The sequence below is a fragment of the Shewanella algae genome (assembly GCF_009183365.2).
In the GTDB taxonomy this organism is placed as follows: Bacteria; Pseudomonadota; Gammaproteobacteria; order Enterobacterales; family Shewanellaceae; genus Shewanella; species Shewanella algae.
In genome coordinates this window covers 2,411,560-2,526,902 of the sequence record NZ_CP068230.1, presented here as the reverse complement: position 1 = coordinate 2,526,902, position 115,343 = coordinate 2,411,560, and the positions used below count along the sequence as shown (strand labels likewise).

Here is a 115,343-nt window from a genome sequence, read left to right as displayed (position 1 = left end):
CGCCAATCAACAACAGATGGCAGTTGTGTACCAAGGGGCTGCGTTTAAAGGTCTCGATAAAAAAGGCCAAACCTTTTTTCTCTTTCAAATGGCCGAAAAGGCCAATCACAGGCTGACTGGGATTTTCCAGGTTATTGGAACGCCAGGCTTTGGCTTGCTCTTTGTCCAGCGGCAATGGTTGCCAACGTTCGCTATCCAGGCCATTACTCATGTTGTGCACTCTGACTTGCGGCCACAGGGCTTTGACCCGCTTTGCCTTGTCGGCGCTGACGGTCAATACCAGCGCGCTGGCTTGCAGCGTATCCTGCAGCACTTGATAGCGACGATGATCGAGAATACTCAAGTCGAAGTCGTTGCCGCGCAGCAATGTGATGAGCGGTAGCCCAAGCCAGGCGGCAAAGACTCGCCCGGCATGCATGGAGAAGGGATAGCCATAGGCAACGACAGCATCATATTCACCTTCCAGCTTGTGCCATAGAAGGTTGATCGAGTGCGCCGGGTTTGTACCCATGGGGAAGCTGTGATCGCAACCCTGCTCGGCAAAATAGCCGGTCTCCTTTTCCAGGCCGCCGGCGCGTAAATGATAAAGGGTGATATGTACCCCAAGCCGCCGCAAATGGCGCACCAGTCTATCGCAGGACAATGCCATGCCGCCTTTGGCCGGCGGGTAGTGTTGAGTCAGCCACAGTAGCCTGGGGTTAGCTGTCATAGATATCCCGATACTCGTAATCCGGCAACTGCTCATCATCTTCATCGACAGGGAGCTCAAAAGCGGCAAAGTCCTCGGCATCAAACTCCTTGTTGTAACTGCCGTGTTTGGTGTGCAGTTGGTACCAGGCACTGCCGAGATACAGTTGTTTGAGGGCGAAACCGGCAAGCGGATCTTCAGGTTTAACGCCTTGTAGGCTCAATTGCTCATACTTGGTGCCTGAGCGCGGATCTTCATAGACTTCCTTACCGACCTTCAAGGGTTTGGCAGCGCACTGAAAACACAGACCGGTTTTGGGATCCAGGTGATGTTCGCAGACACTGGCTTGGCACTCACTGCAACTGCCAACGGCAGGTTGGCCGCAAGGGCTGAGGGTGAAAAAACCGATTTTTAGCTGACACTGACTCATATTATCCCCTGGCTCGAATACTGGTCTGTTGATAGGACTTGGCGATGGTTCTGAGAATATTCTCGGCATCCATCAAACGTGACTCACCGATAAATTTAAAGGTGGAGTTGGATTTCACCTTGGTGATGCCGTTTTGAGTCTGTGCCTTGCTCGTTGGTGCCAGTTTGGTTTTACGCAGATGGTAGTGATCAGGATTCAAGGTCAGGCAGCTGCGAATGCTGCGCCGTCCCTTGTACTTGATCTTGGTTTTGACCTTGCCTCGGGCGTTGCGACGGGTGCGTTTACGACGACAGATAACATCATCCACCCGCAGTTGCAGCTCATTGCCGTCTTTGAGTTTGGCCCTAAATTGCAACAGTGGCACTTCAAAGTAGGCCAGTTGGGTGCTCTTCTCGGGCTTTTCGGTTCGGGCCGGCTTACGTTTATGTATGGATTCGAGATCCAGTTTCAGCTGCACGCTGTTGGTCTCCATCGCCAATACCTGCATTAACTTGATAAGACCGGTACGCACATTGTCGTTGACGTCCATACGGTTACAGCTGTGAAGCAGTAATATAGAGGCCAGAGTCAAACCCACCAAGGTATACACCACCAGGTGAGGCACGGGCAGGAATATGCTGACAACAGTGAAACCTATCAACCAATTGCGGCTGCGGCGAAACTGGCGTCTCAATGGGCTGCCCATACGATCCAATCGGGTCAGACGCTTGAGAAACAGTAACCAGTGCTGGGTCGAATGGGTTGCATCCAACTTCTTGGTGCGGATAAATTCCTGCTCCGCCGGGGTTAACTGCTTGAACACTTTGCGCATTCGCCAGTAGTGAAGCGGGGCGTTAAAAGGGTTTATGGCTGTTTCCATATCGTTTCCTTGACATTAAACAGGTGCTATTAAACGAGTAGCTATTAAGCGGTAGCTTGCATTGGGCCTTGGCTCAGTTGTATATACAAGTCGCTGAGCTGAGCGCAGATCTGTTGCCATTGGAACTGCTCTGTCACCCTTTGTTGGCCCTTGAGTCCCAAATCTTTGGCCTTGGCCGGTTGACTGAGCAGCTCAATACAGGCTCTGGCGAGCTCGGAGGGCCTGGAGGGGGGAACCAAGAGCCCATGCTTTTCATGGGTTACCAGCTCACGAATAACCGGCAGATCCGAGGCGATAACTGCGGTGCCGCAAGCCATGGATTCGAGCACTTTCAAAGGGCAGCATCCCTGAAGCATGTTGCGCCTGCAGGGCGTGAGCGGCGCCAAAGATGCGCTCGCGGCCTGAATTTTTTGCCTGAGGCTTGCTTGGTCCAGCCCGAAATGCAGCGAAACACAATCTTCCAGTTCCATGGACTTGAGCCAGGCCTTTACCTGCCGGGCCTGGCGATTTTCGAGTGACAGGCAGAGATCCAGCCGGACCTCCAACTGCTGACGCACCAAGGCAAAAGCTTTGAGCAGATCCCTAAGCCCCTGCCAGCGCTGGGCAGCACCAAAATAGATGAGCCTGGGCAGACTCGCATCCTCTGCTTGCCGCAATGGCTCGGCAGGCGGCAACTCGGCGCCGTTTGGCAGATAGACTACTGGAGTGGAAGTGCGTTTTTCAAGGCCGACAGCCGTGAGTTTTGATGGGGTCACAATCAGATCGGCACCATCCAGGCAACGCTGCTCCCAGGCGCTGATTTTGGCCAGGGTTTTTCGCGGCAGCGACAGGTGAATAGGCAGCTCTATGCTGGGCAGGGCATTGACCTCATAGACGAGCTTGAGCGCTGGATTGTCCTTGCGATGATCCAGTAAAGGCACCCCCGCCCAGGGGTCGCGAAACTGCGCCAATGTCAAGGTATCGCGATTTTGCCTGAGCAGTGCCCCAAGCTGATTGGCATAGTCCAGCGCCTTGGCAAGCACGTTATTGCCCGAGCTTGGGTTTAGCTGGTGCCTGACGATACTGACCTCACTGCTTACCTCGCTGGGGTTGCTGCCGAGTGACAGGGTTTCCTGCTGCCAGGAAGGCATCTGGGGATCACCTTGCAGATAGAGCATACCAGGGGACTGGAAGGCAAACAGGGTTGACGCCATATAACGTATATGGGTCGAAGCGCCTTTGGGCAGAGGGTAGCGATCAAAAGCGCAATAAAGACTTTTGAATGAATAACTTGAGTCTGATTTCATAAGTCCGGCAGAGTACCGGAGTCAGGCAGGATTTACAACGAAAAAACGCTTGTTTGACTGTAGGATATCTGCCATTGACGGTGTTTTTTGCGCTTGTGTCAGGCTAAGTGTTTAACCCGCAGCAGCGGCATGTCGGCGCCTTCGCTGGAGAGATCCAAGTCCAGATCTTCCGTGGGCACACAGCAGCAGGGCAGACATTCATCCGCCTGTAACTCGGCCAATGGCGTGGTCAGGTAAGTGACCGCGCCACTGCGCACCCGGGTCTTGCAGGCGCCGCAAAACCCGCTGCGGCACTCGGAAAAAATGCTCACCTTACGGGCTTCGAGCGCTGCTAGGAGAGTCCTGTGCTCTGTGGTATACAGCAGCAGGGGCTCTCCGCGCAGCAGCACGATAGGGGCTTTGTTAAAGGTCAAAGTCGGAGAACTCATCGTCGTCGACAGCCGAGTCTATCTGGCCGACCAGGTAGGATGATACTTCCACTTCCTGAGGCGCGACCTGTACGGCATCGCTCTCCAGCCAGTTTTTCATCCAGGGCAGGGGATCGCTCTGCTCACTGTATGGTGCGCCCAGGTTAACCGCTTTCATTCTCTGATTGGTAATGAACTCCACATACTGGCAGAGAATGGTTTCGTTCAGGCCTATCATGGAACCATCCTTGAACAGGTACTTGGCCCAAGCCTTTTCCTGCTCGGCGGCGCGCAGGAACAGATCGTAAGCTTCCTGCTGGCACTCTTTGGCGATTTCACCCATCTCAGGGTCATCTTTGCCACCCTGCATCAGGTTGATAATGTGTTGGGTCGAGTTCAGATGCAAAGCTTCATCGCGGGCGATCAGGCGAATGATTTTGGCGTTGCCTTCCATCAGTTTGCGCTCGGCAAAGGCAAAGGAGCAGGCGAAGCTGACGTAAAAACGTATCGCTTCAAGCGCATTGACCGACATCATGCACAGATAGAGGGCTTTTTTGATGGTGCGGGTAGTGACTTCAAGCGTGCGACCGTTGACGTCAAACTTGCCTTCACCATGCAGGTGATACAGCTGAGTCAGCTCGATAAGGCGGTCATAATACTCGGCAATATCGCCGGCGCGCTTGAGGATCTCCTCATTGACCACTATGTCATCGAACACCACGGATGGGTCGTTGACAATATTGCGGATGATATGAGTGTAGGAACGGCTGTGAATGGTCTCGGAGAAGGACCAGGTTTCAATCCAGGTTTCCAGCTCAGGCAGGGACACCAGTGGCAGGAAAGCCACATTGGGGCTCCGGCCCTGAATCGAGTCCAACAGGGTTTGGTACTTGAGGTTGGAGAGGAAGATATGCTTTTCATGATCCGGCAGGGCGCCGAAATCGATTTTGTCGCGGCTGACATCCACTTCTTCCGGGCGCCAGAAGAAAGACAACTGCTTTTCGATCAGTTTCTCGAATACTTCGTACTTCTGTTGATCGTAACGGGCCACGTTAACCGCCTGACCGAGAAACATAGGTTCGCGGGTGGCATCGTTGGGGGTTTGACAAAAAATTGAATAAGCCATGATCTACTCTTTCCAAACAACGGGGCCACCTGGGCCCCGAACTTGTTACTTAATCCTGCTTAAATCTTGCAGGCGCCGCCGGCACAACCGTCGTCTTCCTTCTCGATGCTGGTAATGTCATCGAATTTGTCGGAAGCACCATCACGGGTGTTGTGGTAGTAAAGGGTCTTGACCCCGAGTTTGTAGGCGGTCAACAGATCCTTGAGCAGCAGCTTCATCGGAACCTTGTTACTTTCAAACTTGGATGGGTCATAGTTGGTATTGGCCGAAATCGCCTGATCGACAAACTTCTGCATAATACCAACCAACTGCAGGTAACCATCGTTGCCGGGCATCTGCCACAGCAGCTCGTACTTGTCCTTGAGTTCTTCATAATCGGGCACCACTTGCTTGAGCTGGCCATCTTTACTGGCCTTGACGCTGATAAGGCCGCGTGGAGGCTCAATACCATTGGTGGCGTTGGAGATCTGCGAAGAGGTCTCTGACGGCATCAGTGCCGACAGAGTCGAGTTACGCAGGCCATGCTGCTTGATATCGTGACGCAGAGCATCCCAATCCAGGTGCAGCGGCTCATCACAAATCTTGTCCAGATCCCGCTTGTAGGTATCTACCGGCATGATCCCCTGAGAATAAGTGGTCTCATGGAACAGCGGGCAGGCACCCAGCTCTTTGGCCAGATTCATCGAGGCCTTGAGCAGGTAGTACTGTATGGCTTCAAATGTTCTGTGGGTCAGGCCGTTGGCGCTGCCGTCAGAGTATTTCACGCCGTTCTTGGCCAGATAGTTGGCGAAGTTGATGACCCCGATACCCAGAGTGCGGCGGTTCATCGATGCCGTCTTGGCAGAAGGAATAGGGTAGTCCTGGTAGTCCAGCAGGTTATCCAGGGCGCGCACAGCCAAATCGGCAAGGCCTTCCAGTTCGCCCAAGTCTTTTATCGCACCCAGGTTCAGTGCTGACAGAGTACAAAGGGCGATTTCACCATTTGGGTCGTCAATATTGTTCAGTGGCTTGGTTGGCAGGGCAATCTCAAGACACAGGTTGGACTGACGCACAGGGGCCACTTCGGCGTTGAACGGACTGTGGGTGTTACAGTGATCCACGTTCTGCACATAGATACGGCCGGTGGAGGCACGCTCCTGCATCATCAGCGAGAAGAGCTCGACCGCTTTTAGGGTCTTCTTGCGAATGCTCTGGTCCTGCTCATATTTCACATACAGGCGCTCAAACTCGTCCTGATCGGCAAAGAAGGCGTCATATAAGCCGGGAACGTCCGATGGGCTGAACAGGGTGATGTTCTCACCTTTGATCATCCGCTGATACATCAGCTTGTTGATCTGTACGCCGTAGTCCAGGTGACGGATACGGTTGTCTTCAACACCACGGTTATTTTTCAGTACCAGCAGCGATTCAACTTCCAGGTGCCAGATAGGGTAGAACAGAGTTGCAGCACCGCCGCGAACGCCGCCCTGGGAGCAGGATTTAACCGCAGTCTGGAAATACTTGTAGAAAGGCAAACAACCTGTGTGGAAGGCTTCACCACCACGAATAGGGCTTCCCAGAGCGCGAATGCGGCCGGCATTCACACCGATACCGGCTCTCTGACTGACATACTTGACGATGGAAGAGGCCGTGGCATTGATGGAATCCAGGCTGTCGTCACACTCGATCAACACGCAAGAGCTGAACTGACGGGTCGGCGTACGCACACCGGACATGATAGGGGTCGGCAAAGAGATCTTGAAGGTAGAGACCGCATCATAGAAGTCTTTGACATACTGCAGCCGGGTTTCCTTCGGATAACGGGCAAACAAGCAAGCGGCCACCAGAATATAGAGGAACTGGGCACTTTCGTAGACTTCATGAGTCACACGGTTTTGCACTAGATACTTGCCTTCCAGCTGTTTGACGGCGGCATAGGAGAAGTTCATATCGCGCCAATGGTCGATATAGCTGTCGAGCACATCCAGCTCTTCACGGCTGTAGTCTTCCAGCACATGCTTGTCGTACTTGCCCATGGCGACCAACTTGCTGACATGATCGTACAGTTTTGGCGGCTCAAACTGACCAAAGGCCTTCTTACGCAAATGAAAAACAGCAAGGCGAGCGGCCAGGAACTGATAGTCCGGAGAGTCGGGAGAGATCAGGTCGGCGGCAGCCTTGATAATGGTTTCATGGATGGCCTCGGTGGGGATGCCATCGAAAAACTGCAGGTGAGAACGCAACTCCACCTCGGAAACCGAGACGTTGTTTAATCCTTTGGCTGCCCAGGTGATAACGCGGTGGATCTTATCGAGATCTATCGTCTCGCGTGCGCCACTGCGTTTGGTAACTGTCATAGTGCTATTCATTGAAGATAGGCCTTGGTTGTAATATCTGTGAAATGACGCGACGGCGTCATTAAACCTTCCCTTGTAAAACAATCAACCGAACAGTTAACGACGGCGGCCCGAGAGGGCTCTGTTAACCGGGAGTTTCCAGTGCAAGACTAGTATGTCTGATTGCTACCGATACACAAGATATGGTGTTTTTCTATATCTTGGATAACAAGATAGTGAGGTATGGCACTTTTTGCAAGCCTGAGTTTTGGGTATATCTTGTGGATATCTTGAGGATATTGACTGGCCGATTCCGCAAAGCGGCATCATTGCTGGCGCACAGTCGTCATGGTCAAAATTCAAGCGATCTCACTCAAGGTGATCGACTGCTAAAATAAGCAGCGATCCGCGATCCCACGCAGATCCGGTCGGTTAAAGCAGCATCCGGACTGCGACTTTCTTTAAGGTCTTGTCTACTCGGGAAAACAGTGCCAATTTAGCGCTTGTCTTACCTTGTTACCACAATGGCAGCGACATCACTGCCTGTGGATGATTTAACTGCCAATCGGCGCCCCATTCCACCGGTTTATCCTCGGCCGCCAGATATCCCCAAAGGGCGATGGCAGAGGGCATATTCACCGCCTGCGCCGCGGCGATGTCGCGCTCGGCATCGCCAAGATAGAGAATACGTTCAGGAGTGCAGTTAAGCTGCTGAGCAGCCAGCAACATAGGGGCGGGGTGGGGCTTACGATAGAGAGTTGTATCGGCACTGATCACCGCATTAAAGCGCTTAAGCAGCCCCATGCGCTCTAACAAGGGGCGGGTAAAACGCGCCGGTTTATTGGTGACAATCCCCAGCGGCAAGGCTTTTGATAGGGCACTGTCCAGCAAGGCTTCTATGCCTTCAAACAAACAGGCTTTTTGGCCGTTGACCGCATCATATTCCCTGAGCATCGCTTGCCGGAGATGCTCCTGTTCCTCGGCTGAGGCTTGGGGCACGGCGGCTTGCACCATGGCAAGCGAGCCGTGAGAGGCCAGCGTGCGAAGAAGTTTGCGCTTATCCTCTATCGATACCCCATGAGATGCAAGGGCCAAGGCCAGTGCTTCGGTCAGGTCCTCGGCGGTATCCACCAGAGTCCCGTCCAAGTCGAACAGAATCCCTTGAAACGGCAGTTTAGGCGTCATGGCATCAGTCCTGGCGTTGGCAGGCAATCATATAGTTGACTTCAACGCTCTTGGTGTAACTGAATACGCCACTCAAGGGGTTGTATTTGATGCCCAGCGCGTCACGGCACAATAGTTCGGTGTTTTCCGCCATGGCAATTAATTCGGATGGGCGGATAAACTTACTGTGGTCATGGGTACCTGCCGGCAGCATTTTCAGCACATACTCGGCACCGAGTATGGTTTGCACCCAGGACATGATGTTGCGGTTAATGGTGGAGAAGAACACCCAACCTCCGGGCTTGACCATATCACAACAAGCCTGGATCACAGATTGCGGATCCGGTACATGCTCGAGCATCTCCATACAGGTAACAGTGTCGTAATGCCCCTGATGATTCTGGGCATGCACTTCGGCGGTTTCCTGCAGGTAGTCTATGCTGACGCCTGCTTCCAGTGCATGCAGCCTGGCGACTTCCAACGGCTCAAAGCCCATATCCAGTCCGGTGACCTTGGCGCCGATGCGGGCCATGCTCTCGGACAGAATGCCACCGCCGCAGCCGACATCCAGTACCAGCTTGTCAAAGATACCACCGGATTGAGCGTCTATATAATTAAGGCGCAGGGGGTTGAGTTCATGCAGTGGCTTGAATTCACCGGCAGGATCCCACCAACTGGCTGCCATACTTTCAAACTTGGCAATTTCCTGAGGGTCGACATTGGGTTGAGAAGACATATTCAGACCTGAAACAGCAATAATAAAGATGCGCCCATTATAACCATATAAGCCATAGGGAAGGGCAGCATAAATTAGCGCCTCAATGTGATCGATGGCACTAAAGGCCAAAAGCTGCACAAAATATCGGCAAGATTCGGTTTTTGATGATAAAAACAACAACGGAACTCATGTCTATGACAGTGATATCTGCCCCCGCTCGCGACTTGTATCATGCCCTTGGCGTTTTTGGCTGCAAAGGCGGCTTTAAGGACTTCCGACATTAAATAACTGTGTTAGAATGCCAAATCACGTTTGTTGGGCTCGACAATGACACGGATTACAAGTTGTCAGCTAATTTAAGGGGATCGAGCAGTTTATGACTGATCTGGCTTTATCAATTTCGCCAATAAATATTGAAGACGAACTAAAGAACTCCTATCTGGATTACGCCATGAGCGTTATCGTCGGGCGGGCATTGCCAGACGTACGCGACGGCCTCAAGCCGGTGCATCGCCGCGTACTCTTTGCGATGAACGAGCTGAAAAACGATTGGAATAAACCCTATAAGAAGTCGGCACGTGTTGTCGGTGACGTGATAGGTAAGTATCACCCTCATGGTGATAGCGCCGTATACGACACCATAGTGCGGATGGCACAGCCTTTCTCACTGCGTTACACCTTGGTGGATGGCCAAGGTAACTTCGGTTCCATCGACGGCGATGCCGCGGCGGCCATGCGTTATACCGAAATTCGTATGGAAAAGCTGGCGCATCAACTGCTGGCTGACCTTGAGAAAGAAACCGTCGATTATGTCCCCAACTACGACGGCACTGAAATGATCCCGGCCGTGTTGCCGACCCGGATCCCCAACCTGCTGGTCAACGGCTCCTCCGGTATCGCCGTGGGTATGGCCACCAATATTCCGCCGCACAACCTGACCGAAGTGGTTAAAGGCTGTTTGGCACTTATCGAAGAACCTGAGCTGTCTATCGAACAGCTGATGGATTATATCCCGGGTCCGGATTTCCCGACTGCCGCCATTATCAATGGCAAGAAGGGCATAGAGGAAGCGTACCGTACCGGCCGCGGCAAGGCGATTATGCGCGCCCGTGCCGAGGTGGAAACCGAAGACAATGGCCGCGAGCGGATCATTGTTACCGAGATCCCATACCAGGTGAACAAGGCTCGTCTGATTGAAAAGATTGCCGAGCTGGTAAAAGACAAGAAAATTGAAGGCATCAGCGGCCTGCGCGACGAGTCTGATAAAGACGGTATGCGTATTGTCGTTGAGGTCAAGCGCGGCGAAGTGGCCGAGGTGGTGCTTAACAACCTCTATGCCCAGACCCAGATGCAAACTTCTTTTGGTATCAACATGGTGGCCCTGACCAATGGTCAGCCCAAGTTGTTTAACCTTAAGGAGATGCTGGAAGCCTTTATTCTGCACCGCCGTGAAGTGGTGACTCGCAGAACCGTGTTTGAACTGCGTAAGGCCCGCGAGCGCGCTCATATCCTGGAAGCCCTGGCTATCGCCCTGGCCAACATCGACCCTGTGATTGCGCTGATCAAGGCCTCGCCAACACCGGCCGAAGCCAAAGTAAAACTGGTGGAAACCGGTTGGCAGCTCGGCAACGTGCAGGGCATGTTGGAAAAAGCCGGTGATGACGCAGCCCGTCCTGAGTGGCTGGAGCCGGAGTTTGGTATTCGCGATGGTCTCTACTATCTGACAGAGCAGCAAGCCCAGGCTATCCTCGAGCTGCGTCTGCACCGTCTGACCGGTCTTGAGCACGAAAAGATCCTCCAGGAATATGAAGAGCTGCTGGAGCTGATCGCCGGATTGCTGCATATCCTCAGAAGTCCAGAGCGTCTGATGGAAGTGATCAAAGAAGAGCTGGAAGAAGTGCTCGAGCAGTATGGCGACGAACGCCGCACCGAGATCAACGCTTCTGCCGTGGATATCAGCCTCGAAGACCTGATCTGCGAAGAAGATGTGGTAGTGACCCTGTCGCACTTGGGTTATGCCAAGTATCAGCCACTGAGCGATTACCAGGCGCAGCGCCGCGGTGGTAAGGGCAAGGCCGCCACCAAGGTCAAAGACGAAGATTTCGTTGAGAAACTGTTGGTTGCCAATACCCACGACACCATTTTGTGCTTCTCCGACTTTGGCAAACTCTACTGGCTCAAGGTCTATCAGTTGCCGCTGGCCAGTCGTCAGTCGCGCGGTAAGCCTATCGTTAACCTGCTGCCATTGTCTGAGGGTGAGCACATTACGGCGATTCTGCCGGTTCGTGAATACGAAGCCGACAAGTATGTCATCATGGCCACTTCTCACGGTACCGTGAAGAAGACATCGCTTATCGAATACAGTCGCCCCAGAGCCAACGGCATTATCGCCGTTAACCTGAAAGACGGTGATCAGTTGATTGGCGTTGACCTGACCGACGGCAGCAATGAAATCATGCTGTTCTCCAACGAAGGTAAGGTTGTACGCTTCAGCGAAGATCAGGTGCGCGCCATGGGCCGTACCGCTACCGGTGTTCGCGGTATCAAACTCGAAGACGGTCAGGAAGTGGTTTCACTGATAGTGCCAAAAGAAGATGGCGCCATTCTGACTGTGACAGAGAACGGTTTTGGTAAGCGTACCGAGCTGAGTGAATACCCAACCAAGAGCCGTGCTACCAAGGGTGTGGTTTCCATCAAGGTCAGCGAACGTAACGGCGCCGTAGTCGGTGCAGTTCAGGTCGGCGACAATGATGAGATCATGCTGATCAGCGACAAGGGCACACTGGTGAGAACCCCTGCGGCCGGTGTTTCCATTATAGGCCGTAATACCCAGGGCGTGACCATTATCCGCACTGCCGGTGACGAGGCCGTGGTGGGTTTACAGCGTATCGATGAAATCCAGTCTGATGAAGACGAAGTGGAATTCGATGAAAACGGCGAACCCATAGTGGCCGAAGCTGCAGCCGAGGATACTGAAGGCCAAGCGCCCGAAGCACCTGAAGCACCTGAAGCACCTGAAGCCGAGCAGGAATAACAGCATCAAGCATATCTGAGCGTCCATCTGGACGCTCTTTTTTTCAAGGAGAACAATGAAGTGAGCACGATTTATAATTTCTGTGCCGGACCAGCCATGTTGCCGGCCGCGGTAATGCAAAAAGCCCAGCAGGAATTACTGGACTGGCAGGGGCACGGAGTCTCCGTCATGGAGATCAGTCACCGCAGTCAGGCCTTTATCGATCTCACCAAGGCTGCCGAATCCAGATTGCGCTCACTGATGAATATTCCCGAAGATTACCATGTACTGTTTATGCATGGCGGTGGTCGCGGTCAGTTCTCGGCTGTCGTGAATAATTTTTTGGGCAATAACGGCAGAGCCCTGTATTTGGAGAGTGGTCAGTGGTCAAAGTCGGCCACGGCAGAGGCCAGAAAGCTGGCCGGAGATGACAGGATTGATAGCCAGAGCATTGTTGAAAAGGTCAATGGACTCAACAAAGTAACCTTACCTAAGCTGGAAGGTGATAGTGGTAAGTATCGCTATGTGCACTATTGCCCCAACGAGACGGTAGATAGTATCGAAATTTTTGAAGAGTTGGAGTCTCCCTGGCCAATAGTCGCGGATATGTCATCCACTATCATGTCCCGTGAAATCGATGTCAGTCGCTACGGACTCATTTATGCCGGGGCACAGAAAAATATTGGTCCTTCAGGTTTGGCCATAGTGATAGTGCGTAAAGAGATGCTGGCTTTGCCGGCCATGCCACAGTCGTCCATCATGGATTATCGCTTGGCGGCCGAAAACGATTCTATGTTTAACACTCCTCCTACTTTTGCCTGGTATCTGGCGGCCGAAGTGTTTGAGTGGCTGCACCGGATGGGCGGTATCGAGGCGATGGCAGAGCTTAACAAGGCCAAGGCCGAACTGCTTTACGCCTGTATCGATGAACTGGACTTTTACCGCAATGGGGTGGCGGCGCAAAACCGCTCGCGGATGAATGTAACTTTCCAATTGGCCGATGAGTCGCTCAATGGTGAGTTCCTGAAAGAGGCGGAGGCCGCAGGTTTGGTGGCTCTTAAAGGGCACAGAATTGTCGGCGGGATGCGCGCCAGTATCTATAACGCCATGCCTTTGGCCGGCGTTGAGGCCCTGGTTGCCTTTATGCAGGCGTTTGCGGCCAAGCACAGCAGCTGAACCCCGGCGAAAATCGTTTTATTGCAACAAGTTCCATAAAAAAGCGAATGCCTCGGCATTCGCTTTTTTCATCTAACTCTCCAATTTTAACCTTGCAACACCTTGGCGATAGACTTGGCAAGGTAATCGACATTGCTATCGCTTATCCCGGCGATACTGATCCGGCTTGAATCCACCATATAGATACCGAACTCCTGCTTAAGTTGTTCAACCTGCTCTGGAGACACCCCAAGGAAGGAGAACATCCCTTTTTGGCGGGCGATAAAGCTGAAGTCCTGCTCGACGCCTATCGCCTTTAAACGCTCAACCAGGATGGCACGGTTACCGTTTATCCTGTCACGCATCACCTTGAGTTCATCCAGCCACTGTTGTTTGAGCTGATTGTCGCCGAGAATGGTTTCCACCAACGCGGCTCCATGTGCCGGCGGCATGGAGTAGAGGCAACGCACCACGTAAAGCAGTACCGACAAGGCTACATCGGCGGCAGCACTGCTGTTGGCTATGATGCTGCAGGCGCCGATACGTTCGCGATAAAGGCCAAAATTCTTTGAGCAGGAGGAGCAGAGCAACATGTCTTCCACGGCGGCCGCCATCTTGCGAACGCCGTAGGCATCTTCCTCGACACCGTCACCAAAGCCCTGGTAAGCCATATCGATTAGCGGGGTAAAGCCGCGTTTGACGGCGACTTGTACCACTCGGTCCCACTGCTCAGTGCTGAGGTCCTGGCCCGATGGGTTGTGACAACAGGCATGCAGCAGCACAACATCGTTTTCACCAAGGGTGTTGAGTTTGGCGAGCATTTCATCAAACTTCAGGGCCTTGGTGGCGTAGTCATAGTAAGGGTAACGCTCAACCTTGAGACCGGCCGCCTCAAAAAGTCCGGTGTGATTGGCCCAGGTCGGATCGCTGACCCAAACGGTTGCGCCTGGGCGACAACGTTTAATAAAGTCGGCTGCGACCCGCAGCGCGCCTGTACCGCCGGGAGTGGATACACTGCGAATGCGTCCGGCGCTCAGGGTAGGGTGCTGCTCACCGAATGCCAGCTCGGCAATGAGCCGATTGAAATCACTGCTACCGGCAGGGCCGATATACACCTTGGTGGTTTCCGTGGCGGTGCGGCGCTGCTCGGCGGTTTTAACGCAGTCGAGGATGGGGGTATTTCCCAAGATGTCTTTATAGACACCAACGCCCAAATCAATTTTTTCACCGCGAGGGTCGTCGCGATATTGGCTGAGCAGCCCAAGAATGGGATCGGCTGGCATCGCCTTGAGTGTGCTGAACATAGGGTTCCCTGGATTGAATACTTGTTGAAGAGGATTAGCATAACGGCATTTAGGCTATTTGTTAACGGCTGGCGAGGCTGCAGCAAGCGATAGTCAGAGTGGTGCAACTGGCAAGCTGGGCTTCCAGGGTGTAAAGCTCAGTTGCAGGAAAGGAGAGTCGCATCTGTGAGTCACGTCTTCGAAAGTCAATCGGACAGCAAAGAGCTTATTTAGCGCTGCTTGAATAATTTTCCGCTGAAATCGGCTTTTTTCAGCAAAAAACGGTTGAATCCCTGTGGCGCTCAGGTAACTTTAATGCCACGAACACTTAATTCAGGCCTATCAGCACTCGCTGTATCTAATCTTTTGTCTTGATTTACCGGTTTTATCCCATAATCGGTGACAAGGTCTTTTAACCCGCTTTGGCGGTACGTGGCGTGACGCTGCAACTCCGTCAAACACAGATGCAAGAATCCAAAAAAGATGAAGCAATTGCGACTGGATCCCATAAGTAGAATGCATGGGGAGGTCAACATCCCCGGCTCCAAGAGTATCTCCAACCGGGCGCTGCTATTGGCAACCCTGGCCAAGGGCACCACAGAACTGACCAATCTGCTCGACTCAGATGATATTCGCCACATGTTGGCAGCGCTCAAACAGCTCGGCGTGCAATTTGAGCTTTCCGAAGACAAGAGCCGCTGCAGCGTGCAGGGCCTTGGCGGCGCTATCAACAGCAACAAGCTGCAAGAGCTGTTTCTCGGTAATGCCGGCACCGCGATGCGGCCATTGTGCGCCGCGCTGACCCTGGGGAACGGTGAGTTTGTTCTCACGGGTGAACCCAGAATGGAGGAGCGGCCGATAGGAGATTTGGTCGACAGCCTCAAGGCGTTGGGCGCGGATATTCAATATCTGAAGGATCCCGGCTTCCCGCCATTAAAAGTCAAGGCAACGGGCCTCAGTGGCGGGGATGTGGAAATTGCCGGTAATCTCTCCAGCCAGTTTCTTACCGCGCTCCTGATGGTTGCGCCGCTGGCCGGTGCCGCTGTCAATATCAAGGTCAAGGGTGAACTGGTTTCCAAGCCCTATATTGATATTACTTTGGCTTTGATGGCGCAATTTGGTGTCAAGGTTATCAACCACGACTATCAGCGTTTTGAGATCCCATCCGGTCAAAGCTATCTGTCACCGGGCAAGGTAATGGTGGAAGGCGATGCTTCATCGGCGTCTTATTTCCTGGCCGCAGGCGCCATCGCCGGCGGCGAAGTGAAAGTCACCGGAGTTGGCCGTCTCAGCATTCAGGGGGATGTCAAGTTTGCCGATGCGCTGGCGGCCATGGGCGCCGAGATTGAATGGGGAGATGACTTTATTATTGCCAGGGGTAGCCAGCTCAAGGGCATAGATATGGACATGAACCATATACCCGACGCAGCAATGACCATAGCCACAGCTGCGGTATTTGCCAAAGGGCCGACCCGCCTCAGTAATATCTACAACTGGCGTATCAAGGAGACAGATCGTCTCAGCGCCATGGCGACGGAGCTGCGTAAAATTGGTGCCGAGGTGGAAGAGGGTGAGGATTATATTCTGGTTAATCCACCGCTTGCGCCCAAGCATGCCGCCATCGATACCTATAACGACCACCGCATGGCCATGTGTTTTTCGCTGCTGGCATTTGCCGATTGCGGCGTCACCATCAATGACCCGGATTGCACCTCAAAAACCTTCCCGGATTACTTCCAACGCTTTGCGGCCTTGGCCGGTTAAGCGGCTGAATTTCGGGCTGTTGACAGCAGCAGCCCGAAATTGACCTTGAATTCAGCATACGGAAAGCATGCAGTTGATATATAATATTGGCCGCTCATTTTCGGTGAACTCATACTGTGTCCTCATGGAAGATGACAATTACTGCGGAGGAATTTATGTCTGAACGGGCGCCTGTTGTCACAATTGACGGCCCAAGCGGTGCGGGAAAAGGCACTATAAGTCAGTTGCTTGCCAACAAACTTGGATGGAAACTGCTCGATAGCGGTGCCATATATCGAGTGCTGGCACTGGCCGCTATTCACCACGATGTGGAACTGGATAACGAAGAGGCCATCACCCTGTTGGCCGCGCACCTGGATGTACAGTTTCTGGCGGGAGCCGGAAATGAAGCCATAAAAGTGGTGCTGGAAGGCGAAGATGTCAGCCATGCCATTCGTACTCAGGAATGTTCTGACGCAGCCTCGAGAGTGGCGGCGTTTCCCCGGGTGAGAGAAGCCTTGCTCAGAAGGCAGCGTGCTTTCAGAGTTGCCCCTGGCCTTATAGCCGATGGCCGGGATATGGGAACCGTTGTTTTCCCGCATGCACCGGCAAAATTGTTTTTGACAGCCTCGGCTGAAGAAAGGGCCCAGCGGCGCTATAATCAGTTGCAGGACAAGGGCTTCGATGTTAATATCGAGCGTCTTTTAACCGAGATCCAGGAAAGAGATCACCGGGATATGAATCGCGCAGTTGCGCCTTTGGTGCCCGCAGAAGATGCCCTGGTGATAGACACTACAGGACTCGGGATTGAAACTGTGCTGGAGCTGGCGCTCAAGCACATAGTTGACAAGTTATCTGACGTCAGTCTCTGAGACTGGCGAGATAGGCATTCGCCACAGGGAAGAGGCGAGTTATTTTACTGACTCCACGTTCAGGATAGATACGTGGTTTATTACTTAAAGTTAATTAACATGACTGAATCTTTTGCTGATCTGTTTGAACAATCCCTTCAACAACTGGAATTCCGCCCAGGTTCTATCGTTCGTGGTACTGTAGTTGCCATCGAAAACGGTATGGTACTGGTTGACGCCGGTCTGAAATCTGAGAGCCCAATCCCAGCTGAGCAATTCAAAAACGCTCAAGGTGAACTGGAAATCGCCGTTGGCGACCAAGTTGACGTTGCGCTGGATAGCGTTGAAGACGGTTTCGGTGAGACTCAACTGTCTCGCGAGAAGGCCAAGCGCCACGAAGCCTGGATCGTTCTGGAAAAAGCTTACGAAGATGCTGAAACTGTAATCGGTGTCATCAATGGCAAGGTTAAAGGCGGTTTCACCGTTGAGCTGAACGGTATCCGTGCGTTCCTGCCTGGTTCTCTGGTTGACGTTCGCCCAGTACGCGATACTGCTCACCTGGAAAACAAAGAACTGGAATTCAAAGTTATCAAGCTGGACCAGAAGCGCAACAACGTTGTTGTTTCTCGTCGTGCTGTTATCGAATCTGAAAGCAGCGCTGAGCGTGATGCTCTGCTGGAAAACCTGCAAGAAGGTCAAGCAGTTAAAGGTATCGTTAAGAACCTGACCGACTACGGTGCATTCGTAGATCTGGGCGGTGTTGACGGCCTGCTGCACATCACCGACATGGCTTGGAAGCGTGTTAAGCACCCATCCGAGATCGTGAATGTTGGTGACGAAATCAACGTCAAAGTACTGAAGTACGATCGCGAGCGCACTCGTGTATCTCTGGGTCTGAAGCAACTGGGTGAAGACCCATGGCTGGAAATCAGCAAGCGCTACCCAGAAAACACTCGTCTGACTGGTCGCGTAACCAACCTGACTGACTACGGCTGCTTCGTTGAAATCGAAGAAGGCGTTGAAGGTCTGGTACACGTTTCTGAAATGGATTGGACCAACAAGAACATCCACCCATCCAAGGTTGTTAACCTGGGTGACGAAGTTGAAGTTCTGGTTCTGGACATCGATGAAGAGCGTCGTCGTATTTCTCTGGGTCTCAAGCAGTGCAAGACCAACCCATGGGAAGACTTCGCTAACCGTTACGCCAAGGGCGACAAAGTTACCGGTAAGATCAAGTCTATCACTGACTTCGGTATCTTCATCGGTCTGGACGGCGGTATCGACGGTCTGGTTCACCTGTCTGACATCTCTTGGAACGGTAGCGGCGAAGACGCTGTTGGCGAGTACAAGAAAGGCGACGAAATCACTGCAGTGGTTCTGTCTGTTGATCCAGAGCGTGAGCGTATCAGCCTGGGTGTTAAGCAGACTGAAGACGATCCATTCAACGCTTACCTGGCCGACAAGAAGAAAGGTACTATCGTAGTTGGTACTGTTACTGCTGTTGACGCCAAAGGTGTTACTGTTGAGCTGGCTGACACTGTTGAAGGTTACATCCGTGTATCTGACATCAGCCGTGACCGTGTTGAAGATGCATCAAGCGTCTACAATGTAGGTGACAGCGTTGAAGCCAAGTTCATGGGCGTAGATCGCAAGAACCGTGCAATCAGCCTGTCTGTACGTGCTAAAGACGAAGCTGAAGAAAAAGAAGTGATGGCTAACCTGAACAAGCAGGACGACGCTATCATGACTAATGCAATGGCTGAAGCGTTTAAGGCAGCTCGTAAGTAAGTGCCTGTAGTACAGGGGGCTAGCCCCCTGTTAGGTGACTGTGTTTGGCTTGATAATAGGGGTAGCTAGGATGACTAAATCCGAACTGATCGAAAAACTCGCCACTGGGCAGTCGCAACTGTCGGCGAAAGAAGTAGAAGGCGCCATCAAAGAGATGTTGGAGCAAATGGCGAAGACATTGGAAAGCGGTGATCGCATAGAGATCCGTGGCTTTGGCAGCTTTTCACTTCACTATCGTGCACCTCGCACTGGTCGTAATCCCAAGACGGGAACATCAGTCGAGTTGGATGGCAAGTACGTCCCGCACTTTAAGCCAGGCAAAGAACTGCGCGAACGCGTTGACGCTTATAACCGTTAATCGCTGTTGTATTAAAAGCCTCCGAAAGGGGGCTTTTTTATGTCTGGATCTTGGCTAAAGCTGGTCAGCTCAGTCAAATTACTGGATAATCAGAACATTGAAACGCGTTTATGGAGTGCAACGTGAAGTCATTTGTCGCAACCGTACTGGTGGCAATGCTGTTTGTAGTGGCACTGGTATTTGGCTCCCGCAATGAGCAGCTGGTCACCATCAGTTATTTTGTGGCACAGGGAGAGTTCCGCTTGCCTGTAGTGTTGGCCGTGGTATTTCTGGCGGGGTTTATCCTAAGTTGGATCATCGCCTTCTACTACATCATGAAGCTGAAACTGTCATTGCGTAATGCCCGCAAAAAGATCCAGACCTTAACTCAGCAGCAGGGGCAAGACGCCTAGTATGCTCGAACTTCTCTTTCTGTTGCTGCCTATTGCTGCGGCTTACGGTTGGTACATGGGCCGCCGCAGTTTGAGGCAGAAACAGAATTCAGCGCAAAAGAAACTGAGCCGTGACTACTTCACCGGGCTCAATTTTCTGCTCTCCAATGAGTCGGACAAGGCGGTCGATCTCTTTATCAGCATGTTGGATGTCGATGATGAAACCATAGACACTCATCTGTCGCTGGGTTCCTTGTTTCGCAAGCGTGGTGAGGTAGACAGATCCATTCGTATTCACCAAAACCTGATTGCAAGGCCCAATCTCGCCACAGAGCAAAGAGACATGGCGATGATGGAACTGGGCAAGGACTATATGGCCGCCGGGTTCTACGATAGAGCCGAGGAGATATTCCTTAATCTCGTCAGTCAGGACGATCACAGCGAAGAAGCTGAAACCCAACTGATCTCCATTTACCAAATCACCAAAGAGTGGCAGAAAGCGATTGATATCACCAAGCGCTTGCCACGTAAACGACAGCAGGGTCTGAAACCCGTTATCGCTCATTTCTATTGTCAACTGGCCGAGGAAGCCGGCGATGAAGCGGGAAAACTCAAGGGCTTTCAAGCGGCACTCAAGCAAGATTCTCAATGTGGCCGCGCCTTGTTGTCATTGGCCAAGACCTACCTGGATGCCGGGCAATTGCCTCAGGCCAAGCAGATGCTCAACCAACTGATTGACGCTGATGCCGAGCTTTTTGCCGATGCACTCGCTTGTGCCCGCCAGCTCTATCAAGAGCTCAAAGATATCGATGGTTATCGCGAGCTATTGGCTCACGCGATAGATAAGGGCGCCGGTGCCTCGGTTGTGGTGGCATTGGCGCAACGCATGATTGAAGACGGCAACATCAAAGGCGCCGAAGACATGGTGATGGAAGCTCTCTATCGCCACCCCACCATGCGGGGGTTCCAGCACCTGATGCAGATGCATATCAAGCAGGCAGAGCAGGGGCAGGCGCGAGATAGCCTGGCGATGCTGGAAAAACTGGTAGAACAACAAATAAGATTCCGTCCAAGTTACCGCTGTCGGGAGTGTGGTTTCCCGGCACACACCCTATATTGGCACTGCCCATCCTGCAAGAGCTGGGGCAGTATCAAGCGGGTGCGTGGCTTGGACGGTGAATAACCCTCAGATAACGGAGTAAAAATGACAGAGACACCTATTGTGGTCGCCTTGGACTTTGATAACAAATTCAAAGCATTGCAACTTATTGATAAGTTGGATCCGTCTATGTGCCGCCTTAAGGTAGGCAAAGAGATGTTTACCCTGTTCGGGCCTCAACTGGTGAAAGAGATCCATGACCGTGGGTTTGATCTGTTTCTTGACCTGAAGTTTCACGACATTCCCAACACAGTGGCCAAGGCGGTCACTGCTGCCGCCGAAATGGGCGTCTGGATGGTGAATGTCCACGCCAGTGGCGGCCTCGCCATGATGGAAGCCGCCCGCCGAGCATTGCTGCCTTACGGGGATAACGCCCCCTTGCTGATTGCCGTTACTGTGCTGACTTCAATGAGCGACGATGAGCTCAAGCTTATTGGTGTTGAAGGCAGTGCTGAAGATCAGGTTCGCAGGCTGGCGCGCCTGACGCAAAAAGCCGGTCTCGATGGTGTGGTCTGCTCGGCCCGTGAGTCCAGTATGCTTAAGGCTGAACTTGGCGCCGATTTCAAACTGGTGACCCCGGGCATTCGTCCGGCGGGCAGTGATGCCGGCGATCAAAAACGCATCATGACCCCGGCTGAAGCGATGGCGGCGGGCTCAGATTATCTGGTCATAGGCCGACCCATTACTCAAGCGGCCGATCCTTTGGCGACACTGCAGGCGATACATCAATCGCTGGCATAAACTTGTGACATACCGGCGACTCGCAGTATGGACCGGAATAACGAATGATCAGTGGATAGGAGAGAAGCTCAATGTTCGATTATCAGGGTAAGTATGTAGTGGTCGTCGGGGGTACCAGCGGCATTAACCTCTGTATCGCCAAGGCGTTCGCAGTTGCCGGTGCCCATGTGGCGGTTGCCAGCCGTAATCCGGAAAAAGTGGCAGCCGCGGTGGCGTTATTGAATGAAGCCAATCCACAAGGTCAACATCTGGGCCTGAGCTTCGATGTCAGGGATTTGCCGGCACTCGAGCAAGGCTTTGCCGTCTTGGCCCAGAGTTTCCCGCATATCGATGTGCTTGTCAGTGGCGCCGCCGGCAATTTCCCCGCCAGCGCCGCCAAGCTCAGTGCCAACGGTTTTAAATCTGTTATGGATATCGATTTGCTGGGCAGTTTTCAGGTGTTGAAGCAAGCCTATCCCATGCTTAAGCGCCCTGGCGCCAGCATTATTCAAATTTCGGCGCCGCAGGCGTATATTGCCATGCCGATGCAGATCCACGTTTGCGCCGCCAAGGCGGGCGTCGATATGTTGACCCGCACCCTGGCTTTGGAATGGGGGCCAGAGGGTATTCGGATAAACTCCCTGGTACCCGGGCCGATTGCCGGTACCGAAGGGTTCAATCGCCTGGCGCCGTCGGCGCAGTTGCAGCAACAGGTGGCCGAGAGTGTGCCATTAAAACGCAACGGTGAGGGGGAAGACTTGGCCAATGCTGCACTCTTTATGGCATCGCCAATGGCTTCGTATATTACCGGAACCATATTACCGGTTGACGGCGGTTGGTCGCTTGGCGGTGCCAGTGCGGCCATGAGTCAGCTCGGGGCACTGGCAGCAAAGCAAGAATCAAGTAAGTAGCAAGAGAGAGATTATAAAATGGCAAACGCATTACAGGAACAGTTGCTCAAGGCGGGTCTCGCCAGCAAGCAAAAAGTTCGCGATGTCAAAACCCAAAAGAAACGTAACCGCAAGTCCAATATTGATGACGGCTCTGCTGAGCTGAAGGCGCAGATCGCTCAGCAGAAAAAGCAGCAGGCAGAAAAGGACAAGGCGCTCAATGAGCAACGCTTTGCCGAGGCCACAGAGAAAGGTTTGGTCCGTGGCCTGGTCACCGAAGTTAAGCAAAATGCGGTGGCGCTGCCGAAAGATGGCGAGATCAAGTTCAACTATACCCTGGAGAACAAGATATACCCCTTGTATATCAATGAAAAACTTCAGAGTCAGTTACTCGGTGGCCGCTTGGGGATAGTACGTATTGAGCAAAGCAGCTATCTGGTGCCTCATAAACTCGCCGAGCGGGTTAATCTGTTGGTGCCGGCTTGGTGTGGCTATTTGTGGCAGGCCGAGAACAACGCCGCGCAAGTAACGGAAGAAGACGACCCTTACGCAGATTATGTCATTCCGGACGATCTTATGTGGTAAGGCGCTTATACCTACCGATTCGGTATAACGCTTGAAAGCCAAAGGCCTCCATAGGGAGGCCTTTGTTGTTTGTGCAGGTTTACCCGTCAGTCACGATACGTTTCACCATAGAAGCTCGCCAGCAGCAAAGCTTTCAGTTCACCTATCAAGGGATACCTGGGATTGGCGCCTGTACACTGATCATCAAAAGCATCTTCAGCCAGTTCATCGAGCTTATCCAGGAAATCGGCTTCTTTGACACCGGCTTCCTGAATCGAGGCCGGGATCCCCAAAGCCAGCTTCAACTGCTCGATTTTGGCTATCAAACGCTCGACTTTTTCGGCGTCACTCAGCCCAGCGTCTGTCAGCTTGAGGTGATCGGCAATGGCGGCATAGCGGCAGAGCGCCTTGGGTCTGTCATACTGGCTGAAGGCGGCTTGCTTGGTAGGCAGGTCGGTGGCGTTGAAACGGATGACATTGCTTATGAGCAGAGCATTGGCCAAACCGTGGGGCAGATGGAATTCGGCACCCAATTTATGGGCCATAGAGTGACATATTCCCAAGAAAGCGTTGGCAAAGGCGATACCGGCAATAGTGGCGCCGTTGTGCACTTTTTCGCGGGCAATCGGCGCTGCAGCGCCTTCTTCATAGGCTTTGGGCAAGTGCTCAACCAGAAGACTCAAGGCCTGCAATGCCTGGCCGTCACTGTACTCGTTGGCCATCACGCTGACATAGGCCTCCAAGGCATGGGTAATGGCATCGATACCACCAAAGGCTGTCAGGGATTTGGGCATATCCATCACCAGGTTGGGATCCACAATCGCCATATTGGGGGTCAGCTCATAATCGGCGATGGGATATTTGGCACCTGTCTTCTCATCGGTCACCACGGCAAATGGTGTGACTTCAGAGCCGGTTCCTGAAGTGGTGGGGATAGCCACCATCTTGGCCTTGCGTCCAAGTTTGGGGAACTTGTAGATACGCTTGCGAATATCCATGAAGCGCAGCGCCAGATCGGCAAAGTCCACCTGAGGATGTTCATACATCACCCAGATGATCTTGGCGGCGTCCATGGGTGAGCCGCCACCAAGGGCTATGATCACATCCGGTTGGAAGCTCTCGGCCACCTTGGTTCCGGCGCGAACCACAGCCAGGGTAGGATCGGCCTCCACTTCATAAAACACCTCGGTATCCAGCCCCAAGCCTTTGAGGATTTTGATGGTTTCATCGCAGTAGCCGTTATTGAACAGAAACTTGTCTGTCACTATCAAGGCGCGGCGTTTGTCGGCCAACTCTTCCAGTGCTATGGGTAGGCTGCCGCGGCGGAAATAGATGGAAGATGGAAGCTTGTGCCACAACATATTCTCGGCCCTCTTGGCGACGGTTTTCTTGTTGATAAGGTGACTCGGACCCACATTCTCCGAAATGGAGTTGCCGCCCCAGGAGCCACAGCCCAGGGTGAGGGAGGGCGCCAGTTTGAAGTTATAGAGATCGCCGATCCCGCCTTGAGATGCCGGGGTATTGATCAGAATTCGAGCGGTTTTCATTCGCTCACCGAAACGCTTGACCCGCTGCACCTGGGTATCCTGATCGGTATAGAGCCCAGAGGTATGGCCGATACCACCGAGTTTCACCAAGGCATCGGCCTTATCAAGCGCCTCGTCAAAGTCTTTGGCGCGGTACATACCAAGCAGCGGCGAAAGCTTTTCATGGGCGAAGGCTTCGGCTTCAGTTATTTCATCCACCTCACCGATCAGTACCTTGGTCCAGTTCGGTACACTGAAGCCGGACATTTCGGCAATGCGCGCGGCACTCTGGCCAACAATGGCGGCGTTGAGGGCGCCGTCTTTGAGAATAACCTGTTTCACCGCAAGGCATTCTTCGTCACTGAGCAGATAGCCGCCGTGATGGGCGAAGCGCTCCCGCACCGCCTGATAGATGCTGTCGAGCACTACTACCGCTTGTTCGGAGGCGCACACCACACCGTTATCGAAGGTTTTTGACATCAGGATGGAGGCCACAGCCCGTTTGATATCCGCGGTTTCATCGATAACCACAGGTGTGTTACCTGCGCCGACACCGATAGCCGGTTTCCCGGAAGAGTAGGCGGCCTTCACCATACCCGGGCCGCCGGTGGCCAGTATGAGATTTATCTTTTCGTGGGTCATTAGATGATTGGATAGTGCGACACTGGGTTCATCTATCCAACCTATAATGTCCTCGGGAGCCCCGGCCTTGATGGCGGCATCCAGTACTATTCGGGCAGCCGCGACTGTGGATGCCTTGGCCCTGGGATGTGGGGAGAACACTATGGCATTACGGGTTTTCAGGCTGATCAGCGCCTTGAAGATAGCGGTGGAGGTAGGGTTGGTTGTCGGTACTATGCCGCAGATGATCCCCACGGGCTCGGCGATAGTGATGGTGCCGAAGGTGTCGTCTTCTTCCAGAATGCCGCAGGTCTTTTCATCCTTGTACTTGTTGTAGATATACTCGGAAGCAAAGTGGTTTTTAATCACTTTGTCCTCCAGTACTCCCATGGAGGTTTCGGCGGCGGCCTGTTTCGCCAGCACAATTCTGGCATCGGCGGCAGCCAGCGCTGCAGCGCGAAATATCTTGTCGACTTGCTGCTGACTGAAGCCGGCGAATTTCGCCTGAGCCTGGCTGACTCTTTCCAGTAACAGATCCAGTTCCTCGGTATTGGTGACTTTCATAATCAGTTTCCCGTAAAAAAATTTAACAAAGACTCATCTTGGTTAAACTCTCTCACATGAAATAAAATTACAACCAAACGGCGTTGCTATCTGTGATCTTGGCCACATGCATGGCGTTTTATGTAATTCAACAACGTTGGATCTCATCCAGGAGCGAAAAACAACTTTGCATTAGTGTCGACTATACTGCAGCTTTGGCTGCACTGATATTACGAAAATTTATTCGAAGTTGTGACCGAGAATAGAAAATCTCATTTCTGGGGTTTGTTAACTTAGGGTAGAGTATGCACCGTCTCAAGCTACTGTTTCCCGGTGAGTTCCCTACACTGGAAGGATACGAAATTGGATTTGACCCTGTACGTTAAATTTTTCCTCGGACTGGTGGCTATCATCAACCCGGTGGGCCTGTTGCCGGTATTTGTCAGCCTCACCAGTCACCAGACTGAGGCTGAGCGTAATCATACTGCCAAAATATCCAACTTTGCCGTGGTGGTGATCCTCCTGGTTACCACAGTGGCGGGTCAGTATATATTGAATATGTTCAGTATTTCGCTGTCGGCATTCCGAATTGCCGGCGGTACACTGATTGCCATCATCGCCATGTCCATGTTGCAGGGAAAGCTGGGCGAGGTGAAACGCAACCAGGAAGAGGACAGGGAAGCCTCGGCGATGGAATCGGTTGCTGTGGTGCCGCTGGCTTTGCCGCTAATGGCCGGTCCGGGGGCTATCAGCTCTGTCATCGTCTTTGCCGCCGAGCATAAAGGCCTGGCCAATCTGCTGGCCATGTCGGTGACTGTGGCCCTGTTTGGTCTGCTCAGCTTTGCATTGTTCAGAATGGCTTCGGTTATCAATAAGCTCCTCGGCAAGACAGGGATTAACGTGATCACCCGTCTGATGGGACTCTTGATGCTATCCATCGGCATAGAGGTAATAGCAGCAGGCTTCAAGGGATTGTTTCCCAACTTACTGGGATAAAATAAAGCGCCCTCGGGCGCTTTATTGTTAGTTGGTTGCGACTATTGTTCATCAGTAATTCTGGCTCAAGTCTATGATGGCACCGCCTTTGGGGCTGAACAGTTGTTGATGCAGCCTGGCGGCAAACTCATCTGTCATTCCCGAGATATAGTCTGCTATCACTCTGTGGCTGTTTTCCCCCTTGCAGTTGGCCTGTTGCCAGCGTGATTGGGTATTGTGGGGCAGGAGCCTCAGAGGATCCGAGGCAAAGGCTTCAAACAGCTCCATCACTATCTGTTGGCCCTTGTACTCCAGCATCTGGATCTCGGGCTTACGCACCACATATTTGAGGACAAACTGTTTCAGCAGCTCCAGCAACTCGGCAAAGGCCGGTTCCAACTTGGCATTGAATCTGAGCAAGGGTTCGGCAAAGTCCGGGTTCTCGTCGATTTTGATGGCGGTGACCAGCGCATTGACCAGGGTCCCTATGGCATCCTTGCGCAAGTGATGTTTGCGGGAAAACAGCTTGAGCTCAATATTCCCGAGCTGGCTTTGGATCCACTCATCTTCAATGGCCTGTAGCGGAGCACGCATATCCTCTTGCCAATTCGCGCCGGTGACTATCCCCATTACTATGGCATCTTCGAGATCGTGCACCGCATAGGCGATATCATCGGCCAGCTCCATAATGGTGCAGTCGAACGACTTGAAGTGAGTGCGTCGGTGCAGCCCTTCCCCCGGGCTGTAATGACTGAGAAAGCTCTGCTTGTCTTTACTGTCCAGCGGCTCAAGTACCCAATCGAGGATAGCTTCATCATCATCGAAAATCCCTTTCACCGGCGGCCATTGGCTCGGCCTTAGCTGACGATAGTGACTCAGTTCCGGCTGAGGTCTATCCACTTTCAGTGTGCGTACCGGCGCCGGGTATTTGAGTACACCGAGCAGGGTGCGCCGGGTCAGGTTCATGCCAAAGTGTTCGGTATAGGGTTCGAGCCGGGTAAGGATTCTGAAGGTTTGGCCGTTGCCTTCAAAGCCGCCGTGCTCACGCATCATGTAGTTGAGCGCCACCTCGCCGCCATGGCCGTAGGGTGGGTGACCTATATCATGGGCCAGGCATAGGGCTTCGAGCAGACTCATGGAGTCGAGCAAAAAGGCCATTTCGGGATAGTGCTGCTTCAACTGGGCGGCAATGCCCGTGCCTATTTGCGAGACTTCCAGTGAGTGGGTCAGGCGGGTGCGGTAAAAGTCGTTCATGCCCACCCCAAGCACCTGAGTCTTGGCCTGTAAGCGCCGAAAGGCGGCAGAGTGTAGAATTCTGGCTCTGTCTCTCTGATAGGGACTGCGATTATCTTCTCGGCGCTGACTGTTATTGGGCTCGCGCCTGGCTTGCCAGTGGGCTTGGCTCATAATCTCTCCTGCTAGAGCAGTTGATTGATTTCATCCAGATCCAGGGTGAAACTGGGAATAAAATGCTCGCGAAAATATGCCACTGCCGGGTCGGGGTTGGCATCCAGCATGGTTTCGAGTCGCTTGCGGGCACTGTTGAACTCGTTGTTTCCGGCGCGTTTTTCTTCGAGACACTTGAGATAAGCGCACAGCGTATCGGCAGACTTGACCAACTTGCGATGGCTGAGCTCGGCGCTATCACTGATAAACAGCGAGCGGTAATCGTCACGAAACTCTTCGGGCACCATCTCCAGCAGCCTGGCTTCGGCTATGGCTTCAATCTTCTTGTATTCGGCCTCTATCTCGGCATTGAAGTATTTGACCGGAGTGGGCAGATCGCCGGTAAGTATTTCGCCGGCATCGTGAAAGATGGCCAGGGTCGCGGCGCGATCGGGCGAATATTGGCCATTGAACTTACGGTTACTGATGATGGCCAGCGCATGGGCCACCATGGCAACCTGCAATGAATGTTCCTGCACATTCTCGGGGCGGACGTTATACATCAAGGGCCAACGCTGAATTAACTTCATCCTGGCCAGGTGGGCAAAAAGGTGACTCATACAACTTCCCTAAGTTTTTTGCGCGTTTCCCTTACTTTACCTCAGTGGTTAAAGGCTGTCAGTGCCGGACGGGGATAAAAAAGCCGCCTCGATGGGCGGCTGGCATTGTGTTATTGGCGGTAGTACTCGAGGAAGTCACCGAAGGCGAGCAGGGCCCGCTGTAAGTCTTCCTTATGAGGCAGGAACACCACTCGCAGGTGATCCGGCTCCGGCCAGTTAAAGGCGGTACCCTGTACCAAGAGAATTTTCTTCTCTTTCAGTAGATCCAGCACCAGGCGCTCATCGTCCCTGAGACCGAAACGCTTGCTGTCGAGGCGGGGAAATGCATACATGGCGCCCTTGGGTTTCACCACGCTCACGCCGGGAATTTGATTGAGCAGCTCATAACAGATATCCCGCTGCTGAGTCAGGCGGCCATCGATGGCGGTAAGCTCATTAATACTCTGATACCCCCCCAATGCGGTTTGAATCGCATGCTGATTGGGCACGTTGGCGCAAAGGCGCATAGAGGAGAGCATCTCCAGCCCTTCAATATAGCTGCGCGCCGCCTTGAGATTGCCGGACAACATCATCCAACCGACCCGGAAACCGGCGGCTCTATAGGCTTTGGAAAGGCCATTAAACGTCACGGTAAGAATATCATCCGACAGACTACAGGCTGGGATATGCACAGCGCCATCGTAAAGAATTTTGTCATAGATCTCATCGGCAAACAGTATGATGGAGTGCTGCCGGCACAGCTCAACAATCTCCAGCAACAGCTCGCGACTGTATACGGCACCGGTTGGATTGTTGGGGTTGATGATCACAATTCCGCGGGTTCTTGGGCCAATCTTGCTCTTGATATCCTCAAGATCGGGAAACCAGTCGGCCGCTTCATCGCAGCGATAGTGGCTCGCCTTGCCGCCGGCTAGGTTAACCGCTGCGGTCCACAGTGGATAGTCAGGGGAGGGAACCAACACCTCATCGTCGGTATTGAGTAGCCCCTGCATGGCCATCACTATCAATTCGGAAACACCATTACCTATATAGATATCTTCAATATCGACACCGAAGATCCCCTGGGACTGGTAATGCTGCACTATCGCCTTGCGGGCAGAGAACAAACCTTTGGACTCACAATACCCTTGGGCCGATGGCAGGTTGAGGATAACGTCACGAACTATCTCTTCCGGGGCTTCAAAGCCAAAGGGGGCCGGGTTACCTATATTGAGCTTAAGAATACGATGGCCTTCATCCTCCAACCGACGCGCTTCTTTATGTACCGGTCCTCGAATATCGTAACAAACACTGTCGAGCTTATTGGATTTGATGATTGGCCGCATTACTACCTCGAAACTGGCTGATATGAAAGAGTTTAACCTTCGGCACAATACCTAATTTCAAGCGCCTTAGAAAGAGGGGTAAAGCCAAACTCTGTATTTACGGCAGAATTTTCATCTTTAAAAGCAAAAAAAATACGCACGATAAAAAGATAAAAAATCTGTATTTATTACAAAATTAAGTTTGAAGGACTGCTATGGGTGCTAAACAATAGCAGCTATCACAAAGTCGCCTTAGGAAGGTGCGAACAAGTCCCATGTGTGCTCTGCGTCGGCTTACGGGCTTGGACGCAAGGCGTGGTTCGCAGCAAATGGCCCTAGTCCTTTGCAAGAACCACAACACAGCAGGCAGGCTTGTAAGCCGCGCCCTTCGGGGCTTTCACAGCAACCGGCTCTCTGCGTTATCTGACTTTGACAGGCCCCGGCATGCCTTCAGTCAGATGCCTTGAATGCCAATTGCTGTGCAAGCCAGAGTGCCACGAGGACTTATTCGCACCTTCCTTTACCTTCTTTGAAATAAAAAGGCAGTTTAACTGAATGCTTATATGCAAATGCATACAGAAAAGCATAAAAATGACATGTAAAACCCTTTGAATCATATGATGTTTTTTTTGGAATCGCCCGCAAGGTCAAAATTTGCACTGACTGACTCAATTTATGGTTGACTCATATCCAGTTGCGCATTATTTTCTGCGCGATGTTTTTAGCAAGGCTCCAACAAAAGCGACCAGTTGTTACTGTCCGTCTGGCGGAAAGCCGTAAATAAAGCAGTTGTTTTGGTGGTGTCTTCAACACCCCACATGACTTTATAGGGCCGCAAGGCCATCTTTTTGAGGACCTAAGTGCATGTCTGAGCCGACAGCGTTAAGTCTTGTTCCCCCCATAGTTGTATTGGTGCTGGCCATTTGGCTGCGTCGTCCCATCCTGGCCTTAATCATAGGTGCCGTCAGCGGGCTATTGCTTCTTGACCCCAGTCAGGTGCTGAACAGCTTTGCCGATATCTCTCTCAAGGTGATGGCCGATGAGACCATAGGTTGGTTAATCCTGGTGTGTGGCAGTTTCGGTGCCCTGATTGCCTTGTTGGTGCGCACAGGTGGCGCCTTGGCCTTTGGCCGTAAAGCGCTCAAACTCGCCAAAGGGCCACGCTCATCTCTGCTGATGACCTTTGTGCTAGGCCTGGTGATCTTTATTGATGATTACCTGAATGCACTCACAGTAGGCGAAACCATGAAACGGGTTACAGACAGGTTCAAGATTTCCCGTGAGATGCTGGCCTATGTGGTTGACTCCACCGCAGCGCCGGTATGTGTGTTGGTGCCGCTATCCACCTGGGCGGTGTTTTTTGGCGGACTTCTGGTCAACAACGGTGTGGCCGCCGAAGGCGAGGGGATCCAAATTTATATGCAGGCGATCCCGTATATGTTTTACGCTTGGTTGGCGGTTGCCATGGTGTTGCTGGTCATCCTTGGCATAGTACCGGCAATAGGACCAATGAAAAAGGCGCAGCTCGCAGCGGCGGCCGGCAATCCGGCCAAAGAGCAGATAGATCTGGATGAAGTTCAGACTTCAGATGAATATGCCGTGCGCGCCATGGAGGAGGAGTTTGAGCAGGCCGACAAGCAAGGTAAGCTGCATAACTTCCTGGTGCCAATTTTGCTGTTGGTTGGTTTTACCGTTTACTTTGATATCGATGTCTGGAAAGGCTTGTTGGCAACACTGGTGATTACCCTGCCATATTACGCGGTGCAGCGTTTGATGCCCTTGTCCGAGATGATGGATCAGATGATAGATGGCTTCAAGAGCATGCTGCCGGCCATAGGCACGGTTATCGCCGCCTTTGTGTTTAAGGATGTTTGCGACCAACTGCTGCTGCCTCAATATGTGATTGAGTCCCTGAGTCCCTTTATGACGCCAAAACTCTTGCCTGCAGTGGTGTTTGTGGCCATGGCGATTCTGGCCTTTGCCACCGGGTCCAGCTGGGGGATTTTTGCGGTGACCATTCCCATAGTGATGCCGCTGGCTCAATCTGTGGGGGCTGATATTCCGCTGGTGATAGGTGCCTTGCTGTCGGCTTCATCTTTTGGTAGCCAGGCTTGCTTCTACTCGGACTCCACCGTTCTGGCGGCGCAAGGGTCGGGCTGTAACCTGGTAAGCCATGCGGTGACCCAGTTACCCTATGCCTTGATAGCGGCAGTACTTACCTTTATTGGCTTTATCATAGTTGCCTGATTAGTCGCATGATTAATTGAATGGCGGCTGTTTCAAAGCCTGAGCCTACCCAAAAATCCCCGAGGTTATGCCGCGGGGATTTTTTTATCAAAAGCTTGCCGCGAAGAAGCCATCAATAAAAGCGGATGCAAAAGGTTCAATAGCTCGACATATCAAACGCTTCTCGGCAGTATTGTGAATAACGATACAGGGAATTTGCCTTCTATGGTGTTTGTAAGTGAGTACCACAAGGCTTAAGGACAGAGCTGCATGCATATATTCTTTGCCATTACTGCGCTGCTGTTATTACTCATAACACCTCTAAGCAGTAACAAGAGCCGTTGGTTTACCCCATCACCTCGCCAGGCTATGGCTTTTATCAGCGTTCTTTGGCTAATTGTCTGGGGCAGCTCTGCAATTTTCAAAACTATACTTCCCGATGCTTCAGGCTCAGGTGTGATAAGTGCTATTGCAGGCTTGGTACTGGTTATTTTGCTTATTTTTGCCGGTATCTTAATGATCACCCGGATGGATGGAAAACACAGTGCCAAACGAAGTGCGGCACTTAAGGTTTTTCGCGCCAAACAGCGGCAAGATTATGGTCAAACCCCTTTGATTGAACATTTTAATGTTACTCAAAACCAGGATACTGAAGGTCAGCTCATCTCCTTGAAAGCGGAGATCGTTTTTAAACGCGATCCCTTAATTGAAGACCGCAACATTAAGATAATTGTCTTTGTGGATACCAATAGCCAGACTCTAGGGGCTTCCCTTTATGAAAATGTACTCTTCTCATCCCGCATGGCACTCCAGTGCCAGTCGGAAAATACACTCGTCTACCAAGTGGAGATAGAGGCTGCAGAGATAAGGGACGAGCTGAACCGAATAAGAGGCAGATTGAAAGACAGTTCAAATGAACAGTTAACGGGGAAGGATGAGAGTGATATCAAACTCGACTACTCTGTGTATGTAATCGGTCCTGATTATATTACGGAGCTAGCTGAGAAACCCGGTATATGCTTTACCTCTTTGTCTGATGAGGCGCTCGCTTTGCGGGACTATTATCCGGGAGGCTCCCCCTATGAAGCAGCCTACCCTGCCTTATCGAATGAGAAGTTAATGCTCAATACCCGTTTACGACTGACAAACCAATAACAAGATGTGTTTTTTACGGTACAAAAAAGCCAGCAACGATGCTGGCTTTTACAAAGGAGGGCGATTTAATTAAACGCGCTTCTTGAATTCACCGGTGCGGGTATCGATTTCAATCTTGTCGCCTTCTTTAACGAAGTCGGCAACCATCACCTTCAGATCTGTACCTACGATAGAAGCAGGCTTCATTACCTTACCTGAGGTATCACCACGGGCGGCAGGTTCAGTGTAACCTACTTCGCGAATGATAGTGGTAGGCAGTTCTACAGAGATGGCTTTGCCTTCATAGAAAGTGACCTGACAGATCTCTTCCATTCCATCAACTATGTAGTTGATGGCATCACCCATGTTTTCGGCTTCAACGTCATACTGGTTGAAGTCTGAGTCCATAAAGACATACATAGGATCAGCAAAGTAAGAGTAGGTGCACTCCAGGCGCTCGAGCTGAATATCTTCCAGCTTGTCGTCAGCCTTGAATACAGTTTCAGTGCCGGAACCTTGCAGCAGGTTCTTCAGCTTCATCTTTACCACAGCAGCGTTACGGCCGGATTTGTTGAACTCGGTCTTGAGTACAACCATAGGGTTGCCGTCAACCATGATAACGTTACCTGCGCGGACTTCCTGAGCAGTCTTCATTACGTATGTTCCTATATAAGCGGTTTTTCAATTCAGCGCAGAATCTTAGCGGGTTTTGGCCATTAGCACTAGCCTGTTTGCCAGATCTGCTTCATTTATTGCTTCAGCCGGCCATTTTTTTGCGTGTTGCATCAATGTCGGCATGGCAGAATTCAGTGCCAGCCAGCTTTGGCTGGCTTGGGCTCCCTGGTCGCAGTTGAACGCGGTATTCAGCGTTCGCCAGGTTTGGGCGACAAGGGGAGGCAGATTATGGCAGTATCGTGCCATAAAAGCATCCAATTTTACCAGATGTGCTTGTTCTTCCTGCTGATAGATATGCCAGATAAAAGGTTTGGCGGCCCACTGAGCTCTTAAAAAAGAGTCTTCCCCGCGAACTATGTTGAAATCGCAACTCCACAACAGCCGATCATAGCCATCTTGATCTGTCATCGGCAGGATTTGCACCTTGAGTGCGCCGCGACTGAAACTCTGGCCTGCTTGCCAACTGACAGGATCTTGCCAGTCGACTTTGGGTCCTGAATCCTGGTTAAATTGCTCAAGCAAAGGCGCGATACAACCTAAGCTGCGCCCCTTGGGGACTAACAGTTGTACCCGCCGCTCACTTTGCTGCCAAAGTTCCAGCAACGCCGGCAAGGCTTGGGTCTCGTAGCTGAACAGGCTGATGAGGTAATCATCAGTGCCAATATCACTAAGCCCCATCTTTGCCAAGTGTTCCATGGCGTGTTCAGGCTTTGCTTGCCAGGCATCACGCTCGCTAAACAGAGACTGCTCGCAGATGAGTCCGCCTGACTTTGGGGTAAAGCCAGGGAAGAAAAAGGTCTTCTTGACCCCTTTGAGCGCCGGCGAACTGAGGCCGTGGCAATCATCTATCCAGCTCTCGGCGCTGAGATAGTCCAGATTTATCCATTTAGGTGCCTTGGCAAGCTCAGGCAGGCTTGTCAGCACTTCCGAGGGCAAGTCGCAGGCAAAGGCTTCTATCAATACTTCGCCCGGTTGCCAGGCTCGGGGTAGGGGAGACAGCCAATGGATGACTTCAACACCACCAAAGTGTTGACTGACAAGGGCCGGGTTTAACTCGGGTAAAATGTGCGTAAAGCTGTTGAGGTCATCGACCCACAAACGTACTTTAATACCATATTCGCCAGCCAGCTGCCGCGCCAGGCGCCAGGTAACGCCTATGTCGCCATAGTTGTCCACCACAGTACAGAAGATATCCCAATGACGCAGATTATCGGCTTGCATCTTGTTTCTGTTTCCTGAGTAATAGCCAATAAAAAGGCGGCCATATAGGCCGCCGGAGAGTTACCGGGGAGCGAATATCAGTCTTCCAGCTCGGCCAGGCACATCTCTTCGTAAATCTGTTTAACCCAGGCGTCGACACGCTCTTCGGTCAATTCAGGCTGGCGGTCTTCATCTATACCCAGGCCAACAAAGTGCTTGTCGTCAACCAGCCCTTTAGAGGCTTCGAAGTTATAGCTGTCAGTCGGCCAATGGCCAATGACTATTGCGCCGCGCTCTTCAACGATATCTCGGACCATACCCATGGCATCGAGGAAGTACTCGGCATAGTCTTCCTGATCGCCGCAACCGAAAATGGCCACCAGCTTATCGGTAAAATCAATCTGCTCCAGCTCAGGGAAGAAGTCATCCCAGTCACATTGAGCTTCACCATAGTACCAGGTTGGGATCCCGAAGATCAGCAGGTCGTATTCGGCGATCTGCTCTTTGGTGCTCTTGGCGATATCCTTCACCTCAACCATCTTCTTGCCCAGTTTCTTCTGGATCATCTTGGCTACAGCTTCGGTGTTACCTGTATCGCTACCGAAAAAAAGACCTACAGTTGCCATTGTCTTTCCTTTAATGTCTAGTTCGCTATTTACTTCGATCTTTCCTGACAGGGGCTAACCTAGCTGCTCCTGAAGGATCAATTCTATTAACTGGCTGCGGCTGATGTTACTGGCCAAAGCCTTCTCATTCAAGGCGTCATATAAATCTTGTGACACTTTTAACTCTATTCGTTTCAGACCCTTCGCCCGATCCCGCATGATCTGGTTACGTTTATTCACCTTGAGCTGCTGCTCGCGGGGCAGAGGATTGCTTCTGGGCCGTCCGCGGCGCTTTTCAGTGGCAAAAAGGTCTATGGTTGTTCTATCTGTTGCTTCTTTTGCCATTTGAAATCTGATGTTTAACCTATACCTGAGCCTTCCCAGGTCATTTGAATTATCCCCTTGGCGACAAAGCCTGCACAGCCAAGGAAGAGTACCAACCAAACAATGAAGCGACCAAACTTGGGTACGTTACCCTGATTGAGTACATCCCTGATGGCCATACCGATAAAAAAGAAAATTGCTGCGAAAAACAGATCCAGTCCAACGGCTTCTATCTGTTGCATATACTGGTTCAACACGCTGCAGCCTCCCGGTGTTCCCTAGCCAAAAAGAGGCGCGAATATAGCATATTGGTTCAGGGGCTGCTACCGCATTTACCCTCAGCAAGGGCTTGGATATTAATCGTTACTGTCAATGAAGTCGGACACTATACGGTTGAATATCACCGGTTTCTGGGCGTGTAGCCAATGCCCACATCCCTCCAGGGTCTTGGCTTTGACCTTAGGAAACTGAGCCACAATCTCTTCTTTGTAAGCGGCGGTCACATAGTTTGACTCGCTGCCCCGGATCATCAAGGTGGGCCCTTGATAGCTAAGTTGGCCACCGCAGCGCTCAGGGCCATTATGCCAACCTATGATAGCCGGATAACTTTCAATCAGCCCCGGCAGATTCATCTTCCACTCAAAGCCGGATTCGCTGCGACGCAGGCTCTTGAGCAAAAACTGCGCCGTCGCCTCATCGATCTCATGATTCAAAAGATGTGCCAGCGCCTGACGTCTGTCTTTAATATCCAAAGGCATGCTGTTTAGGCCGGCAAACACTTTTTCATGTCTCGGCGAGTAGGCCACAGGCGCAATATCGGCGGCGGTCAGGGATTGTACCCGCTGCGGATAAGCCAGCGCGGTTGCCATGGCAATCTTACCGCCCATGGAATGGCCCACCAGATGCACCTTGCCTATAGCCAGTTCATCAAGCAGGGACACAAGCGCTTTTGCAAGCCCAGGATAGTCCATTTGCGGCCAATGTTCGCTCTGACCATGATTGGGGCAGTCTATCCTTATTACCCGATGATTTTGCTCAAGCAGAGCCCCGAGTGATTTGAGATTATCCAAATCACCGAATAAGCCATGGATCAGCAACACCGGACTACCGCTTCCGGTCGAAACAAAGTGCATACAGCCCCCTCACAGTGAGTTTGTTGCCAGTATTTCAGCAGGGGGCAAATTCTGCGACAAAGGTCAGTATTTGACAAGGATGGATGCGGATTTAACACTGGCTTTGACTGCTTTTTCAACAAATTGGCTGTGCAAGTCATAGGTTTGTAACTCTATTCTCGCATTTTGATGGATTGAGCCTTCCACCGATGGCGAGTTATGGCATACTTTGAGCCAAATCGCAGCCGCGCCCCAGATGTGCTTTGACGGCAATGTCATGGCGGCTGCATAGAACAAGTTGAAACTAAAGGAATCGGGCCATGAAATATATTGAGGTGGATGAGGAACTGTATCGCTTTATTGCCGGGAAAACCGAAAGGATAGGCGAAAGCGCATCGGATATTCTTCGTCGACTGCTGGGCTTGGATGTGACAGCCGTTGAACCCAAGGCACCGGTTGAACTCAGCCAGCCAAGCATGGAGCAGGGTTATCGTCCCAATACATTACCCGAGGCCGAGTCAACCCTGGACTTTGACAACCTGTTTAGCAGTGCGGCTATCGAAGCCCAAAAGGGGGCTGTTGGACGTTTTCTGTTTGCCCTCGAATGTCTCTATAACCAGGATCAGCAAGGATTTGAGCAGGTACTGCAGGTTCAGGGGCGTGATCGCCTCTATTTTGCTACCTCGAAGGAAGCCTTGCTTAAGGCCAGTAAATCGGCCAACCCCAAAGAAGTCGGCAGCAGTGGTTTTTGGGTAACCACCAATAACAACACTGCCAAGAAGCACACCATATTGTCTGAAGTGTTGGAAAAGATGGGCTGCGACGGCGAAAAGGCCAAAGCGATTGCCGATAAGGCACTGCCGCTTAAGGTATAAATCTGTATTCCAATATCCGCCATCAAGGAGCATTATTTTGGCTATTCATGAGCGGGCCGGTAACAAGGCCATGCAGAAGGATCTGGTTAATATTCCGCGGCTGATGAGCCACTATTACCGAATTGTCCCAAACTGTGATGACCCGGCCCAGAAAGTGAGCTTTGGCACCTCGGGGCACAGGGGCAGTTCCTTAAGCGGCAGCTTCAATCAAAACCATATCTGGGCCATAACCCAGGCTGTGGTAGATTACCGCCAATCTCAGGGGATTGAGGGGGCACTCTATCTGGGCATGGACACCCATGCCTTATCTGAAGCGGCTTATATTTCTGCCATCGAAGTATTGCTGGCCAACAATGTTAAGTTGGTGGTGCAAGAGAGCCAGGGCTTTACGCCTACGCCTGTCATCTCCCATGCCATAGTTAGCGCAAACCGAAATGCCGCAGAGCTCAGCGATGGCATTATTATTACCCCGTCCCACAATCCGCCTCAGGATGGCGGAATTAAGTACAATCCGCCCCATGGTGGGCCGGCAGAAGGTGAGATTACGGCTTGGATTGAGCAGCGAGCCAATGACTATCTCAAGGCACAGTTGGAAGGGGTCAGGAAACTCAACTACGGCGTAGCCACCAGTATCGGACTCATCAAAGAAGCGGATCTTATTGAGCCCTATGTTGCCGATCTCGCCTCTGTAGTAAATATGCAAGCCATCAAAGATGCCGGCGTCCGTATAGGTGTCGACCCTCTGGGCGGCTCAGGCATCCATTACTGGCCACATATTGCCCGCCGTTATGGCGTGAATATAACCGTGGTCAACGACCGGGTCGATCCCAGCTTCGGCTTTATGCCACTGGATAAAGACGGCAAAATCCGCATGGACTGCTCATCGCCTTTTGCCATGGCAGGCCTGCTTAAGCACATGGATGAGTTCGATATCTGCCTTGGGAATGATCCCGACTACGACAGACACGGGATAGTCTGCCCAGAGACAGGGTTGATGGACCCCAACCACTTTTTGGCGGTGGCGATAGATTACCTGCTGGAGCACAGACCCGATTGGCCGCGGACGCTGCAAATCGGCAAGACCTTGGTTTCCAGTGGCATGATAGACAAGATAGTTGCCTCACACGGTCGCAAGCTTTGTGAAGTGCCGGTTGGTTTCAAGTGGTTTGTCAGTGGTTTGAGTGAAGCCAGCCTGGCCTTTGGCGGCGAAGAAAGCGCCGGCGCCGCCTTCCTTCGACGTGACGGCACAACCTGGTGCACGGACAAAGACGGTTTTATTCTCGGGCTGCTGGCCGCTGAAATCCTCGCCGTTACCGGCAAAAATCCAGCCGAGCGTTATGCAGAACTGGCTGCGATACACGGTCATTGCTTCTACAAACGGATAGACAGCCCCATCAATGCCAAGCAAAAGGCGCGTTTTGCCACCCTCAATGCAGATACCCTGGGGGCAGAGACTTTGGCCGGAGACAAGATTGAGGCGGTACTGACCAAGGCCCCCGGCAATGATGGTGCCATTGGCGGTATTAAGGTGCTAACCGACAACGGCTGGTTTGCCGCCAGACCTTCAGGTACTGAGGCACTCTATAAAATTTACGCCGAAAGCTTTGTCAGCGAGCAGCATCTGCAGCAGATACTGGAACAGGCGAGAGCTCTGATAACCAGCGCCCTAAAAGGTAAGCCGAACTGAGCTTAAGAGATTGCCAGTTCAGTAAAAAAGCGCAGCCGTGAACACAGTTGCGCTTTTTTATTCCCGGGGATCAATATTCAAGATGGCAACTGGGCAGGTTATTCTTCTGGATATAGTCCTGATGATATTCTTCCGCACGATGAAACTGTTTCACTGGAACAATTTCCGTCACTATGTGCCGCTGACCCCACTTACCACTACGAGCCAACGCCAGTTTTGAGGCCTCAGCCTGTTCCTTCTGCTCTTTGCTATGAAAAAAAATCACGCTCCGATACTGGGTGCCGATATCACCACCTTGGCGATTGAGACTGGTGGGGTTGTGATTGCTCCAGAAAACTTGCAGCAGCTCGGTAAATGAAACCTGGGCTTCATCGAACTCCACCTGAACCACTTCGGCATGGCCGCTGTTTCCCTGTTTTACCTCTTCATAGCGGTTGATTCTATCATCACCGCCCATATAACCACTGGTGGCGTTTAATACCCCGGGCACTTGACGAAAGAAATACTCCACCCCCCAAAAACAACCGCCACCGAATGTTGCTACCGCCATTGAATTTACCTCTAGATGTCCAGATGGCCAAAATTATGCGTGATAAGTTTTTCCGGCGCAAGTGGTGTATTTGTCGGAGTGGCTTTTTTGCTCCTTAGTTAGATAAGAACTATCTGAAACCAGTTCGCGAGCCTGGCATTGGATAGCTTTAGTCACATCGCCAACTTAATAAGCTGTGGTACTATGAAACCTTGCTCTCTGGCGCTGGTCTCAACAAGCAAACGCATTGCAACAAGTTCCCAGGAGACAGCGTTAATGGAAACAACAGCCAAATCGGCAATAAGAAGGAGTATTTCGTGTTACAAGCCCTGAAGGATAATCCTGACTTCCTGTCATTGACTCTGAATAACCCCAATTCATTGGAGAGTATTAGTGGCACGCTTGGCGACCACACCCGGATAGCGATTTGGGACACAGGAGTCTTGCTGTTTGAACCTCTGGACAACCAGAGTGATAAAGATATCGTGCTGTCATCCGGGGTACACGGCAATGAAACTGCACCTATCGAACTGTGTAATGGCATTATCAAGTCGCTGTTAAAGCAAGAAATACGGGTAGGGCAGCGAGTACTGTTCATGTTCGGTAACCCGGCGGCAATTAACCGTGGCACCCGTATTGTCGATGAAAACCTCAACCGGCTGTTCAGTGGCGAACATTCCAATCCCCCCGGGCTGGTGAACCCGGAGCGGATCCGCGCCAAGAAACTGGAAACTTATGTCACACGTTTCTTCGAAGACGCACCACAAGGGGCAAGACAGAGGATCCATTACGATCTGCACACCGCCATTCGCGGCTCCAAGCATGAAAAGTTTGCCATCTATCCCTATCGACCGGGTAAGGCTTACAGCCGTGAACAATTGATGTTCCTGGAGGCGGCCGGAGTCGATACCGTGTTGCTGCATCACGAACCCACAACCACTTTCAGCTATTTCTCGTCAAATCAGTTTGGCGCCGACGCCTTTACCATTGAACTTGGCAAGGTTTACCCCATGGGACAAAACGATATGACACGTTTTATCGCCACCCGGGAGATGCTGAGCCGTTTGATCTGCAAGCAATCGCTCGAACTCGAGGAGCAGGCGCTTGAGCGGGTCAATATCTATCAGGTCTGTAGGGTCATCAATAAGCAGGCCGACGACTTTGAATTTACCTTCGCCAGCGATGTGGAAAACTTCACTGCTTTCCCCAAGGGTTATGTGCTGGCGCGGGAAGCGGGCCGGGATATTCGAGTAGAGCAGGACTCGGAAGCCGTGGTGTTTCCCAACGCCAAGGTGCCCATTGGCCAACGTACAGTGATCTGCCTGGTTCAGGCCACAGAGGTGCCATTGGCCTGAATTGTAAACCAATATATACGCGCCGATCCCATGCTAGTTGGCAAAGCACCCAAGGCGGGAGTTGCTTGCTAGTTTACGTTAACGTAATGTTCGGGGCGCGTACTGAAAAAATCGGTAGGGCCGGTTTCGAGCCGGACAAACCCAGAGATAACAAGAGCACACTATGAGCAACGCAACAAATATGAATGAGACGGTGCATCGGGTGAGTTTTTTGAACAAGGACTCGCTGCATATCCCTGTACTCAAAATACTTCAGGCCGACGGCACCACCTATGAAGAGGCAGTATTGCCCGTCATAGATGAAGCCCTGTCACGCAAGATATTCGATACCTGTGTCTTTACCCGTGTCCTGGACGAACGTATGTTGGGCGCCCAGCGTCAGGGAAGGATCAGTTTTTACATGACCTGTATCGGTGAAGAAGCCGCCGTTATCGGCAGTGCCGCTGCGCTGGATGACAAGGATGTGATCCTTGCCCAGTACCGCGAACATGCCGCATTGCGTTATCGCGGCTTTACCACTGAGCAGTTTATGAACCAGATGTTCAGCAATGAGAAAGATCTGGGCAAAGGCCGGCAGATGCCTATTCACTACGGCAGCCGTGAACTCAACTATCAAACCATCTCTTCACCGTTGGCGACCCAGATCCCGCAGGCATCCGGCGTAGGTTACTCGCTGAAGATGCAGGGCAAGCGTAATGTCGCTATCTGTTACTTCGGTGAAGGTGCCGCCTCTGAAGGTGATTTCCATGCCGGTCTTAATATGGCCGCAGTTCACAAAGCGCCGGTCATCTTCTTCTGCCGCAACAACGGCTACGCCATCTCAACCCCTACGGAAGAGCAGTACGCCGGTAACGGCATAGCCAGCCGCGGCGTTGGTTATGGCATGCACACCATCAGAGTCGATGGTAACGATATGCTGGCGGTTCTGGCCGCAACGCAGCAAGCCAGAGCCTACGCGCTTGAAAACAACGCGCCTGTGCTGATTGAAGCCATGACCTACCGTCTGGGCGCCCACTCATCTTCCGACGACCCATCCGGTTATCGCTCCAAAGAGGAAGAAGCCAAGTGGCAACAGCACGACCCTGTGAAACGCTTCAAGTTGTGGCTTATCAACAAAGGCTGGCTCAAGGAAAGCGACGAGACCGAGCTGTATGAGAAGTATCGCGAGGAAGTGCTGGCCGCGGTAAAAGTGGCCGAAAAGGTTCCGGCACCAGCCATAGAAGCCATCATAGAAGACGTTTTTGATCAGCCGACAGCGGCGCTCAAGCAGCAATTAACCGAGCTTAAGGCCCACGTTGCCAAGTATCCGAAAGCCTATCCTAAAACAGCAGGGAGATCATAAGCGTGGCACAGATGAATATGTTACAGGCCATCAATAATGCCCTGACCATAGCGATGGAAGCCGACGAAAAAATGCTGGTTTTCGGGGAAGACGTAGGCCATTTCGGCGGTGTGTTCCGGGCAACTTCCGGTTTGCAGGAAAAGTTTGGCCGTGAGCGCTGCTTCAATACTCCACTCACCGAGCAGGGGATTGCCGGCTTTGCCAACGGCCTGGCTTCCAACGGTATGACGCCGGTAGCGGAAATCCAGTTTGCCGACTATATCTTCCCGGCGTTCGATCAAATCGTCAACGAAGCGGCCAAGTTCAGATACCGTAGCGGCAACGAGTTTGATGTCGGCGGCCTGACCTTCAGAACCCCCTATGGCGGCGGCATTGCCGGCGGTCATTACCACTCCCAGTCACCGGAAGCCTACTTTACCCAAACACCCGGTCTCAAGGTGGTGGTTCCCCGTAACCCATACCAAGCCAAGGGTTTGCTGCTGGCCTCCATTCGCGATAAGAACCCAGTGGTCTTCTTCGAGCCCAAGCGCCTGTACCGCGCCTCTGTCGGCGATGTGCCGGAAGGCGATTATCAATTGGAGCTGGGTAAAGCCGAAGTGGTTCGTGAAGGTAAAGATATTACTCTGCTCGCCTGGGGCGCGCAGATGGAAATCATAGAGAAAGCAGCCGATATGGCCAAAGAGGAAGGTATTGACTGTGAAGTCATCGACCTTCGTACTCTCGCGCCTTGGGATGTGGAAACCGTGGCCGAGTCGGTGAAAAAGACCGGCAGATTGCTCATCAACCACGAAGCGCCGCTGACCGGTGGTTTTGCCGGTGAAATTGCCGCTACCATCCAACAGGAATGTTTCCTGTACCTGGAGTCGCCCATCAGCCGGGTCTGTGGTCTGGATACGCCATATCCATTGATCCACGAAAAAGAATATATGCCGGATGCGCTTAAAACCTTTGAAGCCATCAAGGCCTCGGTGAATTTCTAGGAGAGCCAGGATGATTAAAGATTTTATTTTGCCCGACATAGGCGAAGGTGTTGTCGAGTGTGAACTGGTGGAATGGTTGGTGGCTGAGGGCGATACCGTCGCCGAAGATCAACCCGTTTGTGATGTGATGACAGACAAGGCACTGGTGCAAATTCCTGCGCCTTTCCCCGGTGTTATCAGTAAGCTTTATTACGCCAAGGGTGAAATTGCCAAGGTGCATGAGCCTTTGTATGCCGTGGAAGTGGACGCTGTAGACAGTGAAGCGCCAGCAACCAGCGTGGCCGGCGCTGCTACCGCTGCACAGCCGAGTACTGGTGCTGCTGGCGGTAGCAGCCAGGTGGAAGACTTTATGCTGCCGGATATCGGCGAGGGCATAGTAGAGTGCGAACTGGTGGAGTGGCTGGTCGCAGAAGGCGACACTGTGGTTGAAGATCAACCCATCTGCGATGTAATGACAGACAAGGCACTGGTGCAAATCCCGGCGATGAAGGCCGGTAAAATCGTCAAGCTGCACTACCGTAAGGGGCAGTTGGCCCAAGTGCATCAGCCACTGTTTGCCATTGAAGTTGCAGCTGAATCAGGCAGTGCACCTGTGGCTCAAACCGCTGCAGCAAGTGCACCATCTGGCTCAGCCTCTGCCGCCTCTCAAGCCCAGACTCAAGCCCAGAGCGGCTCGCAAACGGCTGGCTGCAGTATGGTGCCCCAAGGCAAGGCACTGGCGAGCCCAGCGGTAAGACGTATGGCTCGCAGCCTGGATGTCGATATCGCCAAAGTGCCTGGCAGCGGCAAAAATGGCCGGGTCTACAAAGAGGATATTGAGCGTTTCCTTAAGGGGGCGACTCCTCAGGCCCAAACCAAAACTTTGCCACAAGGCCAAGTACAAACCGGCGCAGCGGCAACCGCAAACGACAGGGTAGAGCCTATCAAGGGCGTTCGCGCTGTGATGGCGCGGATGATGACGGAGTCAGTTTCCAGCATTCCGCACTTTACTTACTGCGAAGAACTGGACTTGACCGAGCTTATCGCCCTTCGTGAAGCGATGAAGGCCAAGTACTCCAATGACGAGCTCAAGCTGACCATGATGCCTTTCTTTATGAAGGCCATGTCGCTGGCGCTGACCGAGTTTCCGGTGATCAACAGCCGAGTGAACACCGATTGCACCGAGCTCACCTATCTTGGCCGTCATAACATAGGTATGGCCGTTGACTCCAAGGTTGGCTTGTTGGTGCCCAACGTCAAGGATGTGCAGGATAAGTCGATTCTGGATGTTGCCGCCGAAGTCACCCGTCTGACCCAGGCAGCGCGCTCGGGTAGAGTCGCACCTGCCGATCTTAAAGATGGCAGCATCTCTATCTCCAACATAGGCGCTCTGGGCGGCACTGTGGCGACACCTATCATCAATAAACCCGAAGTGGCGATTGTGGCCTTGGGTAAGGTGCAAACCCTGCCGCGTTTCAATGCCAAGGGTGAGGTCGAAGCCCGTAAACTGATGCAGGTCAGTTGGTCAGGTGACCACAGAGTAATAGATGGCGGCACTATTGCCCGCTTCTGTAATCTGTGGAAACAGTATCTCGAGCAGCCGCAGGAAATGCTGCTGGCGATGAGATAATCATAAAGGCCCTGCAATGCGGGGCCTTGTTTTAGGGGTGCTTCGGGAGCAGCACTATTCTTGCCTTCTTAAGGCAATGGCTTTATTTGATCCCAAGCATAAAGTGGTTACGATTTGATGGCAGATTTCGTATAATCGCCAACAGTATTAGTCGCATTGGGTCTGTTATGAGTCAGGTAGCACCAAGCATAGAACACATTCAATATCCTTTCCCGCCAAAACCGGTTCCCTTGTCTGAACAGGAAAAAAGCGAATACAAAGCCAGGATCAAGCAGCTGCTCAAGGAGCAGAATGCTGTTCTGGTTGCCCATTACTATACAGATCCTGAAATTCAGGCACTGGCCGAGGAAACCGGTGGCTGCGTTTCCGACTCGTTGGAAATGGCGCGTTTTGGTCGCGATCATCCTGCCAAGAAGCTCATCGTTGCCGGGGTTAAGTTTATGGGGGAAACCGCCAAGATCCTTAGCCCGGAAAAAACCATTCTGATGCCGACTCTGGAAGCCACCTGTTCTCTGGATGTTGGCTGTCCTATTGAGCAGTTCAGTGCCTTCTGTGATGCGCACCCGGATCACACTGTTGTGGTCTATGCCAACACGTCGGCTGCGGTCAAAGCCCGGGCCGATTGGGTGGTGACTTCCAGCATAGCGCTGGAAATCGTTGAACACCTGGACAGTGAAGGCAAAAAAATCATCTGGGGGCCAGACCGTCACTTGGGCAGTTATATTGCCAAGCAAACCGGTGCCGAGATGTTGATGTGGCAGGGCGAGTGTATCGTTCACGATGAATTCAAGGCCAGGGCCTTGCGTCAATTAAAGGCGCAGCACCCGAACGCCGCGATTCTGGTTCACCCTGAATCTCCGGCGAGTGTGGTGGAAATGGCCGATGCGGTAGGTTCAACCAGCCAGTTGATCAAAGCCGCCCAGACCATGGACAATGATACCTTTATCGTGGCCACTGACAGAGGCATCTTCTACAAGATGCAACAGGCAGCACCGGGCAAGACCTTGATTGAAGCCCCAACCGGCGGTGAAGGCGCCACTTGCCGCAGCTGTGCTCACTGCCCCTGGATGGCAATGAATGGCCTCAAGGCGATAGCCAGTGCGCTGGAAAGTCAGGACAACAGCCAGCATGAGATCTTTGTCGATGAAGAGCTGCGTCAAGGGGCTCTGGTGCCTCTGACCCGGATGCTGGATTTTGCCAAGACCCTCAACATGCAAGTCAAAGGCAACGCCTGATAAACCCGCAAGAGTTTGAACCAAGTCAAAGAGCCTGCAAATGCAGGCTCTTTTTCCATTTACACTCGGTTTGATCGACTATACTTGCCGACGTATGCTAAAAATTGTATTTCATAGCAATAAATTAGTAAGTTAGCTGCTTAAAGGATGCATCAATGAAATGGCAATGGATTGAAAATCTTCCTCTGAAACACAAATTTCTCTTGGTTATCCTGCCGCCTTTCATTGCGGCAACCCTGTTTGGTATTTTGTTGTTCAGCGATCGGCTGTCGCTTGCCAATGGCCTGGAAGAAGTGCTGGATCTCAGTGAACTGGCGGTGGTTAACTCGGCGCTGGTGCATGAGCTGCAAAAAGAGCGCGGCATGAGCGCCGGTTATCTCGGCTCCAAGGGCAAGAGCTTTGCCGACAAACTACCGGGCCAGCGGCAACTCACAGATAATCAACTCCAACAATTCAATGATTTCTTGAATAATCATCAGCTTCCCACCGATTTTGCCGCTGATTTAACCGAGGCAAGGAACAGCATTGCCCGCTTGAGAGAAATTCGCAGCCAGGTTGATAGGCAAGGGATAAGCGTTGCCGAAGAAGTGGCGTTTTACACACAGCTGAATAAATTACTGTTGTCGATTGTCGATCTCAGTGTACAGAAGGGCGGCGATCAACAAATTGCCATGCAAGCTGCAGCATTCTCGGCCTTTTTGCAGATGAAGGAACGCGCCGGTATCGAGCGGGCCGTACTGAGTTCAACCTTCGGCCAAAGTGAGTTCAAACCTGGTGTCTATCGCAAATTTATCACTCTGGTTTCCGAGCAGGACGCTTATCAGGAAAGGTTTGTGGCCTTGGCTGATGAAACCGCACTCAAGAATTTACAGGTATTGCAAGCCCAAGCCGCAGTGGCTGAAGTGGCTCGCTTGAGGGAATTGGCCTTTGGTCAGAAAGCCGAAGAGCTCAAGTCTCAATCTCCCGAAACCTGGTTTGCCCAATCCACTGCCCGTATCGATCTTCTGCATAAGTTTGAGCAGCAGCTGTCAGACAAACTGCTGGCAGAGACTCTGAGTAAACAGCAAAGCGCAGCCAATCAGACCTGGCTTCTACTTGGGATCATGGTGATAGGTCTGATCATTGTCAGTCTGGTCTCCAGCATCATACTCAAGTATCTGCACGGCAGCTTGAGGGAGTTACATCAGGGCGTAACCCGAGCCAGGGCTCACTATGACTTAAGCGTGCGTTTGCCCCATACGGGCAAAGATGAATTTGGCGAGCTGGCCGAGTCTTTCAACAGTATGATGACTGACTTTGAACAGGTAATACTGCGCGTCCGCTCCAGCAGCAAGACCCTGCTTGGAGTGGTGCAACAGATGGAACAACACTCGACCCAGATGCAGGCCGATGTATCTGTTGGCTACAGTGAGACAGAACAAGTGGCTTCGGCGATGACAGAAATGAGCTCAACCGTACAGGAAATTGCCTCCAATGCGGTACGGGCCTCGGAAGCTTCCAATCAAGCCAGCACTGAGGCCAGGGAAGGGAGCCTGGAAGTGGGGCGCACGGCATCGGCCATCAATGAACTGGCTGAAGAGATCAGTTATGCCGCCGATGCAATATCCAAACTGGATAAAGATATTCACGGCATTGTCAGTGTACTGGAGGTCATCAGTGGCATAGCCGAGCAGACTAATCTCCTGGCTCTGAATGCCGCTATCGAAGCCGCCCGGGCCGGCGAAATGGGCCGCGGCTTTGCCGTGGTGGCCGATGAGGTGCGCAATCTGGCGCAGCGGGCACAATCTTCCACCGAAGATATTCGTAATATGACAGTAAGGCTCAAACAGGGCGCCGAAGTGGCGGTAGCCGCCATCACCAAAGGCAAGACGCAGGCGGGTACCAGTGTCGATGAGGCCAATCGCGCCGGTGAGGAACTAAGACGCATAGTTGAGCACGTGGAGGTTATCGATAGCATGAATGAACAGATAGCTGCCGCGACCCATGAGCAATCGGCCGTATCAGAAGAGGTGAATCGCAACGCTATGAAGATTAGCGATATTTACCGTAATACTCAGGATATCGCCAATGAGCTTGGCAAACTCAATGAGCTGTTGATTAAAGACGCCAACAAGATGAGCGATGAAGTGAGTAAATTCCGCCTCAATGAACATTGATTGCAGCATTTTTCACCCGCTTTGTTCAGCAAACGCGCAAACGGATATTATGGCGGATTTTTGCTTGACCGGCATTCGCCTTTTGCGTAAAGTACCGCTCCATCAAGGGGATAGAGATATCTCTTGCTGAATGTGTTGATACGCACAGTAAATAGTATCGATGCGGTGAGGTGTCCGAGTGGCTGAAGGAGCACGCCTGGAAAGTGTGTATACGGCAACGTATCGAGGGTTCGAATCCCTCCTTCACCGCCAGATTTAGACGACGGGGTTCAGTTTAGGCTGAACCCCGTTTTCGTTTATAAAGCCCAGGGGATGATAGGGGAGTTATCTTAGGCTGTTCTGTCCTTCAAGGCTAAAAACCAAGCGAACGGATGATAATGCGTGATAAAGCATTGACCCGGCCTTTGGAGTTCTCTATAGTAGCGCCCCGTTGAGACGCAATGTCCAACGTACGGTGAGGTGTCCGAGTGGCTGAAGGAGCACGCCTGGAAAGTGTGTATACGGCAACGTATCGAGGGTTCGAATCCCTCCTTCACCGCCAGATTCTGATAACGGGATCCAGTATCAACTGGGTCCCGTTTTTCATTTCCGAACCTAACCGACATCACAAACGGGCTGAAGTCATCCGTAGCGCACTTCGTTGTCATATCCATGACAAATTTCCTTTCTGAGTGAATATCCTTCAAGTAATAAATTAAATGACTCAGAATCTGCCAAGGAGACTGTAACCCGGGCGAGGACAATGGTATAAATGGAGCCGATTTGTCCCTACATGTCCAATTACAGGAAAGCTGTCATGATTTTTTCTCAGATTACCGCCGCGCCGGCCGATCCCATTCTTGGTTTAACCGAGGCTTTTAAAGCCGATCCCCGCACGGATAAAGTCAACCTGGGTGTTGGCATCTATAAGGATGAGGCTGGCCAGACCCCGGTACTCAAGTCGGTCAAGTTGGCAGAGGCCAAGTTGCTCGAAGAGGAAAAGACCAAGAGCTATCTCGGTATTGAAGGGGTTGCCCTGTATAACCAGGCGGTTCAACAACTGCTATTCGGTAAAGACAACGCCATAATCGCCGATGGCCGGGCAGTAACGGCTCAGGCACCGGGTGGTACCGGCTCACTGCGGGTCGCTGCCGAGTTTGTCCTGAGCAACACAGACAGCAAAACCATTTGGATCAGCAACCCAACCTGGGCCAATCATAAGAACATCTTCGAAACCGCCGGGCTTGAGATCAAAGAGTACAGCTATTATCAGGCAGAAACCCATGATCTCGACTTCGATGCCATGATGACAGATCTGCAACAGGCGAGTGAGGGTGATCTTGTGCTGCTGCACGGCTGCTGCCACAACCCGACCGGTATCGATCTGAATATCAATCAATGGCAGCAAGTTGCCAAACTGTGTGCAGAAAAGGGCTTGGTTCCCCTGTTTGACTTTGCCTATCAGGGCTTTGGCACTGGAATTGAAGAAGATGCCCAAGGGCTCAGAGCCGTTGCCGCCTTGGTGCCGGAGCTGCTGGTTGCCAACTCTTTCTCGAAAAACTTCGGGCTCTATAATGAGCGTATCGGCGCCGTGACTCTGGTGGCCAAAGACAGTGAATCAGCTGCCAGGGCTTTCAGTCAGGTTAAGCGTACCATTCGCGCCAACTACTCAAACCCGCCGGCTCATGGTGCCATGATTGTCAGCACTATTCTCAACGACGGTGAACTAAATTCCCTGTGGCAGCAAGAGCTGACTGAAATGCGCCAGCGCATAGCCAGCATGAGAACCCTGTTCGTTGAGAGCCTCAAGGCCGAAGGCGTCGATCGCGACTTCAGCTTCATATCTCGTCAAAACGGTATGTTCAGCTTCTCGGGCCTCAACAAGGAACAAGTTGCCAGGCTTAAAGATGAGTTCGGCGTCTACATTGTTGGCTCCGGCCGTATCAGTGTTGCCGGGATGACCAAGACCAATATGCCGGTTATCTGCAAGGCGATAGCCAAGGTGCTCTAAGCCTGTTGGATTTTGCCCAAGCTTAGAAAGGACAGCTGCGGCTGTCCTTTTTACTTATCCGGCCACAAAACCGGTCTTAAAAATGCTGCTCAGGCAATGAGTTTCTTCGGCTGCAGAGCTTGCACCAGGGCGCTGACCAAGGCGTCTCTGTCGTGACAACCACTCTGGATTGGGTCGGCAAGCGGCGAGCGATAAATCAATCCTTCCTGCGCAGGCTGACCATGACACAGCACAGCATCAATACGCCCTGTGCCTATGAGTTGCTGGCACCAATCCAGTTTGGCATTGAGACTGAGTTCCCCTGCCACTGAAGCCTCGGGCTTCAGATTATCGATAAATACCACTTTAGCGGCGCTGTTTTTAATGGCGGTGGCCAACTCGGGCAACAGCAAAGGCGGCATCAAGCTGGTGAGAAAGCTTCCCGGGCTTAAAATTATCAGTTCGGCAGCCGTCAACGCCGCCACCGCTTCCTCTGTAGCCCGAACCATAGGTTCAAGATTCATTGCCACGGGCCGCTCTGCCATGCTGTCGACTTCCAGTTCACCAAACACCTTACTGCCGGAGACATCGAGTGCCAGAAGATGTGTGGGTTGTTCCGACATGGGATACAGACGGGTCTCGATTTTGAGTAGGCCACGGATAAGATTGATAGCCTCAAGCGGCCGGACGCAGAGCTGATCCAACGCAGTCAGGATAAGATTGCCCAGGTTATGGCCGCTGAGCTCGTCCTGGCCATCAAATCTGTATTCGAACAACAAGGAGCCAACAGAAGGTTTATGGGCCAGTTGGCTGAGACAGTTACGTAGATCGCCCCAGGCGATACAGTCATTGCTGTTTCTTAACCTGCCAGTGCTGCCGCCATTGTCTGTTGTTGCTACTATGCCGGTGAGGTGGTTACCCAGAAACGCCAAGGCCGACAGGACTCTTCCCAAACCATGGCCACCGCCAATGGCAACAACTTGCCGATATTGACTGAACAACTGCGCTTGCATAGCGGATCCTTGCTGCGGTTTCAAACCCTTACATTCTACATTAGTGGGGGAAAGCTGCCAGCGGCTGATTTTGTGAAAAGAGATATCTGACATATAATGCGCGGACATTTTCCCCGTAACCTTTGGGCAACAGGCAAAAGGAAAGACTGATTGAAAACCGGAAAACTTGGCTCATTTACCCTGGCACTGGCTTTGGTGATCCTGTCGGTATTGGCACTGAGAGTGTATTTGATACCCAGCTTGAAAACCGCCGAGCAGACTTCAGCGCCACTGATAAAGAACCAATTGGGCGTCAGCTTGATCCCCGATTTCAGCAGTATCAGTGTTGTCAGCGACAAGAAACAGGCGTTTTTTGACTTCCTGCGTCCGGCTGTGCAAAAACAAAACCGGATTATCGCCGAGGAACGTAAATTCCTCGAACAGGTGCAAAAACATCTGCAAAACCAGCATCAGCTCAATGATGCCGAGCAGTATCGTATTCAACGCTTGGCGGAAAAGTATCAATATGCCATGCGCGCTATTGATAGCGACAGCATCAATAAATTGTTGCGTCGGGTCGATGTGATCCCCGAATCTATGGTACTTATCCAGGCGGCCAATGAGACCGGCTGGGGCAGCTCACGCTTTGCCCGCGAAGGACTCAATTTCTTTGGCCAATGGTGTTTCAAGAAAGGCTGCGGCTTGGTGCCGCAGTCACGCACCGAGGGTATGTCCCATGAGGTTGCGGTATTTAAATCGGTCGATGATTCCGTGGCTTCCTATATGCGCAATCTTAATTCCAATGCAGCCTATTCTCTGTTTCGCTCCATTCGCGCCGATCTCCGTAGCCAGCAAGAACCGCTGACCGCTGAAAAGCTGGTCTATGGTTTGGTCAACTACTCGGAGCGCCAGGAAGCCTATATAGACGAATTGCTCGATATGCTGCGTCACAACGAAGAATATTTGGTGGATAACCATGTCGAAAAAACTGCTGTTTAGTGCACTCTTGTTGCTGTCACCCTCTTTGATGGCGAGCCAGGTATCTTTGAACTACGCCGACTTTTACGCGCGGATGAAAGTGATGAATAAGGGGAATTATCAGCTCATAGATCTGGCGTTTACAGTGCCTGAAACCCAGAACTGTCAGGTGAAAGCCGGCAGTATCAGTACAGAGACTGAGCGCTTTCCGCTGACCTTCGATGCCGGCCAACGGCTATTCATTCCCTTTGATGAAAAACTCAAGAATGCCAGGGCCTTGATTAATCTTGAGATTGCAGGTGAAGGGCAAGGCTGTGGCATTGGGATGCAGCTCAGAGTGCGTAATCCCAAGCAAGAATACAGCGGCGACGAGCTGAGAAACATCAGCAGTCAAATGAATGAAGCGCTGAAGCAGATGCAAGGCTTTCCCATGAAGTACTTCGCCAAGCCTATCTCGGGTTTGAGCATAGAGTTTAGCGGCAGTGAAAATGGTGCTTGGTTCGATGGCCGCCATCAGGCGCTGGATAAGCGCTATGAACTCAGTAATGAGGAAATCGCGTTACTTGAGACGCTGAAGTTTGATGCTACACCCAAAGTGATCAGCCCTTGGGTCGCGCCAGGCAAATGACAAACGAGTAACCGCTAAACCCGCTGGGTCAGTTAGTTCTGGTCAAACAAACCAGAGCCTCGCATTGCGGGGCTTTTTATGTCGTATCCGGCACAGGTTCAGCATGAAACCGATATATCGCCTCTCCTGCAACATATAGAATAGTGCGGTTAGCATTTTGAGATCGGAAGTAAGATGATTGAATTAAAGCAGGCTATCGCGACTGAGATTGGCCAATTCGTGGCAATGGAACAGTTGCAAAATACGGCCGGCTTTATCATGCCTTATCCGGCGGAAAAGCATCTGGCTGAAATGACGAAAGACACTGTCCACTATCTTTCGATTTATCAAAATGAGTTACTCGCGGGTTTTATGATTTTGGTCGAGGATAAGCCGAAGGAGATAGAGTTCAGAAGAATTGTTGTCGCCCATAAGGGTCAAGGTTTAGGTCAAAGGGCGATGCAATTGATGGAAGAGTATTGCCTTAATGAGTTAAACGCTTCACGTATCTGGCTCGATGTATTTGCTACTAATCAGGTTGGCCGCCATATCTATCAAAAGCTGGGCTATTGTGAATTCGATGCTACTGAAATCGATACTACTGAGGTCAATGGCAAGCGTTTGCTGTTTATGCAAAAGTGGCTTTAGTTTTGATAGTGGCTTTAGTTTTGATTCAGTAAGCGGCAGTAAACAGAGCATTTCCGAACAAGCACCAAGTGCTTGTTCGGAAGAGTTGTATCAAGGCTGATAGATGCCAACCACTTCGATACGCTGGCTTTGATCTGCATGTTTGGCAGCACTGTCGAGATCGATATGACCGCTGTTGCTGACATCCATAAAGTCAAAGGCGGGCAAATCGGCTTCGGCAACTTCCCCGCTGGCAGGAGCATCCGGATTACGCTCCAGTGCTAAAAAGTCAAACACTGTGCGGTCAACACCCTGGGACGGCGCGGTATTTTGCATCGCAGTAAAGATGGTTTCGATGCGCCCCGGGAACTGTTTGTCCCACAGTTTGAGCATATTTTTGACTTCGGCGCGCTTGAGGTTTTCCTGGGAGCCGCAAAGGTTACAAGGAATGATAGGGAAGGCTTTCAGTTTGGCGTATTCGGCAATGTCTTTTTCTCGGCAATAGGCGAGGGGACGGATCACCATATTGGCACCATCATCCGATAGCAACTTGGGTGGCATGGCCTTCATCTTGCCACCATAGAACATGTTGAGGAACAGGGTTTCTATGATGTCGTCTCTGTGATGGCCCAGCGCTATCTTGGTGGCTCCTATTCGCTGGGCAAACCCATAAAGGGTACCGCGGCGCAGCCTGGAACAAAGCGAGCAGGTGGTCTTGCCTTCGGGGATCTTATCTTTGACTATCGAATAAGTGTCTTTTTCTAGAATATGGTAGGCCACGCCTAAACTATCCAGATAGGCCGGCAGCACTTCTTCCGGGAAGCCGGGCTGTTTCTGATCCAGATTGACGGCGACAATTTCAAACTGCACAGGTGCACGCTGCTGCAGGTTCAACAAAATGTCCAGCATGGCATAGCTGTCTTTGCCGCCGGAGAGGCAGCACATCACGCGATCGCCTTCTTCAATCATGTTGTAATCAGCAATGGCACTGCCGACTTCGCGGCGTAAACGCTTTTGCAGTTTGTTGAGACGAGTGATTTGTTTCTTATCCAGCTCTTGCATAACTTCAGACATAAAAAAATAAGCGCCCAGTAACACTATGGTTCAGGGCGCGTATTATTCCAGCTAAAGTCGGTCGGGTAAAGGGGCGACTCAGGCCAGAGGCGACTTATAACCGTCGGGTTTTACAGCCAGCAGATCGCAGTTGACCGAATCTATCACATGTTCTGCCGTGTTGCCGATAAGCGCGGCAGAGAAACCGGTACGACCCACAGTACCGAGAACGACCAGCTCGGCGTCCAGTTGCTCCGCCAGCTCAGGGATAACATCCTCAGGTAAACCTTCTTTCACGTGGCAGTGGGCGGTATCGACCCCGTAACTGTTGGCCAGATAATTGACCCGCTGCTCATGCTGCATGCGAATGGTTTCGTTGTAGGTGTGGGCATCAAAGTCCGGCAATTCAATCGCCAGGTTGACCGGAGTTCCGGGATAACCGTTGACAAGGTGCACCTCGGCATCAAACTTGGCCGCCAGTTCCTGGGCATGTTCAATGATCTTGCCGTTCAGGGATTGATGCTCCTCATCTTCAGAGGCAACGTTGACGGCGCAGAGAATTTTGCCTTTCACCGGCCAGTCATGCTGTTTTACCAGCAATACAGGCACTGGAGCCTTACGCAACAAGTGCCAGTCGGTGGGGGTGAAAATAACAGCCTTGAGTTTGTCGTGCTCATGGGTGCCTTTGACTATCAGGTCGTACTCTCCCTGAATGGCAAAGTTGATGATGCTCTCGAAGGGGCGGTTATGCCACAGTACTTCGCTGTCCATCTCGAGTCCGGCTTGCTGATGCGGCTTGAGCAGATCGGCAATCCAGGCTTTACGTTGATTGATAACCCCCTGACGCATGGCCTCACGTTCCTGATTGGAAAGAATAGAGGTCATTTCATAGGAGAAATCAAAGATAGACAGAAAGACAGTGATCTTGGCCTTGCTGCGAGTGGCGAGTTCCACCGCGCGGGCAAGGGCAGGCTGTTTTTCCGATGTAGGGTCGACTACGACCAATAGCTTTTGATAATCCCTCATGGCTTTTTCCTTATTCCGCAGGATATACCTATATCATGCGATATTGGCTGTGATTTGTATTGCTTGAGATCAATATATTGAATCGCTTGCTATCTTGCTATCCGGGCGGCTCCAGCCAGCCTGTCGAGCTCTTCAAGATCCAGTATAGTGATATATTTTCCTTTTACTTCAATCAGTCCGGCCTTTTGGAACCGTCCCAGCAAACGGCTGATAGTTTCCACCGTCAGGCCAAGATAGTTGCCTATATCACCACGGGTCATGGTGAGGCGAAATTCCCTGGGGGAGAAGCCGCGGCTACCGAATCGGGCCGCCAGGTTACTGATGAAGGCCGCCAGGCGCTCTTCGGCATTCTTTTTGCTGAGCAGCAGGATCATCCCTTGGTCACTCATGATTTCATTACTCATCAGGCGCATGATCTGCTGCCTGAGTTTGGGCATGGTGCCGGAGAGTTCGTCCAAAGTATTGAAGGGGATTTCACACACCATAGAGGTTTCCAGGGCCTGGGCAAAACTCTGGTGTGATTGGGCATGGATACCGTCAAAGCCTATGACATCACCGGCCAGGTGGAAGCCGGTGATCTGCTCATCGCCCTGTTCTGTGATGGTATAGCTTTTAATCGTTCCTGAGCGGATAGCATACAGAGATTTCAGCGGATCTCCGGACTTGAACAACTGTTCACCCTTCTGAATGGGTTTCTTGCGCTCGATAATATTGTCAAGCTGATCCAACTCATTGGTGTTGAGCGTAAAGGGAATACATAAGGTCCCCATGCTGCAATCATGACAATGAATGGTACAGCCCCCGGCAGCAGGGCGACGATGCTTGTTATTGTCTATTGTCATAGTCTTTCTCAAGTAAAGCGACTCTTCCCATGTTAAACCAATTCACCGACCCCGGCTAGTCAAGCTGAGCCAAGGCGATATAGAGTGTTTGGATCCCGAAGCCAACCAGGAGTAAACCGGCAATCAAGCGTACGGCGCGCTTTTGAGCCCAGTCGGCCAGCGCCTTGGCGGCAACTCCAGCGCTGAGCAAGGCAGGTAATGTTCCCAAACCGAAACAAAGCATGATTAGCGCGCCCTGGCCGGCACTGCCACTGGCCACTGCCCAGGTGAGAGTACTGTATACCAGGCCACAGGGCAGCCAGCCCCAAACCATGCCGGCCACCAAAGCTTGCCCGGGATGAGTCACAGGTAACACTTTTTGGGACAATGGCTTAAGTAAACGCCACAATCCTTGACCAAGACGCTCAATCTGCACCAAACCGGCCCAGATGCGGGCAATGTAGAGGCCCATGGCGATCATCATCACACCGGCAATGAGCCTGAGCACCAAGAGGTAGATATCGATATCAAACAGCATGCCAAGCCCGGCTGCAGACCCCCCCACCAAAGCGCCGGCCAGGCTGTAACTGAGAATACGACCAAGATTATAGGGAAGCAGAAACGAGAGTTGTTGCGCCAACGGATTCTGGCCTCGACGGGCAGCGGGAAGCTGGCTGGAAAAGGCGCCCACCAAACCGCCGCACATACCAAAGCAGTGTCCGGCTCCCATCAGGCCCACCAAAAAGGCGCCGGTGAGGTTATATTCCATTGCCTCTATCCTGAGGCGCTTGAGTGACTTCAGTTACAGCCGTTTGAGATTGCTCCTGTTGCGCCTTGTTGTCCACAGGTTCCTCATCAAACAGAATCGACACACTGTGGCGCTCGAGATCGTCAAATTGATCCGATTTTACCGCCCAGAAGAAGACACCAACAGCAATCAGCACAAACAGCATGGCGATGGGGATTAGTACGTAGATAATACTCATAAGCGAACCCTGAGAAGTCTGAGGCTGTTGCTGACAACGATCAGCGAACTGGCCGACATGCCGATGGCGGCGATATATGGTGCGACATGGCCTGTTACGGCCAGAGGCAGTATAAGAAGGTTATACCCCAAAGCCCAGGCAAGATTTTGGCGAATGATACGATTGGCTTTACGGGCAACCGCTATGGCTTGGGTAAAACGCCATAGATGATCGCCAAGCAAAATCAGATCGGCACTGTTTTTCGCCAGCGCAGTGCCACTGCCCATGGCGATAGAGAGATCGGCACCGGCAAGCACGGGGGCATCATTGATGCCATCACCGAACATGGCCACCTTATGTTGCTGTTGCAAACGGCGTACATAATCGAGTTTATCTGCCGGGCTCATGTCTGCGTGCACTTCCGCTATGCCCACTTGCCGAGCCAGGGATTCCACATGGGGCCGGGTATCACCGCTGGCAATCGCCAGACGGATATTGTTTGCCTTGAGTGCCTCGACCGTATCCTTGGCGTCTTCCCTCAGCCTGTCCTGCAAAATAAAACTGGCCACCAAGCCTTGCTCATCGGCAAGGAACACTTGCTGCTGTTCACTGGCGGCGAGCTCGATTCCAACAAACTCGGCGTTGCCTATCTTAAAGTCGCGACCGTTGATCTTGCCGCTGATGCCGCGAGCCACCTGATGATGCACCTCGTTGGCTTCAAGAGCGCCGGCATAAGGGCTAAAGGCCAGAGCTATCGGGTGCAGTGAACCGGCTTCAAGCGCTGCCGCCACTTGTTGCACCTGCAACTCGCTATACTCAGCCTCACGGCCTTTGGTGATGCGGGTTTCCAGCAAGGTCAGATTGCCGCAGGTGAGGGTACCTGTCTTGTCAAAGACCACGGCATCAATTTGCGGCAACTTTTCAAACACTCCCGCTTTACGGGTAATCACCCCCAGGCGGGTGAACAGCGCAGTGGCGCAGGTCACAGCCGTCGGGGTTGCCAAGGCCAGCGCACAGGGGCAGGTAGCCACCAACACAGATAGAGTGACCCAGAAGGCGTCTTCGGGCGAGAACTGGTGCCATACCAGATAAGTGATGGCTGAGATGCTGAGTATGGTGCCGGAGAAATAGCGCGACAGCTTGTCGGCCGTCATGGCGACGGCTGGCTTATTATTGGAGGCCAGTTCTTGCAAACGGATGATCTCTGCCACCAGTTGGTCCTGGCCTATGGCGTTCACCCGTACTTTAAGCGGTTGATCCTGGTTGATGGTACCGGCATAAACCAGAGCTCCCGGTAGTTTGCTCTGTGGCATCTGCTCACCGGTGAGCATGGCCTCGTTGACGGCGGAATGGCCTTGCTCTACCAAGCCGTCGGCGGGGATCACTTCCCCTGGGCGCACAAGCACCAGATCGCCTATTTGCAAGCGCTTGGCGGGGATCTCTTCGCTGCTGCCATCATCCCCGATACGTTGGGCAGTCAAGGGCACCAACTTATGCAGGTTACTCGAACTGACTGAGGCTTTTTGCCGCGCCGCCTGCTCAAAATAGCGCCCAAGCAGCAGGAAAAAGGTAAACATGGACACAGACTCGAAATAGACTTCGCCTGTGCCTTGCACTGTCGCGATACAGCTGGCGATATAGGCGCCGCAGATGGCGATGGAGACAGACACGTCCATATTGAGCCTGCCGGCGAGCAGGGCCCGCAGGGCACTGAAATAGAAAGGCTGCGCCGAGTAGAACACCACTGGTGCGGCAAACATCATGCTCACCCAGCGGAAATAGTCGCGATATTCCACCTCAAGCCCGGTAAAGTAACCGGCGTACAGCGCCAGGGCGAACATCATCACCTGCATGGTGGCAAAGCCCGCCAAGCCAAGCCTCAGCAGAAACTTACGGCTGTTCTTTTTACTCTGAACTTCCTGATCATCCAGCTGGTAAGGTGCCGCCTGATAGCCGATGCGGCCGATTTGATTGAGTATTTCAGACAGTTTGATGTCGGCCGGGCGCCAACTGATGAGGGCTCGTTGAGTGGTAGAGTTGACCTGCACCGAGACTATGCCGGGCAACTGCTTGACTTTGTGCTCGATGAGCCAGGCGCAGGCGGCACAGGTAATGCCGTCAATCGATAGCGAGACCGAGGTTTGATTACCCTGATCGTGCACAAAGTCCTGTTGCACTTCGGGAAGGTCGTAGGCACTGAAGGTTTTGAGCTCATCCGGCACCAGGGCGTTTTGCCTGCTGCCGGGTTCGGAGCGAAATTTATAGTAATTGGTCAGCCCGGCATCCATGATGGCCTGAGCCACCGCCTGACATCCAAGGCAACACATGGGCTGAGCCTGACCATCAATCACTGTACTGAACTGCATGCCCGTGGTGACAGGCTCCCCACAATGAAAACAGACTGTATGTGTCATGACAGCACTCAATTGAGCCAGTAGGTTTTATCCGCTTCTATCTGCAGTCTTTGCTGCAAACGCCATTTACGGTCAAATCCTTCGACTCGTACAACCCAGGCGCCATCTAGCGACTCATTGGGGATATAGCGATACACCTTGGAGGCATCGGCAGTCAGCATTTGGGTAAAATCCTTTTCTGCCAGAGTAGGGTGGTAAAACTCCAGGTTCAGTGCCGCCAGATACTCTGGGCCGCCGTGCTGGGTTATCAGAAGTTCGCCATTGTGCCATTCAAGGGAAAATTGCATTCCCAATTGACGGGCATATTGAATTTTGTGGATGTCCTGGTTAATTGCCTTGCCGTTTTTGTAGTAGTCATCGGCAACCAGGGAATCGGAGTTGGTGAGGGCAATACGCAGAGTGGCAAAACTGGCTATAACGGCGCACATGGGCAAAACGATAAGAAACCAAGGCCAGAACTGCTTATACCAGGCTTGTGGAGCGCTCATACTGTTTACCTACTATTCTATTTGGGCGGCTATTCTATCGCGAAAGTGGTTTTTTAAAAACAAAGGCCCCGAAATTATCGAGGCCTTTGAAAAGTCAAACGAACTTACTTCTCAGCCTGATGTGACAAGCTATATACGTAAGCGGCTATGACGTGAACTTTCTCTTCACCGAGAACGTCTTTCCACGCCGGCATAACGCCACTGCGGCCGTTCTTGATGGATTCCATGATCACGCCACGGCTGCCGCCGTAAAGCCAGACATTGTCGGTCAGGTTAGGGGCGCCCATCAGCTTGTTACCTTTGGCATCCATACCGTGACAGGCAAAACAGCCCTTCATAAATGAACCTTGGCCCTTGGCGGCCAACGCGGCATCATGTTCACGACCGGACAGGCTCACTACGTATTCAGCCAGACCAGCAATTTCGCTGTCATCGATAGGCAGACCACCTTTAGGCGGCATCATACCGTGACGACCGTTCATTATGGTGGTCTTGATAGTTTCCAGCTCGCCGCCGTACAACCAGTCACCGTCGGTCAGGTTGGGGAAGCCTTTGCCACCGCGACCAGCTGAGCCGTGACACTGGGCACAGTTCTGCAGGAACAGACGGCCACCGACTTTCAGGGCTTCTTCGTTCTTGACCAGCTCGGCCAGTGGCGTTGCTTTGTAAGCTTCGAAGATAGGGCCGTACTTTTCATCGGCCAGCTTCACTTCCTGATCGTACTGAACCCAACGGCCTTCTTCTGTTGCGTCAGCAATCGCCTTGGCGGAGTCGGCCTTGATGCCTTTTTCGGTACCTATGCTCTGGTTGGAACTGCTCCAGCCAAGCAGGCCTTTGTAGTTACCCAGGCCAGGGTAGAGCACCAGGTAGAGCAGACCAAAGACGATGGTGATATAAAAGAGATAGCTCCACCACTTAGGCAGTGGGTTGTTGATCTCCTGAATACCATCATAGCTGTGGTCCATCAAGTCGCCTTCTTTAATCTCCGGCGTGGTGTTTTTGGAGCAGAGCCGTAGCAGAATAAAACATCCTGCGATCACCAGTAAGCTGAGTACGGTGATCCAGATACTCCAGAAGTTACTCATTAACATTATTTGTGTTCTCCTGAGTCCTTCGCATTCTGGTGTTGTTCCTCATCGGAAAACACCAGATTAGCTGCTTCGTCGAATTGCTTTTGACGACGCGAGCTATATGCCCAAGCAAATATCCCGACAAAAACCAGGATCAAAACCAGCGTAATAATCCCTTGCATTGTGCCGTAGTCCATATTTGCCTCCTTATTTCAGTGCGTGTCCCAGCGACTGCAGATAGGCGATCAGCGCCTGCAGTTCTGTCTTGCCTTCAACGGCTTTTTGGGCGCCTTCGATATCTTTATCTTCGTATGGCACACCAAAACCACGCATCACTTCCATTTTCTTGGCTGTGTATTCACCTGTAAGAGTGTTTTCAGCAAGCCAAGGGAAGGCAGGCATGTTGGACTGAGGAACAACGGCACGGGGATCGATCAGGTGAACTTCATGCCATTTGTCACTGTAACGACCACCCACACGGGCCAAGTCGGGACCGGTACGCTTGGAACCCCACAGGAAGGGGTGATCCCAAACCGACTCACCGGCAACCGAGTAGTGACCGTAACGTTCGGTTTCAGCACGCAGCGGACGGATCATCTGGCTGTGACAGTTGTTACATCCTTCACGGATATAGATATCACGGCCTTCCAGCTGCAGGGCTGTATAAGGCTTGAGACCGGCAACCGGCTCAGTGGTATCTTTTTGGAAGATAAGCGGCGTGATCTGCACCAGGCCACCAATACTGATGGCAATAACAGTGAAGATACCCAGCAGGCCGACATTCTTCTCAACTATTTCATGATTGAATTTCATCGTTACTGCTCCTTATGCGGCTTTGGCTTCTGCGATGGCAGGCAGAGAGTCTTTAGGGGCATAAACAGTGCGCAGCACGTTGTAAGCCATGATCAGCATACCCGTTACGAAGAAACAACCACCCAGGAAGCGGACGAAGTAGAACGGATAAGAGGCTTCCAGACTTTCAACAAAGCTGTAAGTCAGGGTGCCGTCTGCGTTCACAGCGCGCCACATCAGACCTTGCATTACACCGGAGATCCACATGGCAACGATATAAAGTACGGTACCGATAGTCGCCAGCCAGAAGTGCAGGTTTACCAGCTTGGTGGAGTACATGCGGCCATGACCAAACAGCACAGGGATCAGGTGGTACAGAGAACCGATAGAGACCATGGCAACCCAGCCAAGTGCACCAGAGTGAACGTGACCAATGGTCCAGTCGGTGTAGTGAGACAGAGCGTTTACTGTCTTGATGGCCATCATAGGACCTTCGAAGGTAGACATACCGTAGAAGGACAGAGATACCACCAGGAAGCGCAGAACCGGATCGGTACGCAGTTTATGCCAGGCACCGGACAGGGTCATGATACCGTTGATCATACCGCCCCATGAAGGAGCGAACAGGATCAGTGACATCACCATACCCAGAGACTGAGTCCAGTCGGGCAGGGCAGTGTAATGCAGATGGTGAGGACCGGCCCAGATATACAGGGCAATCAGTGCCCAGAAGTGGACAATCGACAGACGATAAGAGTAAACGGGACGCCCGGCTTGCTTGGGAACGAAGTAATACATCATTCCGAGGAAACCGGCAGTCAGCAGGAAGCCTACTGCGTTATGACCGTACCACCATTGCACCATGGCATCGACAGCACCACTATACAGTGAATAAGACTTCCACAGGCTGACAGGAACAGCCATGGAGTTCACTATGTGCAGTACGGCGACTGTGATAATGAAGGCGCCAAAGAACCAGTTGGCCACATAGATGTGGGAAGTGGTTCGTTTGATAATGGTACCGAAGAACACGGTCGCATAAGCGATCCAGACTACGGCGATGGCGATATCAATAGGCCATTCCAGTTCGGCGTATTCTTTACTGCTGGTGATACCCAACGGCAGAGTGATTACGGCCGAGAGAATGATGGCTTGCCATCCCCAGAAGGTGAATGCAGCCAGTTTAGGTGCAAACAGACGGGTCTGACAGGTGCGTTGAACGACATAATAGGATGTGGCGAAAAGGGCTGATGTGCCGAACGCAAAGATCACAGCATTGGTATGTAACGGTCTTAAACGACTGAAAGTTAACCAAGGAGTCTCAAAGTTCAGCTGTGGCCAGATTAACTGAGCCGCGATAAGTACACCTAATGACATACCAATAATGCCCCACAAAACTGTGGTTAAGGCAAATTGGCGGACAACGGTGTAATTGTAATCAGCGCCTGTTGGCTGGGAATGGTTCATCATATTGCTTCCACTGCTTATTACTTTTACTTGTTGTTCAGTAAAGGACAGGCCTTTACCTGTTATAAAATGACTCGAGTGAAGGCGTCCCCTATGAGAGTCACACTCTTGTGTCAATGGCTTAGCCTGCATATTTGTGACAAAACGTCAGGCGATGCAATGATACTTGAGCTACGTCAAAAAAGATACCAATCTGCCGGACACATTGTTGATCCAGATCAAACTTGACCATAGAATGTTAACACCTTGCAGCATAAGGTGAAATTTTATGCATAGTGCGACTCTCTCCAAGCTATTTGGCGCCGTTTTCAGCCTGCTTTTGCTCCTGGGTTGTGACCAGTCTCAAACTCCCCGGGCGACCCAAACTGTCGCAGATCCCGATTTGTGTGATTTTTCCGTTACCGATTGTGTTAAAAAATTGGGTGAGCAGCAGATCTCCCTGATGCTGAACCCAAGCTTTGCCCCCAGCGAAAAGCCTATTCACTGGCAGCTTGGCTTTAATCGCCCGGTATCCAATCTCAAACTTCGTGTCGAGGGCCGGGATATGTTTATGGGGGTCATTCCTATGACGCCGTCTGCCACCGAAGGGGAAACATTCGAGGGCCAACTGATTTTTGGCTCCTGCAGCAGTGGTTATATGGTATGGCGGGTGTTTGTCAGTTGGCAGCAGGGCACAGAGCAGTACTCAACTTGGTTCGACTTTCTCGCCGACAGCCATAAGCAGGAATAGCCATAAGTTAAAATCGGACATTTTGCCTGAAAACCACTGCAAGACTAAAAATCTCGTATACCGCGGGCCTGCTCAAATGGCTCGCATCTCAATTTTCGCTATGCAGAACCATTCCCCAGTGTGCAAACAGCTTAAGGCTCGGCGTCATCGCGCCAATTGTTTTTTATTTTGATAAAGATATCTATGTTATCAATAAACAGCCTTAGAAAGTCCGGGTCAAAATGGCTGCCGCTGCAGGACTGCATCTCGCTCAGTACCTCATCGAGCGGCCAGGCCGGCTTATAGCAGCGGGCGTGTGACAGGGCATCGAACACATCGGCAATGGCAACGATTCTGGCGAAGGGATGTATCTCTTTACCCGAGAGGCCTCTGGGATAGCCACTGCCATCGTACTTCTCATGGTGTTGCAGGGCGATTGTGCCGGCGGCCTTTAAAATGGGCCGCTCTGAATTAGCCAGGATCTGATGGCCGATTATCGGGTGTTGCCGCATCACATCCCACTCAATATCGTCCAGTTTCCCCGGTTTGAGCAGCACATTGTCGGGAATGGCTATTTTCCCTATGTCATGCATGGGCGCAGCGCGCTTGAGCAGATCGGCCTGCGTTTCCGGCAGGCCGGCAAGCAGCGCCAGTTCATGGCAATACTCGGCCATACGCTTAACATGATTGGCCGCTTCCTTGGAGCGGCTCTCCACCACATCACCGAGACGTAAAATAAGCTCCGACTGAGTATCTTCCACTTCCTGATTCAGCAGCAGGTTTTCGAACGCCACCCCGACATTAATGGCAAAAATGTCGATAAGCTGTTTATCCAGATCGGTCAACTGGCTGACCGAATCCATATAAAGCAGGTTGACCCAGTTATTTTGGGCCGGAAAGTAGCCCACAAAGCAATCATCCCGATAAAGACAACGCTGCTCTTTCAAGGCTTCTTCCATCAGCGACTGAATATGAGAAGGCAAGGGTTTCTCATGGTGGTTGGTAAACTCACCTGTGGCGGCCAATATCTGAATTTTGTTGCCGTTACCCGGCTCTGTTACCGCATCCATGGCATTGCAGCCGAGTATGGTGGTGGCGTCTTTGAGCTCAAGCAAGTTGGCCACCTGAGTCAGTAAACCATCAGCAAATTTGTGCAGGGTACGCAGTTCAAACAGGCCGGAAGTGGCCTCCAAAACCCGCTCCAGCCCCTGGCGATGATTGAGCTGCATCTGCCGCGCCTGCTCAATTTCGGTAATGTCCCTGAAAGAGCGCAGGGCAGAGTAGACACTGGTTGTCAGCTTACGGGAGTCCAACTCGGCCTTGGCTTTATAGTCATTGATGTCATAGTTAACTATCACATCCTCTTCCGGCACCTGCCCGGGTTGACCGGTACGCAGAATCAGCCTGATGGCTTTATTTTGTTGGTTTTCACGGATCCACCGCACCAACTCAAGCCCGGCATGATCGCTTTCCATCACCACATCAATAAAGGCGACGGCGACATCTTCTTCACCTTGCAGTAGCTCTTTGGCTTGTTCGCCGCTATAAGCGTTGATAAAGCTCAATCCGCGGCCGTCGAGTTTGAAGCGGGATAGGGCAAGTTTAGTGACTGTATGCACATCAGGCTCATCATCCACCACCAGAACCTTCCAGGGGGGCAGGGTATCTGTCGTTGTTGAAGCTTTCTTTGAGCCAAATAGCGGGCCTTTCTTGGCCATGTCGATCAGCATCTGTTGGACTCCAATCAATTGAATAGTTTTGATTTACCTTTCAAAAGTGTAGTCCAAGCATCGAGAAGGGCTAGCAATAGCTCACAAATTTGACAACGGCCGGTATAGGGGGATTTTCAGCAGCGCCGGGATCTACTATATTGAGAATTATTCTCATTAAGTGGGTGGCAGAATGGAAACCAAAAGCAAAACAATATCGTATAAAACCGATCAGGAAGTTTGCATGGCGATACCCGTCGGCAAACTGGCTGAGTTGATCCACAAGGGCGAATTATGTGCGGCGGATTTTCGTTGTCTCGACAGCCAATCCAAAAAGCAGGTTTGGCAATTGTGCCTTTGGTGCTGTAAGCAAAGAGTCCATTGCGATCGTCAGTGCAGCCAATGTGAGACTGGGATTAGTGCCGATAAATAACATTATCGGCATCAGTCAAAAAGGAGTAAAATCTATAGTAATCATTGCTATAGAATAGGTTTTACCTTGGAAGACTATCAAGCGTTATCTGCCATGCCGCTGTTTGACAGCGCAGACTTGCTTTTGCAGGGTAACCCTGTGGTCAACAGCTATATTACCCAATTAAGCCTGGGTAAAGTGGCCGATGCCGGCCTCTTGCTTGAGCATGCAACAGACTGGCTTTACGAACAAAGAGACAGTGAAAACAACTACAAGGCGTACCGCAGCGAGTTGACAACCTTTTTTCACTGGTGTTTCGATGTCGCAGGCATATCCGCCGCCAATGTGGGCCGACGGGAAATGGGACGTTACGTGGCTTATTGCCAGGCGCCACCAACAGAGTTAGTGGGTTATTTCAACGTCCCGCAATTCAAGACGGATAAGTTCAATCAGAGTCGGGAACCCAATCCCAACTGGCGGCCGTTTATTGGTCGCAAGGCGCTCGGCAAACCCTTGCCATACAGCCTGAGCGATAATGCCTTGAAGACAAAAATAGCCATACTTTCATCATTTTATACTTATCTTATGAGCGAAGAGTATTGTGAGCGCAACCCGGCGCAGCTCTGGCTCAATCACAGTCGCTTTGCCAATAAGAGTAAGTTCAGGTTGGATCCGGCCGAAGAGCAACTCAAGGTGTTCAGTGAGCTGCAATGGTCTTATCTTGTAGCTTGCGTGCAGCGCCTGGCTGAAGCCGAGCCGGCACAACATCAACGCAGTCTGTTCTTGATTAACCTGATGTACGGCTGTTATCTGCGGATCTCGGAAATTGCCGCTCGTGCCGGTTATGCGCCAACCATGAGTCAATTCAAGCGCCATAATCACAGCGGCATCTGGTATTTTCATATTCCCAGGAGTAAAGGCGGCAAGGCCAGAAACGTGGCGGTATCCAAAGCGTTGCTGCAATCACTGCAAAGTTACCGGCGCCATTTGGGATTGAGTGACTATCCGCAAGCCAATGAAACCACGCCGCTGTTTATACGGCATCGCGCCGCCGGCCGAGGTCGGGAAAGTGGCGTGCTCAATGCCAACCTCGGCATACGTCAACTGCGGGATGAAATTCAGTTTCTGATAAACTGCGCCGCCGATGATGCCGAGAAAGATGGCTTTATCCAGGAAGCCAATGAAATGCGACAGCTTACTGCGCACAGTATTCGCCATACAGGTATCACTCATGACATCAATCTCAATGGTCGGCCTTTATCCCATGTGCAGGCGGACGCCGGTCATGAAAGCATAGACACCACGTCGCAGTATCTGCACACCAGCCAGGAAGAAAGGCACCAGAGTGCATCCGCCAAACCATTGGATAGACTGCAAGGAATTGAGAGCTAATCCAAGAAAACTATTAGTAGAGGTTTAAGGTGAATCACGGAGGAAGTTGCCTTAAACCTGGGATTTACCGGTAATAACTCTCCAGATTTCAAATAGCTGCACATAAAAATGCGCACAATGTATATTATGTTAAATTAGATCTGATATGGCTTACGTACATATGCATGCTCCCTTCATCGTGGCGGTTTGCGTTTTCCAAGAACGTCCTGAATTGAGTTAAGCTCTCTGATGTTGTTTGCTCCATCGTATTGCTCCGATTGCGATTACTCCAAGCTGTTGTCGGCAGTAACCACAGCAAAATGTGCTTGCCGTCGATTCCAATTGCTCCATCTAATGGTTTTTCCACATGACCCTAGCCTCGATTAGCCGCGACAGTGTCTATCTTTTGTAAAGTGTCGGGTCTGCAATTTTGACTCGAAATTGCCCCGGTAATTGCAGTGATTACAACAACACCTTGAGCAGAGAAAGGCATCCAAGAATTGGATTCGCTATTGGCTTTTTAATGTTCCCAATACACGGTCTTTAAAAAACGGCTGTCAATCAAAAATGAAATGTTTCTTTACATTGCAGCTTTGCCTCCTTTCCGGGATCACACTTGGATTACATCCCCGGTCTCATTAGATTTATGTGAAGTAACACATAAACTGTTCATAGGTTTGCATAGAGTTAATGATTGATATCAGTAACTTGTATTTAAGTTGGCCCTAATTGTAAATAGGAATAAATATCATTTAATAGATTTAATACTTGTGCTATGTTGCGATTCTTTATCAAACCAATTCTTCGGACATCGCAACTCATGTGGTACCTCCTGTTGATCCTGACGATGACCCTGGGTTCACTGCTTATCTATTCAGGCAGTAAACACCAGGCCTTGCTTGCCAAACCTTTGCCCTGGCAGGCCAAACTGCTGGGCACTTTATTACTGCTGCTGGCTCTGCTCGGCTGGGGTTTACTGTTGACGGCCTCGGCCGCGTTGTTTTTTTGGCTCATGCTGCTTTCCATGCTGCTGGGCTCCCTGCCCTTTATTTCCCTGCTCAAGGGAGACAACAGATGACAACCATTAAGAAAGATAAAATCCGCCCTGACTGGCTGGGGAAAACCCTTGCCGGCGCATTGCTGGGCTTAGCCCTGGCAGTCGCACTCAGTGGCATCTTTGCCTGGGTGGGGCCTGGTGGCATAGAGGCCAAAGATAAGGTGCAATTCAATATGTGGCTGATAGCGCCACTCTGGCTTTCATTCTTCAGCTTCAGCTATTTGTTCTACAGTGCCCGCCGCGCCATTTTCTGGCTAATGGCGGCCAACGTGCTTGCATGGCTGCTACTATGGTGGGTTAAGTAAATGCAGATCCGCAGCGATATTCTCAGAATTTATCAAACACTTCATACCTGGGTGGGCATACTCGCCGGGATTTTACTGTTTATCGGTTTTTATGCCGGCGCCCTGACCATGTTCAAGGAAGAGATTGCCGCCTGGTCATCACCACCGCAAACCATTTTGCCACAGGTGAAACTGGAACAGATGGACAAACTACTCAGCGAAGCCAGAGCGCAGCACCCTGAGTTAAGTAAGGGCTTCAGCCTTCATCTTGCCAGCGACAAGCATTCGCCTTTGAGTTGGTACGCCTCCGGCAGTGAGCGGCAATGGGGTCTGGGCGATGAGCTTTGGCATGCCAGTTTAAGCAATCAAGGTGAGCTCATCTCCCATAAGGAACCCAAGAGCCAACTGGCACGCTTGATAGATGAGCTGCACCGCACCGGCGGTATTCCTGGTGATATGGGACACGAGCAGCTCGGTGCTTATTTTATGGGGGTTGCCGGCATTCTCTATTTTCTGGCGTTGGTTTCCGGGGTGATCTTCCTGCTGCCAACTCTGGTGAAAACGCTGTTTGCCTTAAGGCGCAAGAAAGGCCCCAATCGTTTTTGGCTCGACAGCCACAACCTGCTTGGCATCACAGCACTGCCATTTCATATCATTATCAGTTTGACCGTAGTGGTGTTTGTCTTTCACGATCAATTGTACGGCGCCTTGGGGCAGTTTGTTTATGGCGATAAGCCGATGTTCAATCGCGAAGCGCCCAAGGGCGAAGTGCGCTCACTGAGCACCCTGCCCCCGGTAACCGAACTGGTTGCTCGGGCCGAAAGCTTCGCGCCCGGTTATCAGGCACTCAGTTTGACCTATATGGGCATGGATACTCCGGCTCCCATGGTCCGGATGGCCATGTATAACGAAGAAGCGTTGATGCGCGGCCCGATAGGAGACTTCCTTTATATGAACCCCTACACCCTTGAGGTGGGCAACAGCACCTTTACTCCGGGGGAAGAAGGCGTTTGGGGCCGGATGGTTTCGGTATTCTTTGGACTTCACTTTGGCTCCTACGGCGGCTATCCCGGTCGCTGGCTCTATTTTTTCCTCGGAATGAGTGGTGCCATGCTGTTTTACAGCGGTAATCTGCTATGGCTGGAAAAGCGCCGCAGCAAACAGCGCAAGGGGGAGCCCATTCCAGAGCAACCGAGAAGAGTCAGGATCCTTGGAGCCGCTACTGTAGGAATTTGCTTGGGTTCAATGTTAGGCGTTGCGCTGGCCATGTTGCTGGGTAAATGGGGATATGCTCATGTAGAAAATATCAATCATCTGTATCTGTGGAGCTACTACGCCAGTTTCCTTATTGCCCTGGCTTATGCTTTCTGGCGTGGTGCTGCCAGAGCCGCGGTAACACTGCAAGCGCTATCGGCGCTGGTCTGTCTGGCAATGCCGCTGACATCCATCCTGGCGTTGCTGGCACCCGGTCTTGGAATTTGGGCACCGGAGACCCCAGGCACCTGGGCGGTGGATCTCACCGCATTCGGTTTTGCCGCCATCTTTGCCTTTGGCGCGCTCAAAACCTTTAAACGAGCGACCCAGGGGCCGCCTGACAGTATCTGGGCCATGCCGCAAAAACAGCCTATTGCGGCGCTGCAAACCAGCGTTCAGTCTTAAGCTGTTAGTTTGAATCATTCCACAAAGCCCCGTTCGCGGGGCTTTGCTTTGCAAGTCATGCCATCGAGCTCACAAGTTGCACAACAGAATCGCCATTGCCCGGCGCCATTATTGCTTAATCTGCCAACGGCTTTTATAGTAGCCGCTGATTTTATGGAAGAAAACCAAGGAGCTGGAATGTCCACCAATACGTTGTCTCTCCATCAGATCTGGTGGCTTACACTCACCTCGCCACAGATCAGTTTCCAAACCCAGGCCAGAGGTTATCTTAACCCTACTTCCCTGCATGCCGGGCTCGAAGAACCCAATACACTGGAAGAAGACTGGGGTATTACCGATAGATTATCCCTTCATCAGCAGATTGCCAGTCTGGTTAACGACGGCACCCATGGTCATTATCTGGTCAGTGATTATAGTCAATATGCCTGTGGTACCAGCTTGAACTGGCGATATCTTATTGATTTCGAACAATCCCCGCGTAGGCAGGCCGAAATGCGCTATGTCGCCGCGACTTATTCCATTCTCGGAGTCGGCGGCACCCGTGCCTATGATTTCGGGCGCGCCTCTTATCTCACCCGGGAAGGATTGCGCTTGGGTTGGGTCAGCCAGGAAGAGTTCGATTTTCTCCACAGCTTTATCGCAACCAAAAGCCGCTATTTTTACCGCTCTTGGGAGCAATATACCCAAGCCTGGTTTGCCGGGCGTGCGATATGGATGTTTTTAATCAACGAGCCGGACACAGAAGAGGCAGCAGAGGCATTACTCAATGGCTGGATAGCCAGACGACAACGGATAGACTATCGCCGTGCTATCAACGACAGGGATAACCCCATTCATCAATGCGACTGGGACATGGAATTGCCGCAACTTAGCGCCCCGCAAAGCCTGCTCGATCTTCTCAACCAAACACAGGATTAGTCGCCATGGATATCTGGCAAATACTCGGTATCACCGCCACCCAAGATGAAACAGCCATCAAGCAGGCTTACCGCACCCAGCTCCGCGACTGTCACCCGGAGGATAACCCGGAAGGCTTCAGAGCACTGCGCAGCGCCTACGAACAAGCCTTGGCTGCGGCCCGCCCGGCAACCCAGCCCAAACCACTGGAGCTGAATACGCCCTCGCCCGCAGCGGCCAAGGCACAACCATTGCCGCAACAAGAGACACAATATCAGCCACAACAAGAGTCGCAGCAGCAAGATTACAGCTACCGGGCCCAGCCGCCGGAAACCCAGCAAACAGCTGCCAAAGCTCGGGTTGAACCCCTGGAGAGTCTATTCCAGCAGCTTATGAGCATGTTGGGCAATGAGCGCCTGCGCTTTGACAATGAACACTGGTATCAGTGGGCCGAGCGTGTCGGCCAAAGCTCTCTTTCCTGCCAAGCCCAGCTGTCACAGTGGGTTCAGGCGGAGATACTCAATTGGCGCTGGCTGCCAGGACAAATTATCAGTCATTTGTGGCATGCACTGGAGTGGAGTTCACTTGAGCGGGGCGATAAGGCACAGCAACAAAGAGCGGCTTTTTTCGATTGGTGGATTTCGCGGCCGAGCCCTGCGCCGCTGGACTGGTTGGCGACTCAGGATAATGCGACTCAAATCGCCATCCAAAGCTACTACCAACCATTGCAAAATGCACTGCTTGACTGTGATTTCCCCCAGATCCGCATATTGTTCTTTAGCGATCATGTCTGCGGCGTGCTGCACCCTGCGCTTGCGATTGTCCAACTCAGGGTTATCAGGGCGTTAAACCTGAATTGGCCCGTGGAACAGTTGCTTGAGTTATGTGACTTTGTGTTGCAGCAAGGCGAACTCTGGGGCGAAGATTTGGTGCTGCTGGCCGAGATCAGCCGCCGCTGCGGTAAGGAATCCTTAGCACTCAAACTCGCCGATGAACTCAAGCAAGCCGAGCTGCCTCAGCTATTGGCCGAACATCTGGAAAACTGGTATCTGCCGAGCACGCCGCGTTTGGCACTTTGGTTTAAGGCATTGGCCTGTCAGCAAGGCGGGAACTGGCGAATATCGGCCGCCTTTGAAGAGTGCTGGTTTGATGAACCCCAAGAGGCGGATTTCATCGAGCAACTGCTGTACAAGACGGTATTCAACGAAGGCGCTATGCCCCACACCATATTGCCGCTGAAGTCCTTGCCCGGTTATGAAGGCGCGTTGGCGAGATTGTTCTGGGCATGTCAGCTGGGTAGTTGGCAACAGATTGAACAGTTCGCTCAATTGCCGGCTTGCGATCGCGTGGAAGCCGGTTGGCATTATCTCGGCGAGTTACTTTGCGGCATTGCGACAGAGATCCTCGCCAATAGACCCAAGCATGCCGTGTTTGAAACGCTGGCGGCAGGTTATGGCCAGACCAACTGGTTTACTATGCCTGCGCCCGATGCCCAGGCCTTCAGCCAACCCACGCCCGAGGAGTGGCTGCAAGTTGGCCAGCGCCATCCCCTGCTGCCGGATAGCTGGCTACAGGCCTTGTGTCAAAGAGCCGAAGCCGAAGAATGGCTGTCACTGCTGACGGAAAATCCCAGTCTGTTTGGCATGCTGATCTGGCAACGTGAGGGGGTACGTCAGCCATTGCTGTCAGCATTTGAGCATTCATCGGACGCTGAAAACGGCGAGCAAGCCGCCAAGGAGCAAAGTTCTCAACCGGATATCGCCCTGGAGTGGGCAGAGTTCTACTATTCATTGCCATGGAGCAAAATCAGCCATCGCTTGGCGATGCGTCAGGCACTTTCACTGACGCAGTTGCCGCAGCCAATCAAGGACACTCCCTTTGCCTTGGCTTGGCAGACGTGTGCGGATCCGCAAAGCATCTCGCCGCTGATTGCCGAAGCCGTCATGCGTTGGCCCAAGCAGTTTGTGTTTTGCATAGAGCTGCGCAACCAGGTCGAGCGCTTGGCGCAATCAAGCTTAAGCGATGAAGAGCTCTGGCAACAGATTGATGCCGAGCAACTGACGGCACTCGGAGCCTTGATCAATCGCAGGGTTGAAACCACTGACGATATACACAATACCCTGATACTCTGGGCGGCACTGAGATATCACCCCAACGCCACTAATAGCTGGCGCTATGTCACTACGCCACAACTGGAGAAGCTTCAGGGGCAGCTGAAAGAGCAAAATATCAATTTCGAAGAGTATTACTACGACGACAATACCCTGGCCTATGGTCTGCTGAATGATGATTGGGAACGGGGCATTCATCCGGAAGCCATTGATGCCTGTGCGGCGAAAAAAGAAGCCAAAGACTATGTCTATCCGGCCTGTTACTGCATAGCCTTGTTGGCCAATGACATCTCACGTTCGGGGTTTAATGGCACCTTGGTAGAGGATTTTCACAAGTCGCAACCCAAGCTTGCCGGTGACAGACAAAACACCGCCAAGCTATTGTGCCAACTGCTGGAAGATAAGCTCAACCAGGTCATCAGTGACGACCGAGAGAAAGCGCCGCAACGCTTTAATCTGCACAGCGGCAAGCGCCTTTTTGTCTGGGCACTACTGGTGGCACTGCACGGCTTTTTCGTATTCCCCATCTATCCCGACAGCGCAGCCTCACTGCTCGACCCTATGTCCATAGTGCAGCAACTCGAGGCTCATAAAGGAAAACTCTTGGTGTTCCTGGCCTTTAACCTGTTTATGGTATTCAGGATCTGCAGTACCCGCCAGACATCTAAAGGCGCCCGCAACTATGGGGTGTGGAGCACCTTTGCCATAGTGTTGGCCTTGGTGGGTAACAGCTTCTGGTGGGCGCTGCCACTGCTTCTTGGCCACCTGCTGGCGGCCGCAGGCACACAAGCCGCGTCTTCAATGCGTCACGGCTGGCCGAAGAGTTTTAAAGAACCCAGAAGAATTACCCTGGAAGAAATTGTTTATTGATCCCAGTGCGCCAGTGCATTTTGAATTGCCTGGCGCACATCACGAATATAGTGTTCATCCTGGGAGGCCAGAGCCTGTTCAAAACTCAGCAACCAGTGTTCTATCTGACGCCGCTCGCCTCCCAGGCATTCCTCATACATGCGATGTAACTTTTCCGTCAGGTTGAGGTTGGGTAATTGCTCGCGGGGATGCACTTTCAATCTGGCAAGCCTTTGCCTGCTGGCTTGTCTATCGTCTTCCGATACCCCGGTCGGGCTGCGATCTATCACTTTCTGGTGTACCTCTCCTGTGCTGGTGATGGTGACATCCACTTCAAGCATACCGTTGATATCGTAGCTGAATCTGACATCCACCGATTGCAACCCTTTCCCGGTTGGAATATCGATATCGAGATCGTCAATGTGCAGATTATTGGCAACCCAAAGGCTCTCTCCCTGATAGATGGCGATACACACTTGGCTCTGCTCTTCATGACCGGCGTAATAGCGTTGCTCCAGCGATACCGGCACCACAGTGTTGCGTTCTATGATGGGACTGAACACCCCGGACTGGCCATTGCTCTCTACCCGGATCCCCAGACTGAAGGGACAAACATCGGTGAGGATCAGCTCCTCTACCGCTTCATCGCGCAAACGACAGGCGGCCTGAATGGCTGCGCCCATGGCCACCACCCGGTCGGGATCCAGCTCCTGGCGGCCAAAGCGGCCCAGTAACCTGGTAGCGACCTGCTTTACATGATGCTGACGGCTGGCACCACCCACCAGAATGAGTTCATCTATCTCTTCGGGTTGTAATCTGGCGTCGGCAAGTGCCTGGCTCAGCGGTTTTCGCAGCCGGTTCAGTGTCTGTTGCCAAATCTTTTCCAGCTCATGGCCGTCGAACTCGAGGTTGATATCCTGCTCGCCACTCAAACAGACCCGGGTTCCCTGGCCATTACTGTGACGCTTGGCATTTTCACAGGCGTAATAGAGCTGACTGAGGTACTTGAGAGATTGGCTTTCACGCTCCAGCTGTAGCTTTTGCAACACGCCATCGAGCAGATCCTGAGTGAAGTCTTCACCACCGAGACGGTTATCACCGGCCGAAGCGCGAACTTCTATGATGCCATCCTGGAACTCGACAATGGTGACATCGAAGGTACCACCACCTATATCAAACACCAGGAAACGTCGGCTATGGGACTCGTGTAAGCTGTAAGCCATGGCGGCGGCTGTGGGTTCATTGATAAGGCGTACCGCTTCCAGCTCGGCCAGCTCCGCAGCCGTATGCACTTGTTTGCGCTGCTGATCATTGAAGTAAGCCGGTACAGAAATCACCACTTGCTTAATGGCGTGCCCAAGATAGGCTTCGGCATCGGCCTTGAGGGTACTGAGTATGATGGCGCAAAGCTCAGTGGGGCTGAACTCCTGACCTCCGAGGCGATAGCGTTTCTCACTGCCCAAAAAACGTTTGAATATGGCGGCAGTATTGCGTGGATGAGTCATTAAACGTTCGGCGGCCGGACGACCAACCAATAGGTGCATATCCTCATCGATACTGACGACCGACGGGGTTAAATCCTCTCCCAAGGCATTGGGGATCATCTGCACCTTACCGTCGCGCCAAAGCGCAATGGCGCTGTTGGTGGTGCCCAAATCTATGCCGATTGCGGGTACTTCAGGCTTATCCATCACCTAACTCCTTCCTTTTCCTGCTTATCCATCTTCGCCGGGGGAATTTCCAGCGCCCACACTATGCCTAAAGTTCGACAAAGCAACAAGTTAAATGCTGAAAAACCAACAAAGTCGAAGGATTATTTATCCACCTGTCCCAAATGCAGACAACCAGGGTAATACCAATAGAGTTCTTTGGGGGAAACCAAGATATAAGGCTGATAACTGCGATAATTCTAACGGTCTTCTGAATACGACCAACTTGAATAGATATGGAGAGCAGACATGAAAAGGCCAGCCAGTTTACAAAAAGCTGTTCTCTTTGAATATGGCAAAGGAGCAGGGATTTGAACCCTGCATAATGGCGCTATAAACCCGGCAATCCGCTAACCGATACCAGGCTAATGGCAATCATCAAAAATGAGATACGAAAAAGCCCGCCTGCTTTCACAAGCGGGCTTCTCAGAATATGGCAAAGGAGCAGGGATTTGAACCCTGCATAATGGCGCTATAAACCCGCCATTCTCTAACCGCCTATACCTGGCTAATCGCTATCATCAAAACTGAGATACGAAAAAGCCCGCCTGTTTTCACAAGCGGGCCTCTCTGAATATGGCGGAGGAGCAGGGATTTGAACCCTGGATGGGCTATAAACCCATGCCGGTTTTCAAGACCGGTGCATTCAACCACTCTGCCACCCCTCCGAACGCTGCAAATACTATAGCGAGGATATGAGACTGTAAAGCAGAAAATGTCACGGCCTTATCTATTTGCTCAATCTGCACTCAGTCTTTGGGCGATTCTTCTGCATGCAGCGCCAAACGAGCGGGATCCGGCTTGGTAAAACCTGCCCTCACCTGCGACCAGCCGGCAAACTGACGCAGTTTATAGCCAGCAAATACCAGCACACTACAACCCAGGATCCCCCAGGCAATAGCAGTTTCCCCGGCCGTGGCCCACACAGCAACCAGGCTTGATGCCCCGAATGCCAAGGTGATCTGTAAAAAGTTTTGCAGCCCGGCCGCTTTGGAGGCGCACTGACTGAAATGTTGCAGCGCACTGTTAACCACTATCGGATAAATGGCACCATTGGCCGCGGCCAGCACAGAAAATGCAATAAGCAATGGATAGATGGTTTGCGCCTTGAATACCAAAGTCGCCAAAGCAATCGCCAACACACACAAACCAAACAGCGCCAGCAACAGTTTAAGCGTCATCTCGCTGCCTACCCTGCGGATAAGCAGCTTACTGGCATAGCCACCGACAATAAACATGATGGTTTGCGGAATAAAGCTTAAACCTATGGCGTCTGCTTCATAACCGTGCTGTTCCATCACTATCGGCCAGAGTGTCAGATAGGCAAAGAAAGCCCCTGAGCAAGCACCATAGATGAGCACATTGCCCAAATAACCTGTGTTGTTGAAAAAGGTCTTATAGGCCACTTTTTCTTCAGCTTTGGCCGTGCCTTCATTTGCCGGCTTCACCAACACCATAGTCAGCGCCATCAATGCCGTTGCCGTCGCCGCCAAAATGAAAAAAATCGCTTCCCAGCCCAGATGCCCAAGCACCTTGGCGCCGAGAATGGGTGCCAAGGCCGGTGACAAGGCCACCAAGGGCATGATGTTGGAGAAGATGCGCTGTGAATCTTTGGCATCATACTGTTCTACCACCAAAGCCTGCCAAATGACGGCAGCACTGCAGACACCAATCGCCTGGAAGAAACGGGCACAGTTGAGCATGATGATATTGTCACTGAAACCTATACTGACTGTCGCCAGGGCAAACAGCGCCAAGCCACCTAGCAGTGAATTGCGTTTCCCGAAACGCTGCACCAGAGGGCCGTAAAGCAGTTGCCCCAAGGCCAATCCGGCCAGGAAAGAGGTCAAGGACATGGCCACCTGAGATGAGCTGGCGCCAAGCGAGCCTTCAATTGCTTTGAATGCTGGGAGATACATGTCGGTCGCGATGAAAGCCAACATGCTCAGGAGCGCGAGATAGCATAAAAACATGAAATATTTAAGAGTCATATACAACCTGATTACAACTTAAGACAAAATTAATATGAATGCCGGAGCAGTCTAAAGCCTTGCTCAATCGAGGTGAAACGTTTATTTTTGACCTATGCTTTCAAATAATCTCACAGCAAGGAATCGCCATGCTTTCTGAACAATCGTTGCAACTTATCGATATTGTTTCTCACCTTGGCAGTTTCACCGCCGCAGCCAACAAGTTGCACAAGGTGCCATCCGCCGTGAGTTATGCCATTAAGCAGATTGAAGAAGAACTGGGAGTCGTGCTGTTTGAGCGCCATCACCGCAGCGTCAGTTTGACGCCCGCCGGGGCTCACTTTGTCAAGGAAGCCAGGATTATGCTCAAGCAACTGGACGACCTGAAACGGGAAACCCAGCGGGTGGCCAATGGCTGGCAACCGACTCTGTCCATCGCTTTGGACAATATCGTCAGGGCAGACAGGATCAGTGTGCTGATTGCCGACTTCTATCGCCACTTCACCGATGTGGAGCTGATCATCCGTATTGAGGTATTCAACGGCGTCTGGGAAGCCTTGTCTACCGGTCGCAGCGATGTTGCCATAGGCGCTACCACTGCCATTCCGGTCGGCGGCGCCTACCATCACAGAGACATGGGCGATATCGAGTGGGCATTTCTGGTGAGCAAGTCCCACCCTTTGGCCGCTATCGACCGGCCTCTGGAAGATGAAGAGCTCCGGCCTTTCCCTTCTATTTGCCTGGACGATACTTCAAGAGAGATCCCCAAGCGCCACACCTGGTTGCTGGACAATCAGCGCCGCTTGGTGGTGCCGGATTGGATCCGCGCCATCAACTGCTTCCGTGAAGGCTTGGGGATAGGTTACATGCCGGTACACCTGGCCAGCCCCTTTATTCGCGCCGGTGCCCTGGTGGAAAAACAGCTGGCCACTCCCCTGGCTGCAAGCTCCTGCTGCCTGGCGTGGAATGCCAACAAGATGTCGCCGGCGCTCAAATGGGTACTGGATTATCTGGGCGATACCGAAAAACTGCACAGAGAGTGGCTCGCCTGACTTTAATTCATAAAAGATTCAGTGTTTAATGGCACAATCTATAACAGGAAACCTGCAGTGGAACCATATACGGTTTAAACTGCTCTAACATGGAAACTAGCCGGATCGCCAAACCCGGGCTATGTCAGTCAACCTTCGGAGAAGCAAATGACTCAGCAAACCCTTTATTCGAGCCAAACTTCCACTATGGAAGTGAATAAAATGCTCAGAAACACCTACATGCTGCTGGCAATGACCATAGGTTTTTCAGCCGTATGTGCCGCCATCGCCATGGCGATGGGTATCGGCCCCATGATGTCACTGGGACTTTCCATCGGTGGCTTGGTGCTGCTGTTCGTCACCCTGAGAAAAGCGGAATCCGCCGCCGGGATCTTTTGGGTGTTCGCCTTTACCGGTATGGAAGGCGCGTCTCTGGGTTATATCCTCAATCATTACGCCGGTATGAGTAACGGCCCTGAGCTGATTATTCAGGCCTTTGGTCTGACATCAGCCATCTTCGTCGCCCTGTCGGCCTATGCCGTGACCACCAAGAAAGATTTTTCCTTTATGCGCGGCTTCTTGATTGCCGGTCTGGTGGTCGTCATAGCCGCTGCGGTGATCAATATCTTTGTCGGTAACGGCGCGGTATTTATGGCAGTCAATGCGGGTATCGCCCTGCTGATGACAGGTTTTATCCTGTTTGATACCAGCCGTATCGTCAATGGTGGTGAGACCAACTATATTCGCGCTACCATTGCCTTGTACCTGGATTTTCTCAACCTGTTTATCAGCCTGCTGCACCTGATGGGTGCCGGTGGCGATGACTGATCCCCTCGGGACGGAAAATAGGTTAAAATGGCCCTAATTCAGGGTCATTTTTTTTGGTATGAGCAAACTTATTATTATGGTGAATGGCAGTGTCTACGGCCCGGCGGCTGGCTTCCATGCACTCAAGTATACCCGGGCTGCCCTGCAAGCAGGCCATGAGGTTCACTGCGTATTCTTTTATCAGGATGGGGTGAGCCAGTCCAATGCGCTATGCGCGCCGGCGTCCGACGAATTGGACTTAACTGCCGCCTGGCTGCAGCTGGCAAAGGAGTGGCAGCTTAATCTGGTGAATTGCGTCTCTGCCGCCCTGCGCCGCGGTGTGCTTTCAGCACAGGATGCCAAGGATAACGCCAAAGCGAGTGCCAATCTCGCCGCTGGATTTACCATGGGAGGGCTTGGCGAGTTGGTCACCGGGCTTGAAAAGAGTGATCGTCTGGTGAGTTTTTAATGAAGAAATTAGCCATTATCTTTCGCCGAGCACCGCATGGGTCGGCTTCCGGCCGCGAAGGCCTGGATCTGGCGCTGCTGAGCGCCAGTTTCGAGCAAGAGGTGAGCCTGATATTTACCGATGAAGGCGTGCTTACGCTGCTGAAGCAACAGCAACCTGAGCTTATCGGCTGCAAGGATTATATCGCCACCTTGGGTGCGCTGCCCCTCTATGACATAGAGACAGTACTGGTCTGTAAACAATCGCTGCAGGAGCTGGGACTTGGCCGCACCGAACTGGTTATTCCTGCCACCATTTGTGATAACGAGCAGATCCGCCAGGCCCTGCTGGATGCCGATGAGGTTATGGTTTTCTGATGATATTACACCAAATACAAACATCGGCAGCGCGCGACACTGCGCTGTCCTGCGCACTGAGATATGCCGGCAAGACAGACGTGTTTCTGCTGGCCGGCGATGCAGTAAGCGCCCTGCTGAAACGTCAATGGGCCATGGCACTGTCCCCTTTTAAAGTGGTGCTGGTGGCCGATGACGTCAAAGCCCGCGGGCTCGAGGACTTTCTTGGTAATTATGAACAGTTGGATTATCCGGCGCTGGTAGCGCTGACATTGGCTCATACAAAGGTTATTTCGTGGTAGATTTCATTCAATTCAATGACAAGCAGATAGCGACCGATCCTCAAGGGTACTTGAAGCAGGTTTCCGATTGGACGCCCGAGCTGGCGCCTGTCATCGCCGCAGGCGAAGAGATAGAGCTGACCGATGCCCACTGGGAAGTGGTTAACTTTGTGCGGAACTTTTATCTTGAATACAAGACCAGCCCGGCTATTCGGGTTTTGGTTAAGGCAATCGGCCAGGCACTGGGGCCGGAGAAAGGTAACTCCAAGTACCTCTACACTCTGTTCCCGATGGGGCCGGCCAAGCAGGCAACCAAGATTGCCGGGCTGCCCAAACCGGCCAAGTGTATTTAAAGCGACTCGATTCTGCACACAAAAAAGCCCCGGTTCTCGGGGCTTCTTACTATTTGCATAACTATTTTAAATTCTCATATACCAGCATGGCTGCCTTGCCGAGCGTGGCTAAAAACAGGGCAGAAAAAACTGCGATGACGGCCACGTAGGCAAGCCAGCGCAGGTAGCGCTGACCTTTATCCATATGACCTCACCCATCAACCTATTTTTTCAATGCCACCCATATAGCTGCGCAAGGCTTCAGGTACTGTGACACTGCCATCGGCATTTTGGTAGTTTTCCAAAATGGCTACCAGAGTACGACCAACCGCCAGTCCTGAGCCATTCAGAGTGTGGATAAGCTTGGGCTTGTTGTCGTCTTTGGAGCGATAACGGGCCTGCATGCGCCGCGCCTGGAAGTCACGCACGTTGGAGCAGGAAGAGATCTCACGATAGGTTTTTTGAGCCGGAACCCAGACTTCAACGTCGTAGGTCTTGGCGGCACCAAAGCCCATATCACCGGTACACAGGACGATAGTTCTGTGCGGCAGCCCCAGCTTCTTCAGTACGTTTTCGGCGTGACCAACCAACTCTTCCAATGCAGCTTCAGAATCCTGCGGCTTCACCAACTGCACCATTTCGACCTTGTCAAACTGGTGTTGGCGGATAAGGCCGCGGGTATCTTTACCGTAAGAGCCAGCTTCACTGCGGAAGCATGGTGTGTGAGCAGTCAACTTGATTGGCAGCTCGGCTTCATCCAGTATGGTATCGCGGGCCAGGTTGGTCAGCGGCACTTCTGCAGTTGGGATCAGGCTAAGCCCCTGACCTTCCTCTGTGGCCGGTTTGGTGTGAAACAGGTCTTCACCAAACTTGGGCAGTTGGCCTGTGCCCTTGAGGCTGGCTTCGTTAACTAGTAAAGGCACATAGCATTCCGTGTAGCCGTGCTCCTGGGTATGCAAATCCAGCATGAACTGCGCCAGAGCGCGGTGCATACGGGCAATTTGGCCCTGCATAAAGATAAAGCGCGAACCTGTTACCTTAACAGCACTCTTGAAATCCAGTCCTTTGAGCAGTTCACCGAGATCCACATGATCTCTTACCGGAAAGTCAAACTCTCTTGGCGTGCCCCAGCGGCGGATTTCCACGTTGTCGTTTTCATCTGCACCCACGGGAGCAGATTCATCCGGCAAGTTGGGAATGCTCATGGCAATAGCATCCAGCTCTTCAAGCAGTGCACTCAGCTCCTGCTTTTTGCTGTCCAACTGGCTGCCGAGATCACCTACCTGCGCCATGATAGGGGCAACGTCCTCACCGCGGGACTTGGCTTGACCTATGGACTTGGAGATGGCATTGCGACTGGCCTGCAGCTCTTCGGTTTCCACCTGCAGCGACTTGCGCTTTTCTTCCAGCTTGGTCAGCCTGTCTACATCGAGGATAAAACCGCGGGTCGCCAAACGCTCCGCAGTTGTTGCGAGTTCATTACGCAGATATTTTGGATCTAACATGTCTACTTGTCTTATCAGTTATACACGTGAAAAAATCAGCTGTTGTCCCAGGTAAACCATGGCCAGGCACAGTCCCAGGTTCAACGCCACATTCAGAAATGCCTTTAGCAACTCACCTCCCTGTATCAGCAGTAAGGTTTCATTTGAGAAAGTTGAGAAGGTTGTCAGTGCACCAAGAAATCCGACACCGACCAGCGCCTTGATCTCAGGGCTGATATGACTGAGTTCCCCCAGTGCATATATCATCCCCATCAGAAATGAGCCAAGTACATTAACAGCCAGTGTACCAAAAGGAAAACCACTGCCAAATAGCTGGAGCACAAATATCGATATCAGGTAGCGCAAAACTGCGCCGGTTGCACCACCAAGGGCAACAACGGTCAGATTAATCATACCTTTTGTTCTCACTTTGACTGTCGAGTTGGCAAAGCTGCGCCAACTTATCGCGGATCCGTTTCTCAAACCCCCGCTCGGTCGGATAATAAAAACGGCTATCGGCCAAGGCTTCGGGGAAATAACATTCGCCGGCGGCGTAGGCATTGGCCTCATCGTGGGCATAACGATAGCCCTCACCGGCGCCGATGGATTTCATCAGCTCGGTCGGCGCATTTCTCAAGTGCATGGGTACAGGCTGCTGGCCGGTTTCCCGGGCCAGTTGCCTGGCCGCCTTAAAGGCTGTGTACACCGCATTGCTCTTGGGCGCCGAGGCCAGATAAACAATCGCCTGCGCTATGGCGCGCTCGCCCTCTGCCGGACCGACCCGGTGAAAACAGTCCCAGGCGTTGAGGGCGACTGTCATCGCGGTAGGGTCGGCATTCCCCACATCTTCAGAGGCTATCGCCAACAGGCGTCTTGCGACATACAGGGGATCGCAGCCCCCTTCCAGCATGCGACAAAACCAATAGAGCGCCGCATCCGGCGCCGAGCCGCGAATCGATTTGTGCACGGCTGAGATCAGGTCGTAATACTGATCGCCATTCTTATCGAACCCTGCCAACTGCTCACCGGCCACCTGCACCAGCATGTCTTCGGTAAAACTACCGCCATCCGGCAGCATGTCACTCATCAGCTCCACCAGGTTGAGAACCTTGCGGGCATCGCCATCGGCGAGTGTCGCCAACTTGGCCATCAGCTCCGGCGGCATCTGCAACCGGCGTTTGCCAAGACCACGCTCTTCATCAGCGAGGGCCTGGGTCACTATGTTAGCAATCTCGGCTTCATCGAGACGCTTAATCAGATATACCCGCACTCTGGAGAGCAAGGCGTTATTAATTTCAAACGAAGGGTTTTCTGTGGTGGCGCCGATAAAAATTACTGTGCCATCTTCAATAAAAGGCAGAAAGGCATCCTGCTGGCTCTTGTTGAATCTGTGCACCTCATCGACAAACAGCAAGGTGCGCTGGCCGCGCGATTGCGCCACGTTTTTGGCATGTTCTATCGCCGAGCGGATCTCTTTCACCCCGGATGTGACCGCAGAAATCCGCTCCACATGAGCGTTGGCATAATGAGCTATCAGTTCAGCAAGCGTAGTCTTGCCGGTACCCGGCGGCCCCCAGAACATCATGGAATGAGCCTTGCCGGCCTCCAGTGCCAGTCTCAGCGGTTGCCCAGGTCCCAACAGATGTTGCTGACCAACGTACAGCTCCAGCGTCGCCGGGCGCATTCTTGCCGCCAGGGGCCGAAAGTCGGGGGCAAAATCAAAGCTCAGGCTGGACAAGGTTAACCTTCCTGCCCCGGGCGCTGATCGTCAATGGAAACGCCTTCGGGAACCTCAAATTGGAACAATCTCTTGTCGCTATCTGTCAGCGGCTGTTGCTCGCTCAGGTTGAACTGACTGAGATTACCCTGAGTGTCTTTCAGTGCCAGTCGGGTCAAAGTGTCATCCTTGAAACAGACGCTGACCTGTTGTACTCCGGCCTCTTCAGTCTTGGGCGCTATCTGGAAACACTCTTTGTCCAGAGTGATGTTATAGCGAGCCCAACTGGCCTCGTCGCGGCGCACCAAAAGCGTCATGGGCGAAGCGGCAATGGCATTTTCTAGCGCCAGTACGCTCACTTCCTCGGCGAACGGGTTATAAATCCAAACGTCTTTGCCATCTGCGACTATCACAGATTCATCCGGCTGCTGAAGATGCCAGTAAAACTGATTCGGCTGCGCCAAGGCGAGCTCGCCGCTGCCTTGCTGAATAAGCTTGCCATTGATATCTGTGACTTGCTGTTGGAAGTCGGCTTTCAAGCCGGCGATGGCATCTAGCTTTTCTCTGAGCAGACCGGCATCATCGGCCATTACAGGTAGGCTGACGGCCAGAGCAAGAAACATAATGCTTTTATTCATCTATACCTCAAATCTGTCTTATCTTGGCGGTGGTGGAGCCAATACTTCGCGGTTACCATTATGCCCCTGGGCACTGACCACCCCTTGAAGCTCCATCTGCTCTATGATGCGGGCGGCGCGGTTATAGCCTATCTTGAACTTGCGCTGCACACTGGAGATAGAGCCGCGGCGGGTTTCGGTAACAAAAGCAACGGCCTCATCGTAGAGTGCATCCAGCTCATCATCGCCGCCTTCAGGTGCTTCACCGGGCAGTAACACCTGCTCGCCGTCGCTGGCACCCTGCAGTATTTCATCAATATACTGAGGCTTACCGCGGGCATGCCAATCGGCAACCACGGCATGCACTTCGTGATCGTCCACAAAGGCGCCGTGAACTCGGTTAGGCACGCCGGTACCCGGGGGCAGATAGAGCATATCACCCATCCCCAGCAAAGTTTCGGCGCCCTGCTGATCCAAAATGGTGCGCGAGTCGATACGGGAAGAAACCTGGAAAGCGATTCGAGTGGGGATGTTGGCCTTGATAAGGCCTGTTATCACATCCACAGACGGGCGCTGGGTTGCCAGAATAAGGTGAATACCGGCGGCGCGGGCTTTCTGGGCGATACGGGCAATCAGCTCTTCCACCTTCTTGCCGACTATCATCATCATGTCGGCAAATTCGTCCACGACAACGACGATAGAGGGCAACTTGTCGAGCTCAGGTGCCGTATCTTCCATGCTTTCATTAGACTTCCACATAGGATCGTAAATCGGCTCGCCGGCAGCCTTGGCCTCGGCGATTTTGGCATTGAAGCCCTTGAGGTTACGTACCCCGAGCGCCGACATCAGTTTGTAACGCCGCTCCATCTCACCGACACACCAGCGTAGCGCATTGGCGGCCTCTTTCATATCCGTGACCACTTCACACAAGAGGTGCGGAATACCTTCATAGACAGAAAGCTCCAGCATCTTGGGATCTATCATAATAAAGCGCACATCTTCAGGGCCGGACTTATACAGCAGACTGGTGATCATCACGTTGACCCCAACCGACTTACCCGAGCCTGTGGTACCTGCAACCAAAAGGTGCGGCATCTTGGCCAAATCCACCACGACCGGATCGCCGGCAATGTCTTGTCCCAGCACCATGGTGAGATTGGATTTACTGTCCTTGAACGCCTGACAATCGAGCACATCACGCATGAATACGGTTTCGCGGAACTTGTTGGGCAGTTCCAGCCCCACATAGGCCTTACCCGGAATAACCTCAACCACCCGCACGCTTTCAGCCAGCAGCGAACGCGCCAAATCTTTGGATAGGTTAGAGATTTTTGAAGCCTTGACCCCAGGGGCCAAGTCCAGCTCAAAGCGGGTAATCACAGGACCTGGATAGACACCAACCACTTGCGCGGTAATGTTGAAGTCTGCAAGTTTGCTTTCCACCAAACGCGCTACCTGATCCAGCTCCTCTTCACTGATAGGGTTTTTCTTGCGATTAGGCACATCCAACAGCGAGATGCTCGGCAAGGGATCCATGGGTTGTTTATGCTCTTTGGAAGCGCCCTCTTCACCAGGTAAAATAATAATACCGTTTTCAACCCTGGCTTTCTGGGTCTGCAATTGCCGCTCTTTATGGCTGATGGCACCGGTTGAGACCCGCTTATCAAAGTCGATTGTATCGCTTCCCTCGGTGTTATTCTGCCAAGGTGGCGTGTCTTCGGCATTGTCCGAAGAAATGCCCGCAGCCTTGGCAGTCGCACTTCCGGCAACACCTGCAGAAAGCACCGGCTCTACCCTGCCCTGACGCTTGGGCTCAGTATCAGTGTTCTCATCGGCCATCTCCGCGGCTTCTCGCTCCAGAGTTTGCTGATCCTTTTTACGGAAACGACTCAGCAGCCCGGGTTTCTTAACGGGGGCTTCAATAACCTCTTCATCGTCATCTTCCTCGAGCACTTCTTCTGGTTCAACTTCATCGCGCTCGCGACGGAACTTGTCCACTACCGACATAAAACCGCGGGTATCTTCGGTTTCTTTCGGGCCTGACAGACGTGCAGGCAACTGCTTGAGCTTGCGAAAACACCAGATAGTTGCCAAGCCGGTGAGCTCGACTATGGTAAGCCAGCTTATTCCCGTCAGCAGGGTAAAACCCGCGCCGACAAAGCAAAGCAGCAGCAGTGTGGTACCCAACTGGTTGAAGTAAGGCAGCATAGCCTGAGCTATTACATCTCCAGCTACACCACCGGCCGAAAATTCATAGATATCGCCGGCATTCATACTGGCCAAGGCTGCCAGACTCAGCACCATCAACAGAAAGCCAATCAGGCGCAAGCCGACCGAAAAGTAATCCACTTCCAGCAGTCTGTGGGCACGCCTGAAGATCAACCAACCGCTTCCGGCAATGATGATCGGAATAAGATAGGCGGTATAGCCAAAGAAATAGAACAGGACATCGGCCAGCCAGGCACCTACGGCACCGGTGACATTTTCGATCTCCCCTTGATAGTTAGACTGACTCCAGCCCGGATCACCGGGATGAAAGCTGCCCAGCGCCAACAATATATAGATGGCGACCATGCAGCACAGAATAAGCCCCCCTTCCAGCAGACGTTGCAGGCCGCTGAGGGTTCTGACGCTATTTCCCTGAGACAAATGCGATTTCCATAAGCAAACGAAAAACAGATGGATTTAAGATACCAGAATCAACCTGAATGTGCAGCGAATAAGCCTTCGAAAGCCTCTAAAAGCAAGTGGATAGCGGCATTTTTTTACGCTGCCTCGCCGCCTGGGATAAAAAGTAAACAACCTAGATCAAAAAAGGAGCCATTGTGGCTCCCTTTTACCCTCGTTAACAATCGAGGTTTAGGCTTCAGCAGAAATACTGATGGCCACTTTGCTGGTCTGCTTCACCTCTTCCATCACCACGTAGGTACGGGTGTCGGACACTGAAGGCAGCTTCAGCAAGGTTTCGCCCAGCAATTTACGATAGGCAGACATATCGGATACCCGTGTCTTTAGCAGATAATCGAAATCGCCCGATACCAGGTGGCACTCCTGAATATCATCCAAAAGCTGCACGGCGCGATTAAACTTATCGAAGACTTCCGGAGTATCCCGGTTGAGGGTGATCTCGACAAATACCAACAAGGATGCGCCCAAAAAGTGCGGGTTAACCAGTGCGGTATAGCCGTTAATGTAACCTTGTTTTTCGAGACGCTTGACGCGTTCAAGGCAGGGAGTTGGACTCAAACCAACACGTTTGGAAAGCTCAACGTTGGAAATGCGACCGTCAATTTGCAGTTCATTAAGAATGTTACGATCGATACGATCCAAGTCTTTTACAGGACTCTTTTTATTATTTACCATATTTTTAACCTTGTTTTATCACTAAAACAACATTTAATTTTGCGTATGTCGGAAGTTTAGCAGCATAATCTGCCCGGGCAATACTATACTAGACTTTCCTGAATTGATCACGTTCAGGTCACTATAAAATAACAATTATGCCCATTAAAAGTGGGTTTTTTAGTATATTGAGGCTCGAAAATGATAATTGGTGTTCCAAAGGAAATCAAAAACCATGAGTATCGCGTGGGTATGGTACCTTCCAGCGTACGCGAATTGACTATGCATGGTCATCAGGTTTTTATCGAAACGAATGCTGGTAATGGGATTGGGTTTACCGATCAGGACTATATCGATGCCGGGGCGTCTATTCTGGACACGGCTGCCGAGGTTTTTGCCAAGGCTGAGATGATAGTCAAAGTCAAAGAGCCACAGGCCGTAGAACGTGCCATGCTGCGCCATGACCAGATCCTCTTTACCTATCTGCACCTTGCCCCCGATCTGCCCCAAACTGAAGAACTGGTCAACAGCGGCGCTGTTTGTATCGCTTATGAAACGGTTACCGATGACCGTGGTGGCTTGCCTTTACTGGCCCCCATGTCAGAAGTGGCCGGACGCATGTCCATCCAAGCCGGTGCCATGGCGCTGGAAAAATCCATGGGCGGCCTGGGCATGTTGCTCGGCGGTGTCCCAGGGGTTGAACCGGCTAAAGTTGTGATTATCGGCGGCGGCATGGTAGGTACCAATGCGGCGCAAATGGCGGTGGGCATGGGGGCCGATGTAGTGGTGCTTGATCGCTCCATCGACGCGCTGCGTCGTTTGAATGTTCAGTTTGGCTCCAAGGTCAAGGCTATTTACTCGACGGCCGATGCCATTGAAAAGCATGTATTGCAGGCCGATCTGGTCATAGGTGGCGTGTTGATCCCCGGCGCGGCAGCGCCCAAGCTGGTTACCCGTGAGCACATCAAGAAGATGAAGCCTGGGGCCGCCATAGTGGATGTCGCCATAGATCAGGGGGGCTGTGTGGAAACCTCTCATGCCACAACTCACCAGGATCCTACCTATATCGTCGATGATGTCGTGCATTACTGTGTAGCCAATATGCCGGGCGCCGTGGCACGTACTTCCACCTTTGCCCTGAACAACGCTACCCTGCCCTACATTCTCAAGCTGGCCCGTCTGGGTTACCGCGACGCGCTCTTGTCTGACAAGCACTTGCTGAATGGTCTTAACGTGATGCACGGTAAGATCACCTGTAAGGAAGTCGCCGAAGCCCACAATATGGCTTATACCGCTGCCAGCGAACTGTTACAGTAAGCAAATCAACTAATCGCTTTAAAGGAGCCTCTGGGCTCCTTTTTTTCGATTAAGTCAATCTTGAAGATTCTATTCCTGGCGCTTTACCCTTAGGGGTAAATTACCTACAATCGCTGCAATTTGCCAAGGCACGGAGAATAAAATGAGCCAAGCCAAACATTGTAATCTTTTGATCCTGGGATCAGGCCCCGCAGGCTATACCGCAGCCGTTTATGCTGCCCGCGCCAATCTCAAGCCTGTGATGATCACAGGTATCCAGCAGGGTGGCCAGTTAACCACTACGACCGAAGTCGAAAACTGGCCCGGCGATGCCGAAGGCCTGACAGGTCCTGCGCTGATGGAACGGATGCAAAAGCATGCCGAGAAATTCGATACCGAAATTATCTTCGACCATATCAATGAAGTGGACCTGCAACAGCGCCCTTTCACCTTGAAAGGTGACAACGCTGAATACACCTGTGATGCACTGATCATAGCCACAGGCGCATCCGCCAAGTACCTTGGTCTGCCATCTGAAGAAGCCTTCAAGGGCCGTGGTGTATCTGCTTGTGCTACCTGTGACGGTTTCTTCTATCGCAATCAGAAAGTGGCCGTTATCGGTGGTGGTAACACGGCTGTTGAAGAAGCACTCTATCTTTCCAACATAGCTGCCGAAGTACACCTGATCCATCGCCGTGATACCTTCCGCTCTGAGAAAATTCTTATCGACCGTCTGATGGACAAAGTCGAAAACGGCAACATAGTTCTGCACCTGGACAAGACATTGGATGAAGTGACCGGCGATGCCATGGGCGTGACCGGACTCAAGATGAAGAGCACCAAAGACGGCAGTATTTCCGATTTGGAAGTGGCCGGGGTGTTTGTCGCCATTGGCCACAGCCCCAACACAGGTATTTTCGAAGGCCAGTTGGAGATGAATGGCGGTTATATCAAGGTCGAAAGCGGCCTCAACGGCAATGCCACCCAGACCAGCGTCAAAGGCGTATTCGCCGCCGGCGATGTGATGGATCAGCACTACCGTCAGGCCATCACCTCAGCCGGAACCGGTTGTATGGCGGCTCTGGATGCCGAGCGCTTCCTGGATGCTCAGAAATAAGCTCTGCCAATATACTGAAAAAGCCAGTCATTGATGACTGGCTTTTTTGTCTGAGGCATTGAAGCATAGGCAAATCACAGGTATGAAAAAAGGGACCTTAGGTCCCTTTTTAACAGCAACTACAACTTATCTCCTGAGAGATTAGTTTGCCAGTGCTTCCTTCGCTTTTTCTACCAGAGTAGCAAACACTACTTTGTCGAATACAGCGATGTCTGCCAAAATCTTACGATCGATTTCGATAGACGCCTTTTTCAGACCGTTGATGAAACGGCTGTATGAAAGACCATTCTGACGAGAAGCCGCATTGATACGTGCAATCCACAGTTGACGGAATTGACGTTTCTTCTGGCGACGGTCACGGTAAGCATATTGACCTGCTTTGGTTACGGCCTGTACCGCTACACGGAAAGTACGTGAACGGGCACCATAGTAACCTTTGGCAAGTTTAAGAACTTTCTTGTGACGAGCTCGTGCAGTTACACCACGCTTAACTCTTGGCATTTTTCAATTCCTCCTAATTAAGCGTATGGCAGTTGGCGTGCGATCATAGGCACGTCAGCTTTGGCAACTAAACACTTGGCGCGCAGATGACGCTTACGCTTGGTGCTCTTCTTGGTCAGGATGTGACGCAGATGGGCTTGCTTACGCTTGAAACCATTGGCGGTTTTCTTAAAACGCTTCGCTACACCCTTGTCGGTTTTCATTTTAGGCATTACTAAAACTCCGCATTGGGACATTAATAAAACGCAAGGCGAGCAAAGGCCCGTAGACCTTTGCTACTTTTCAGGATTGCCCTGCTATTTCTTCTTGGGCGCCAGCACCATGATGGCTTGTCGACCTTCCATTTTCGGGAAAGATTCAACAACCGCATACTCTTCCAGATCGCCCTTGATACGGTTCAGAAGATCCATACCCAGGTTCTGGTGTGCCATTTCGCGTCCGCGGAAACGCAGCGTAACTTTCGCTTTGTCTCCATCTTCCAGAAAACGAATCAGGTTGCGTAGTTTTACCTGATAGTCGTTTTCATCAGTACCAGGGCGGAATTTAACTTCCTTCACCTGGATCTGTTTCTGCTTCTTCTTCTGTTCTTTCTGGGCTTTTGCCTTGTCGAACAGATATTTACCGTAGTCCATGATACGGCATACAGGCGGCTCAGCATTAGGACTGATCTCAACCAGATCCAGACCTGCCTCATCGGCTACTTCCTGAGCCTCTTTGATGCTGACGATACCAATGGCTTCACCATCCACGCCATTCAAACGTACCTCTGGTACGCCGGTAATTTCTTCATTGATTCTATTCGGGGCCGCCTGACGGCCTGCTGATTTTTTGATCTTTATGACCTAATCCTCCAACAATTCAAGACTACGGAGTGAAATTTGTTGCTTGACCTTAGCGGCGAAATCATCGATTCGCATCTTGCCTAAGTCCACCCCGTCTCGGGTACGCACAGCGACTTCCCGATTTTCCATCTCCTGATCACCTATGACCAGCAAATAAGGAACCCGCCTCAAAGTGTGCTCGCGTATTTTAAAGCCTATTTTTTCATTCCTCAAGTCTTTAGAGGCGCGTATGCCCTGTTCCTTGAAGAATTCGACTACTTCTTCAACATAATCAGCTTGTTTGTCTGTTATGTTCATAACAACAACCTGCATAGGAGCCAGCCAGGTTGGGAAGCGGCCCGCGAACTCTTCGATGAGGATACCGAGGAATCGCTCCAAAGAGCCCAAAATCGCACGGTGGATCATCACAGGAGTCTGACGGCTGTTGTCTTCGGCGACATAAGTCGCGCCCAGGCGTCCCGGTAAGGCGTAATCGAGCTGCACTGTACCGCACTGCCAGGCGCGATCCAGGCAGTCATGCAGAGTGAATTCGATTTTAGGGCCGTAGAAGGCACCTTCACCTGGCAGTATTTCAAATTCGATATCGTTGCTGCGCAGCGCTTGTTTCAGAGCTTCTTCTGCCCTGTCCCACATGGTATCGTCACCGATACGCTTCTCTGGACGAGTGGAAAGCTTAACTACGATATTACTGAAGCCGAAAGTGGAATAGGTGTCGTACACCATCTTGATACACTTGCTGACTTCGGATTGCACCTGCTCTTCAGTACAGAATACGTGCGCATCGTCCTGGGTAAAACCACGAACCCGCATCAGACCGTGCAAGGCACCCGAGGGCTCGTTACGGTGACAACAGCCGAATTCAGCCATCCGCAGCGGCAGATCACGATAGGACTTGAGGCCCTGGTTGAAAATCTGTACGTGGCCGGGGCAGTTCATCGGCTTGATGGCGTATTCGCGGTTCTCACTGCTGGTTGTAAACATCGCCTCGGCGTATTTATCCCAGTGACCGGAACGTTCCCACAACACGCGGTCCATCATCAGTGGACCTTTCACTTCCTGATAGTCGTACTGGCTCAGCTTCTGGCGAATAAAACGCTCAAGCTCAAGGAATACGCTCCAGCCGTCGTTGTGCCAGAACACCATACCAGGGGCTTCTTCCTGCATGTGGTACAGATCCAGCTGCTTGCCGATTTTACGGTGATCACGCTTGGCCGCTTCTTCCAGACGGGTCAGGTGAGTCTTGAGCGCTTTCTTGTCGGCCCAGGCAGTACCATAGATACGCTGCAACATCTTGTTGTCTGAGTTACCGCGCCAGTAGGCACCGGCAACATTCATCAGCTTAAAGAAATGACAGAAGCGCATGTTGGGCACATGGGGACCGCGACACATATCTGTGTATTCTTCATGGTGATACAGCGCCGGAGTGGCATCACGGCTGATGTTCTCATCCAGGATCGCCATCTTGTAAGGCTCGCCGCGAGACTCGAAAGTATCACGGGCTTCCTGCCAGCTGACCACACGCTTGACCACGTCATAGTTGGTCTTGGCCAGTTCCAGCATACGTTTTTCCAGCTTCTCCAGATCTTCCTGGGTCAGTTTATGCTCCAGGTCGATGTCATAGTAGAAGCCGTTATCGATAACAGGACCAATCGCCATCTTGGTTTCAGGCCACAGCTGTTTGATCGCATGACCCAACAAGTGTGCGCAAGAGTGACGAAGGATTTCCAGCCCTTCTTCATCTTTGGCCGTGATGATCGACAGTTCTGCATCTGTTTCGATCAGATCACAGGCATCTTTTAACTCGCCGTTGACTCGTCCGGCAATACAGGCTTTCGCCAGACCGGGACCAATATCAGCAGCAACATCGAGTGTAGAGACTGGGTTGGCAAACTCGCGTTTGCTCCCATCGGGAAGTGTAATTACAGGCATGAAAATTCCTTGTCCAGTGGTGACCCACACGTAGGGCCACTTGGTTATCAATTAAAAAAAGTGTTTAGCCCTTGGGTTAAGGCAGTACAGGAGCCTTAAGGTCTCCGCCGGGCAGGCTGGCAATTTTACGGGATAAGCCCTTGCCTGCGCAACCCAAAAACACTCAAGGGACAAGCTTTTGCTCACAGCCTGGGGCTATACTTGAACTGTGTTGTGATATGAGGTTCTATCGTCCAAAGGGCATAGCGCTACCGGACAAAGGAGGAAGCCATGCAACTCAAGAGTCAGACTATCTGCTGCCCCCATTGCGGCCACCATCAAAAGGTGGAGCTCGACGCCAGCGGCGGCGATCAGGAGTTCTATAATGATTGCCGGGTATGTTGCAACCCTATCCATATGCGGATGCATATCAATGACCAAAGGCACATGATAGAGCTGTACGTCGATGGCGATGACGAACAGCTCTACTGAAAACCCCGTTTCAGGCTGCTTATATAGGACGAGTGCGGCCGCGAATGAAGTGTATCGGCGACAATTAAGCCTGGTGTCGTTGAGCTAGTACGCGCTCGACCGTATCCACTATCGTTTGGGTCTGACTGTCAATTTCGATATTCAGCCAATCCCCTTCCCGATAGTCTTGCAGATTGGTCAGTCTGAGAGTCTCAGGAATGAGATGCAACATAAAGCGATTGCCTTTGACCTCGCCAACGGTGAGGCTACATCCATTGATACCGATAAAGCCCTTATAGAAGATGTACTTCAACCACTCTTCGGCCACTTCCAGCTGCATATTGTAATGGCTGTCACTGATATCCAGATGCACCAACTGCGCCTGGGTATGCACATGGCCGGAAAGAATGTGACCCCCTAGCTCGGTACCAAACTTGAGTGACCTCTCTATGTTAACCTTGTCACCAACCCTTAGTCCGACCAGATTAGTCACCGCCAGAGTCTCTTCCATTACGTCGAAAAACGCCCTATCATCAGCAAGCTGGGTTACCGTCAGGCAAACACCGTTGTTGGCAACACTCGCTCCTATTTCCAATCCCTCGCGCAAGGCGGGAGGCAGAGCGACTTCGAGGGTATTTAGCCCGGGCTTTTTCTCGATCGCCAAGATTTCACACTTGGCTTGAACAATACCTGTAAACATTTTCTCACTCGCTTAGTTGTTAGGGCTGCTTTCATGAATCACACCGGCTTTCAGGCCAAACGCTTAGTTCAACTGGCTTTGCCTGTGCTTATTGCACAACTTACCCAGACAATGATGGGGTTTATCGATACCCTGATGGCCGGCAGAGTCAGTGCTGTCGACATGGCAGCCGTCGCTGTCGGAACCAGTCTCTGGCTACCGGCCATTCTGTTCGTTCAAGGCCTATTGCTGGCATTTACTCCCATGTTTGCCCATCATCACGGTGCAAACAACCAAAAGGCGATTCAACCGCTTGCCTTTCAGGCCGCCTATATTGCCATAACCGGCGCCTTGGGTGTGATGCTGTTTCTGGCATCTGCGCCACATATTTTGGATTGGATGGAACTGGAGCCTGAGCTCAAGCGCCTGACCATAGGTTATCTTGACGGCATTCTCTGGGGGGCGCCGGCCTTTGTGCTCTATCAAGTGCTCAGGGGCTGCAGCGAAGGGATCTCCTATACGCTGCCGACCATGATCATAGGTTTTGTCGGCCTGGCGGTGAATATCCCGGCCAACTATATCTTTATCAATGGTCACTTTGGCATGCCCGCCATGGGCGGCGCCGGCTGTGGTGTCGCTACCGCTTTGGTGTTTTGGGCCATGCTCCTGGCCATGGCCATCTATATGCAGTGGCATAAACGCTTTAGCGAGTTGGCTCCCTTCAAGGCGTTTCACAAACCCCATTTGCACACCATTATGGAGATGACCAAGCTGGGCATGCCTATTGCCATGGCGCTGTTCTTTGAAGTCAGTCTGTTTGCGGTGATCGCCTTGTTACTGGCGCCTCTCGGTGCCACTGTCGTGGCCGGGCACCAAATTGCGCTGAATTTCTCCTCGATTGTATTTATGTTGCCACTCTCCATCGGCATAGCCGTTTCTATTCGGGTCGGTTATTACCTAGGCCGGGGTCAGAGTGATGTGTCGGCACTGGTGACCAAGGTGGGATTGGCTATCGCCTTTTCTCTGGCCATGCTCACCGCGGTGGCGACTGTGGTATTCAGGTATGAGATTGCCCTGCTCTATAATGACAACCCAGAAGTGGTCACTCTGGCAGGCAGTCTGATGCTGATGGCTGCTCTATATCAGTTGTCAGATTCGGTACAAGTGGTTGCGGCCGGTGCCCTTCGTGGCTACAAGGATACCCGCAGCGCCTTTTTCATCACCTTGTTTGCTTATTGGGCTGTGGGGATGACCCTGGGTTATGTATTGGCGTATACCGATTTTCTGGTACCCGCCATGGGAGCACACGGATTCTGGATTGGGCTTATCGCCGGCTTGACCGTAGCCGCGATACTCTTTGCTATCCGTCTGAGATATATCCAGAAAAGTGGCAAACAGTTCGCGGTTATCTCTGACGAGAGCACGAATTAAGCCGAATGCGATCAAAGCTGCAGCAAGTTGTGCAGCAATTCGCCATTCAATAAAAATTTGTGTTTTTTTACTTGCAACTGGCGGCTGCTCGCCCTTAATATAGCGCTCGTTCGAGGGCGACAGCCTGAAAAACGCAATACACCCGTAGCTCAGCTGGTTAGAGCACTACCTTGACATGGTAGGGGTCGGTGGTTCGAGTCCACTCGGGTGTACCACTCTCTTCAGAGTGCCAAAAATGAAAATCATGCAATACACCCGTAGCTCAGCTGGTTAGAGCACTACCTTGACATGGTAGGGGTCGGTGGTTCGAGTCCACTCGGGTGTACCAAGTAACCTGCTTTAAGCAGGTTTTTTTATGCCTAAAATTCCCCTTTCCCGCCATTCCAATTTGCGTTTCCTCTTGCTCTTGTCTTTTCATTCCCGTTGAAAGAGTAAACACCTCTACTGCATGGTATTTTTGTAAATCAAGCCCGACTTTTTGCATATTGCTTACTTTCACCGGCCATGGAATCATGGAGCATAGACAAGGTCCTTTGCCGACAGGGAAATTCATGAGCCAACGTACTCTGCACACGCTGTTCAAACCCGGGTCCATCGCCGTCATTGGCGCGTCCAATCGCGACAAGCGCGCGGGCAATGTGGTAATGAAAAACCTGCTCTCGGGGGGCTTTGCCGGGCCAATTATGCCGGTAACGCCCAAGTATAACGCGGTTATGGGCGTGCTGGCCTATCCCAATATTGAGTCTTTGCCGATCAAACCTGACCTGGCCATCATCTGTACCCGCGCCTCCAGCGTACCGGCGATAGTGGAAACCCTGGCACAATTTGGCTGCAAAGTGGCGATCATCATGGCCTCCGGTATGGCCGATGAATTAAACGAACAAGGCGAAAACCTGCTTGAACTGACTCAAGCCAACGCCAGACGTTACGGCATGCGGATCCTCGGCCCCAACAGTTTGGGGATGATGTTGCCGCCCCAGGGACTCAATGCCAGCCTGGCCCATGCCGGTGCCCTGCCCGGCAAAATCGCCTTTGTATCCCAGTCTGCAGCCATCTGCACCACAGTGCTCGACTGGGCCAACAACAAAGGGATAGGCTTCTCTTCATTTATTTCCCTCGGTGATGCCACAGACATAGACTTCGATGAGCTGCTGGATTTTCTCGGCCGCGATTCCCGCACCAGCGCCATCATGCTTTATATAGATTCGGTCAATGAGAAGCGCCACTTCCTGTCGGCAGCCAGAGCCGCGGCCCGGCATAAACCTATTTTGGTGATCAAATCCGGCCGCAGCGCCGAGGGTGGCAATGCCGCCAAACTGCACACAGGTGGCATTGCCGGTAATGATGCCGTATACGAGGCCGCCTTTCGCCGCGCCGGTATGCTGCGGGTCACCGACTTGGTTGAGCTATTTGCCGCGCTCGAGAGTCTGGCTCACCTCAACCCGCTCAATGGCGAGCGCCTGTGTATTTTATCAAATGGCGGCGGTCCCGCCGTGCTGGCGGTGGATGAATTGGTACTCAAGGGTGGCAAGCTGGCACAGTTGTCCGACACCACTGTGGAGAAACTCTCGCAGTTGTTGCCCTCTACCTGGTCCGGGCAAAACCCGGTGGACATCATAGGTGATGCCGGCGCCGAGCGTTACAGCCAGGCGCTGTCGGTATTAATGGACAGTGATGAGCTGGACGCCATCCTGGTATTGCACTCCCCTTCTGCCCTTGGCGAAAGCGTCACCATAGCCGATGCCTTGATTGACACCGTCAAACAGCACCCGAAACGTAACCGGGTGAGCATCTTAACCAATTGGAGCGGTGAAGATGCCGCTTACCGGGCTCGAAAGCACTTTTCCAAGGCGGGGATCCCAACTTACCGCACACCCGAGGGCGCCGTGCGCGCCTTTATGCATATGGTGGAGTATCGCCGTAACCAAAAACTGCTGCAGGAAGTGCCGCAATCTATACCTGACACTATCCCAACAGACAGCACTACCGCCAGAAGTCTGTTGCAGCAAGCCATAGCCAAGGGCAAACGGGTACTGGAAACCCATGATGCCCGCAACATACTCAACGCCTATGGCTTGGATACCATAGATACCTGGTTTGCCAGGGATGCGGCCGAAGCCGTGGCCATTGCCGAGAAGGCCGGTTATCCCGTGGCATTGAAAGTGCAATCACCGGATATTTTGCATAAATCGGACGTTCACGGGGTAATGCTGAATCTCACATCGGCTTCCGAGGTCAATCAGGCCGCGGCGGCCATAGTCGAACGGGTGCACGCCTCCAACCCTGCAGCCTCGGTGGAAGGCATGATAGTGCAAAAGATGGCGCTGACCGCCGGCGCACAGGAGCTCAGAGTCGCGGTAATCAACGACCCAGTGTTCGGCCCAGCCATCATGCTAGGTGAAGGCGGCTCCGAGTGGGAACCCACCCGGGATGCGGCCGTCGCCTTGCCGCCACTGAATATGGCACTGGCACGTTATATGGTGATCCAGGCGCTCAAGACTCAAAAGATCCGCGATCGTCACTTGCCCCAAGGCTTGGATATGCGAGCCTTGTGCCTGATGTTGACCCAGATTTCGCAGCTCATTATCGATTGCCCCGAAATCGAGAGCCTGGATCTTAATCCTGTATTGGCGGCGGGCGAGAAAATTACCCTCTTGGATGTCAATCTGCGCCTTAACCCGGAAGTTACGGATAACGCCGGGCGACTGGCGATTCAACCCTACCCCAAAGAGCTGGAAGAGAAAGCCAAACTGCGTAACGGCCTTGAGGTGATGTTGCGGCCAATACTGCCGGAAGATGAACCCAAGCATCTGGACTTTGACAACTCGCTGACAGATGAAGACAGATACAAGCGCTATTTCGGGGTGCGCTCGCGTATGACCCACGAAGAAATGGCGGTACTGACCCAAATAGATTACGCCCGTGAGATGGCGTTTATCGCCACCATAAGAGATGAAAACGGCGAAGAGGAAACCTTGGGTGCCGTGCGAGCCTCTATCGATCCTGATAACACAGAAGCGGAATTTGCCATGGCGGTTCGCAGTTCCCATCAGGGGATCGGTATTGGCAAGTTGCTGCTGGATAAGCTTATCAACTACTACCGCACCACAGGCACTCAGGTGTTAACCGGTTTCACCATGTTCGAGAACCGCAATATGGCCAGTCTCGCCAAGAGTCTTGGCTTTACTGTCACCTTTGATATGGAAGAACACCTGATCAAGATGCACATGGAACTTGCGGGCAAGGACACATAACCCTTCTATATTGAAGGTGAACAACCACACCTCAAAACCAAGAACCCGGCCAATGCCGGGTTCTTTTGATAATTGGAGCAGACTCGCTCAACGGCGACAAAGGGCAATCAAGTCCAACTCAGGCTGGTAAACCTTGCTGCTGACATCGAAGAGCCCCAACAGCGTATCGAACAGGTTGTCGTGGGAAACACTCTTGGCGGCGGCTTCCTTTGCCAGGCAGTCATCATTCAGCCCAAGTTGCTGCTTGAATTGCTTGGAAAACCAAGCCATCCAAGGCACCCTGGTTTGTTCACTCGGCGCTATGGCATAGGGTGATCCATGCAGATACATGCCCTTTTCGCCCAGGGATTCACCGTGATCAGACAGATACATCATTGCCGTATCATAATCGCCACTGCGTCCCTTTAGCTGCTCGACCACCTGAGAGACGATATAGTCGGTATACAGAATCGTGTTGTCATAGGTATTGGTGAGCTGCTCGCGGCTGCAGTTTTGAATGTCACTGCGCTGGCAATCCGGGGTAAAACGGCGATATTGTTCCGGATAGCGCAGATAATAGGTAGGTCCGTGACTGCCGATGATATGCAACACTATCAGCCGATCCTGGCCATTGTTCGGCTGCAACAAGGCTTGTTTGAGTTCATCAAGCAGCACCTGATCCTGACAAAACTGGCCATCGCACAGCTTGGGGTCGGCGTTCAGTGCTATCAGCTTGTTTTCCACCCTGTCACACACTCCTTTACAACCGCTGTCGTTATCAAACCACTGCACTTTCACACCGGCATGATTGAGCACATCCACAGCGGTATCCTGAGCCTTGGCGGCGCGGGAGTCATAATCTTCCCGGCTCATTCGGGAAAACATACAGGGTAAAGAAACTGCCGTGGCCGTGCCACAAGAGCTGACATCGCTGAAGATCAGCGGTGAAATCGCCTTGGTGTAGACATTGGTTGGCCTGTCATAGCCATAGTATTGGTAATTTTGCGCCCTGGCGGTTTCACCAACCACCAGCACCATCAGTCTGGGTTTAGTTTCACCGGCTGGTTTTACCTGCTTGGCATCTGTACCCAACTTTTGATATTCGAGCGGCTTTTGCAGGTAGTGCTGATTGATGTATTTGGCCGCCGAGCCGACAAAATAGGTGGGCACAATGTAACGTTTGATTTCATCATTATTGCGACCAAAAGCCAGATAATTCTGCATATAGAAAAAGGCTATCACCACTATGATGAGGATGTTCGCTATAATGTACAGCGCCTTGTACGCCAGCTCCTTGCCTATGGGCTTATAGGCGATCTGGATACGATACAAGAGCACTGCCGGCAGCACCCCGGTCAACAGCAGATTTAATATCGATGCCCAGTTCACATAGGTCAAGGCCTCGGCGCTGTTGGTCTGAAAGGTATTCTCTATCATGCCGGTATCGAATACTACGCCATATTTGAACGCGGCAAAAAATACCCCCGATGAACACAGCAATAGCACAATAAAAAAAGGTTTGAGAATATATTTAAAGCTGAACAGGGAAAACAGTATCCCCAAAGCCGAGATCAAGAAGATGGGAATAGTAGCCACAAACAAAGGGTCCACATGCGCTTGGTTCTCGAGCCCCTGTTTGACTATGGTAAAAAAAGGCACATTGAACACGGCCACAAAAAACAGTGCCAGTACAAAGGTCAGGCGATTGACAGAGATGGGATTCAACACACTCATTCCTAAATGACGGTTAAAATTGATGCAAGGCCCAGCAATTTTAACTTATGGTTAACTAAATGTTAATATAACAATTTTATCTTAAGGTTCCCTTATCGGTTCCGACATCGCTCATGGGGCCGAATTAAGCTTTCAGACTCTGTGCCAATGGGAAAGTTCGCGATGCACCATACGCTAAAACTGCGGTATAAAAGGTTAAAAGAGTCGTTTGATAACTCAAGAGCCGCTTTGCATGCAAATGTCCCGCAATTGTAAGTTGGAGACGCATTAAGCATGGCAAACTGAAAGTCGTCAAAATGTCTCTGAGAGTAAATTACGGCAAGTTTTATTGTGCTCTTCCATGTTCCGGAGAAAAAGAAAGCGCCTTTTAAAGGCGCTTTGAGGTTTTATATCAGGGTAAACAGTCGCAATTAGAATTCGCTGTTGAGCCGATTGAAGAACCCAAGCAGTTGCTCCAGCTCAGCGTCACTGAATTTCGCGGTCATCTCACGGGTTAACTGCAGATGCAGGGCATCATGTTCCTTAAACATCTGCTCGCCCTTTTCGGTTAAGGATACCTGGATGGCGCGCCGGTCATTTTCCAAGGGCTGACGTTCGGCCAGGCCCGCCTTAACCAAACGTTCAACCTGCACGGTCAGGGTTCCTGTGGTAATACCGAGCTTTTCCGCCAGTTCCTTCATCTTCATAGGGCCGTGAGCCCCCAGGATCTCCACTGTATGGATCTGCGCCAGTGAAGCGCCTTGGTCTCTGACTACGCTCTGCTCCCATGAGGACAGACGCTCATAAAACTCTATGATGGCGTGGTTGATTGACTGTTGCAGCGAATCCTGCCGCTGTTGCTGTTTCATCTATTTTTGCACCTCAATGATGATGGTGATGATGTCCTGTCTCTGTGTGGCTCGCTTGCTCACATTCTTTGGCTCTCGGCATCGCCGCTTTATCGCAGTCGGCACATTGATTTACTTCAATGGTCAGATGATCTATGCGACTGAAATCCGCCAGCAACTCATGATAATAGTCGGTACTGTGGGGAGCGTGGCTCACCAAAGAGATCATGGCTGCGTGATGATCGGCGCTGACCGGCCACACATGAATATCGGTTACCTTGTGGTCTTTTTCGGCTTCTATCCGTTCCACCAGCTTACGACTGAACTCGGCTTCAACACCTGCGTCAAGCAAAATAGGGCTGGTTTGGCTGATAAGTCCCCAAGCCCAGCGACTGATGATAACAGCTCCGACAATGCCCATCACGGGATCCAGCCAATTCAATCCGAAATATTTACCGGCCAACAGCGCGCCAATTGCCAACAAGGAGGTCAAGGCATCGGCCAATACATGGAAATAGGCTGCGCGCAGATTATGATCTTTGTGTCCGTGGGAATCCCCATGGTTGTGGACATGCTGCTGTGCGTGATCGCTGTGATGGCTGTGATTGTGGCTATCTGCCTGGCTATGTCCATGGTTATGCCTATGACTGTGGCTGTGGCCATGGTTATGCCTATGACTGTGGCTGTGGCCATGGTTATGCCTATGACTGTGGCTGTGGCCATGATCGTGACCGTGATGATCCTTGAGCAGAAATACACTGACGATGTTGACGGTTAAACCTATGATGGCCACCAGAATCGCCTGGTCAAAATGAATATCTTCCGGATACAGGAGTCTGGAGCCGGACTCTATCAGCATCAACAGTGCCACCAAACCGAGTGCAATCGCACTGGTAAAACCACCGAGTACGCTGACCTTGCCGGTACCAAAGGCAAATCTCGGGTTGTTGGCATGTTTCCTGGCGTAAGAGTAAGCAAACAATGTCAGCATAAATGCCGCAGCATGAGTTCCCATATGCCAACCATCGGCCAACAACGCCATGGAGCCGTATATAGTACCGGCAACAATCTCGGCCACCATGGTGACCACAGTCAGCAAGAGCACCCACTTGGTACTCTTCTCTCCCTGCTCATTATGGTGGGTAAAGTTATGCTTATGCTGCCAGCGCGTGGTGGTGTGAAACTCTGAACTCATAGTTAGCCTGCTGTTATATTTTGATATTCAAACTATTTGATTGGCGAAATATCTCTCTTTCCTGACACAATTTCAAGCATTGCGACTGAAAAAAATCACAAGTGTGACCATGGGATTAACAAACTTCATCCTAAAGTCGGGGGATTATGTCTTATTTGTGTCACCTTTCAGTTATCTGGCTGTCACATGGCGTTATTAGTCTTTGCGTCGCATTTGCAATTCCTATAACGAGATAGAAGATCACGGAGTGAAATCTTATGAGCAAGGCAACTTTCGATCCGACGCGTTATAACAAGAGTCAGAACGAACCTTTTGCCCAGGTACTGGATAAGCACCTTTCCCGGCGCAATTTTGTAAAAAGTGGCTTGGGCGTCAGTGCCCTGACTGCATTCGGCGGCTTCGGCCTTGCCGGCTGTGGTTCCGACAACAATAACACCTCTGGCACACCGGATCCTGTGCCCCCTACTCCGGTTCCTCCCAGCCAATCCAGTGTTATACTCGGTTTTGAGTCGGTAGCCGGTTCTCGCCTTGATGCAGTGGTTATCCCTGAAGGTTACCGGGCTCAGGTCCTGGCTCCCTGGGGGACTCCGCTGAACAGTAAAGCGGCCGATTGGAAGGCTGATGGCAGTAATACCGCCCAGGATCAGGCCAACTCTGTGGGTCAAAACCACGACGGCATGCATTTCTTCCCGCTTAATGAAGCCGGAACCGATGGCCTCTTGTGTATCAACCATGAATACATTGAACCAGATGCCCTGCACCCCAACGGCCCGACTATGGATGCCGATACCGGCCTGAGAACCCTAGTCGATGAAGTCCGTAAAGAGATCAATGCTCACGGCATGACTGTGGTACGCATCAAGCTTAACGACGGCAGCTGGGAAGTAGTCAAGGACGACAAACACAATCGCCGCTTCACCGGTGCTTCCACCATGGATCTCAGCGGCCCGGTAGCCTACACAGACAAAGTCGTAACCGCCTTCTCGCCTGATGGCAGCCAGACCCGCGGCACCCTGAACAACTGTGGTAACGGTTATACCCCTTGGGGGACTTACCTCACCTGCGAAGAGAACTGGCCCGGCTACTTCGTCAATAAGGGCGAGATGACTCAAGCCCAAAGCCGTATCGGTGTCAGCAGCAGTTCTACCCGCTATGGCTGGGCCGATCTGGCCGGTCATGCCGAAGAGCGACTGGATGAATTTGCCCGTTTCGATGTCACCCCCAAGGCCAGCGATGCCATGTATGACTATCGCAATGAAGATAACGGCTATGGCTATATCGTCGAAGTCGATCCCTACAATCCCAACTCCCGCGCAGTCAAACGCACAGCCCTGGGGCGTTTCCGTCATGAAGGCTGCGCCTACGGCAAGCTGACCGAAGGCAAACCACTGGTATTCTATTCGGGCCATGACTCGCGCTTCGAATATCTGTACAAGTTTGTTTCGGCGGCGCTTTGGGATCCCAAGGATGCAGACAGCAGCAACCGCCTGGCAACCGGTGCCAAGTACATGGATGAAGGTACCCTGTATGTGGCCAAGTTTAACGAAGGTGGCGTAGGTGAATGGTTGCCGCTGACCATGGATGCCATGACAAAGGACGGCAAGACCCTGGCCGATACATTTGCCAGCCAGGCAGATATCATCATCAATACCGCCGGCGCCGCCGATTTGGTTGGCGCGACACCAATGGACAGACCCGAGTGGTGTGTTGTGGATCCTTTCACCGGCAGTGTCTATCTGACCCTGACCAACAACTCCAAGCGGACTGAAGCCAACGCCGCCAACCCAAGGCTTAAAAACAACTTTGGCCATATCATCCGCTGGGATGAAGGTGCCAGTGATACCGAGTTTAGCTGGGATATCTTCCTGTTCGGTTCTCCGGCCGACGGTGACGACGCCACCAACCTCTCCGGCCTGACTGAACTTAACCAGTTGGCCAGCCCGGACGGCCTGGCGTTCGATGCCCGCGGTATTCTGTGGATCCAGACAGATAATGGCGCCAAAGAGGTGACTGAGCACACCAACGACCAGATGCTGGCAATAGTGCCATCCAAGATGGTCGATGGCGACGGCAAGCCTCTGACAGTTACCGCCGACAATCAAACTGAGCTGAAGCGCTTCTTCGTCGGCCCCAATGGTTGTGAAGTCACAGGCTTTGCTATCTCGCCGGACTACACTTCGGTATTTGCCAATATCCAGCACCCGGGGAATTGGCCGGTATCGGCCAATGCCGCCGAGGAAACACCCATCGGCACCAGCATACGTCCGAGGGCAGCGACCGTGGTACTGCGTAAAGTCGATGGTGGTGAAGTCGGCATTTAAATAAACAGCTGTGTTTAAACGAACAGCCGGTTCACACGAACCGGCCTGAACTGACAACGCCCGCCAGACTGAACCTGGTGGGCGTTTTGCCTCTCGATAACTTGAATTAAGAGCAAGCACATAGCTGGTACTATTTTGATTTGTATAGCAATACAAAATTATTTATGATTTTTTTGAAAATAAATAACCCTTTCTCAGAAGCTGGCCGTTTAACTCTACAGAAGCGCAATCATACACAGCGCCAATCCAATAATTGATTTCAGCCCATAGCGGGCCCATAAGGAGAAAACCTATGCTTAAGTCCGGCAAACTGAAACTGGCACTTATCGCTTCCGCTTTGTTATCTGCCCAGGTTTTGGCAGTCAGCCCGCCGCATCCACAGGGATACAATCAGAACATGATTACTGCAAACCAATTTGATGCCAACAGCTATCAGCCGCAGGATAGCAGCAAGATGTTCCCCGCCCCCAAAGAAGGCATGGTGCAACACATACTGACCCTGCCCCAATTGGAAAACGAAGACGACTACATGGTTGAAATTCAGGTGGGCCAAACCCAGATGGTCGACTGCAACAAGCACGGCCTGATGGGCGAGCTGAAGCAGATGGATCTCAAAGGTTGGGGTTACACCTATTGGGAGTTGGATGAAATTGGCCCGGGACGCTCGACCATGATGGCCTGCTTCGATAAGGCCAAGCATGAAGAGTTTGTTCGCATTCCGGGTGAATACAAGCTGAGATATAACAGCAAGTTGCCTATGGTTATCTATCTGCCTAAAGATGCCGAGCTGCGCTACCGGGTGTGGCGGGCCGAAACAGTGTTCAATTATTCCAAGTAACACAGTGCCTTAAGCCTTCTGGCTGCTCAAATAGAGCTGCAACAAACCTTTTCCCGGCCGGTTGCAGCTTTTTTGCTTTATTCTCGATTGCAGAACCTTATAATCGCTGCAGTTTTCCTTTAGAGCCTTTTTTCGGATGAAACTCAGCTTTGTACTCGTCTCCCCTGCTCGCGCCGCCAATGTTGGCGCCGTAGCCCGCGCAATCAAGACCCAAGGGTTCAGTGAACTCGTTGTGGTGAATTCGCAAGCTCACCGGGAAGAGGAAGCGGCCTGGGTCGCCTGCGGCGCCGAGGACATACTGGCCAACATCCGTGAAGTGGCCAGCCTGGAGGAGCTCAGAGAAGAGTTTGAGCTTATGGTGGCCACCACAGCAAGAGAGCGCGGCAGCCCAAGACACTATTTAAGCCCGGCAGAACTCGGCGAACAACTGAGTCATCAGCAGGAACAGGTGAAGCGCACCGCCATCGTCTTTGGTTGTGAGGCCAGCGGCCTGAGTAACGCCGACTTGGCGATTTGTGACTTGCTCAGCTACGTACCACTGGCCACCGAATACCCTTCCCTCAATCTGGCGCAAGCCGTGATGGTCTATTCCTACGCTCTGGGTCAGGCTTTGGCTTGTGCCGATGGCAGCCTGGGGCTAAAAAGTGCTCAATCGCCGTTGGCGCAACTCAGCGCCCTCAAACAAAAAGCCACCACTCTGCTGGAGCGAGTCGGTTCCGCCGATGATGCCAAGTTAAGCCTGTGGTTGAATGAGAGCCTCTCTCGCCTCAGTGACAGAGACGCCAAAATGGCCCACCAACTGCTGGGCGATATCCTCAAGAAACTCGACTGAGGTTACTGTGTTCCCTGGGTTAACTCTTTGCCGGTGCGCCGCCACGCAGGGCGCGGTATAGGGCTATCATAGCCAGCAACTTATCGCGTTTTGACTCGCTCAACGAAAGCTCGGCGCTGAAGCGTTGGCGCTGGGCATCCATCAAATCAAGTGAAGTAGCAACACCGTTCTTGTATCTGAGCCGCGCCAGGCGCACATACTCAGAGGAAGCATCGAGCAAGCGTTGCTGCTCTATCAGAGCCTGCTGCGTTCTCTGATAATCATTCATCGCATTGCGTACTTCCATATAGGCGTTCAATACCGTGCTGCGATAAGCAAGCATTGCCTGTACCTGCGCCTCGTTGGCTATATCATATTCGGCGCTTATCTTGCCGGCATTGAAAATTGGCGCCGTGATCCCACCGAGCAGCGACCAGGTGAGCCCCTTTGAGCTGAAAAGGTTATCCAGGCTATTGGATTCGCGGCCATATTCGGCGGTAATGGTAAACCCGGGGAAAAAGGCGCTCTTGGCTACCCCAACCCCGGCCGTGGCCGCTACCAGAGCCAGCTCGCTGGCGCGTACATCCGGGCGGCGCGACAGTAGCTGTGAAGGCACCCCAACCGCCAGAGATTCGGGAAATTCACTGCTCACCAGTTTGGGAAGCTCTGGCAAGGGGTGATCGTAAGCCCCCAGTAAGATAAGCAACTGATTACGTTTAGCCTTGCTGTCATATTCGAGCTGAGGCAAGGTCACCATGGCGGTTTGATATTCCACTTCCGCCTGGTGTACATCGAGACCCGAGATCATCCCGTTGGCCCGCCTGAGCTTAGCCAGCTGCAGTTCCTTGGCGCGGATCTGAGCCGTTTCCCGGGAGATCTTAAGTCTTTGCTCTATATCGGTCAGCTCGTAAAAGGCGGTAGCGATATCACTGATAAGGCTGATTTTGGACGCCTCAAGCAGCTCTGCCTGCGACAGAGTATTGGCAATCGCCGCCTCACTGGCCCGGCGATTGGCGCCCCAGATATCCAGCTCCCATGAAGCGACCCCGTTAAGGCCCAAGGCTGTCTTGGCACTGGGATCTTTATTGGTAATGGCGCTGCTGAGCGACCGTTTGGCTTCAAACTCCAGCCCAAGTTCGGGCCACAGGGCCGCATCGACCACCCGCCCTTCGGCTCTGGCGGCTCGCAGCCTGCTCTGCATCATCGCCAGGTCGATATTGTTTCCCAGCGCCTGACGAATAAGCGCCTGCAGTTCGGGATTGAGGAAAAACGTCTGCCATTCATCCTTAACGGCTTCATTGGACTCTACTTGCGGCAGCGTCTTATCAAACTGCGCCGGCATGTTGAGCTCGGGGCGCTGATAATCCGGCCCCAGAGTGCAGCCCCAAAGGCCCGAGGAAAGTATCAAAGCGACTAGCGCCGGTCTAGTGCATTTGCAACTGACAAGGCTCTTGTTCGGATTCTCTTGGCTCATGGCTAATACTCCGGTCATTATAAGCCTTCCTCCGTTGCCGGCTTTTGGCTTGCCGAATCACCCTTAACCTTGGCGCGAACCCAACCGGCTGTGGTCACAAAGAACAGCGGCACCAGTATAATCCCTATGCTGGTCGCCAGCACCATGCCGCCGAGGATAGGAATAGATACCGAGTGGCGACTGACTGAGCCGGGTCCGGCCGATAACACCAGTGGCAAGACACCGAGAATAAAGGCCATGGAGGTCATCAAAATCGGCCTGAAGCGCATCGCGGCGGCTTCCATTGCCGCCTCCAGTCTTGAACGGCCCTCCCGGTGCAGTTGATTGGCGAACTCGACAATCAAAATCGAGTTTTTGGCTGCCATCCCGATGAGGGCGATAAAGGCGACCTGGAAGAAGAGATTACTCTGCATACCACTGAGCAGTGTCGCCAAAGAGGCTCCCAGCATGGCGACCGGAGCAATAAGCAGCACGGCCACAGGAATGGTCCAACTCTCATACAGCGCCGCCAAAAACAGGAATACAAACACCAAAGCCAGTGTAATGGCGATACTGGTCTGGTTGGCCGAGCGTACTTCCTGGAAGGTAAGCCCGGTCCATTCGTACTTGAATTCGGGCGGCAGCATGGGCTTGGCCACTCTGTTGATTGCTTTTATCACATCGCCTGAAGCATACCCGGCTGCCGGAGTGATGTTGATGGAAGCACTGGAGAACAGATTGTAGTGAGTCACAGCCGCCGGCCCCACAGTATATTCATAGTCGGCCAGAACTCCGATAGGCACCATGACACCATTGGATGACCGGACATAATAATCTTTGATCTGCTGGGGGAACTGGCGATAACTGTCCTCGGCCTGAACCCTGACCTTATACACCCGGCCAAACAGATTGAAATCATTGACTACAGAGGAATCGGTAAAGGTCTTGATAGTGCTGTAAAGATCGGCCACATCCACCCCGATAGCCATAGCCTTGGCTTCGTTGACCGAGAGATACATCTGCGGAATGGAACCCTGCAGCGACATGGCCGCTGCCGCGACTTCCGGTTGTTGTTTGAGCTGCTCCACCAATTCGTTGCTGGTTTCCATCAGCCCCTTGAAATTGGTTCCCGAAGTATCCTGCAGCACCATTTCAACCCCGGAGCCGTTCCCCAAACCGGGCACGGCCGATGGCAGGTAGAGGTTGAACTCTGCCTGCAATACCTGGCTGAGTTCATGTTTCAGCTCTTTCATCACTTTCTGCACTGTGGCCTGGCTTTGCTCCCGCTCCGCCCAGGGCTTGAGGACCACTTCAAACTGGCCGTTGGCCTGATTCGAACCCGAGCGGCGGTTTTCACCGGCCAGGGTGAAGGACCAGGCTACCGCAGGATGGGCCAGCACATGGCGCTCGGCAATCTTGAGTACCTTTTGGGTGCGGTTGACCGTCGCTCCGGCCGGCAATGTCATATCAATAAAGAAACGCCCTTGGTCCTCATCCGGCATAAAGCTCGATGGCAAGTGGCTCATAATGTACCAAACCGCCACCACCATGGCGCCAAACACCAGGTAACTGCGCCGCGCATGTTTGTTGGCTACACCTACCAGGGATACGTATTTGTCGGTCAATTTGGAGAGGCGGTTGTTGAGCCAGAAGAAGAAACCGCTCTTGGCCGCATCGCCCGGACGCAACAACAAGGCGCAAAGTGCCGGACTAAGGGTCAATGCCACCACTGTCGAGATCAGCACGGCCACAGCAATGGCGACAGCAAATTCCCGATACATAATACCTGTGATACCGGCAAGGAAGGACACAGGAACAAACACGGCGCACAGCACCAAACTGGTCGCTATCAGGGCTCCGGATAACTCTTTCATGGCGCTGCGGGTTGCCGCCATTGGGCTCATGCCCTTTTCATTGATAAGTCGCTCGACGTTTTCCACCACCACAATGGCATCGTCAACCACAATACCAATGGCCAAAACCAGTGCCAGTAGGCTTACTGTATTGATGGTAAAACCGAAGGCCAGCATGGCGGCCAGCGTCCCTATCAAAGAGACAGGTACCGCAATCGCCGGGATAAGGGTCGCCCGCAGGTTCTGCAAAAACAGGTACACCACCAACACCACCAACACCAAGGCTTCGATCAGGGTCTGCACTACCTCATCGATAGACTCTTCGATAAACACAGAAGCATCGTAAAACACCTGCCAGTCCATACCGCTTGGGAACTTGGTCGCGAGTTCGGCCATGGTTTCCTTGACCTTACGGGTCACCTCAAGGGCATTGGCACCGGGCAGCAAATACACCTGCAAGATGGTGGCGTTTTCCCCATTGAGTTGTGATTGTAAGGTATAAGCCGAAGAACCCAGTTCTACCCTGGCAATGTCACGCAAGCGAATGAGCGAGCCGTCGGGATTGGCGCGAACTATGATTTCCTCAAATTCCCTGACACTGGACAGACGTCCGCTGGCGGTTATCGGCAAGGTCTGGCTCAAGGCGCTAGTGTTGGGTTGGGTACCCACGGTACCAGCCGGAGTTTCCTTGTTTTGTGCCTTGATGGCATCGATAACGTCTGTGGTAGTCAGGCTGTGACCGGCCAAGGCATCCGGGCGCAACCACACCCGCATGGCATAACTGCGAGCGCCTGTGTTACGAACCCGGCCAACGCCGGGGATCCTTCTCAGTGCCGATTCGATATTGATGGAGGCGTAGTTGGAGAGGTAAATCTCATCGAAACGGGGATCTTTGGAGGTCAATGACAGCTTGAGCAGTTCCACCGAGGAATCCTTGGAGACTGACACCCCGGCGGTCTGTACATCGATAGGCAAGCTATCGATGGCCTGCTGAGTGGCATTCTGCACATCCACCGCCGCCAGATCCGGACTGGTGCCCACATCAAAGGTAATGGTGACATTGGTGCTGCCGGAATTGGTGCTCTTGGAGCTCATATAGATCATATTGGGCACACCGTTGACCTGCTGCTCCAGCGGTGTTGCCACAGACTCGGCGGCTGTAGTGGAAGCTGCCCCCGGATAAGAGGCTGAGATACTCACCTGCGGCGGCGTGATATAGGGATATTGATCCACCGGCAGCTGGAACATGGCTATCAAGCCCAGGAGCACGATAACGATACTGATAACAGCCGAGAATACCGGCCGTCCGATAAAGAACTGAGCCATTTACTTACGCTCCTGTTCTTTTGATTGCTGCTCCAGCGCCTCTTTCTTTTCCTGCTCGTCGAGCCGCTTTTGATACTCTTTGGCATCCAGCGGCTCGGCCAGTTGGCCATGACGCACACGGTGCATGCCTTCGACTATCACTCGTTCACCGGCGTTGAGACCGCTTTTGACCACCACGCCTTCCGGGCCCTGGTATTCAATCACGATAAAGCGCCGCTCAACCTTATTGTCCGGCATCACCACCATCACATAGACACCGCCCTGATCCACCTGAGTCGAACGCTGCGGGATCACTATGGCATTGTCTATCTCACTGAGTTTGATCCTGACATTGGTGTATTGACCCGGCAATAACTCCTTGTCCGGATTGGGCAGTACCGCCCTCACCTCAAAGGTACCTGTGCTGGAATTGACCTGGGGATCGGTAAAACTGACGTTACCCAAATAGCGATAATCACTGTTGTCCGGTAAGGTGATACGCACAAAGCCTTCAACCGCCTTGCCTTCAGTTTCCGCTTCCTGCTGTTGGTTGTAACTGGTCATTCGCCGTCTGGCATTGAGGTAATCCAGCGCCGACATATTGAAATTCACATAGATGGGATTCACCTGCTTCACCCGTGTCAGCAGCGATTGCCCCTGACTGCCGACCAAGGCGCCGATATCCACCTCAGAGCGGCTGACCAGACCTGCGATCGGCGCTCTTATTTCGGTATAACTGAGTTCCAGCAGCGCCTCTTCCAGCTCGGCGTGGCCGGCGGCCAGGGCCGACTTGGCCTGCGCCAACGCAGATAGGGCATTATCATAATCCAGCTGACTGGCGGCATCCTGCTCATAGAGGGGTTTCAGACGCTTCACATCCCGCTGCGCCTTTTCCAGTATCGCCTGCTGCGACTCGACGTTGGCCTTGAGTCGATTAACCACAGCGTTATAGGGCTTGTTATCTATCTTATACAAGATATCGCCGGCATTGACCGCGCTGCCCTCGGTAAAGAGCCGCTCCTCGACAAAGCCATCGACGCGGGCCCTGACCTCCACATCCAAAGAAGCCTTGGTGATACCGACATAATTACCATAGACAGGCACCGTCGCCTGTTTGACCTCTTCCACCACCACCAGTTTGGGCGTGATGGCAACGGGTTCGGGGTCACAACCGAGCAATAAAAAGCCACTGACGATAAGCAGTGGCATAGAGAAAAGCGATGCATTTGAACCCTTTCGGGCGAAGACGGTCATTAGCGCAGCAAAGACAGAGGACATAGCAGCTTCCAGCGTTCAATGGGAGATCCTGATTGTTAAACACCCCGACGTTTGGCGACAGGTTGTTCATTTACCAGTGTAAGTCCTTGAAGCTGCGTGTCAATTCCCGACTATTATTAAGGGAAAGCTAATAACTTATTTGAGCCTCAGTGTTTCAACCTGAAAGGCAAACTGCTCTTTAAGTGATTGAATATGCTCGGGCTTATTTTTTATCAAGCGGCTACGTGTTGCCAGACTGCTGCTGATAAAGAGCTTAAACCAAGTATCAAGCGCTTCGGCGCAGTCCTCTTCACCCAGAGACTGCAGCGTTAAAATTGCCACTTCGGCCGTACCCATCTGAAAGTCGCGGCTACCCTTTCTGAGCTGATAGCGAGCCAAGGTTTCGGCGCTGAATGACAACATAGGTAATTGATGCAGGTAAGCACTCTTGCGAAACATCTTCACCGCCTCACGCCAACTGCCATCGAGCAAAATGAACAGCGGTCGCTTGCCTTGCTCCGGATCTCCCTGATTAGCGAGCACTTCGCTCAAAGCCTCAGTCACCACCTCTTGCCCCGGTAAGGCATATTCCCCCGGAAACACCAGATAAGGCTGATAATCCGGGTTTTCCAGCAAGGCTAAGAGTTGAGGGTCCGGCTGAGTTCTCGACCAAAGAAAGGCATGGGTATCCGGAATGAGATCGGCTATCAAACGCCCGCTGTTGCTGGGTTTCAATACCTCGGCATCATACATAAGCAAAGCAAACGCCGCTTCGCAGGGCAGAAGGCGCCTGTGCTCACAGGTACAAAAGCTCTGCTCCAACAGGCAACGGCCACAGCGAACAAGATTCTTGCCCCTTGATGCATAAGGCTTGGTCGACAGCGACTGTCGGTATTCATACAGACGGTGTACCGCGTGAGGTTGAATTGACATGAATTTCCCG

The 115,343-nt window shown here is 52.2% G+C and carries 102 protein-coding genes and 5 tRNA genes (1 of these 107 running past the window's edge); 51 read left to right on the top strand and 56 right to left on the bottom strand.

The window, feature by feature from the left end; all coding sequences use genetic code 11:
- From E1N14_RS11240 to ubiG, 9 genes are all read right to left on the bottom strand, one after another.
- Positions 1–709, bottom strand: the 5' portion of a protein-coding gene (locus E1N14_RS11240) for a glycosyltransferase family 4 protein (protein WP_025010426.1). It extends 512 nt beyond the left edge of the window; only the first 709 of its 1,221 coding nucleotides appear in the window; the start codon lies at positions 707–709; the stop codon falls past the left edge of the window.
- A complete protein-coding gene (locus E1N14_RS11235) occupies positions 699–1,118 on the bottom strand; it encodes a hypothetical protein (RefSeq protein ID WP_025010425.1) in 420 nt (139 codons plus the stop codon). Before E1N14_RS11235 ends, E1N14_RS11240 begins: the two co-directional genes overlap by 11 nt.
- A gap of 1 nt (position 1,119) precedes the next feature.
- Entirely contained in the window at positions 1,120–1,977 is an 858-nt protein-coding gene (locus E1N14_RS11230; protein ID WP_062793723.1) for a hypothetical protein, read from the bottom strand.
- Positions 1,978–2,021: 44 nt separating this feature from the next.
- Complete coding sequence (locus E1N14_RS11225) at positions 2,022–3,263, bottom strand: glycosyltransferase family 4 protein (protein WP_081782920.1); 1,242 nt, start codon at positions 3,261–3,263, stop codon at positions 2,022–2,024.
- A 98-nt stretch (positions 3,264–3,361) separates the two neighbouring features.
- Positions 3,362–3,691 (bottom strand): class I ribonucleotide reductase maintenance protein YfaE, encoded by a 330-nt coding sequence (gene yfaE / locus E1N14_RS11220; RefSeq protein ID WP_037436974.1) that lies wholly within the window; start codon positions 3,689–3,691, stop codon positions 3,362–3,364.
- Positions 3,666–4,796, bottom strand: coding sequence for a class Ia ribonucleoside-diphosphate reductase subunit beta (gene nrdB, locus E1N14_RS11215; protein WP_025010421.1), 1,131 nt, complete (start codon positions 4,794–4,796; stop codon positions 3,666–3,668). Before nrdB ends, yfaE begins: the two co-directional genes overlap by 26 nt.
- A gap of 59 nt (positions 4,797–4,855) precedes the next feature.
- The gene (gene nrdA / locus E1N14_RS11210) at positions 4,856–7,144 is read right to left on the bottom strand and encodes a class 1a ribonucleoside-diphosphate reductase subunit alpha (protein ID WP_025010420.1); all 2,289 of its coding nucleotides are present in this window, start codon (positions 7,142–7,144) and stop codon (positions 4,856–4,858) included.
- Positions 7,145–7,627: 483 nt separating this feature from the next.
- Positions 7,628–8,296, bottom strand: coding sequence for an HAD family hydrolase (locus tag E1N14_RS11205; protein ID WP_062793722.1), 669 nt, complete (start codon positions 8,294–8,296; stop codon positions 7,628–7,630).
- A gap of 4 nt (positions 8,297–8,300) precedes the next feature.
- Positions 8,301–9,011: a bifunctional 2-polyprenyl-6-hydroxyphenol methylase/3-demethylubiquinol 3-O-methyltransferase UbiG gene (gene ubiG, locus E1N14_RS11200; protein ID WP_025010418.1), complete on the bottom strand. Its 711-nt coding sequence runs from the start codon at positions 9,009–9,011 to the stop codon at positions 8,301–8,303.
- A 358-nt stretch (positions 9,012–9,369) separates the two neighbouring features.
- Between ubiG and gyrA the strand changes: the two genes are divergently transcribed.
- Together gyrA and serC are read left to right on the top strand one after the other, a co-directional pair.
- Positions 9,370–12,027, top strand: coding sequence for a DNA topoisomerase (ATP-hydrolyzing) subunit A (gyrA, locus tag E1N14_RS11195; protein WP_025010417.1), 2,658 nt, complete (start codon positions 9,370–9,372; stop codon positions 12,025–12,027).
- A 60-nt stretch (positions 12,028–12,087) separates the two neighbouring features.
- The gene (gene serC / locus E1N14_RS11190; RefSeq protein WP_062793721.1) at positions 12,088–13,182 is read left to right on the top strand and encodes a 3-phosphoserine/phosphohydroxythreonine transaminase; all 1,095 of its coding nucleotides are present in this window, start codon (positions 12,088–12,090) and stop codon (positions 13,180–13,182) included.
- Between the two features lie 86 nt (positions 13,183–13,268).
- Here the strand turns inward: serC and E1N14_RS11185 are convergent, their stop codons facing one another.
- Entirely contained in the window at positions 13,269–14,465 is a 1,197-nt protein-coding gene (locus tag E1N14_RS11185) for an amino acid aminotransferase (RefSeq protein ID WP_025010416.1), read from the bottom strand.
- 462 nt (positions 14,466–14,927) lie between these two features.
- Between E1N14_RS11185 and aroA the strand changes: the two genes are divergently transcribed.
- The 9 genes from aroA to E1N14_RS11140 all read left to right on the top strand — a co-directional run bounded on the left by aroA (position 14,928) and on the right by E1N14_RS11140 (position 22,909).
- Positions 14,928–16,208 (top strand): 3-phosphoshikimate 1-carboxyvinyltransferase, encoded by a 1,281-nt coding sequence (gene aroA / locus E1N14_RS11180; RefSeq protein WP_062793720.1) that lies wholly within the window; start codon positions 14,928–14,930, stop codon positions 16,206–16,208.
- Between the two features lie 155 nt (positions 16,209–16,363).
- Positions 16,364–17,059, top strand: coding sequence for a (d)CMP kinase (gene cmk, locus E1N14_RS11175; protein ID WP_025010415.1), 696 nt, complete (start codon positions 16,364–16,366; stop codon positions 17,057–17,059).
- Between the two features lie 99 nt (positions 17,060–17,158).
- Positions 17,159–18,826, top strand: a complete 1,668-nt coding sequence (rpsA, locus tag E1N14_RS11170) for a 30S ribosomal protein S1 (protein WP_025010414.1) — start codon at positions 17,159–17,161, stop codon at positions 18,824–18,826.
- A 70-nt stretch (positions 18,827–18,896) separates the two neighbouring features.
- Positions 18,897–19,184 carry an integration host factor subunit beta gene (gene ihfB, locus E1N14_RS11165; RefSeq protein WP_025010413.1) on the top strand — a complete coding sequence of 96 codons (288 nt, stop codon included), beginning with the start codon at positions 18,897–18,899 and terminating at the stop codon, positions 19,182–19,184.
- A gap of 122 nt (positions 19,185–19,306) precedes the next feature.
- Positions 19,307–19,576, top strand: a complete 270-nt coding sequence (locus tag E1N14_RS11160) for a LapA family protein (protein WP_025010412.1) — start codon at positions 19,307–19,309, stop codon at positions 19,574–19,576.
- Between the two features lies 1 nt (position 19,577).
- A complete protein-coding gene (gene lapB, locus E1N14_RS11155) occupies positions 19,578–20,738 on the top strand; it encodes a lipopolysaccharide assembly protein LapB (RefSeq protein ID WP_044734503.1) in 1,161 nt (386 codons plus the stop codon).
- 21 nt (positions 20,739–20,759) lie between these two features.
- A complete protein-coding gene (gene pyrF / locus E1N14_RS11150; RefSeq protein ID WP_025010411.1) occupies positions 20,760–21,455 on the top strand; it encodes an orotidine-5'-phosphate decarboxylase in 696 nt (231 codons plus the stop codon).
- A gap of 71 nt (positions 21,456–21,526) precedes the next feature.
- The gene (locus E1N14_RS11145; RefSeq protein WP_025010410.1) at positions 21,527–22,345 is read left to right on the top strand and encodes an SDR family oxidoreductase; all 819 of its coding nucleotides are present in this window, start codon (positions 21,527–21,529) and stop codon (positions 22,343–22,345) included.
- Between the two features lie 18 nt (positions 22,346–22,363).
- On the top strand, positions 22,364–22,909 hold the full coding sequence (locus E1N14_RS11140; protein WP_025010409.1) for a DUF2058 domain-containing protein: 546 nt from the start codon (positions 22,364–22,366) through the stop codon (positions 22,907–22,909).
- Between the two features lie 86 nt (positions 22,910–22,995).
- Here the strand turns inward: E1N14_RS11140 and adhE are convergent, their stop codons facing one another.
- Positions 22,996–25,599: a bifunctional acetaldehyde-CoA/alcohol dehydrogenase gene (gene adhE, locus E1N14_RS11135; protein ID WP_025010408.1), complete on the bottom strand. Its 2,604-nt coding sequence runs from the start codon at positions 25,597–25,599 to the stop codon at positions 22,996–22,998.
- Between the two features lie 342 nt (positions 25,600–25,941).
- Here adhE and E1N14_RS11130 point away from each other — a divergent pair, with 342 nt between their 5' ends.
- The gene (locus E1N14_RS11130; protein WP_025010407.1) at positions 25,942–26,574 is read left to right on the top strand and encodes a YchE family NAAT transporter; all 633 of its coding nucleotides are present in this window, start codon (positions 25,942–25,944) and stop codon (positions 26,572–26,574) included.
- A 51-nt stretch (positions 26,575–26,625) separates the two neighbouring features.
- Here E1N14_RS11130 and E1N14_RS11125 read toward each other — a convergent pair whose 3' ends face one another.
- From E1N14_RS11125 to E1N14_RS11115, 3 genes are all read right to left on the bottom strand, one after another.
- Positions 26,626–27,960, bottom strand: a complete 1,335-nt coding sequence (locus E1N14_RS11125) for an anti-phage deoxyguanosine triphosphatase (protein WP_062793719.1) — start codon at positions 27,958–27,960, stop codon at positions 26,626–26,628.
- An 11-nt stretch (positions 27,961–27,971) separates the two neighbouring features.
- Positions 27,972–28,559, bottom strand: coding sequence for a 5'-deoxynucleotidase (gene yfbR / locus E1N14_RS11120; RefSeq protein ID WP_025887388.1), 588 nt, complete (start codon positions 28,557–28,559; stop codon positions 27,972–27,974).
- A gap of 110 nt (positions 28,560–28,669) precedes the next feature.
- Complete coding sequence (locus E1N14_RS11115) at positions 28,670–29,884, bottom strand: pyridoxal phosphate-dependent aminotransferase (protein ID WP_062793718.1); 1,215 nt, start codon at positions 29,882–29,884, stop codon at positions 28,670–28,672.
- Positions 29,885–30,727: 843 nt separating this feature from the next.
- Between E1N14_RS11115 and E1N14_RS11110 the strand changes: the two genes are divergently transcribed.
- Together E1N14_RS11110 and E1N14_RS11105 are read left to right on the top strand one after the other, a co-directional pair.
- Entirely contained in the window at positions 30,728–32,110 is a 1,383-nt protein-coding gene (locus tag E1N14_RS11110) for a Na+/H+ antiporter NhaC family protein (protein ID WP_044734497.1), read from the top strand.
- Positions 32,111–32,359: 249 nt separating this feature from the next.
- Positions 32,360–33,244, top strand: a complete 885-nt coding sequence (locus tag E1N14_RS11105) for a hypothetical protein (RefSeq protein ID WP_025010406.1) — start codon at positions 32,360–32,362, stop codon at positions 33,242–33,244.
- Between the two features lie 69 nt (positions 33,245–33,313).
- Here E1N14_RS11105 and efp read toward each other — a convergent pair whose 3' ends face one another.
- The 6 genes from efp to E1N14_RS11075 form a co-directional block, all read right to left on the bottom strand.
- Entirely contained in the window at positions 33,314–33,877 is a 564-nt protein-coding gene (gene efp, locus E1N14_RS11100; RefSeq protein WP_025010405.1) for an elongation factor P, read from the bottom strand.
- Positions 33,878–33,922: 45 nt separating this feature from the next.
- A complete protein-coding gene (gene earP, locus E1N14_RS11095) occupies positions 33,923–35,119 on the bottom strand; it encodes an elongation factor P maturation arginine rhamnosyltransferase EarP (protein ID WP_062793775.1) in 1,197 nt (398 codons plus the stop codon).
- 77 nt (positions 35,120–35,196) lie between these two features.
- The gene (fldA, locus tag E1N14_RS11090) at positions 35,197–35,724 is read right to left on the bottom strand and encodes a flavodoxin FldA (RefSeq protein ID WP_025010404.1); all 528 of its coding nucleotides are present in this window, start codon (positions 35,722–35,724) and stop codon (positions 35,197–35,199) included.
- A gap of 54 nt (positions 35,725–35,778) precedes the next feature.
- A complete protein-coding gene (gene ybfE / locus E1N14_RS11085) occupies positions 35,779–36,048 on the bottom strand; it encodes a LexA regulated protein (protein ID WP_025010403.1) in 270 nt (89 codons plus the stop codon).
- A gap of 14 nt (positions 36,049–36,062) precedes the next feature.
- On the bottom strand, positions 36,063–36,284 hold the full coding sequence (locus tag E1N14_RS11080; RefSeq protein ID WP_025887393.1) for a DUF2788 domain-containing protein: 222 nt from the start codon (positions 36,282–36,284) through the stop codon (positions 36,063–36,065).
- 99 nt (positions 36,285–36,383) lie between these two features.
- Positions 36,384–37,160, bottom strand: a complete 777-nt coding sequence (locus tag E1N14_RS11075) for an alpha/beta fold hydrolase (protein ID WP_025010402.1) — start codon at positions 37,158–37,160, stop codon at positions 36,384–36,386.
- A gap of 299 nt (positions 37,161–37,459) precedes the next feature.
- On the opposite strand from E1N14_RS11075, the gene seqA reads away from it, so the two are divergent.
- Both seqA and pgm read left to right on the top strand, forming a co-directional pair.
- Positions 37,460–38,014, top strand: coding sequence for a replication initiation negative regulator SeqA (seqA, locus tag E1N14_RS11070; protein ID WP_025010401.1), 555 nt, complete (start codon positions 37,460–37,462; stop codon positions 38,012–38,014).
- Positions 38,015–38,051: 37 nt separating this feature from the next.
- Positions 38,052–39,701, top strand: a complete 1,650-nt coding sequence (pgm, locus tag E1N14_RS11065) for a phosphoglucomutase (alpha-D-glucose-1,6-bisphosphate-dependent) (protein ID WP_025010400.1) — start codon at positions 38,052–38,054, stop codon at positions 39,699–39,701.
- A gap of 70 nt (positions 39,702–39,771) precedes the next feature.
- Here the strand turns inward: pgm and msrA are convergent, their stop codons facing one another.
- Entirely contained in the window at positions 39,772–40,251 is a 480-nt protein-coding gene (gene msrA / locus E1N14_RS11060) for a peptide-methionine (S)-S-oxide reductase MsrA (protein WP_025010399.1), read from the bottom strand.
- 296 nt (positions 40,252–40,547) lie between these two features.
- Between msrA and astE the strand changes: the two genes are divergently transcribed.
- The 9 genes from astE (at position 40,548) to E1N14_RS11015 (ending at position 50,897) form a co-directional block, all read left to right on the top strand.
- Positions 40,548–41,585 carry a succinylglutamate desuccinylase gene (gene astE / locus E1N14_RS11055; RefSeq protein WP_025010398.1) on the top strand — a complete coding sequence of 346 codons (1,038 nt, stop codon included), beginning with the start codon at positions 40,548–40,550 and terminating at the stop codon, positions 41,583–41,585.
- A 163-nt stretch (positions 41,586–41,748) separates the two neighbouring features.
- A complete protein-coding gene (locus tag E1N14_RS11050; RefSeq protein WP_062793776.1) occupies positions 41,749–42,927 on the top strand; it encodes a thiamine pyrophosphate-dependent dehydrogenase E1 component subunit alpha in 1,179 nt (392 codons plus the stop codon).
- A gap of 2 nt (positions 42,928–42,929) precedes the next feature.
- Positions 42,930–43,907 carry an alpha-ketoacid dehydrogenase subunit beta gene (locus E1N14_RS11045; RefSeq protein ID WP_025887401.1) on the top strand — a complete coding sequence of 326 codons (978 nt, stop codon included), beginning with the start codon at positions 42,930–42,932 and terminating at the stop codon, positions 43,905–43,907.
- Between the two features lie 10 nt (positions 43,908–43,917).
- On the top strand, positions 43,918–45,516 hold the full coding sequence (locus tag E1N14_RS11040; protein ID WP_025010397.1) for a dihydrolipoyllysine-residue acetyltransferase: 1,599 nt from the start codon (positions 43,918–43,920) through the stop codon (positions 45,514–45,516).
- A 167-nt stretch (positions 45,517–45,683) separates the two neighbouring features.
- Positions 45,684–46,751, top strand: a complete 1,068-nt coding sequence (gene nadA / locus E1N14_RS11035) for a quinolinate synthase NadA (RefSeq protein WP_025010396.1) — start codon at positions 45,684–45,686, stop codon at positions 46,749–46,751.
- Positions 46,752–46,906: 155 nt separating this feature from the next.
- Complete coding sequence (locus E1N14_RS11030; protein ID WP_025010395.1) at positions 46,907–48,907, top strand: methyl-accepting chemotaxis protein; 2,001 nt, start codon at positions 46,907–46,909, stop codon at positions 48,905–48,907.
- A 164-nt stretch (positions 48,908–49,071) separates the two neighbouring features.
- Positions 49,072–49,159 (top strand) — tRNA-Ser (locus E1N14_RS11025).
- Between the two features lie 201 nt (positions 49,160–49,360).
- A tRNA-Ser gene (locus E1N14_RS11020) sits at positions 49,361–49,448 on the top strand.
- 255 nt (positions 49,449–49,703) lie between these two features.
- Positions 49,704–50,897 (top strand): amino acid aminotransferase, encoded by a 1,194-nt coding sequence (locus tag E1N14_RS11015; RefSeq protein WP_025010394.1) that lies wholly within the window; start codon positions 49,704–49,706, stop codon positions 50,895–50,897.
- A gap of 89 nt (positions 50,898–50,986) precedes the next feature.
- Here E1N14_RS11015 and yvcK read toward each other — a convergent pair whose 3' ends face one another.
- A complete protein-coding gene (gene yvcK, locus E1N14_RS11010; RefSeq protein ID WP_025887406.1) occupies positions 50,987–51,889 on the bottom strand; it encodes a uridine diphosphate-N-acetylglucosamine-binding protein YvcK in 903 nt (300 codons plus the stop codon).
- Positions 51,890–52,039: 150 nt separating this feature from the next.
- Here yvcK and E1N14_RS11005 point away from each other — a divergent pair, with 150 nt between their 5' ends.
- The 3 genes from E1N14_RS11005 (at position 52,040) to E1N14_RS10995 (ending at position 54,101) form a co-directional block, all read left to right on the top strand.
- On the top strand, positions 52,040–52,867 hold the full coding sequence (locus E1N14_RS11005) for a glucosaminidase domain-containing protein (protein ID WP_025887408.1): 828 nt from the start codon (positions 52,040–52,042) through the stop codon (positions 52,865–52,867).
- Positions 52,845–53,474, top strand: a complete 630-nt coding sequence (locus E1N14_RS11000) for a DUF2987 domain-containing protein (RefSeq protein ID WP_025010393.1) — start codon at positions 52,845–52,847, stop codon at positions 53,472–53,474. The genes E1N14_RS11005 and E1N14_RS11000 overlap by 23 nt, the downstream gene beginning before the upstream one ends.
- Before the next feature lie 174 nt (positions 53,475–53,648).
- A complete protein-coding gene (locus tag E1N14_RS10995) occupies positions 53,649–54,101 on the top strand; it encodes a GNAT family N-acetyltransferase (RefSeq protein ID WP_025010392.1) in 453 nt (150 codons plus the stop codon).
- Positions 54,102–54,191: 90 nt separating this feature from the next.
- Here E1N14_RS10995 and ttcA read toward each other — a convergent pair whose 3' ends face one another.
- From ttcA to ccoN, 11 genes are all read right to left on the bottom strand, one after another.
- On the bottom strand, positions 54,192–55,154 hold the full coding sequence (ttcA, locus tag E1N14_RS10990; protein WP_025010391.1) for a tRNA 2-thiocytidine(32) synthetase TtcA: 963 nt from the start codon (positions 55,152–55,154) through the stop codon (positions 54,192–54,194).
- Positions 55,155–55,232: 78 nt separating this feature from the next.
- Positions 55,233–56,159 carry a universal stress protein UspE gene (gene uspE, locus E1N14_RS10985; RefSeq protein WP_025010390.1) on the bottom strand — a complete coding sequence of 309 codons (927 nt, stop codon included), beginning with the start codon at positions 56,157–56,159 and terminating at the stop codon, positions 55,233–55,235.
- An 89-nt stretch (positions 56,160–56,248) separates the two neighbouring features.
- Positions 56,249–57,001 (bottom strand): electron transport transcriptional regulator EtrA, encoded by a 753-nt coding sequence (gene etrA, locus E1N14_RS10980; protein ID WP_025010389.1) that lies wholly within the window; start codon positions 56,999–57,001, stop codon positions 56,249–56,251.
- Between the two features lie 55 nt (positions 57,002–57,056).
- Complete coding sequence (locus E1N14_RS10975) at positions 57,057–57,749, bottom strand: sulfite exporter TauE/SafE family protein (RefSeq protein WP_028779898.1); 693 nt, start codon at positions 57,747–57,749, stop codon at positions 57,057–57,059.
- Positions 57,739–57,966 carry a cbb3-type cytochrome oxidase assembly protein CcoS gene (gene ccoS, locus E1N14_RS10970; RefSeq protein ID WP_025010388.1) on the bottom strand — a complete coding sequence of 76 codons (228 nt, stop codon included), beginning with the start codon at positions 57,964–57,966 and terminating at the stop codon, positions 57,739–57,741. Before ccoS ends, E1N14_RS10975 begins: the two co-directional genes overlap by 11 nt.
- Complete coding sequence (locus E1N14_RS10965; RefSeq protein WP_062793777.1) at positions 57,963–60,359, bottom strand: heavy metal translocating P-type ATPase; 2,397 nt, start codon at positions 60,357–60,359, stop codon at positions 57,963–57,965. Before E1N14_RS10965 ends, ccoS begins: the two co-directional genes overlap by 4 nt.
- A gap of 8 nt (positions 60,360–60,367) precedes the next feature.
- The gene (locus E1N14_RS10960; protein ID WP_025010384.1) at positions 60,368–60,847 is read right to left on the bottom strand and encodes a FixH family protein; all 480 of its coding nucleotides are present in this window, start codon (positions 60,845–60,847) and stop codon (positions 60,368–60,370) included.
- A gap of 104 nt (positions 60,848–60,951) precedes the next feature.
- Entirely contained in the window at positions 60,952–61,932 is a 981-nt protein-coding gene (gene ccoP, locus E1N14_RS10955) for a cytochrome-c oxidase, cbb3-type subunit III (RefSeq protein WP_025890018.1), read from the bottom strand.
- 5 nt (positions 61,933–61,937) lie between these two features.
- Positions 61,938–62,114 (bottom strand): CcoQ/FixQ family Cbb3-type cytochrome c oxidase assembly chaperone, encoded by a 177-nt coding sequence (locus tag E1N14_RS10950; RefSeq protein WP_025010383.1) that lies wholly within the window; start codon positions 62,112–62,114, stop codon positions 61,938–61,940.
- A 10-nt stretch (positions 62,115–62,124) separates the two neighbouring features.
- A complete protein-coding gene (ccoO, locus tag E1N14_RS10945) occupies positions 62,125–62,730 on the bottom strand; it encodes a cytochrome-c oxidase, cbb3-type subunit II (RefSeq protein WP_025010382.1) in 606 nt (201 codons plus the stop codon).
- Between the two features lie 12 nt (positions 62,731–62,742).
- Positions 62,743–64,179 carry a cytochrome-c oxidase, cbb3-type subunit I gene (gene ccoN, locus E1N14_RS10940; protein WP_028779894.1) on the bottom strand — a complete coding sequence of 479 codons (1,437 nt, stop codon included), beginning with the start codon at positions 64,177–64,179 and terminating at the stop codon, positions 62,743–62,745.
- Between the two features lie 265 nt (positions 64,180–64,444).
- On the opposite strand from ccoN, the gene E1N14_RS10935 reads away from it, so the two are divergent.
- Positions 64,445–64,906, top strand: coding sequence for a hypothetical protein (locus E1N14_RS10935; protein WP_025010381.1), 462 nt, complete (start codon positions 64,445–64,447; stop codon positions 64,904–64,906).
- Between the two features lie 131 nt (positions 64,907–65,037).
- Here E1N14_RS10935 and E1N14_RS10930 read toward each other — a convergent pair whose 3' ends face one another.
- The gene (locus tag E1N14_RS10930; protein WP_025010380.1) at positions 65,038–66,615 is read right to left on the bottom strand and encodes a DUF3369 domain-containing protein; all 1,578 of its coding nucleotides are present in this window, start codon (positions 66,613–66,615) and stop codon (positions 65,038–65,040) included.
- Positions 66,616–67,120: 505 nt separating this feature from the next.
- On the opposite strand from E1N14_RS10930, the gene E1N14_RS10925 reads away from it, so the two are divergent.
- From E1N14_RS10925 to E1N14_RS10900, 6 genes are all read left to right on the top strand, one after another.
- The gene (locus E1N14_RS10925) at positions 67,121–68,398 is read left to right on the top strand and encodes a tyrosine-type recombinase/integrase (RefSeq protein WP_025010378.1); all 1,278 of its coding nucleotides are present in this window, start codon (positions 67,121–67,123) and stop codon (positions 68,396–68,398) included.
- A 799-nt stretch (positions 68,399–69,197) separates the two neighbouring features.
- Positions 69,198–69,455 carry a hypothetical protein gene (locus tag E1N14_RS10920; protein ID WP_025010377.1) on the top strand — a complete coding sequence of 86 codons (258 nt, stop codon included), beginning with the start codon at positions 69,198–69,200 and terminating at the stop codon, positions 69,453–69,455.
- On the top strand, positions 69,452–69,739 hold the full coding sequence (locus tag E1N14_RS10915; RefSeq protein ID WP_025890020.1) for a hypothetical protein: 288 nt from the start codon (positions 69,452–69,454) through the stop codon (positions 69,737–69,739). The genes E1N14_RS10920 and E1N14_RS10915 overlap by 4 nt, the downstream gene beginning before the upstream one ends.
- Positions 69,740–71,377: a PepSY-associated TM helix domain-containing protein gene (locus E1N14_RS10910; protein ID WP_025890021.1), complete on the top strand. Its 1,638-nt coding sequence runs from the start codon at positions 69,740–69,742 to the stop codon at positions 71,375–71,377.
- Positions 71,378–71,554: 177 nt separating this feature from the next.
- Positions 71,555–72,295: a DUF1266 domain-containing protein gene (locus E1N14_RS10905; protein WP_025010376.1), complete on the top strand. Its 741-nt coding sequence runs from the start codon at positions 71,555–71,557 to the stop codon at positions 72,293–72,295.
- A 5-nt stretch (positions 72,296–72,300) separates the two neighbouring features.
- A complete protein-coding gene (locus E1N14_RS10900; protein WP_025010375.1) occupies positions 72,301–75,255 on the top strand; it encodes a J domain-containing protein in 2,955 nt (984 codons plus the stop codon).
- Here the strand turns inward: E1N14_RS10900 and E1N14_RS10895 are convergent.
- From E1N14_RS10895 to punC, 3 genes are all read right to left on the bottom strand, one after another.
- Positions 75,249–76,925, bottom strand: a complete 1,677-nt coding sequence (locus E1N14_RS10895; protein ID WP_025010374.1) for an Hsp70 family protein — start codon at positions 76,923–76,925, stop codon at positions 75,249–75,251. The two genes, E1N14_RS10900 and E1N14_RS10895, sit on opposite strands and share 7 nt — an antisense overlap.
- Before the next feature lie 595 nt (positions 76,926–77,520).
- A tRNA-Ser gene (locus tag E1N14_RS10890) sits at positions 77,521–77,611 on the bottom strand.
- A gap of 81 nt (positions 77,612–77,692) precedes the next feature.
- Entirely contained in the window at positions 77,693–78,886 is a 1,194-nt protein-coding gene (gene punC, locus E1N14_RS10885; protein WP_243887044.1) for a purine nucleoside transporter PunC, read from the bottom strand.
- A 176-nt stretch (positions 78,887–79,062) separates the two neighbouring features.
- Between punC and punR the strand changes: the two genes are divergently transcribed.
- The 6 genes from punR to E1N14_RS10855 all read left to right on the top strand — a co-directional run bounded on the left by punR (position 79,063) and on the right by E1N14_RS10855 (position 82,189).
- The gene (gene punR / locus E1N14_RS10880) at positions 79,063–79,965 is read left to right on the top strand and encodes a DNA-binding transcriptional activator PunR (RefSeq protein WP_028779875.1); all 903 of its coding nucleotides are present in this window, start codon (positions 79,063–79,065) and stop codon (positions 79,963–79,965) included.
- Positions 79,966–80,112: 147 nt separating this feature from the next.
- Positions 80,113–80,772: a Bax inhibitor-1/YccA family protein gene (locus E1N14_RS10875; RefSeq protein ID WP_025009742.1), complete on the top strand. Its 660-nt coding sequence runs from the start codon at positions 80,113–80,115 to the stop codon at positions 80,770–80,772.
- A gap of 58 nt (positions 80,773–80,830) precedes the next feature.
- Positions 80,831–81,220, top strand: a complete 390-nt coding sequence (gene tusD, locus E1N14_RS10870) for a sulfurtransferase complex subunit TusD (RefSeq protein WP_025009741.1) — start codon at positions 80,831–80,833, stop codon at positions 81,218–81,220.
- A complete protein-coding gene (gene tusC, locus E1N14_RS10865; RefSeq protein WP_025009740.1) occupies positions 81,220–81,576 on the top strand; it encodes a sulfurtransferase complex subunit TusC in 357 nt (118 codons plus the stop codon). Before tusD ends, tusC begins: the two co-directional genes overlap by 1 nt.
- A complete protein-coding gene (gene tusB, locus E1N14_RS10860; protein ID WP_025009739.1) occupies positions 81,576–81,857 on the top strand; it encodes a sulfurtransferase complex subunit TusB in 282 nt (93 codons plus the stop codon). The genes tusC and tusB overlap by 1 nt, the downstream gene beginning before the upstream one ends.
- The gene (locus tag E1N14_RS10855) at positions 81,851–82,189 is read left to right on the top strand and encodes a TusE/DsrC/DsvC family sulfur relay protein (RefSeq protein ID WP_025009738.1); all 339 of its coding nucleotides are present in this window, start codon (positions 81,851–81,853) and stop codon (positions 82,187–82,189) included. Before tusB ends, E1N14_RS10855 begins: the two co-directional genes overlap by 7 nt.
- 61 nt (positions 82,190–82,250) lie before the next feature.
- On the opposite strand, the gene E1N14_RS22160 is transcribed toward E1N14_RS10855, so the two are convergent.
- The 7 genes from E1N14_RS22160 to lrp form a co-directional block, all read right to left on the bottom strand.
- Entirely contained in the window at positions 82,251–82,373 is a 123-nt protein-coding gene (locus E1N14_RS22160) for a hypothetical protein (RefSeq protein ID WP_025009737.1), read from the bottom strand.
- 13 nt (positions 82,374–82,386) lie between these two features.
- Positions 82,387–83,673: a serine--tRNA ligase gene (gene serS, locus E1N14_RS10850; protein ID WP_025009736.1), complete on the bottom strand. Its 1,287-nt coding sequence runs from the start codon at positions 83,671–83,673 to the stop codon at positions 82,387–82,389.
- Positions 83,674–83,691: 18 nt separating this feature from the next.
- Entirely contained in the window at positions 83,692–84,066 is a 375-nt protein-coding gene (gene crcB, locus E1N14_RS10845) for a fluoride efflux transporter CrcB (RefSeq protein ID WP_025009735.1), read from the bottom strand.
- On the bottom strand, positions 84,059–85,390 hold the full coding sequence (locus E1N14_RS10840; protein ID WP_025009734.1) for a replication-associated recombination protein A: 1,332 nt from the start codon (positions 85,388–85,390) through the stop codon (positions 84,059–84,061). The genes crcB and E1N14_RS10840 overlap by 8 nt, the downstream gene beginning before the upstream one ends.
- A gap of 2 nt (positions 85,391–85,392) precedes the next feature.
- Positions 85,393–86,007, bottom strand: a complete 615-nt coding sequence (gene lolA / locus E1N14_RS10835; RefSeq protein ID WP_025009733.1) for an outer membrane lipoprotein periplasmic chaperone LolA — start codon at positions 86,005–86,007, stop codon at positions 85,393–85,395.
- Between the two features lie 18 nt (positions 86,008–86,025).
- On the bottom strand, positions 86,026–88,635 hold the full coding sequence (locus tag E1N14_RS10830) for a DNA translocase FtsK (protein ID WP_025009732.1): 2,610 nt from the start codon (positions 88,633–88,635) through the stop codon (positions 86,026–86,028).
- 210 nt (positions 88,636–88,845) lie between these two features.
- Positions 88,846–89,349, bottom strand: coding sequence for a leucine-responsive transcriptional regulator Lrp (lrp, locus tag E1N14_RS10825; protein ID WP_025009731.1), 504 nt, complete (start codon positions 89,347–89,349; stop codon positions 88,846–88,848).
- 180 nt (positions 89,350–89,529) lie between these two features.
- Here lrp and ald point away from each other — a divergent pair, with 180 nt between their 5' ends.
- The gene (gene ald, locus E1N14_RS10820; protein ID WP_025009730.1) at positions 89,530–90,645 is read left to right on the top strand and encodes an alanine dehydrogenase; all 1,116 of its coding nucleotides are present in this window, start codon (positions 89,530–89,532) and stop codon (positions 90,643–90,645) included.
- A 142-nt stretch (positions 90,646–90,787) separates the two neighbouring features.
- Positions 90,788–91,741 (top strand): thioredoxin-disulfide reductase, encoded by a 954-nt coding sequence (trxB, locus tag E1N14_RS10815; RefSeq protein WP_062793677.1) that lies wholly within the window; start codon positions 90,788–90,790, stop codon positions 91,739–91,741.
- 141 nt (positions 91,742–91,882) lie between these two features.
- Here the strand turns inward: trxB and rplT are convergent, their stop codons facing one another.
- The 4 genes from rplT to thrS all read right to left on the bottom strand — a co-directional run bounded on the left by rplT (position 91,883) and on the right by thrS (position 95,013).
- Entirely contained in the window at positions 91,883–92,242 is a 360-nt protein-coding gene (gene rplT / locus E1N14_RS10810; protein WP_025009729.1) for a 50S ribosomal protein L20, read from the bottom strand.
- Positions 92,243–92,259: 17 nt separating this feature from the next.
- Positions 92,260–92,454, bottom strand: a complete 195-nt coding sequence (gene rpmI, locus E1N14_RS10805) for a 50S ribosomal protein L35 (RefSeq protein ID WP_025009728.1) — start codon at positions 92,452–92,454, stop codon at positions 92,260–92,262.
- Between the two features lie 84 nt (positions 92,455–92,538).
- A complete protein-coding gene (gene infC / locus E1N14_RS10800) occupies positions 92,539–93,081 on the bottom strand; it encodes a translation initiation factor IF-3 (protein ID WP_037436578.1) in 543 nt (180 codons plus the stop codon).
- A gap of 3 nt (positions 93,082–93,084) precedes the next feature.
- Positions 93,085–95,013, bottom strand: a complete 1,929-nt coding sequence (thrS, locus tag E1N14_RS10795; RefSeq protein WP_025009726.1) for a threonine--tRNA ligase — start codon at positions 95,011–95,013, stop codon at positions 93,085–93,087.
- Between the two features lie 270 nt (positions 95,014–95,283).
- On the opposite strand from thrS, the gene E1N14_RS10790 reads away from it, so the two are divergent.
- Complete coding sequence (locus tag E1N14_RS10790) at positions 95,284–95,484, top strand: CPXCG motif-containing cysteine-rich protein (protein ID WP_025009725.1); 201 nt, start codon at positions 95,284–95,286, stop codon at positions 95,482–95,484.
- Positions 95,485–95,548: 64 nt separating this feature from the next.
- Here the strand turns inward: E1N14_RS10790 and E1N14_RS10785 are convergent, their stop codons facing one another.
- Entirely contained in the window at positions 95,549–96,163 is a 615-nt protein-coding gene (locus E1N14_RS10785; protein WP_025009724.1) for a riboflavin synthase, read from the bottom strand.
- A gap of 33 nt (positions 96,164–96,196) precedes the next feature.
- Here E1N14_RS10785 and E1N14_RS10780 point away from each other — a divergent pair, with 33 nt between their 5' ends.
- From E1N14_RS10780 to E1N14_RS10765, 4 genes are all read left to right on the top strand, one after another.
- On the top strand, positions 96,197–97,573 hold the full coding sequence (locus tag E1N14_RS10780) for an MATE family efflux transporter (protein WP_025009723.1): 1,377 nt from the start codon (positions 96,197–96,199) through the stop codon (positions 97,571–97,573).
- Between the two features lie 138 nt (positions 97,574–97,711).
- Positions 97,712–97,788 (top strand) — tRNA-Val (locus E1N14_RS10775).
- Positions 97,789–97,824: 36 nt separating this feature from the next.
- Positions 97,825–97,901, top strand: a tRNA-Val gene (locus E1N14_RS10770).
- A gap of 223 nt (positions 97,902–98,124) precedes the next feature.
- Entirely contained in the window at positions 98,125–100,827 is a 2,703-nt protein-coding gene (locus tag E1N14_RS10765; RefSeq protein WP_062793678.1) for a bifunctional acetate--CoA ligase family protein/GNAT family N-acetyltransferase, read from the top strand.
- Positions 100,828–100,914: 87 nt separating this feature from the next.
- On the opposite strand, the gene E1N14_RS10760 is transcribed toward E1N14_RS10765, so the two are convergent.
- The 3 genes from E1N14_RS10760 to E1N14_RS10750 form a co-directional block, all read right to left on the bottom strand.
- Positions 100,915–102,540, bottom strand: a complete 1,626-nt coding sequence (locus E1N14_RS10760; RefSeq protein WP_025009722.1) for a phosphoethanolamine transferase — start codon at positions 102,538–102,540, stop codon at positions 100,915–100,917.
- 410 nt (positions 102,541–102,950) lie between these two features.
- A complete protein-coding gene (locus tag E1N14_RS10755) occupies positions 102,951–103,388 on the bottom strand; it encodes a MarR family winged helix-turn-helix transcriptional regulator (protein ID WP_025009721.1) in 438 nt (145 codons plus the stop codon).
- 13 nt (positions 103,389–103,401) lie between these two features.
- A complete protein-coding gene (locus tag E1N14_RS10750; protein ID WP_025009720.1) occupies positions 103,402–104,562 on the bottom strand; it encodes a cation diffusion facilitator family transporter in 1,161 nt (386 codons plus the stop codon).
- Positions 104,563–104,819: 257 nt separating this feature from the next.
- Here E1N14_RS10750 and E1N14_RS10745 point away from each other — a divergent pair, with 257 nt between their 5' ends.
- From E1N14_RS10745 to E1N14_RS10735, 3 genes are all read left to right on the top strand, one after another.
- Positions 104,820–106,883 carry a PhoX family protein gene (locus E1N14_RS10745; RefSeq protein ID WP_062793679.1) on the top strand — a complete coding sequence of 688 codons (2,064 nt, stop codon included), beginning with the start codon at positions 104,820–104,822 and terminating at the stop codon, positions 106,881–106,883.
- 292 nt (positions 106,884–107,175) lie between these two features.
- Entirely contained in the window at positions 107,176–107,721 is a 546-nt protein-coding gene (eco, locus tag E1N14_RS10740) for a serine protease inhibitor ecotin (protein ID WP_044734463.1), read from the top strand.
- A gap of 136 nt (positions 107,722–107,857) precedes the next feature.
- Positions 107,858–108,553 (top strand): tRNA/rRNA methyltransferase, encoded by a 696-nt coding sequence (locus E1N14_RS10735; protein WP_062793680.1) that lies wholly within the window; start codon positions 107,858–107,860, stop codon positions 108,551–108,553.
- A 19-nt stretch (positions 108,554–108,572) separates the two neighbouring features.
- On the opposite strand, the gene E1N14_RS10730 is transcribed toward E1N14_RS10735, so the two are convergent.
- The 4 genes from E1N14_RS10730 to E1N14_RS10715 all read right to left on the bottom strand — a co-directional run bounded on the left by E1N14_RS10730 (position 108,573) and on the right by E1N14_RS10715 (position 115,333).
- A complete protein-coding gene (locus E1N14_RS10730) occupies positions 108,573–110,024 on the bottom strand; it encodes an efflux transporter outer membrane subunit (RefSeq protein ID WP_025009718.1) in 1,452 nt (483 codons plus the stop codon).
- Positions 110,024–113,164, bottom strand: coding sequence for an efflux RND transporter permease subunit (locus tag E1N14_RS10725; protein ID WP_062793681.1), 3,141 nt, complete (start codon positions 113,162–113,164; stop codon positions 110,024–110,026). The genes E1N14_RS10730 and E1N14_RS10725 overlap by 1 nt, the downstream gene beginning before the upstream one ends.
- The gene (locus E1N14_RS10720; RefSeq protein WP_370628804.1) at positions 113,165–114,421 is read right to left on the bottom strand and encodes an efflux RND transporter periplasmic adaptor subunit; all 1,257 of its coding nucleotides are present in this window, start codon (positions 114,419–114,421) and stop codon (positions 113,165–113,167) included. It abuts the gene before it with no gap.
- A 135-nt stretch (positions 114,422–114,556) separates the two neighbouring features.
- Complete coding sequence (locus tag E1N14_RS10715) at positions 114,557–115,333, bottom strand: tRNA-uridine aminocarboxypropyltransferase (protein ID WP_025009716.1); 777 nt, start codon at positions 115,331–115,333, stop codon at positions 114,557–114,559.
- Between the last annotated feature and the right edge of the window lie 10 nt (positions 115,334–115,343).

Excerpts from the sequence above, each read along its gene's own strand:
- crcB (WP_025009735.1), bottom strand. The coding sequence starts at position 84,066 with ATGATTAATCTGACCGTTGTTGCCCTTGGTGGTGCAACCGGCGCAGTT.
- E1N14_RS11225 (WP_081782920.1), bottom strand. The coding sequence starts at position 3,263 with ATGAAATCAGACTCAAGTTATTCATTCAAAAGTCTTTATTGCGCTTTT.
- E1N14_RS10995 (WP_025010392.1), top strand. The coding sequence starts at position 53,649 with ATGATTGAATTAAAGCAGGCTATCGCGACTGAGATTGGCCAATTCGTG.
- E1N14_RS10750 (WP_025009720.1), bottom strand. The coding sequence starts at position 104,562 with ATGAGTTCAGAGTTTCACACCACCACGCGCTGGCAGCATAAGCATAAC.
- serS (WP_025009736.1), bottom strand. The coding sequence starts at position 83,673 with ATGTTAGATCCAAAATATCTGCGTAATGAACTCGCAACAACTGCGGAG.
- ttcA (WP_025010391.1), bottom strand. The coding sequence starts at position 55,154 with ATGTCTGAAGTTATGCAAGAGCTGGATAAGAAACAAATCACTCGTCTC.
- ubiG (WP_025010418.1), bottom strand. The coding sequence starts at position 9,011 with ATGTCTTCTCAACCCAATGTCGACCCTCAGGAAATTGCCAAGTTTGAA.
- E1N14_RS11030 (WP_025010395.1), top strand. The coding sequence starts at position 46,907 with ATGAAATGGCAATGGATTGAAAATCTTCCTCTGAAACACAAATTTCTC.
- E1N14_RS10920 (WP_025010377.1), top strand. The coding sequence starts at position 69,198 with ATGTGGTACCTCCTGTTGATCCTGACGATGACCCTGGGTTCACTGCTT.
- nrdB (WP_025010421.1), bottom strand. The coding sequence starts at position 4,796 with ATGGCTTATTCAATTTTTTGTCAAACCCCCAACGATGCCACCCGCGAA.
- E1N14_RS10715 (WP_025009716.1), bottom strand. The coding sequence starts at position 115,333 with ATGTCAATTCAACCTCACGCGGTACACCGTCTGTATGAATACCGACAG.
- E1N14_RS10925 (WP_025010378.1), top strand. The coding sequence starts at position 67,121 with ATGCCGCTGTTTGACAGCGCAGACTTGCTTTTGCAGGGTAACCCTGTG.
- ald (WP_025009730.1), top strand. The coding sequence starts at position 89,530 with ATGATAATTGGTGTTCCAAAGGAAATCAAAAACCATGAGTATCGCGTG.
- efp (WP_025010405.1), bottom strand. The coding sequence starts at position 33,877 with ATGAAGACTGCTCAGGAAGTCCGCGCAGGTAACGTTATCATGGTTGAC.
- rpsA (WP_025010414.1), top strand. The coding sequence starts at position 17,159 with ATGACTGAATCTTTTGCTGATCTGTTTGAACAATCCCTTCAACAACTG.
- E1N14_RS10755 (WP_025009721.1), bottom strand. The coding sequence starts at position 103,388 with ATGAAACAGCAACAGCGGCAGGATTCGCTGCAACAGTCAATCAACCAC.
- yfbR (WP_025887388.1), bottom strand. The coding sequence starts at position 28,559 with ATGAGTCACCTTTTTGCCCACCTGGCCAGGATGAAGTTAATTCAGCGT.
- yfaE (WP_037436974.1), bottom strand. The coding sequence starts at position 3,691 with ATGAGTTCTCCGACTTTGACCTTTAACAAAGCCCCTATCGTGCTGCTG.
- nadA (WP_025010396.1), top strand. The coding sequence starts at position 45,684 with ATGAGTCAGGTAGCACCAAGCATAGAACACATTCAATATCCTTTCCCG.
- ccoS (WP_025010388.1), bottom strand. The coding sequence starts at position 57,966 with ATGAGTATTATCTACGTACTAATCCCCATCGCCATGCTGTTTGTGCTG.
- E1N14_RS11015 (WP_025010394.1), top strand. The coding sequence starts at position 49,704 with ATGATTTTTTCTCAGATTACCGCCGCGCCGGCCGATCCCATTCTTGGT.
- fldA (WP_025010404.1), bottom strand. The coding sequence starts at position 35,724 with ATGGCAACTGTAGGTCTTTTTTTCGGTAGCGATACAGGTAACACCGAA.
- E1N14_RS10720 (WP_370628804.1), bottom strand. The coding sequence starts at position 114,421 with ATGTCCTCTGTCTTTGCTGCGCTAATGACCGTCTTCGCCCGAAAGGGT.
- ccoN (WP_028779894.1), bottom strand. The coding sequence starts at position 64,179 with ATGATGAACCATTCCCAGCCAACAGGCGCTGATTACAATTACACCGTT.
- E1N14_RS11075 (WP_025010402.1), bottom strand. The coding sequence starts at position 37,160 with ATGCACTTTGTTTCGACCGGAAGCGGTAGTCCGGTGTTGCTGATCCAT.
- E1N14_RS10895 (WP_025010374.1), bottom strand. The coding sequence starts at position 76,925 with ATGGATAAGCCTGAAGTACCCGCAATCGGCATAGATTTGGGCACCACC.
- thrS (WP_025009726.1), bottom strand. The coding sequence starts at position 95,013 with ATGCCTGTAATTACACTTCCCGATGGGAGCAAACGCGAGTTTGCCAAC.
- E1N14_RS10765 (WP_062793678.1), top strand. The coding sequence starts at position 98,125 with ATGAGCCAACGTACTCTGCACACGCTGTTCAAACCCGGGTCCATCGCC.
- E1N14_RS10780 (WP_025009723.1), top strand. The coding sequence starts at position 96,197 with ATGAATCACACCGGCTTTCAGGCCAAACGCTTAGTTCAACTGGCTTTG.
- ihfB (WP_025010413.1), top strand. The coding sequence starts at position 18,897 with ATGACTAAATCCGAACTGATCGAAAAACTCGCCACTGGGCAGTCGCAA.
- E1N14_RS10785 (WP_025009724.1), bottom strand. The coding sequence starts at position 96,163 with ATGTTTACAGGTATTGTTCAAGCCAAGTGTGAAATCTTGGCGATCGAG.
- E1N14_RS11110 (WP_044734497.1), top strand. The coding sequence starts at position 30,728 with ATGTCTGAGCCGACAGCGTTAAGTCTTGTTCCCCCCATAGTTGTATTG.
- E1N14_RS11230 (WP_062793723.1), bottom strand. The coding sequence starts at position 1,977 with ATGGAAACAGCCATAAACCCTTTTAACGCCCCGCTTCACTACTGGCGA.
- E1N14_RS10950 (WP_025010383.1), bottom strand. The coding sequence starts at position 62,114 with ATGGACTACGGCACAATGCAAGGGATTATTACGCTGGTTTTGATCCTG.
- E1N14_RS10730 (WP_025009718.1), bottom strand. The coding sequence starts at position 110,024 with ATGACCGGAGTATTAGCCATGAGCCAAGAGAATCCGAACAAGAGCCTT.
- E1N14_RS11050 (WP_062793776.1), top strand. The coding sequence starts at position 41,749 with ATGAGCAACGCAACAAATATGAATGAGACGGTGCATCGGGTGAGTTTT.
- lapB (WP_044734503.1), top strand. The coding sequence starts at position 19,578 with ATGCTCGAACTTCTCTTTCTGTTGCTGCCTATTGCTGCGGCTTACGGT.
- E1N14_RS11105 (WP_025010406.1), top strand. The coding sequence starts at position 32,360 with ATGCATATATTCTTTGCCATTACTGCGCTGCTGTTATTACTCATAACA.
- E1N14_RS10790 (WP_025009725.1), top strand. The coding sequence starts at position 95,284 with ATGCAACTCAAGAGTCAGACTATCTGCTGCCCCCATTGCGGCCACCAT.
- E1N14_RS10965 (WP_062793777.1), bottom strand. The coding sequence starts at position 60,359 with ATGACACATACAGTCTGTTTTCATTGTGGGGAGCCTGTCACCACGGGC.
- E1N14_RS10725 (WP_062793681.1), bottom strand. The coding sequence starts at position 113,164 with ATGGCTCAGTTCTTTATCGGACGGCCGGTATTCTCGGCTGTTATCAGT.
- tusD (WP_025009741.1), top strand. The coding sequence starts at position 80,831 with ATGAGCAAACTTATTATTATGGTGAATGGCAGTGTCTACGGCCCGGCG.
- E1N14_RS10915 (WP_025890020.1), top strand. The coding sequence starts at position 69,452 with ATGACAACCATTAAGAAAGATAAAATCCGCCCTGACTGGCTGGGGAAA.
- E1N14_RS10875 (WP_025009742.1), top strand. The coding sequence starts at position 80,113 with ATGACTCAGCAAACCCTTTATTCGAGCCAAACTTCCACTATGGAAGTG.
- etrA (WP_025010389.1), bottom strand. The coding sequence starts at position 57,001 with ATGACAATAGACAATAACAAGCATCGTCGCCCTGCTGCCGGGGGCTGT.
- E1N14_RS11115 (WP_062793718.1), bottom strand. The coding sequence starts at position 29,884 with ATGCGGCCAATCATCAAATCCAATAAGCTCGACAGTGTTTGTTACGAT.
- earP (WP_062793775.1), bottom strand. The coding sequence starts at position 35,119 with ATGCAAGCCGATAATCTGCGTCATTGGGATATCTTCTGTACTGTGGTG.
- E1N14_RS11140 (WP_025010409.1), top strand. The coding sequence starts at position 22,364 with ATGGCAAACGCATTACAGGAACAGTTGCTCAAGGCGGGTCTCGCCAGC.
- eco (WP_044734463.1), top strand. The coding sequence starts at position 107,176 with ATGCTTAAGTCCGGCAAACTGAAACTGGCACTTATCGCTTCCGCTTTG.
- E1N14_RS22160 (WP_025009737.1), bottom strand. The coding sequence starts at position 82,373 with ATGGATAAAGGTCAGCGCTACCTGCGCTGGCTTGCCTACGTGGCCGTC.
- adhE (WP_025010408.1), bottom strand. The coding sequence starts at position 25,599 with ATGAAAGTCACCAATACCGAGGAACTGGATCTGTTACTGGAAAGAGTC.
- E1N14_RS11235 (WP_025010425.1), bottom strand. The coding sequence starts at position 1,118 with ATGAGTCAGTGTCAGCTAAAAATCGGTTTTTTCACCCTCAGCCCTTGC.
- pyrF (WP_025010411.1), top strand. The coding sequence starts at position 20,760 with ATGACAGAGACACCTATTGTGGTCGCCTTGGACTTTGATAACAAATTC.
- tusC (WP_025009740.1), top strand. The coding sequence starts at position 81,220 with ATGAAGAAATTAGCCATTATCTTTCGCCGAGCACCGCATGGGTCGGCT.
- E1N14_RS10960 (WP_025010384.1), bottom strand. The coding sequence starts at position 60,847 with ATGAGCGCTCCACAAGCCTGGTATAAGCAGTTCTGGCCTTGGTTTCTT.
- rplT (WP_025009729.1), bottom strand. The coding sequence starts at position 92,242 with ATGCCAAGAGTTAAGCGTGGTGTAACTGCACGAGCTCGTCACAAGAAA.
- E1N14_RS10735 (WP_062793680.1), top strand. The coding sequence starts at position 107,858 with ATGAAACTCAGCTTTGTACTCGTCTCCCCTGCTCGCGCCGCCAATGTT.
- seqA (WP_025010401.1), top strand. The coding sequence starts at position 37,460 with ATGAAATATATTGAGGTGGATGAGGAACTGTATCGCTTTATTGCCGGG.
- nrdA (WP_025010420.1), bottom strand. The coding sequence starts at position 7,144 with ATGAATAGCACTATGACAGTTACCAAACGCAGTGGCGCACGCGAGACG.
- E1N14_RS11205 (WP_062793722.1), bottom strand. The coding sequence starts at position 8,296 with ATGACGCCTAAACTGCCGTTTCAAGGGATTCTGTTCGACTTGGACGGG.
- E1N14_RS10760 (WP_025009722.1), bottom strand. The coding sequence starts at position 102,540 with ATGAGTGTGTTGAATCCCATCTCTGTCAATCGCCTGACCTTTGTACTG.
- E1N14_RS10975 (WP_028779898.1), bottom strand. The coding sequence starts at position 57,749 with ATGGAATATAACCTCACCGGCGCCTTTTTGGTGGGCCTGATGGGAGCC.
- uspE (WP_025010390.1), bottom strand. The coding sequence starts at position 56,159 with ATGAGGGATTATCAAAAGCTATTGGTCGTAGTCGACCCTACATCGGAA.
- E1N14_RS11145 (WP_025010410.1), top strand. The coding sequence starts at position 21,527 with ATGTTCGATTATCAGGGTAAGTATGTAGTGGTCGTCGGGGGTACCAGC.
- rpmI (WP_025009728.1), bottom strand. The coding sequence starts at position 92,454 with ATGCCTAAAATGAAAACCGACAAGGGTGTAGCGAAGCGTTTTAAGAAA.
- E1N14_RS11040 (WP_025010397.1), top strand. The coding sequence starts at position 43,918 with ATGATTAAAGATTTTATTTTGCCCGACATAGGCGAAGGTGTTGTCGAG.
- E1N14_RS11125 (WP_062793719.1), bottom strand. The coding sequence starts at position 27,960 with ATGAGCCAAGCCCACTGGCAAGCCAGGCGCGAGCCCAATAACAGTCAG.
- cmk (WP_025010415.1), top strand. The coding sequence starts at position 16,364 with ATGTCTGAACGGGCGCCTGTTGTCACAATTGACGGCCCAAGCGGTGCG.
- tusB (WP_025009739.1), top strand. The coding sequence starts at position 81,576 with ATGATATTACACCAAATACAAACATCGGCAGCGCGCGACACTGCGCTG.
- ccoO (WP_025010382.1), bottom strand. The coding sequence starts at position 62,730 with ATGAAATTCAATCATGAAATAGTTGAGAAGAATGTCGGCCTGCTGGGT.
- punC (WP_243887044.1), bottom strand. The coding sequence starts at position 78,886 with ATGTTGGCTTTCATCGCGACCGACATGTATCTCCCAGCATTCAAAGCA.
- punR (WP_028779875.1), top strand. The coding sequence starts at position 79,063 with ATGCTTTCTGAACAATCGTTGCAACTTATCGATATTGTTTCTCACCTT.
- lrp (WP_025009731.1), bottom strand. The coding sequence starts at position 89,349 with ATGGTAAATAATAAAAAGAGTCCTGTAAAAGACTTGGATCGTATCGAT.
- E1N14_RS11185 (WP_025010416.1), bottom strand. The coding sequence starts at position 14,465 with ATGTTCAGCACACTCAAGGCGATGCCAGCCGATCCCATTCTTGGGCTG.
- E1N14_RS10745 (WP_062793679.1), top strand. The coding sequence starts at position 104,820 with ATGAGCAAGGCAACTTTCGATCCGACGCGTTATAACAAGAGTCAGAAC.
- gyrA (WP_025010417.1), top strand. The coding sequence starts at position 9,370 with ATGACTGATCTGGCTTTATCAATTTCGCCAATAAATATTGAAGACGAA.
- E1N14_RS10930 (WP_025010380.1), bottom strand. The coding sequence starts at position 66,615 with ATGCTGATCGACATGGCCAAGAAAGGCCCGCTATTTGGCTCAAAGAAA.
- yvcK (WP_025887406.1), bottom strand. The coding sequence starts at position 51,889 with ATGCAAGCGCAGTTGTTCAGTCAATATCGGCAAGTTGTTGCCATTGGC.
- ccoP (WP_025890018.1), bottom strand. The coding sequence starts at position 61,932 with ATGAGTAACTTCTGGAGTATCTGGATCACCGTACTCAGCTTACTGGTG.
- E1N14_RS10910 (WP_025890021.1), top strand. The coding sequence starts at position 69,740 with ATGCAGATCCGCAGCGATATTCTCAGAATTTATCAAACACTTCATACC.
- lolA (WP_025009733.1), bottom strand. The coding sequence starts at position 86,007 with ATGAATAAAAGCATTATGTTTCTTGCTCTGGCCGTCAGCCTACCTGTA.
- ybfE (WP_025010403.1), bottom strand. The coding sequence starts at position 36,048 with ATGGCAAAAGAAGCAACAGATAGAACAACCATAGACCTTTTTGCCACT.
- E1N14_RS11000 (WP_025010393.1), top strand. The coding sequence starts at position 52,845 with ATGTCGAAAAAACTGCTGTTTAGTGCACTCTTGTTGCTGTCACCCTCT.
- aroA (WP_062793720.1), top strand. The coding sequence starts at position 14,928 with ATGAAGCAATTGCGACTGGATCCCATAAGTAGAATGCATGGGGAGGTC.
- E1N14_RS10905 (WP_025010376.1), top strand. The coding sequence starts at position 71,555 with ATGTCCACCAATACGTTGTCTCTCCATCAGATCTGGTGGCTTACACTC.
- E1N14_RS10935 (WP_025010381.1), top strand. The coding sequence starts at position 64,445 with ATGCATAGTGCGACTCTCTCCAAGCTATTTGGCGCCGTTTTCAGCCTG.
- trxB (WP_062793677.1), top strand. The coding sequence starts at position 90,788 with ATGAGCCAAGCCAAACATTGTAATCTTTTGATCCTGGGATCAGGCCCC.
- msrA (WP_025010399.1), bottom strand. The coding sequence starts at position 40,251 with ATGGCGGTAGCAACATTCGGTGGCGGTTGTTTTTGGGGGGTGGAGTAT.
- E1N14_RS10900 (WP_025010375.1), top strand. The coding sequence starts at position 72,301 with ATGGATATCTGGCAAATACTCGGTATCACCGCCACCCAAGATGAAACA.